The 107,007-nt window shown below is 38.9% G+C and carries 113 protein-coding genes, 6 pseudogenes and 2 riboswitches; of the genes and pseudogenes, 67 read left to right on the plus strand and 52 right to left on the minus strand.

Translation table 11 applies throughout. The features are described 5' to 3' along the window. Positions 1 to 142: 142 nt before the first annotated feature. Positions 143 to 751 (minus strand): undecaprenyl phosphate transporter UptA, encoded by a 609-nt coding sequence (uptA, locus tag D5F11_RS16180; protein ID WP_120119384.1) that lies wholly within the window; start codon positions 749 to 751, stop codon positions 143 to 145. A 137-nt stretch (positions 752 to 888) separates the two neighbouring features. Here uptA and D5F11_RS16185 point away from each other — a divergent pair, with 137 nt between their 5' ends. Beyond that, on the plus strand, positions 889 to 1,218 hold the full coding sequence (locus D5F11_RS16185) for a DUF4870 domain-containing protein (protein ID WP_120119383.1): 330 nt from the start codon (positions 889 to 891) through the stop codon (positions 1,216 to 1,218). Between the two features lie 332 nt (positions 1,219 to 1,550). Next, positions 1,551 to 2,291, plus strand: a complete 741-nt coding sequence (locus D5F11_RS16190) for a hypothetical protein (RefSeq protein WP_120119382.1) — start codon at positions 1,551 to 1,553, stop codon at positions 2,289 to 2,291. On the opposite strand, the gene D5F11_RS16195 is transcribed toward D5F11_RS16190, so the two are convergent. After that, entirely contained in the window at positions 2,288 to 4,120 is a 1,833-nt protein-coding gene (locus D5F11_RS16195) for a DNA ligase D (RefSeq protein WP_120119381.1), read from the minus strand. The two genes, D5F11_RS16190 and D5F11_RS16195, sit on opposite strands and share 4 nt — an antisense overlap. A gap of 132 nt (positions 4,121 to 4,252) precedes the next feature. Here D5F11_RS16195 and ku point away from each other — a divergent pair, with 132 nt between their 5' ends. Continuing rightward, positions 4,253 to 5,092 carry a non-homologous end joining protein Ku gene (ku, locus tag D5F11_RS16200; RefSeq protein ID WP_120119380.1) on the plus strand — a complete coding sequence of 280 codons (840 nt, stop codon included), beginning with the start codon at positions 4,253 to 4,255 and terminating at the stop codon, positions 5,090 to 5,092. A gap of 279 nt (positions 5,093 to 5,371) precedes the next feature. Then, a complete protein-coding gene (locus D5F11_RS16205) occupies positions 5,372 to 5,572 on the plus strand; it encodes a cold-shock protein (RefSeq protein WP_018707263.1) in 201 nt (66 codons plus the stop codon). Positions 5,573 to 6,336: 764 nt separating this feature from the next. Here the strand turns inward: D5F11_RS16205 and D5F11_RS16210 are convergent. Genes D5F11_RS16210 through D5F11_RS16220 form a run of 3 tightly spaced genes read right to left on the minus strand, consistent with a single transcriptional unit; the run spans position 6,337 to position 10,063 of the window. Then, on the minus strand, positions 6,337 to 7,377 hold the full coding sequence (locus tag D5F11_RS16210) for a ribonucleotide-diphosphate reductase subunit beta (protein ID WP_120119379.1): 1,041 nt from the start codon (positions 7,375 to 7,377) through the stop codon (positions 6,337 to 6,339). Next, positions 7,353 to 7,796: a flavodoxin gene (locus D5F11_RS16215; protein ID WP_120119378.1), complete on the minus strand. Its 444-nt coding sequence runs from the start codon at positions 7,794 to 7,796 to the stop codon at positions 7,353 to 7,355. The genes D5F11_RS16210 and D5F11_RS16215 overlap by 25 nt, the downstream gene beginning before the upstream one ends. Continuing rightward, a complete protein-coding gene (locus D5F11_RS16220) occupies positions 7,781 to 10,063 on the minus strand; it encodes a ribonucleoside-diphosphate reductase subunit alpha (RefSeq protein ID WP_120119377.1) in 2,283 nt (760 codons plus the stop codon). The genes D5F11_RS16215 and D5F11_RS16220 overlap by 16 nt, the downstream gene beginning before the upstream one ends. Before the next feature lie 132 nt (positions 10,064 to 10,195). Continuing rightward, a riboswitch (cobalamin riboswitch) is annotated at positions 10,196 to 10,372 on the minus strand. A 190-nt stretch (positions 10,373 to 10,562) separates the two neighbouring features. Between D5F11_RS16220 and D5F11_RS16225 the strand changes: the two genes are divergently transcribed. The 4 genes from D5F11_RS16225 (at position 10,563) to D5F11_RS16240 (ending at position 15,342) form a co-directional block, all read left to right on the plus strand. Next, complete coding sequence (locus D5F11_RS16225) at positions 10,563 to 11,378, plus strand: undecaprenyl-diphosphate phosphatase (RefSeq protein WP_120119376.1); 816 nt, start codon at positions 10,563 to 10,565, stop codon at positions 11,376 to 11,378. A gap of 830 nt (positions 11,379 to 12,208) precedes the next feature. Next, the gene (locus D5F11_RS16230; protein ID WP_245998239.1) at positions 12,209 to 13,216 is read left to right on the plus strand and encodes an ABC transporter substrate-binding protein; all 1,008 of its coding nucleotides are present in this window, start codon (positions 12,209 to 12,211) and stop codon (positions 13,214 to 13,216) included. A 72-nt stretch (positions 13,217 to 13,288) separates the two neighbouring features. Next, on the plus strand, positions 13,289 to 14,149 hold the full coding sequence (locus tag D5F11_RS16235) for an ABC transporter permease (protein ID WP_120119375.1): 861 nt from the start codon (positions 13,289 to 13,291) through the stop codon (positions 14,147 to 14,149). Further along, on the plus strand, positions 14,146 to 15,342 hold the full coding sequence (locus tag D5F11_RS16240) for a quaternary amine ABC transporter ATP-binding protein (RefSeq protein ID WP_120119374.1): 1,197 nt from the start codon (positions 14,146 to 14,148) through the stop codon (positions 15,340 to 15,342). Before D5F11_RS16235 ends, D5F11_RS16240 begins: the two co-directional genes overlap by 4 nt. 42 nt (positions 15,343 to 15,384) lie before the next feature. Here D5F11_RS16240 and D5F11_RS16245 read toward each other — a convergent pair whose 3' ends face one another. After that, positions 15,385 to 15,588, minus strand: coding sequence for a hypothetical protein (locus D5F11_RS16245; protein ID WP_120119373.1), 204 nt, complete (start codon positions 15,586 to 15,588; stop codon positions 15,385 to 15,387). A 179-nt stretch (positions 15,589 to 15,767) separates the two neighbouring features. On the opposite strand from D5F11_RS16245, the gene D5F11_RS16250 reads away from it, so the two are divergent. Further along, positions 15,768 to 16,649, plus strand: coding sequence for an FAD synthetase family protein (locus D5F11_RS16250; protein ID WP_126646617.1), 882 nt, complete (start codon positions 15,768 to 15,770; stop codon positions 16,647 to 16,649). Positions 16,650 to 16,726: 77 nt separating this feature from the next. Here the strand turns inward: D5F11_RS16250 and D5F11_RS16255 are convergent. Both D5F11_RS16255 and D5F11_RS16260 read right to left on the minus strand, forming a co-directional pair. Further along, positions 16,727 to 17,912 (minus strand): annotated as a pseudogene (locus D5F11_RS16255) (site-specific integrase). A gap of 102 nt (positions 17,913 to 18,014) precedes the next feature. Beyond that, a complete protein-coding gene (locus D5F11_RS16260) occupies positions 18,015 to 18,404 on the minus strand; it encodes a hypothetical protein (RefSeq protein ID WP_120119371.1) in 390 nt (129 codons plus the stop codon). A gap of 118 nt (positions 18,405 to 18,522) precedes the next feature. Between D5F11_RS16260 and D5F11_RS16265 the strand changes: the two genes are divergently transcribed. The 24 genes and pseudogenes from D5F11_RS16265 to D5F11_RS28170 all read left to right on the plus strand — a co-directional run bounded on the left by D5F11_RS16265 (position 18,523) and on the right by D5F11_RS28170 (position 32,430). Beyond that, positions 18,523 to 19,362, plus strand: coding sequence for an ATP-binding protein (locus tag D5F11_RS16265; protein WP_126646618.1), 840 nt, complete (start codon positions 18,523 to 18,525; stop codon positions 19,360 to 19,362). A gap of 242 nt (positions 19,363 to 19,604) precedes the next feature. Continuing rightward, complete coding sequence (locus tag D5F11_RS16270) at positions 19,605 to 19,892, plus strand: hypothetical protein (RefSeq protein WP_120117711.1); 288 nt, start codon at positions 19,605 to 19,607, stop codon at positions 19,890 to 19,892. Next, complete coding sequence (locus tag D5F11_RS16275; protein WP_120117710.1) at positions 19,886 to 20,149, plus strand: hypothetical protein; 264 nt, start codon at positions 19,886 to 19,888, stop codon at positions 20,147 to 20,149. The genes D5F11_RS16270 and D5F11_RS16275 overlap by 7 nt, the downstream gene beginning before the upstream one ends. A 168-nt stretch (positions 20,150 to 20,317) precedes the next feature. After that, positions 20,318 to 20,476 (plus strand): hypothetical protein, encoded by a 159-nt coding sequence (locus D5F11_RS26640; RefSeq protein WP_185830746.1) that lies wholly within the window; start codon positions 20,318 to 20,320, stop codon positions 20,474 to 20,476. A 65-nt stretch (positions 20,477 to 20,541) separates the two neighbouring features. After that, on the plus strand, positions 20,542 to 20,730 hold the full coding sequence (locus D5F11_RS16280; RefSeq protein ID WP_120117709.1) for a hypothetical protein: 189 nt from the start codon (positions 20,542 to 20,544) through the stop codon (positions 20,728 to 20,730). Beyond that, entirely contained in the window at positions 20,723 to 21,592 is an 870-nt protein-coding gene (locus D5F11_RS16285; protein ID WP_120117708.1) for a ParA family protein, read from the plus strand. Before D5F11_RS16280 ends, D5F11_RS16285 begins: the two co-directional genes overlap by 8 nt. After that, a complete protein-coding gene (locus D5F11_RS16290) occupies positions 21,585 to 21,923 on the plus strand; it encodes a hypothetical protein (RefSeq protein ID WP_120117707.1) in 339 nt (112 codons plus the stop codon). Before D5F11_RS16285 ends, D5F11_RS16290 begins: the two co-directional genes overlap by 8 nt. Further along, positions 21,920 to 22,624 (plus strand): hypothetical protein, encoded by a 705-nt coding sequence (locus D5F11_RS16295; RefSeq protein ID WP_120117706.1) that lies wholly within the window; start codon positions 21,920 to 21,922, stop codon positions 22,622 to 22,624. Before D5F11_RS16290 ends, D5F11_RS16295 begins: the two co-directional genes overlap by 4 nt. Positions 22,625 to 22,652: 28 nt before the next feature. Further along, positions 22,653 to 23,201: a hypothetical protein gene (locus D5F11_RS16300; RefSeq protein WP_120117705.1), complete on the plus strand. Its 549-nt coding sequence runs from the start codon at positions 22,653 to 22,655 to the stop codon at positions 23,199 to 23,201. 255 nt (positions 23,202 to 23,456) lie between these two features. Continuing rightward, positions 23,457 to 23,909 carry a LuxR C-terminal-related transcriptional regulator gene (locus tag D5F11_RS16305; protein ID WP_120117704.1) on the plus strand — a complete coding sequence of 151 codons (453 nt, stop codon included), beginning with the start codon at positions 23,457 to 23,459 and terminating at the stop codon, positions 23,907 to 23,909. A gap of 433 nt (positions 23,910 to 24,342) precedes the next feature. Beyond that, positions 24,343 to 24,498: a hypothetical protein gene (locus D5F11_RS26645; protein ID WP_185830747.1), complete on the plus strand. Its 156-nt coding sequence runs from the start codon at positions 24,343 to 24,345 to the stop codon at positions 24,496 to 24,498. Positions 24,499 to 24,734: 236 nt separating this feature from the next. Continuing rightward, positions 24,735 to 24,959: a helix-turn-helix transcriptional regulator gene (locus D5F11_RS16310; protein WP_120117703.1), complete on the plus strand. Its 225-nt coding sequence runs from the start codon at positions 24,735 to 24,737 to the stop codon at positions 24,957 to 24,959. Positions 24,960 to 25,068: 109 nt separating this feature from the next. Beyond that, positions 25,069 to 25,902: a hypothetical protein gene (locus D5F11_RS16315; RefSeq protein ID WP_120117702.1), complete on the plus strand. Its 834-nt coding sequence runs from the start codon at positions 25,069 to 25,071 to the stop codon at positions 25,900 to 25,902. Between the two features lie 200 nt (positions 25,903 to 26,102). Continuing rightward, positions 26,103 to 26,294: a hypothetical protein gene (locus tag D5F11_RS16320; RefSeq protein WP_120117701.1), complete on the plus strand. Its 192-nt coding sequence runs from the start codon at positions 26,103 to 26,105 to the stop codon at positions 26,292 to 26,294. Between the two features lie 34 nt (positions 26,295 to 26,328). Continuing rightward, the gene (locus D5F11_RS16325) at positions 26,329 to 26,784 is read left to right on the plus strand and encodes a putative periplasmic lipoprotein (RefSeq protein ID WP_120117700.1); all 456 of its coding nucleotides are present in this window, start codon (positions 26,329 to 26,331) and stop codon (positions 26,782 to 26,784) included. 14 nt (positions 26,785 to 26,798) lie between these two features. Next, positions 26,799 to 27,134 carry a hypothetical protein gene (locus D5F11_RS16330; RefSeq protein WP_120117699.1) on the plus strand — a complete coding sequence of 112 codons (336 nt, stop codon included), beginning with the start codon at positions 26,799 to 26,801 and terminating at the stop codon, positions 27,132 to 27,134. A 5-nt stretch (positions 27,135 to 27,139) separates the two neighbouring features. Beyond that, complete coding sequence (locus tag D5F11_RS16335) at positions 27,140 to 27,985, plus strand: hypothetical protein (RefSeq protein WP_120117698.1); 846 nt, start codon at positions 27,140 to 27,142, stop codon at positions 27,983 to 27,985. A gap of 41 nt (positions 27,986 to 28,026) precedes the next feature. Further along, the gene (locus D5F11_RS26650; RefSeq protein WP_185830748.1) at positions 28,027 to 28,167 is read left to right on the plus strand and encodes a hypothetical protein; all 141 of its coding nucleotides are present in this window, start codon (positions 28,027 to 28,029) and stop codon (positions 28,165 to 28,167) included. 46 nt (positions 28,168 to 28,213) lie between these two features. Further along, a complete protein-coding gene (locus tag D5F11_RS16340; protein WP_120117697.1) occupies positions 28,214 to 28,630 on the plus strand; it encodes a hypothetical protein in 417 nt (138 codons plus the stop codon). Then, a complete protein-coding gene (locus tag D5F11_RS16345) occupies positions 28,627 to 28,962 on the plus strand; it encodes an HNH endonuclease signature motif containing protein (RefSeq protein WP_120117696.1) in 336 nt (111 codons plus the stop codon). Before D5F11_RS16340 ends, D5F11_RS16345 begins: the two co-directional genes overlap by 4 nt. Positions 28,963 to 29,102: 140 nt before the next feature. After that, positions 29,103 to 29,555 (plus strand): phage terminase small subunit P27 family, encoded by a 453-nt coding sequence (locus tag D5F11_RS16350; RefSeq protein WP_120117695.1) that lies wholly within the window; start codon positions 29,103 to 29,105, stop codon positions 29,553 to 29,555. Continuing rightward, positions 29,533 to 31,059, plus strand: a pseudogene (locus D5F11_RS16355) (terminase large subunit); the annotation flags it as partial. The gene D5F11_RS16350 and the pseudogene D5F11_RS16355, both read left to right, overlap by 23 nt. 102 nt (positions 31,060 to 31,161) lie before the next feature. After that, positions 31,162 to 31,400: pseudogene (locus tag D5F11_RS27485) on the plus strand (phage holin family protein); the annotation flags it as partial. Between the two features lie 97 nt (positions 31,401 to 31,497). Beyond that, positions 31,498 to 32,430: pseudogene (locus D5F11_RS28170) on the plus strand (glycoside hydrolase family 25 protein). A 433-nt stretch (positions 32,431 to 32,863) separates the two neighbouring features. Here the strand turns inward: D5F11_RS28170 and D5F11_RS16375 are convergent. The 3 genes from D5F11_RS16375 to D5F11_RS16385 all read right to left on the minus strand — a co-directional run bounded on the left by D5F11_RS16375 (position 32,864) and on the right by D5F11_RS16385 (position 35,125). Then, positions 32,864 to 33,880, minus strand: coding sequence for a DUF4179 domain-containing protein (locus D5F11_RS16375; protein ID WP_120117693.1), 1,017 nt, complete (start codon positions 33,878 to 33,880; stop codon positions 32,864 to 32,866). Then, positions 33,849 to 34,394 carry a sigma-70 family RNA polymerase sigma factor gene (locus D5F11_RS16380; protein ID WP_120117692.1) on the minus strand — a complete coding sequence of 182 codons (546 nt, stop codon included), beginning with the start codon at positions 34,392 to 34,394 and terminating at the stop codon, positions 33,849 to 33,851. The genes D5F11_RS16375 and D5F11_RS16380 overlap by 32 nt, the downstream gene beginning before the upstream one ends. 491 nt (positions 34,395 to 34,885) lie before the next feature. Further along, on the minus strand, positions 34,886 to 35,125 hold the full coding sequence (locus D5F11_RS16385) for a hypothetical protein (protein WP_120117691.1): 240 nt from the start codon (positions 35,123 to 35,125) through the stop codon (positions 34,886 to 34,888). 1,044 nt (positions 35,126 to 36,169) lie between these two features. On the opposite strand from D5F11_RS16385, the gene D5F11_RS16395 reads away from it, so the two are divergent. The 11 genes from D5F11_RS16395 (at position 36,170) to D5F11_RS16445 (ending at position 45,314) form a co-directional block, all read left to right on the plus strand. Further along, positions 36,170 to 36,520 (plus strand): YolD-like family protein, encoded by a 351-nt coding sequence (locus tag D5F11_RS16395; protein ID WP_120117689.1) that lies wholly within the window; start codon positions 36,170 to 36,172, stop codon positions 36,518 to 36,520. A 408-nt stretch (positions 36,521 to 36,928) separates the two neighbouring features. Then, a complete protein-coding gene (locus D5F11_RS16400) occupies positions 36,929 to 37,867 on the plus strand; it encodes an AEC family transporter (protein WP_120117688.1) in 939 nt (312 codons plus the stop codon). 94 nt (positions 37,868 to 37,961) lie between these two features. After that, positions 37,962 to 38,062, plus strand: a riboswitch (TPP riboswitch). A gap of 100 nt (positions 38,063 to 38,162) precedes the next feature. Beyond that, the gene (gene tenA / locus D5F11_RS16405) at positions 38,163 to 38,849 is read left to right on the plus strand and encodes a thiaminase II (protein WP_120117687.1); all 687 of its coding nucleotides are present in this window, start codon (positions 38,163 to 38,165) and stop codon (positions 38,847 to 38,849) included. Positions 38,850 to 38,876: 27 nt separating this feature from the next. Then, complete coding sequence (thiW, locus tag D5F11_RS16410; protein ID WP_120117686.1) at positions 38,877 to 39,395, plus strand: energy coupling factor transporter S component ThiW; 519 nt, start codon at positions 38,877 to 38,879, stop codon at positions 39,393 to 39,395. Next, positions 39,364 to 40,170, plus strand: a complete 807-nt coding sequence (gene thiD, locus D5F11_RS16415) for a bifunctional hydroxymethylpyrimidine kinase/phosphomethylpyrimidine kinase (RefSeq protein WP_120117685.1) — start codon at positions 39,364 to 39,366, stop codon at positions 40,168 to 40,170. The genes thiW and thiD overlap by 32 nt, the downstream gene beginning before the upstream one ends. A gap of 1 nt (position 40,171) precedes the next feature. After that, entirely contained in the window at positions 40,172 to 40,978 is an 807-nt protein-coding gene (thiM, locus tag D5F11_RS16420) for a hydroxyethylthiazole kinase (protein WP_120117684.1), read from the plus strand. Beyond that, complete coding sequence (gene thiE, locus D5F11_RS16425; protein ID WP_120117683.1) at positions 40,968 to 41,591, plus strand: thiamine phosphate synthase; 624 nt, start codon at positions 40,968 to 40,970, stop codon at positions 41,589 to 41,591. Before thiM ends, thiE begins: the two co-directional genes overlap by 11 nt. Positions 41,592 to 41,755: 164 nt before the next feature. Then, complete coding sequence (locus D5F11_RS16430; protein WP_120117682.1) at positions 41,756 to 42,976, plus strand: MFS transporter; 1,221 nt, start codon at positions 41,756 to 41,758, stop codon at positions 42,974 to 42,976. A gap of 179 nt (positions 42,977 to 43,155) precedes the next feature. Further along, on the plus strand, positions 43,156 to 44,037 hold the full coding sequence (locus D5F11_RS27835) for a LysM peptidoglycan-binding domain-containing protein (protein WP_120117681.1): 882 nt from the start codon (positions 43,156 to 43,158) through the stop codon (positions 44,035 to 44,037). A gap of 89 nt (positions 44,038 to 44,126) precedes the next feature. Beyond that, entirely contained in the window at positions 44,127 to 44,555 is a 429-nt protein-coding gene (locus tag D5F11_RS16440) for a general stress protein (protein ID WP_185830750.1), read from the plus strand. 105 nt (positions 44,556 to 44,660) lie between these two features. Next, positions 44,661 to 45,314, plus strand: coding sequence for a lytic transglycosylase domain-containing protein (locus D5F11_RS16445; RefSeq protein WP_120117679.1), 654 nt, complete (start codon positions 44,661 to 44,663; stop codon positions 45,312 to 45,314). Between the two features lie 8 nt (positions 45,315 to 45,322). Here D5F11_RS16445 and D5F11_RS16450 read toward each other — a convergent pair whose 3' ends face one another. Continuing rightward, positions 45,323 to 45,583, minus strand: a complete 261-nt coding sequence (locus D5F11_RS16450) for a GlsB/YeaQ/YmgE family stress response membrane protein (protein WP_120117678.1) — start codon at positions 45,581 to 45,583, stop codon at positions 45,323 to 45,325. Between the two features lie 352 nt (positions 45,584 to 45,935). On the opposite strand from D5F11_RS16450, the gene acnA reads away from it, so the two are divergent. The 4 genes from acnA to tlp all read left to right on the plus strand — a co-directional run bounded on the left by acnA (position 45,936) and on the right by tlp (position 49,407). Further along, the gene (acnA, locus tag D5F11_RS16455) at positions 45,936 to 48,653 is read left to right on the plus strand and encodes an aconitate hydratase AcnA (RefSeq protein ID WP_120117716.1); all 2,718 of its coding nucleotides are present in this window, start codon (positions 45,936 to 45,938) and stop codon (positions 48,651 to 48,653) included. 153 nt (positions 48,654 to 48,806) lie between these two features. Further along, complete coding sequence (locus D5F11_RS16460) at positions 48,807 to 48,944, plus strand: FbpB family small basic protein (protein ID WP_120117677.1); 138 nt, start codon at positions 48,807 to 48,809, stop codon at positions 48,942 to 48,944. 55 nt (positions 48,945 to 48,999) lie between these two features. Next, positions 49,000 to 49,143, plus strand: coding sequence for an acid-soluble spore protein N (locus tag D5F11_RS16465; protein WP_120117676.1), 144 nt, complete (start codon positions 49,000 to 49,002; stop codon positions 49,141 to 49,143). A 33-nt stretch (positions 49,144 to 49,176) separates the two neighbouring features. Continuing rightward, positions 49,177 to 49,407 carry a small acid-soluble spore protein Tlp gene (tlp, locus tag D5F11_RS16470; RefSeq protein ID WP_120117675.1) on the plus strand — a complete coding sequence of 77 codons (231 nt, stop codon included), beginning with the start codon at positions 49,177 to 49,179 and terminating at the stop codon, positions 49,405 to 49,407. Between the two features lie 157 nt (positions 49,408 to 49,564). Here the strand turns inward: tlp and D5F11_RS16475 are convergent. Continuing rightward, positions 49,565 to 50,340, minus strand: a pseudogene (locus D5F11_RS16475) (beta-propeller fold lactonase family protein). Positions 50,341 to 50,935: 595 nt separating this feature from the next. Next, complete coding sequence (locus tag D5F11_RS16480) at positions 50,936 to 51,787, minus strand: TetR/AcrR family transcriptional regulator (RefSeq protein ID WP_120117674.1); 852 nt, start codon at positions 51,785 to 51,787, stop codon at positions 50,936 to 50,938. A 119-nt stretch (positions 51,788 to 51,906) separates the two neighbouring features. On the opposite strand from D5F11_RS16480, the gene D5F11_RS16485 reads away from it, so the two are divergent. The 3 genes from D5F11_RS16485 (at position 51,907) to D5F11_RS16500 (ending at position 55,137) form a co-directional block, all read left to right on the plus strand. Further along, positions 51,907 to 53,343, plus strand: coding sequence for an MDR family MFS transporter (locus tag D5F11_RS16485; protein ID WP_120117673.1), 1,437 nt, complete (start codon positions 51,907 to 51,909; stop codon positions 53,341 to 53,343). Between the two features lie 1,028 nt (positions 53,344 to 54,371). Continuing rightward, positions 54,372 to 54,815 carry an acyl-CoA thioesterase gene (locus D5F11_RS16495; RefSeq protein WP_120117672.1) on the plus strand — a complete coding sequence of 148 codons (444 nt, stop codon included), beginning with the start codon at positions 54,372 to 54,374 and terminating at the stop codon, positions 54,813 to 54,815. A gap of 1 nt (position 54,816) precedes the next feature. After that, positions 54,817 to 55,137 (plus strand): hypothetical protein, encoded by a 321-nt coding sequence (locus tag D5F11_RS16500; RefSeq protein WP_120117671.1) that lies wholly within the window; start codon positions 54,817 to 54,819, stop codon positions 55,135 to 55,137. Positions 55,138 to 55,154: 17 nt separating this feature from the next. On the opposite strand, the gene D5F11_RS16505 is transcribed toward D5F11_RS16500, so the two are convergent. From D5F11_RS16505 to plsY, 3 genes are all read right to left on the minus strand, one after another. Beyond that, positions 55,155 to 55,448, minus strand: a complete 294-nt coding sequence (locus D5F11_RS16505; RefSeq protein ID WP_120117670.1) for a HesB/YadR/YfhF family protein — start codon at positions 55,446 to 55,448, stop codon at positions 55,155 to 55,157. A gap of 65 nt (positions 55,449 to 55,513) precedes the next feature. Then, a complete protein-coding gene (locus D5F11_RS16510) occupies positions 55,514 to 56,647 on the minus strand; it encodes a CapA family protein (protein WP_120117669.1) in 1,134 nt (377 codons plus the stop codon). A gap of 29 nt (positions 56,648 to 56,676) precedes the next feature. Further along, positions 56,677 to 57,264 carry a glycerol-3-phosphate 1-O-acyltransferase PlsY gene (gene plsY / locus D5F11_RS16515; RefSeq protein WP_120117668.1) on the minus strand — a complete coding sequence of 196 codons (588 nt, stop codon included), beginning with the start codon at positions 57,262 to 57,264 and terminating at the stop codon, positions 56,677 to 56,679. 170 nt (positions 57,265 to 57,434) lie between these two features. Between plsY and D5F11_RS16520 the strand changes: the two genes are divergently transcribed. The 12 genes from D5F11_RS16520 (at position 57,435) to D5F11_RS16575 (ending at position 73,415) form a co-directional block, all read left to right on the plus strand. Then, positions 57,435 to 57,848, plus strand: a complete 414-nt coding sequence (locus tag D5F11_RS16520; RefSeq protein WP_120117667.1) for a CoA-binding protein — start codon at positions 57,435 to 57,437, stop codon at positions 57,846 to 57,848. A gap of 467 nt (positions 57,849 to 58,315) precedes the next feature. Continuing rightward, on the plus strand, positions 58,316 to 60,292 hold the full coding sequence (parE, locus tag D5F11_RS16525; protein ID WP_120117666.1) for a DNA topoisomerase IV subunit B: 1,977 nt from the start codon (positions 58,316 to 58,318) through the stop codon (positions 60,290 to 60,292). Further along, positions 60,289 to 62,721 (plus strand): DNA topoisomerase IV subunit A, encoded by a 2,433-nt coding sequence (gene parC, locus D5F11_RS16530; RefSeq protein WP_120117665.1) that lies wholly within the window; start codon positions 60,289 to 60,291, stop codon positions 62,719 to 62,721. Before parE ends, parC begins: the two co-directional genes overlap by 4 nt. A 205-nt stretch (positions 62,722 to 62,926) precedes the next feature. Continuing rightward, entirely contained in the window at positions 62,927 to 63,277 is a 351-nt protein-coding gene (locus D5F11_RS16535; RefSeq protein WP_120117664.1) for a DUF2200 domain-containing protein, read from the plus strand. Between the two features lie 763 nt (positions 63,278 to 64,040). After that, on the plus strand, positions 64,041 to 65,075 hold the full coding sequence (gene argC, locus D5F11_RS16540; RefSeq protein ID WP_120117663.1) for an N-acetyl-gamma-glutamyl-phosphate reductase: 1,035 nt from the start codon (positions 64,041 to 64,043) through the stop codon (positions 65,073 to 65,075). 20 nt (positions 65,076 to 65,095) lie between these two features. Beyond that, positions 65,096 to 65,875 (plus strand): acetylglutamate kinase, encoded by a 780-nt coding sequence (gene argB, locus D5F11_RS16545; protein ID WP_120117662.1) that lies wholly within the window; start codon positions 65,096 to 65,098, stop codon positions 65,873 to 65,875. 2 nt (positions 65,876 to 65,877) lie between these two features. Beyond that, entirely contained in the window at positions 65,878 to 67,005 is a 1,128-nt protein-coding gene (locus D5F11_RS16550; RefSeq protein WP_120117661.1) for an acetylornithine transaminase, read from the plus strand. Positions 67,006 to 67,075: 70 nt separating this feature from the next. Continuing rightward, entirely contained in the window at positions 67,076 to 68,131 is a 1,056-nt protein-coding gene (locus tag D5F11_RS16555) for a carbamoyl phosphate synthase small subunit (protein ID WP_185830751.1), read from the plus strand. Next, complete coding sequence (locus D5F11_RS16560) at positions 68,124 to 71,252, plus strand: carbamoyl-phosphate synthase (glutamine-hydrolyzing) large subunit (RefSeq protein ID WP_120117659.1); 3,129 nt, start codon at positions 68,124 to 68,126, stop codon at positions 71,250 to 71,252. Before D5F11_RS16555 ends, D5F11_RS16560 begins: the two co-directional genes overlap by 8 nt. Further along, positions 71,249 to 72,196 (plus strand): ornithine carbamoyltransferase, encoded by a 948-nt coding sequence (argF, locus tag D5F11_RS16565; RefSeq protein ID WP_120117658.1) that lies wholly within the window; start codon positions 71,249 to 71,251, stop codon positions 72,194 to 72,196. The genes D5F11_RS16560 and argF overlap by 4 nt, the downstream gene beginning before the upstream one ends. A gap of 67 nt (positions 72,197 to 72,263) precedes the next feature. Then, entirely contained in the window at positions 72,264 to 72,713 is a 450-nt protein-coding gene (locus D5F11_RS16570) for a staygreen family protein (RefSeq protein ID WP_185830752.1), read from the plus strand. A gap of 171 nt (positions 72,714 to 72,884) precedes the next feature. Beyond that, positions 72,885 to 73,415: a hypothetical protein gene (locus D5F11_RS16575; protein ID WP_120117656.1), complete on the plus strand. Its 531-nt coding sequence runs from the start codon at positions 72,885 to 72,887 to the stop codon at positions 73,413 to 73,415. Between the two features lie 491 nt (positions 73,416 to 73,906). On the opposite strand, the gene D5F11_RS16580 is transcribed toward D5F11_RS16575, so the two are convergent. The 5 genes from D5F11_RS16580 to D5F11_RS16600 form a co-directional block, all read right to left on the minus strand. Next, positions 73,907 to 74,374: an rRNA methyltransferase gene (locus D5F11_RS16580; RefSeq protein ID WP_245998240.1), complete on the minus strand. Its 468-nt coding sequence runs from the start codon at positions 74,372 to 74,374 to the stop codon at positions 73,907 to 73,909. Further along, on the minus strand, positions 74,349 to 74,468 hold the full coding sequence (locus D5F11_RS28175) for a hypothetical protein (protein WP_185830753.1): 120 nt from the start codon (positions 74,466 to 74,468) through the stop codon (positions 74,349 to 74,351). The genes D5F11_RS16580 and D5F11_RS28175 overlap by 26 nt, the downstream gene beginning before the upstream one ends. Positions 74,469 to 74,880: 412 nt before the next feature. Beyond that, positions 74,881 to 75,537, minus strand: a complete 657-nt coding sequence (locus D5F11_RS16590; protein ID WP_120117654.1) for an ABC-2 transporter permease — start codon at positions 75,535 to 75,537, stop codon at positions 74,881 to 74,883. Then, on the minus strand, positions 75,521 to 76,399 hold the full coding sequence (locus D5F11_RS16595) for an ABC transporter ATP-binding protein (RefSeq protein WP_120117653.1): 879 nt from the start codon (positions 76,397 to 76,399) through the stop codon (positions 75,521 to 75,523). Before D5F11_RS16595 ends, D5F11_RS16590 begins: the two co-directional genes overlap by 17 nt. 5 nt (positions 76,400 to 76,404) lie before the next feature. Continuing rightward, a complete protein-coding gene (locus tag D5F11_RS16600; protein WP_120117652.1) occupies positions 76,405 to 76,776 on the minus strand; it encodes a GntR family transcriptional regulator in 372 nt (123 codons plus the stop codon). A 307-nt stretch (positions 76,777 to 77,083) separates the two neighbouring features. On the opposite strand from D5F11_RS16600, the gene D5F11_RS16605 reads away from it, so the two are divergent. After that, positions 77,084 to 78,205, plus strand: coding sequence for a CAP domain-containing protein (locus tag D5F11_RS16605; RefSeq protein ID WP_245998241.1), 1,122 nt, complete (start codon positions 77,084 to 77,086; stop codon positions 78,203 to 78,205). A 51-nt stretch (positions 78,206 to 78,256) separates the two neighbouring features. On the opposite strand, the gene D5F11_RS16610 is transcribed toward D5F11_RS16605, so the two are convergent. The 19 genes from D5F11_RS16610 to D5F11_RS16695 form a co-directional block, all read right to left on the minus strand. Next, complete coding sequence (locus D5F11_RS16610; protein ID WP_120117651.1) at positions 78,257 to 78,754, minus strand: aminodeoxychorismate lyase; 498 nt, start codon at positions 78,752 to 78,754, stop codon at positions 78,257 to 78,259. Next, on the minus strand, positions 78,744 to 79,124 hold the full coding sequence (locus D5F11_RS16615) for a hypothetical protein (RefSeq protein WP_120117650.1): 381 nt from the start codon (positions 79,122 to 79,124) through the stop codon (positions 78,744 to 78,746). Before D5F11_RS16615 ends, D5F11_RS16610 begins: the two co-directional genes overlap by 11 nt. A gap of 266 nt (positions 79,125 to 79,390) precedes the next feature. Next, positions 79,391 to 81,124 (minus strand): sulfate adenylyltransferase, encoded by a 1,734-nt coding sequence (locus D5F11_RS16620; RefSeq protein ID WP_120117649.1) that lies wholly within the window; start codon positions 81,122 to 81,124, stop codon positions 79,391 to 79,393. 615 nt (positions 81,125 to 81,739) lie between these two features. Continuing rightward, the gene (locus D5F11_RS16625) at positions 81,740 to 82,300 is read right to left on the minus strand and encodes a flavodoxin family protein (protein WP_120117648.1); all 561 of its coding nucleotides are present in this window, start codon (positions 82,298 to 82,300) and stop codon (positions 81,740 to 81,742) included. 16 nt (positions 82,301 to 82,316) lie between these two features. After that, positions 82,317 to 83,258 (minus strand): threonine ammonia-lyase, encoded by a 942-nt coding sequence (locus D5F11_RS16630; protein WP_120117647.1) that lies wholly within the window; start codon positions 83,256 to 83,258, stop codon positions 82,317 to 82,319. Between the two features lie 15 nt (positions 83,259 to 83,273). Beyond that, positions 83,274 to 84,152: a tetratricopeptide repeat protein gene (locus D5F11_RS16635; RefSeq protein ID WP_120117646.1), complete on the minus strand. Its 879-nt coding sequence runs from the start codon at positions 84,150 to 84,152 to the stop codon at positions 83,274 to 83,276. Between the two features lie 13 nt (positions 84,153 to 84,165). Beyond that, positions 84,166 to 85,110 (minus strand): ATP-binding protein, encoded by a 945-nt coding sequence (locus tag D5F11_RS16640; protein WP_120117645.1) that lies wholly within the window; start codon positions 85,108 to 85,110, stop codon positions 84,166 to 84,168. 14 nt (positions 85,111 to 85,124) lie between these two features. Next, positions 85,125 to 85,427 (minus strand): hypothetical protein, encoded by a 303-nt coding sequence (locus D5F11_RS16645; protein WP_120117644.1) that lies wholly within the window; start codon positions 85,425 to 85,427, stop codon positions 85,125 to 85,127. A gap of 436 nt (positions 85,428 to 85,863) precedes the next feature. Further along, positions 85,864 to 86,307 (minus strand): SMI1/KNR4 family protein, encoded by a 444-nt coding sequence (locus D5F11_RS16650; RefSeq protein ID WP_120117643.1) that lies wholly within the window; start codon positions 86,305 to 86,307, stop codon positions 85,864 to 85,866. Beyond that, the gene (locus D5F11_RS16655) at positions 86,300 to 86,506 is read right to left on the minus strand and encodes a DUF6138 family protein (RefSeq protein ID WP_120117642.1); all 207 of its coding nucleotides are present in this window, start codon (positions 86,504 to 86,506) and stop codon (positions 86,300 to 86,302) included. Before D5F11_RS16655 ends, D5F11_RS16650 begins: the two co-directional genes overlap by 8 nt. A 255-nt stretch (positions 86,507 to 86,761) precedes the next feature. Then, positions 86,762 to 86,968 (minus strand): hypothetical protein, encoded by a 207-nt coding sequence (locus tag D5F11_RS16660; protein ID WP_126646619.1) that lies wholly within the window; start codon positions 86,966 to 86,968, stop codon positions 86,762 to 86,764. Positions 86,969 to 87,084: 116 nt separating this feature from the next. Next, positions 87,085 to 87,342 carry a GNAT family N-acetyltransferase gene (locus tag D5F11_RS16665; protein ID WP_120117640.1) on the minus strand — a complete coding sequence of 86 codons (258 nt, stop codon included), beginning with the start codon at positions 87,340 to 87,342 and terminating at the stop codon, positions 87,085 to 87,087. Positions 87,343 to 87,560: 218 nt separating this feature from the next. Then, positions 87,561 to 88,007, minus strand: a complete 447-nt coding sequence (locus D5F11_RS16670; RefSeq protein WP_120117639.1) for an aminoacyl-tRNA deacylase — start codon at positions 88,005 to 88,007, stop codon at positions 87,561 to 87,563. Between the two features lie 708 nt (positions 88,008 to 88,715). After that, positions 88,716 to 88,883: a hypothetical protein gene (locus D5F11_RS26655; RefSeq protein WP_185830755.1), complete on the minus strand. Its 168-nt coding sequence runs from the start codon at positions 88,881 to 88,883 to the stop codon at positions 88,716 to 88,718. A 248-nt stretch (positions 88,884 to 89,131) separates the two neighbouring features. Continuing rightward, positions 89,132 to 89,866, minus strand: a complete 735-nt coding sequence (locus tag D5F11_RS16675) for an ABC transporter permease (protein ID WP_120117638.1) — start codon at positions 89,864 to 89,866, stop codon at positions 89,132 to 89,134. Further along, positions 89,867 to 90,562, minus strand: a complete 696-nt coding sequence (locus D5F11_RS16680; RefSeq protein ID WP_120117637.1) for an ABC transporter permease — start codon at positions 90,560 to 90,562, stop codon at positions 89,867 to 89,869. Between the two features lie 2 nt (positions 90,563 to 90,564). After that, the gene (locus D5F11_RS16685) at positions 90,565 to 91,452 is read right to left on the minus strand and encodes an ABC transporter ATP-binding protein (RefSeq protein ID WP_120117636.1); all 888 of its coding nucleotides are present in this window, start codon (positions 91,450 to 91,452) and stop codon (positions 90,565 to 90,567) included. A 113-nt stretch (positions 91,453 to 91,565) separates the two neighbouring features. Beyond that, positions 91,566 to 92,852: a sensor histidine kinase gene (locus D5F11_RS16690; RefSeq protein ID WP_120117635.1), complete on the minus strand. Its 1,287-nt coding sequence runs from the start codon at positions 92,850 to 92,852 to the stop codon at positions 91,566 to 91,568. Continuing rightward, positions 92,849 to 93,523, minus strand: a complete 675-nt coding sequence (locus D5F11_RS16695) for a response regulator transcription factor (RefSeq protein WP_120117634.1) — start codon at positions 93,521 to 93,523, stop codon at positions 92,849 to 92,851. Before D5F11_RS16695 ends, D5F11_RS16690 begins: the two co-directional genes overlap by 4 nt. Positions 93,524 to 94,035: 512 nt before the next feature. Between D5F11_RS16695 and D5F11_RS16700 the strand changes: the two genes are divergently transcribed. After that, the gene (locus tag D5F11_RS16700) at positions 94,036 to 94,902 is read left to right on the plus strand and encodes an NAD-dependent epimerase/dehydratase family protein (protein WP_120117633.1); all 867 of its coding nucleotides are present in this window, start codon (positions 94,036 to 94,038) and stop codon (positions 94,900 to 94,902) included. A 707-nt stretch (positions 94,903 to 95,609) separates the two neighbouring features. Here the strand turns inward: D5F11_RS16700 and D5F11_RS16705 are convergent. After that, positions 95,610 to 96,242, minus strand: a complete 633-nt coding sequence (locus D5F11_RS16705) for a phosphatase PAP2 family protein (RefSeq protein ID WP_120117631.1) — start codon at positions 96,240 to 96,242, stop codon at positions 95,610 to 95,612. Between the two features lie 55 nt (positions 96,243 to 96,297). Next, a complete protein-coding gene (locus D5F11_RS16710) occupies positions 96,298 to 97,713 on the minus strand; it encodes an aminotransferase-like domain-containing protein (protein ID WP_185830756.1) in 1,416 nt (471 codons plus the stop codon). A 126-nt stretch (positions 97,714 to 97,839) separates the two neighbouring features. Here D5F11_RS16710 and D5F11_RS16715 point away from each other — a divergent pair, with 126 nt between their 5' ends. Continuing rightward, positions 97,840 to 98,745 (plus strand): DMT family transporter, encoded by a 906-nt coding sequence (locus D5F11_RS16715; protein ID WP_120117629.1) that lies wholly within the window; start codon positions 97,840 to 97,842, stop codon positions 98,743 to 98,745. Positions 98,746 to 98,776: 31 nt separating this feature from the next. On the opposite strand, the pseudogene D5F11_RS16720 reads toward D5F11_RS16715, so the two are convergent. The 6 genes and pseudogenes from D5F11_RS16720 to D5F11_RS16745 all read right to left on the minus strand — a co-directional run bounded on the left by D5F11_RS16720 (position 98,777) and on the right by D5F11_RS16745 (position 103,859). After that, positions 98,777 to 99,428 (minus strand): annotated as a pseudogene (locus D5F11_RS16720) (MOSC domain-containing protein). A 902-nt stretch (positions 99,429 to 100,330) separates the two neighbouring features. Beyond that, positions 100,331 to 100,804: a hypothetical protein gene (locus D5F11_RS16725; protein WP_120117628.1), complete on the minus strand. Its 474-nt coding sequence runs from the start codon at positions 100,802 to 100,804 to the stop codon at positions 100,331 to 100,333. Between the two features lie 563 nt (positions 100,805 to 101,367). Next, entirely contained in the window at positions 101,368 to 102,303 is a 936-nt protein-coding gene (locus tag D5F11_RS27505) for a glycoside hydrolase family 25 protein (RefSeq protein ID WP_120117627.1), read from the minus strand. 184 nt (positions 102,304 to 102,487) lie between these two features. Further along, on the minus strand, positions 102,488 to 102,751 hold the full coding sequence (locus D5F11_RS16735) for a hypothetical protein (RefSeq protein WP_120117626.1): 264 nt from the start codon (positions 102,749 to 102,751) through the stop codon (positions 102,488 to 102,490). 256 nt (positions 102,752 to 103,007) lie between these two features. Next, on the minus strand, positions 103,008 to 103,313 hold the full coding sequence (locus D5F11_RS16740; protein ID WP_373316414.1) for a CotD family spore coat protein: 306 nt from the start codon (positions 103,311 to 103,313) through the stop codon (positions 103,008 to 103,010). A gap of 291 nt (positions 103,314 to 103,604) precedes the next feature. After that, positions 103,605 to 103,859 (minus strand): CotD family spore coat protein, encoded by a 255-nt coding sequence (locus tag D5F11_RS16745; protein ID WP_120117625.1) that lies wholly within the window; start codon positions 103,857 to 103,859, stop codon positions 103,605 to 103,607. Positions 103,860 to 104,959: 1,100 nt separating this feature from the next. On the opposite strand from D5F11_RS16745, the gene D5F11_RS28180 reads away from it, so the two are divergent. After that, complete coding sequence (locus D5F11_RS28180) at positions 104,960 to 105,034, plus strand: YjcZ family sporulation protein (RefSeq protein WP_373316075.1); 75 nt, start codon at positions 104,960 to 104,962, stop codon at positions 105,032 to 105,034. Between the two features lie 99 nt (positions 105,035 to 105,133). Here the strand turns inward: D5F11_RS28180 and D5F11_RS16755 are convergent, their stop codons facing one another. From D5F11_RS16755 to D5F11_RS16760, 3 genes are all read right to left on the minus strand, one after another. Then, on the minus strand, positions 105,134 to 105,352 hold the full coding sequence (locus D5F11_RS16755; RefSeq protein WP_120117623.1) for a hypothetical protein: 219 nt from the start codon (positions 105,350 to 105,352) through the stop codon (positions 105,134 to 105,136). Positions 105,353 to 105,365: 13 nt separating this feature from the next. Continuing rightward, positions 105,366 to 105,503, minus strand: coding sequence for a hypothetical protein (locus D5F11_RS26660; protein WP_185830757.1), 138 nt, complete (start codon positions 105,501 to 105,503; stop codon positions 105,366 to 105,368). Positions 105,504 to 106,017: 514 nt separating this feature from the next. Further along, the gene (locus D5F11_RS16760; protein WP_120117622.1) at positions 106,018 to 106,308 is read right to left on the minus strand and encodes a hypothetical protein; all 291 of its coding nucleotides are present in this window, start codon (positions 106,306 to 106,308) and stop codon (positions 106,018 to 106,020) included. Positions 106,309 to 107,007 lie beyond the last annotated feature (699 nt).

The raw sequence follows: 107,007 nt of genomic DNA on the forward strand, positions 1-107,007 counted from the left end.
AGCGGAAATAATTTTCATACAAAATTTATCGAGCGGAGCTCGATAAAATCTGGGCGCAAATACGCCAAGGCATATTTGATTTAGAAGTCTTACTTTGCAGAGTGGAGATGGAGCCCATAGTTAGAGGTTTGGGCAGCGCACCTTAATTGTTTTTTGACATGCGATGATGAGACCATAATTTAAAAAGAAAGTATAATAAGAGGACTGCCAGAGCCGCTCCTATAATTGGTTTCAAATAAGCCGTGGCGTGCCTTCCAATTTGATCCCAATGGTTTCCTAGTTCGATGCCGATCAAAAGGAATAAAACTGTCCATGGAATCATGGCTGCGACAGTAAGAATGGTAAAATGGTGAAAGGGCATTTTTGCTATGCCGGCAGGGACGGAGATCGCATGCCTGATAACCGGTATGAACCGTGCTGTGAATATGACAATTGTGCCGTGTTTCGCAAACCAGTTTTCTGCGGCATTTAAATGTTTTGATTGGATAAAAAGGAATTTTCCATAGCGGTCAAAAAAAGGCCTCCCGCCATATATTCCGAGCCAATATAAAAAGAGTTGGGCCATCGTCCCGCCAAAAACTCCAGCAATTAAAGCTTGGAAAAATGTTATTTTCCCACTGGCTATTAAATATCCCCCATATCCCAAGACGATCTCGCTGGGTATGATTTCCACCATCAGACCAGCGGCAATGCCTATGAATCCATATTCCCCAAGAGTTTGCAGCAATTCAATAGCCCATTCGCGAAACATGGAATTTGACCACCCCGTTAATTCAAATCATGTTCATAGAATGATTATGCTTGTACAAAAAAAATATCATTGTTTTTGAAACTTTTTATGCTCTTTCTACGTAAATTCAACATAGACATACATTAGGAGGGAATAAGATGGACACAGTATCTAGCAGTGAAAGAACGCTAGCGATGGCTATATATTTGACAAGTTTCTTTACGACTTTGATTGGACCGCTGCTAATTTGGCTTCTGAAAAAAGACGAGTCGCCTTTTATAGATTTTCACGGAAAGGAATATTTGAATTTTATCATTTCATACGCGGTATATAGTATTGTAGCTTCATTATTAATGCTTGTACTTATCGGTTTTATCCTTTTGCCGATTATCGGAGTGATGGTATTTATTTTCACGATTATTGCGGCGGTTAAGGCATACAATGGGGAAATATACCATTTTCCGTTAGTATTTAGAATTATCAAATAGGAACCTTTAGGTGCTCCGATATTCCTGATTCGATGGAATATCAGGGGCATTTTTATTTAAGAGTAAGAAAGTTAAAATTAGATAAAATATTTTATTCGAATTTAGATTTTATATGTCTAGCTGCGCCGTACAGGAAGTACTAGTGCAGGCGAAGCGACAGGACGTCGCTGTTTGAGCCAGCCGCCGTACAGGAAGTACTAGTGAAGGAGAAGCGACAGAACGTGGCGGTCTGAGGCGGCCACGTTCTGTCGCTTTTCTTTTTAAAAGAAAAGTCATGTTCACAGGGCTTGTCTCGTATAATGAATCGAGACTCCTGAAATAGGGGGAAGAGAATGAACATAAAAGAACATTACTCTTTCATGGCCCGGCTATATTTTCATCAAAGTATTTTATTTACCGTTGTTTTTACGGTCATCATCTTGCCGAATGTGAAAAAAGCTGATTTTTTTCTGAGCAACATGGCAGGGTTGGCTGTGTTTCTAAGCATGGTCTATTTTGTGTTAAGATTTTTATATTTTTCATATAAAGGCAGTGCCGTTTCCATGATACTTAGCAATGGCCTGATGGCTGAGAATAATGAAACCCTCCTTCTTATTCCCTCGCACAATGCCAATTGTTTGATGGAGGCTTATTCATCAGACGGAATCCGACAGCTTTCCATTTTGATTGTCAAAGGAAGGGAGAGGAGGGCTCACTTAAAATATTATGAATTGGGAAAAAGGGGACGGCTGGTTAAAATCAATGAGCATGGGATAGGGACAACAGCTTACATGCATATAGATCATGGCGGCATAACCTTTATCACTGCTAAGAAAAAGCTTCCTGTGATTATCAATACAAGAGGAGGCAAAAGCCTCAGCTTCATTGTTGGCCCGGATCATTTCGAGGTAAAAAAGCCGTATTCGGACAGGGTGTTAATGAAAAATGGCCGTACAGTCATGACCATAAAAAGGGGATTGATGCCCATTAAGTGGCAGCAATATTTTTCACCCAATACGCCTTTGTTAAAAATGGATTCAGGCTTGTCCAAGCATGAGAGAAGCCTTTGTTTATGTTTGCTCACATTGTTTTAGCCATGATTTCCCAAACGCTTGAGCACTCGCTCAAATGGTTGCTTGTCTTTGCAGTGGAAAAAACTAGAAAACGGATCTTTCATCTGGACAAGTCTTTTAAGGACGGATTCCATCGTAAACTGTGTGGGGCATAAAGCATCGGTTAGCTCATGCCAATGGATGGGAGCAGCTACCAGTCCATCCTCATTGTTTCTTACTGAATAAGGTGCGATGATTGTTTTTCCTTCGGCGTGTTGAATAAAATCGACATAGAGCCTTTCGCCCCGATTTTTTTTCAACCTTTCCGTAGTGAAAGACTCCGGATCATATTGCACTAAAAATTCAGCAATAAAAGAAGTAAAACGGCGCGTGTCCTTCCATGTGAACCTGTTCTCTGGAAGCGGGATATATACTTGAAGCCCTTTATTTCCTGAAAGCTTTACAAATGACACCAGCCCCAATTCATCCAAAATCTGTTTTAGGATGCCAGCTGCGTAGACTGCTAAGTGAAAGTACGTGCGGTCTGGGGGATCCAGATCAAATACAATCTCGCTGACGTACTTACTTGTCACCGGATGGAAGGGGATATGGAACTCGATAGCAAGCTGATTACCGAGCCAAATGAGCGATTTCAAATCATTGCAGATAATATAATTGATGTCATCTATTACTGTCGACTCAATAAAATCAGGGGAGGACTCTGGTTTATTTTTCTGGTAGAAAGATTCACCAAATATGCCATGCGGCGACCTGATGACTGTCAGCGAGCGATTTTTCAGAAAAGGCCGCATGTAAGGGGCAATTTTTCTAAGGTAACGGACATAATCAAGCTTAGTGGAATAATTTCTTTCCCACAAAACCTTATCAGGATGAGTAATTGTAATGTCAGGTGGAAACATTGCCTCATCATGAATGAACTTTTCAAATGTACAGTCATTGGGTTGAAGGTCGAAACGCAGGCTCTTGAAATGCGGCTCCCGTAACTGATTGTCCGTCCATTCCAGATAATTGATATCAACACAGATACTGGGATCAACGAAGTACATCGAGCCTTCTCGTCCCGTATGATTTTCACGTATGGTTGTTTTTAATGCGGCCTTCGTCTCGTAATCAAGGCTGAATAAAAATTGGCCAAGCGGAAACATGCTGGTGTCCTTCCATACACCAACGTGAAAGTATCCATTCTTTTCATCCATCGAAGTGATAAAACAGGATGCGGTTTTCCAATTCTTAACTTTCAACCATTCAGAGGTTCTTTTGCCCTCAAGCCATTTGCTTTGTGCCTGTTTCTCGATGATTCCTTCACTTTCAAATTCTTTCATGTTATGCAAGCTCTTTTTAAGAGAATTGGAAAAAGGAATGTATTGTAACAGTTTATCATCTCCAGGATCAGGTGTTTCAGGCAATTCGAGTAGTTGAACTAGTTCCGATAATTTATTTTTCCTTAGAAGGAAAGGAGAGGAGGTCAGATCGTTTCCTTGGTAGGCTAATAAATCGAATAAGAGATAATGGCAGGGCCACTTACTGGATTCAGACGCAATTTTTTCTTTGGAACGCATTCTCCCTCTTTGCTGCAGTTTAGTAAAATTAGCTTTGAATGGATTTTCTAAAATGACCAGTTCACCATCCAACAAAATTGGAAGATGCTCTTGCATCCTTTCCGAAATTGTGTCCAAAAAAGATTTTACTTCAGGAAATTGAGGAAGCAAATCCTTACCGTTCCTACTCCAAAGGTGTACTTTTTGCTCTGTCCATTCCAATATCCCACGATAGCCGTCATATTTTATTTCGTAGAGCCAGTTTCCGATTTTCGACGTATTGAAGGTTAAAGTAGGGAGCATAGGTTTCATGAAAATCACACCTTATCATCATATTTCTTCATATAGTTTTTCCTGATTGATTTTTTTTACCAAAAGTTTATCAGTGTATATCTTTTGACTATGAACAAAAGCTAAGGAAAAACAAGTGATGAAGGTGACCATATGCATACAATGTGGAAAGGAAGCATCAGTTTTGGTCTTGTGAATATTCCGATCAAACTGCACGCCGCAACAGAAGATAAAGACGTCAAATTCCGGTCATTGCACAATGAGTGCCATACACCTATTAAGTATGAGAAAGTCTGTCCAACATGTGAAAAGGAGATTGGCACTGAGGATATTGTTAAAGGATATGAAATCACAAAAGGCAAATTTGTTGTTGTCGAAGAAGACGAATTAAAAGGATTAAAAGATGCGGTGGAGGAAAAGGCAGTTGAAATAATTGATTTTATCAAACTGGAAGAAATCGATCCCATTTATTTTAACCGAAGCTACTATATGTCACCGGATGGTGGGAATAAGGCATATGGATTGCTTAGAAAAGCTTTGACTGATTCAGAAAAAGTGGGGCTTGCGAAAATCATGATCCGGTCCAAGGAACAATTGGCTGTTATTCGAGTTTATCTAGATACCCTTTTAATGGAAACCATCCATTTTCCGGATGAAGTGCGGAAGGCGGCCGACGTGCCAAATGTTCCAGTCGAAGACAACGTAACGAAAAAGGAAATTGATACGGCTATTATGCTGATCGACCAGCTGACGACAACCTTTGATCCAGAAAAGTATAAAGATGAATATCGAACGAATGTTCTTAAACTAATCGAGGCAAAGCGCACCGGAAAAGAACTGGTTACGGTTAAGGAAAAAGAACCAGCAGCGCAAATGACTGATCTGATGGCAGCGCTTCAGGCTTCAATCGACAGAACCAAGCCAAAAACCAAGAAGCCAGCTAAAACTAAAAAAACTGTGGGCAAAGCGTCTGCAGCAGGCGGGAAAAAATAAGAAAAATTACCTTAACATGAATAAAAAATTCAAGAAATGGGTAACACATTAGTAAATAAATAAAAGTTTGCCCCTTTCTTGCTTTTTCCTTTTGCTTTATGTATAATGAGTAGTAAAGATATGCCAATTTTATTTGCCAGTTTTTGGAGTTACCATTATTCGCATGTTATAATGAATATCTACTCCAGTAAGTGGGTGGGTATTGATTATAATATGTGAATTTTTATTTACCTGGTAAATATTAGGAACATATTAATAAATTTTTGGAGGTTTATGTACATGACAACTGGTACAGTTAAATGGTTTAACAGTGAAAAAGGCTTTGGATTCATCGAGGTAGAAGGCGGAAATGACGTATTCGTACATTTCAGTGCTATTCAAGGCGAAGGATTCAAAACTCTTGACGAAGGTCAACAAGTAGAATTCGAAATCGTTGAAGGCCAACGTGGACCACAAGCGGAAAACGTTGTTAAACTATAATATTATCCATGATCAAGAGCTGCCATATTGAAGGGCAGTTCTTTTTTTATGGGAGTGCCCCTACTTTAAAGCCCTGTGATGATCCAAAATGAGTTGACAAGCCAAAATAAGGCTCCATATGAACACCATGACTCAAAAAATGGTCAGATCCAAAAGGAGGAACTGGCCATTTTTGTGGTATAGGAAATTATAAAATTCAATGCTTGTTTTGTAAACTTGTTTATCAGATTGTGCTGCGTCCAGCTCCAGCGCCTATCGACTAGCAGACTTAGGGCCTCCTCCTACGATAAGTCAACATATAGGAAGTACTAGTGCAAGCGAAGCGACAGGACGTCGCTGTTTGAGCCTGCCGACGGACAGGACGTCCTAGTGCAAGCGAAGCGACAGGATGTCGCGTCCTGAGCCTGCCGAGTGCCATGGGCTCGAGGCCATAAGCCAATCGCTGCTGAAGGCAAACTACACCTCTTCAGCGCTCGTCTAGCTTTACGCCGATAAGCAGACACTCTCGCACTTCGTGTTTCCTTTATCTCGTTGGAGTCACTCTTGTCTAGCTCCAACGCCTAGCCCCTCGAGGTCATAAGCCAATTCCCTGTGGTGGCTGAAATACTGCCTCCTCGGGAATCGTCTTATGCTTGTCGGGGCTGACCAAGGCGTTTCCGCATTTCGGTTCAGTCTGTACGTCGATGAACAGAAGCTTGCGCTTTTGTTCTTATTCAGAAAAACAAAAGGTCTTGCCAGCCATTGCAGCAGGCAAGACCCCATCATTACAACTCATCAAATCCGTTTAAATCACTTGTTTTGGTGTATTGACGTGATTTTTGCTCGAAGAAATCTGTTTTAGTGTCATCAAAATTGTCTACATACGCACGAATCCATTTCATTGGGTTATCAATGTAGTCTTCATAAATCTCACTCAACCCAAGCATTCTGAGCATCTTATTCGCTCGATATTTGATGTAGCCTTCCATTTCAGTGAGATCAATTCCGTCAATATCGTCTAATACATAGCGGCTCCAATTCATTTCCTGCGTAACCGAGTGGCGAAACTGGTCATAGACCCAGTCCGTAAATTCAGTTGTGTTATGGTCGGGATTTTCGGATAAAGTGGCTCGGAATAGATCGCTTATAAAGCGGCCATGCTGAAGTTCGTCACGATTAATATAAGAGATCATCGTCGATGTTCCAACCATTTTTTGATTCCGTGCCATGTTATAGAAAAAGGCAAATCCCGAATAGAAGAATAATCCTTCGAGCAATGCAGTATAAACCATTGTTTTTAAGACATTTTCAATGGAAGGGTTCCATGCAAATTCATTATACACTTGCATGATCCTCTCATTTCTTTTTATTAATACTTCGTCTGTTCTTCCGGTTTCAAAAGATTCATTTTGTTTGTCAAAAGACGTAACGGAGGACAGTACATATGCATAGCTGTGGTTATGTTCGCTCTCCTGGTCGGCGATTGTTGCCATGATGGATTTAACGGATGGGTCAGTTGAGTAATTCCCAATTCTACTGGCAATATCCGTTTGCGGGCCATCAAGTGTTGCAAGCAACCCGATGATCTTTAAAAAAGCGTTCTGCTCTTTTTCCGATAGTGTTGGGAACTGCTTGATGTCTTGGGTCATATCCACCTCACTGGCCCTCCAGAATAAAGCTCTGATCTGTTCGCGGTGATTGTAAAAATGAGGGTAGGCAAGGTCGTTCCAATTCAAAATGCCGCTTGCTTTTCCCCCGAATAGTGCTGTCGATTTATTAGGATTCAATGGTTCTAACACGGCTACTTTTTCAAGTGTTTTAGGCATTGATTCAATACTCCTTCCGTCCAATTTTTTACTGTATTTTCCTGAGAGCCTCTTGGACTTTGTTCAATTTTTAAAGTCTTAAATGGTGAATGATAAAATGCTGCAAGTTTTTCGACAGCATGACAAAATAGGGCATCCCCTCCGAATTGTGTGTCGCCTGTTCCAAAGACATAAACATTGGGCGGCTTATACCCGATTTCATAAACAAAGTCCTTTACGAGATCCGGGGTCGCTCCTTTTCCCCAAGTAAAAGTCCCAATCATTATAGCGTCAAAAAGGGAGGGATCGGGTGTTGGCCCCGATCCAATCCGGTATAAAACCGTGGAATGCCCATGAGTAGAAACAACTTCATTGATGATTTCGGCAGTTTCTTTTGTGTTTCCGCTAAAGCTAGCATAGCAAATCAGGATTCGCACCATACACAATCCTCTATATCTGATGCGGTCGATCTAACATAATACGTTGTTTTCAATCCTGAATCCCAAGCCTGCAAATGCAAATCGAGCATGACCTGTGCTTTAATATGGTTCGGGACGTAAAAATTAAATGAGATCGCCTGGTCAATATGGCGCTGTCTGGCTGCATTTTGTTGGATGGACCAGCGCTGGTCTACAATGTATGCCGATTTCCGGTAAACATTGTATGTACGGTGGTCAAGATCTGGTGCGACGACCGGAAGCTTATAATTTTTCTTTTCTTCATGGTAAAATGGTTTGAAGATCGGGTCTATACTGGCAGTCGAGCCTGCTATGACAGATGTACTCGAATTAGGAGCAACCGCCATTAAGTACCCGTTTCTTATTCCGTGCTCTTTTACATCATCCTTGATCTCATTCCACTCATTTGTGTCAGCACCCGTTAAATAGCCACGGACTTTAAAATAATGTCCTGTCTGCCAGTCACTTCCTTCAAACAGTGGGTAAGCTCCTTTTTCTTTTGCCAGCTGTACACTTGCTTTGATCGTCAGTTGTGAAATTTTCTCATATAGACTATCTGCTAATTGAACGGCCTCTTTAGATTCCCAGGCGATACCCTTTACGGCCAGCAGGTGATGCCATCCGAAAGTTCCAAGACCAATGGCGCGGTATTTCCGATTTGTAATAGCTGCTTGTTTAACATCAATTGTATTTAAATCGATGACATTATCCAGCATTCTTACCTGGATGGGAATCAATCTCTCCAATATCTCAAAGTCGTCTTCTTGTGGATTAACTGATTTGCCCAGATTGATGGAGGAGAGGTTGCATACGACAAAGTCTCCAGCCTTTTTATATGAAATGATTGTATCCCCATCAACCGTTTCTTCATAATGGATGGTTGGCGACATATTTTGCATAATCTCTGTACACAGATTGCTGGAATACACCATTCCGGCATGCTTGTTTGGATTCATCCGGTTTACTTGATCCCTATAAAACATGAAAGGGGTGCCTGTTTCTAACTGTGATTTCATAATTCGAATCATGATTTGAATAGCAGGAACTGTCGTTTTCGTTAATTTTTCATTTTGAACACATTCTTCGTATTTCTCTCTGAAAGAGCCTGCTCCTTTTTCTTCATCATAAAAGTCTTCCAATGAAAAGCCCATCACTTGTTTCACTTCATGAGGATCGAATAAATGCCAGTCTCCGCGCCTTTCCACTTGTTCCATAAATAGGTCTGGCAAACAAACACCGGTAAAAATATCGTGTGCACGTTGCCTTTCATCTCCATTGTTAAGCTTCAAATCAAGAAAAGAAAGGATATCGGAGTGCCATACGTCTAAGTAGACAGCAATAGCGCCTTTGCGTCTTCCGAGCTGGTCTACACTGACAGCTGTGTTGTTCAACTGCTTAATCCACGGAATGACACCGGAGGATGCACCCTTGAACCCTTTAATTGAGCTGCCTCGAGCCCTCACCTTGCCCATGTAGACTCCGATTCCGCCGCCATCTTTGGAAAGTCTAGCCACATCTGTGTTACTGCTGTAAATGCCGATGAGTGAATCGTCCACTGTATCAATGAAACAACTCGACAGCTGGCCATGGGCAAGCCCGGCATTAGCAAGCGTAGGGGTTGCAACAGTCATATAGAGATTTGAAAGTGCCCAGTAGCTTTCCGCTACAAGTTCCAAACGGCTGTCGCGAGACTCGTCCTGCATCAGATGCATGGCGATGATCAGCCATCTCTCCTGCGGCAGCTCAAATGTGTTCTTTTCATGATCAACAGCCAAATATCTTGTAGCAAGCGTATGAAGGCCGATATAATCGAAAAGATAATCACGCTCAGGATCAATCAGCTTTGATAATTGATTGATTTCTTGTTCGCTGTATTTGTCCAAAAGGCAGGGAGAATATATACCTTTATCAGTCAAGATTTTAATAAGGTTGTAAAAATCGCCGTATTTCTTGTTTTTATCATATGAACGGTTGTTGGCAGCTCTTCTATATAAATCGTTCAAATATATTTTTGCGGCATCAAAAGCCCATTCTGTATGTAATTCATCAATGTTTTCCAAAGCAGATTGAATAAGCAAGTCAGTAAGATGCTCTGCTTTTATCTCTGCTTTAGATTCAATACTTCTAAAAATTTTATCACGGTAGTCTGTCGATTCTATCAAAGTGACTCTTTGAAGGAAGCTGTCCAGCCGTTTCCTGTCAAATGGTTTTTTTCTGTTACCGTCTTCTTTCACAATGATTGTTGTCATTTTTAATAGAAACCTCCTGTTTTCTCCAATAGAAAAATCCACTCCAGGGCACAGAGCGGATCAAACGATAACGATAGGGAAAAGAAAATAACTTCGCTATCGTTTCATCTTCTCAAACCCCCGAAGAAATTGAAACTCAAACAAGAAAAGGCAGGTCTCCTGACTCGTGCATCAGCCTAGTGGGGAACCTTCCCGTCGTAGACAGTGGTTTTTCCCGGTCGTTCGCACTTACAGTTGCGGGGACAGTTCCGGATTTTCACCGGATTCCCTTTTAAGTCCGCAATGGACACCTTGTCTTGTTAATTATCAATATATTGTGTTGATTAATATTGTCAATCACTAAATATAGTGTCGATTGTGATTTTATCATGAGTAAAATTGAAATACAAGTAGAATCTCTTTTCTTTTAAAAAGAATGATAGACAACCTTGAAAAGAGGAGAGATAAACGGTAACCTTTACACTTGGAAGTCAAAACTTGAGTGAAAAGGGGACTGGATATGGAGTTGAATATAATTGAAATATTGAAGTACATCTTTTTAGGGCTTATTCAGGGAATTACTGAACCGATTCCGATTTCGTCCAGCGGTCATCTTGTGTTAGCCCAGCATTTTTTAGGAATAGAGACAAAGAAGCTGACATTTGAGCTTCTTGTAAACGCAGGTTCTCTTATAGCTGTCCTAATCATTTACTGGAATGATATTATCAGACTGGCGAAAAATGGCATTGCCTATTTAAAAACCCGGGATGAAAAAGTGAAACCGGATTTCATGTTTATAATTTATTTGATCGTTGCAACCATACCTGCTGGTGTGATTGGTGTTCTCTTTAATGATATTATATCCGAATCATTAAAAGGAGTCCGCATTACTGCGATCACCTTGCTCATTACAGGTACTGCGCTATTTTTAATAAGAAACCTGAGAGGACGGAAGAAGGACGGAGATCTGACCTTCAAGGATGCGATTGTTGTCGGGCTTGCGCAGGCTGTTGCACTGATTCCAGGTATAAGCAGATCAGGTGCAACAATCGTTGCAGCCATGGGTATGGGAATGAAGCCAGAAACTGCATTACGATTTTCATTCTTAATGTATATTCCCGTCAGCCTTGGAGGCACGCTTCTCAGCATTACCGATATGGCCAACGACCCGGATTTGGGAACGCTTTTCATTCCATACCTTGCGGCGTTTATCGTATCAATCATTGCTACCTACTTTGCATTAAGATGGTTCATGAACATCATGGCAAAGGGCAATCTTATTTATTTTAGCATATATTGCTTTGTTGTCGGAATACTCGTTTTGATATTTGCATGATTAGAAATATTTTTCAAAATTAAAATGAGTAGAAGAACAATCTCATCAGTGAGGAAACAAAACAATCAGCAGTTGGAGTAGCCATTTCAATTGTAACAAAATCATCAATACTCCAAGCCATACTCGAAACAGAAATGAGTATCTAGTAAAATGTTAAACAATCATTACAGTAGGCGATGCAGGAGTTGAGCATTATGCAAGTGATTTAGTTACACACTCGACGAACTGCCATGTAGGTATAGAGATTAAAGCGGCTTCTCTAACTTTGTGGCTGATTCAATCATTAAACAGTAATGGAAGCCATACAGGTATGCTCCCACAAAGGTCTGAATTCGGTACTGTACCGGGCTCAGACCTTTTAATTTAGTCTTATTAGCAATTCACATATTTATTCGGTTGCTGCTGATTGCCAATGACCGCATCAGCAAAACAGTCGCCTTTACATAACTTTAGTCATTGTTTTCTTTTTTGCATAGTATAGATGATCCATTCAGCCAGATTATATACGAAATACAAGTAGTCTTTGCTAGATTAATATACTGAGAATAAAGAATATTAAACTGTTTATATGGAAATACAGCGTATTGGGGAGTTAAATAGAGTATTCAGCAAGAAAAAGGAATGACAGCATACTAACTGCTGGTTAATTCTATGTCATTAGAATAAATCACGTAAATCGGCCGTTATACTCGTTTGATTTCACTCTACTTGTTCGATAAGCTAAATAGTGGTACGTGTTTCGAAACACTTTGTGCAATACTTCACTCATTTTGTTACGTAATGAAATGCTGAACAGTAAATCAAATGCTTTATAAAAAGGAGAAGAAATTGTGAAGAAAATCGCCGGCATTATAGCCGCTATGACACTTCTGTTTTTGGCAGCGTGTGGGGGAAGCGGGAACAATGCAGCAAAATCAAAAAAAGAAAAAGACAAAATCGTCTTCGCTGATGCAGGCTGGGACAGCATCCGGATTCATAATGCAATTGCTCAAAGAATCCTTGAAGAAGGATATGGGTATAAAACCGATATGACTGCCGGATCAACCTCCGCAACACTTCAAGGTCTGAGAAAAGGTGATATTGACGTATACATGGAAGTTTGGACAGACAATGTCAAAGATGTATATCAAGATGCAATTGACTCAGGCGATATCATTAAGACTTCAGTAAATTTCGACGACAACGATCAAGGCCTCTATGTTCCATCCTATGTTATTCATGGTGACAAAGAACGCAATATTAAACCACTAGCACCCGATTTAAAAACCGTAGAAGATCTAAAGAAATATCCAGAGGTTTTTGAGGATCCCGAGGATTCCGGGCGAGGCAGAATCATCAATGCGCCGAGCGGCTGGGTGGTAGCAGATCATATAGATGACAAATTTGATGCCTATAAATTGGATGAGACATTCAACAATTTCATGCCGGGGTCGGATTCAGCTATTGTAGCATCGCTGGTTGATGCTTATAAATCAGGCAAAGGCTGGGTGGGATATTATTGGTCACCGACAGCGATTACTGCCAAGTATGATCTTGTTCTGCTCGAAGAACCCGAATATGACGAAAAAACTTGGAAAGAAACTAAGAAGACCAAATTTCCTCCAAACGATGTTGTAACAGCAGTGAACAAAGATCTGCCGGAACAGGCCCCTGAAGCTGTGGAGTTTCTAAAGAAATATGAAACCAGCAGTGCCTTAACGGAAGAAGCTCTGCAATACATGGAGGACGAAGGAGCCTCGGCTGAAGAAGCTGCCATTTGGTGGCTAAAAGAACATGAAGATGTTTGGACGAAGTGGGTTCCTGAAGACAAAGCACAAAAAGTTAAGGAAGCTCTTTAAAAATTAAGCAGCTGGCCGCTTGTGCTAGCTGCTTTTTCTCAATTCAAATCTAAAAATAGTGAGGTTTAGTTAATGGGAGAATTTCCAGATATTAGGACGAATTTAGGCGGTTACGTCAGTGATTTTGTTGATTTTCTCGACAGAACGCTTGAGGGATTCTTCGGCTTTATCTTTTTGATTTCCTCGAAGTCAATTAATGGAATCCAGGATTTCTTATTGTGGATGCCCTGGTGGTTTTTTATCGCTGTGATTTTTTTGCTGGGCTGGTATTTCCGGTCTGTTTTTTCAGGTGTTTTATATTCGGGATTTATATTCCTGATTGGTACATTTGGACTGTGGGAAGATATGATGACAACCATTGCCATCATTATAGCCTCAGTACTCATATGCCTTATTATCGGGATTCCGTTGGGGATATGGATGTCATACAGCAATGGTTTTTCGACAGTCATGCGACCTATTTTGGACGCCATGCAAACAATGCCTAGCTTTGTTTATTTAATTCCTGCCATCTTTTTCTTCGGTTTAGGTAATGTCTCCGCGATTTTCGCTACACTTATTTATGCCTTGCCGCCTGTTATCCGATTGACAGAACTTGCTATCCGGGGCGTTGATAAAGATGTTATTGAGTCGGCACAATCATTTGGATCATCCAGATGGCAAATGTTGAGAAAAGTTCAACTGCCTCAGGCGCTTCCTACCATTATGGCCGGTGTAAACCAAACGACAATGATGGCGCTTGCGATGGTTGTCATTGCTTCGATGGTTGGTGCATCCGGGCTTGGTGAGCAAGTCCTTGTAGCGATTAACCGCATTGATATTGCATTGGGATTCGAAGCAGGGATCAGCATTGTGTTTTTAGCTATTATCATTGACCGGGTTACAAATGGCGTCGCTGATAAGTTTCAAAAACACAGGAGGGGAATCCAATGACAACACAAATTAAGCTAGAGCATGTCTCAAAAATTTTCGGCCCCAAACCGAAGTCAGTGATACCGCTGGTTAAAAAAGGGATGTCTAAGGGTGAGATTTTAAAGAAGACCGGGCATACAGTAGGTGTTTATGATGCTTCGCTTGAAATAAACAAAGGCGAAATTTTTGTGATCATGGGTTTGTCCGGAAGTGGGAAATCCACTTTGATTCGCTGCTTCAATCTGTTGAATAAACCGACCGATGGAGCAATCTATATAGATGATGAAAATATTGTGAAATGCAACAGCGCCGGTTTAAAAAAAGTGAGGCAAGAAAAAATCGCGATGGTTTTTCAGCATTTCGGTCTGTTTAACCATAGGACAGTTCTTGCAAATGTAGAGTATGGTTTGGAAATCCGCAACATCCCTAGAAAAGAGCGGCGAGAAATTGCATTAAAAAATATTGAAATAGTAGGATTAAAGGGGTATGAGAATAAATACCCTGATGAATTATCTGGAGGAATGCAACAAAGGGTTGGATTGGCCCGGGCGCTATCAAATGATCCTGATATTCTGTTGATGGATGAACCTTTCAGTGCACTGGATCCATTAATTCGCAGGGAGATGCAGCTTGAATTGCTAGATATCCAAAATAGATTGCAAAAGACAATCATATTCATCACCCATGACGTAAATGAAGCATTCAAATTAGGTGACCGGGTAGCGGTTATGAAAGACGGGCATGTGGTTCAAGTCGGCACCCCTGAAGAAATCATCGAAAATCCTGCGAACGACTATATTTCTGAGTTCATCAAAGATATCGATCGATCGAAAGTTCTCCAGGCGAAACACATAATGATCAAGCCGAATGCCCTCGTCTCCTTAAAAGATGGCTTGAATGTAGCGATCAAAGAAATGAAAACAAACGGTATCTCAAGCGTATTTGTCGTTGATCGGCAACGCAGCCTGAAAGGAATCGTCACGATAGATGACGCAGTCAAGGGGTTAAGGGAGAAAAAAACGTTGGAAGAGGTCATGCGCCATGATGTTTCATTAGTAGATGAAGAGATATTTGTCAGTGATTTGATACCCAAAATATTGGAATCGAAATATCCTCTTGCTGTCGTAAATGAAGAGAAGAAACTGATCGGGTTTATTTTACGCGTTCATGTCCTAGCGAGTTTAACAGCAGAAAACGAGTTTGATGTTCAATAATTAGAAGGGGAGCAATGCGAGATTGCTCCCCTTCTAATTTTTTCACTTAGATAACAGCGTCTTGAGGGCTTTTAATATAACAACAATGGAAAAAAGAACGATGATGACTACTGCTACTACCATAATGACTGTTGAAAAGACAGCAAGAGGACCAGGAAGAAGGATGGTCAATACTAAAAGGGCATAGCCGGCAATAATAGCTGCCAAGTATAGACCCAAAGTAGAATTTGGAAGAGAAGACATCATGAATACACCTCCTTTACTACCATAATATGTACAACCGAAAACAATGGTTCCGCTCATGTATTGGTTAAAAGCTGAAATCTTGCAAAGAATTTTTGCTTACAATTGAAATCATATACGATCTAGTATATGATAAAAACATGGAGGCTTTACCGTAAAAAAAGATGACGGTGGTGTTATAGGTGGAGACGATTTATATAAGAGGGCTACTTGATATGAAAACGCTGACAAGTGAACCTTGTGTCATGGCCCTTGGCTTTTTTGACGGCGTTCATTTGGGACATCGTGAATTGATCGAAACTTCAAGAAAAATTGCCGAACAGAAAAATCTTACTTTGACTGTGATGACGTTTTTTCCTCATCCGAGCAATGTTTTGCCAAACAACCAAAAAATAGACCGATATTTATCCCCTTTGGATGCCAAGAAAGAGATTTTTAAAGAATTAGGGGTTGAAAAGCTTTTTATTGTTACATTTAATCAAGATTTTGCTAAACTCGCACCACCTGCCTTTGTTCGAAAGTATATCTGTGGATTAAATTGCAAACATGTAGTGGCCGGGTTTGATTTTACGTATGGATTCAAAGGACAGGGAAATATGGAGCGCATTGTGCAAGATGGGGGCGGAGAATTTGACATAACTGTCGTTTCGAAAAAATCCTATAAAGAGATGAAAATCAGCTCAACTAAAATCCGGGAGCTGTTAAATAATGGGGCGGTTGCTGCTATTCCACATTATTTGGGAAGCTATTATTCGACCTACGGGCAAATTGAAAATGAATCATATGATTTAGATAATCAGACAATCATGGTGAATATGTCTTTTGACGAATATATGCTTCCGAGGAAGGGAATGTATTTGATTCGTTTAAAAATGGATTCTGGTGTAATTGAAGGAATATGTAAACTTACTGAAAGCATCAGCGGTACCCAGACCATTTATATCCAATCGAAAAAGAGACCGAATCTTGAGTCCAGAGTGAAAGTTGAATGGATTTTAGAATTGGAAGTGCTTTCTCCTCCAGAAACAGATGAAATGGTGAAAAAAGTTCAAATGGTTGTTTGAACTGTATGAATTTAGCGGTTGTAAAGCGAAAAGGATGCACAAACTCCTCTGTATCAAGGGGGTGGGGCTACTTTGAATTAATTAGCCCCAATTTTAGCCCCAGCTGCAAGACTTTCACTGAAAGCTGTGACTGCTTTATCTTCCAATTCTTTGAAGGAATGTGAATATACATTATTAATCATTTCCGGCGTATTCCCCAATCGATCGGCTATAGTTACTGGGGGAACTCCGTTACTAATTAATATGGTCGCATGCGTGTGCCGCAAGCCATGAGGTGTAATTTTTCTGATACGTATTTCCTCTTTTTTCAGTTGAGCGTATATTGATTTAAATGTATATTCTAAAAATGTTGTCACAGCATTTTTCACCGCTAGTCTTGGAAATAAACACATGATCGCTTTCTTTATCTAATTTCAGACCAGAAGCAAACTTTGTTTCTAAGCACCATTTTTGGTACACTTTTAATTGATCCACTAAAACATCATCAACAGGAATGGTACGATAACTGTTTTTTGTCTTGGGAGACCGTTCGCCATGTCTATCCCTAGTACAATCAACAGTTATCGTTTTTTGGTTGAAATCGATGTTTCTCCATTTTAAACCAAAAGCTTCGCCCCTTCTTAACCCCGTATAAGCTAACAGAAAAATAAGTGTGAAATTTATTATGTTCAAACGTTTTTTTGCTGTATGCAAAAATAAATTTAATTCTTCGGGGGTTAAGAAATTTTCCAACTTACGTTCTTGTTCAATGCTAATTTTAGTGAACCTATTACGTGTCAAAATTTCATCTTCAACCGCAGCATTTATGGCAATGCTGAATAATCGATGAAACAGTTGTACAGTACTTGGTTTATAGGATTTAAGTAAATCGTTAATATAGACACGTCTATATGTTGTTCTGTCCAATTCCGCTAGTACATATTTACCTAAACGCGGCTTCATTTGATTGTCAATCGCATCTTTTCTTTGGATACGGGATGTTATTTCCCAATCGCCGTTATATGTCTCGTACCATATATCTAGCCATTGAGAAACAGACATTCGGTCGTTCTCTACTTTTTTGACTTGTCCGCTTAATAGATCGGCTTTGACTTGCAACAGTTCCTTTAATGCTGCCTTTTCTGTATCAAAACCGCTCTTTTTCTTCTCTTTTCTCTTTCCTAGGGCATCGTAATACTTATGACGATACTGATAACGTTTATCGCCATTCTTCAAAAAGTAATAGTAGATTTCCGGATCTGTTTCTGTTTTGTGTAATTTCATTTTTCGTATCCCTTTCATTGCGTGGGTAGACGCTTTTGGGGACGAAAAATATCTGCATCACCTCCTTAAAAGTTTATTGAACATTACACACTATTACGCTTGTCAAAACGGTAAATCATCGTCGCTTTTATCGAGATTATTATTAGTATCCAAGAATGGATCCTCAGTAACTGCAACTTCATTGTTTGAATTTTGATTTTCATCCCAATGGTCTAACAGTCCGTCCTCAAAAAAACTAGAAGTAGAACCGCATTCATGACAAAAGCGAGCATTCCCCTCAAGCATTTGGTCACAACCTCCGTTATTTTGACCCCATCTAAGACCTTGGCGATAATAATCATCATTATTATCATTAATATGGAATCCAGTACAGATATTAAAAAGATAGGTTGCACATATTTTACAGTAGTTACCTTCTACCTCTTCGTTTTTACATTGGGGGCATTGAACAACTCTCATGTCTTTATCTAGAGTAAAACTTGGATAAATCATATTAATGTCATCTCCTTTGCTGAAAAAATAAAAATTGTCATTTCCGCATATAACGCAATATTTTGATTATTCGGAACGAAGTTCGAATCCTACCTAAACCAAAAAGGCGGTGTAACAAGTGGAAAAGCTAACGATTCCGGAAACATTGCAGAAGAATATAACATACCATTCTGAGGTGTGTGATCGTCACACTTATATCAAGGCAGGCCAAGAGATTGTTAAGCCTATTCAGAAGATGGTGATTGATGGCGAATTGGTTTGTCCCCGATGTGAACTGGAGCAAGGGGATCGCAAACTACAGGAAGCAACACAAAAGGAATACGATGAATTCTTAAAGCAAAAGAAATACAACACTTTCTATAATCGCAGCATATTGGCCGACAATACAATTTTAGCAGCTACTTTGGAGAATTATCATGTTGAGCACCAGGAGGAACGGAAGAATAAACAAACAGTTATGGAGTCAATATCTCGCCTTAAAAATGGCCAAGTATTTAATTTGATTCTTCAAGGTAATCAAGGTGCTGGAAAAAGTCACTTAGCTTATGCAGCTTTACGTGAATTAAATGAAAGTGGATTAGATGTATCGTGTCTATTCGTAAATGTGGAGAGTATGATGCGGTTAATCAAAGACTCATTTAATAATAAAGAGAGCAGATATACAGAGAATTATTTTGTGGAATTGATGTCTGAGGCTGATTATCTTGCACTGGATGATATTGGAGCGGAAACCGGCGCGATCGGAACAGACAAAATTGCTACAGATTTTGTTCAAAGGGTTCTATATGCTATTACAACCACCAGGCAGGATAAATCAACTTTAATAACTACAAATCTATCCAGCGAAACTCTATTCCGGATGTACGACAAGAAACTGGTATCAAGGCTGTTTAGAAATCCTAAGTTTGTTGTATTCAAGGAAACCAAGGATAAGCGGATGAATAATATTCCCTTTTAAAATAATTAACGGACGGTGATTGATATGTGTGAAAAATGCGGAGGGGAAGGAAGATATTATGAACAAGTGGAATTCAGACTTTGGAAAGAAACCCCTTGTTTATGTGACTTCTCTAAAAAAATGAGAGAGCTTCGTGCTAAGTGGGAAAAGGCCGATACGGAAGGTAAAAAGATAAAAATAGAACTCCAGATGTCTATGGAAAGAATTGAGAATAAAAAGCAATTAGAAGCGAGGGGAGTACTATGAATAATTTAGGCAAAGAATTGAAAAGTATTACGCTTATTTTTAGCAAATATTTAGGTATTCCCCCGCTGCAAACAACAGATGTAAGAGAATGGTGGATTCATGCTTTAGGACATTTGGATAAAGAAACTATTGATAGCCTATATGAGAATTTTGTTGATGCTCCTTGTTGGCAAGTGAAAATGATGAAAGATGATTTGCTGGCCAGAAAGATGGAATTGGAGATGAGTGAGGATCCTTTCCCCACTCATGGAGAATTAGAAGAGGGGGAGCGTGTACTATGTTAAATAAATCAAAAGATTTGTTGTTCGAAGAATTTAATCGAATGGCAAAGGGACTTTGTATCTCTTTAGGAGTTACTATTCAGTCCGAAATGACCTGCTTCGAAATGTTCCGGGCTGCTTGTGAGAGGATGGCAACCGAAAAGCTTTCCAAAGTACGTACGTGTTTCGAGGAAGATGATAATTGGTTGTTTAAAAAAATGCAGGAGATTATTTCCAAGGAGTTACAGAGTAGAGGAATAAATCCACTTTCAAGAGCATGAAAATTCGGAAAGCCTGCTGCGACGAATTAAGAAGTTTTAAAAGCAAATCCGAAAATTTAGGAATCGCGCCAAATATAAATCGTAGTGGGCATGCATACCAACGGAAGCATCCGGATCAGTATAAGAGTTAGTGGTTAAAAATTGTGTGATAAAGGAGGATGTAATACTTTGGGAAGAAAAACATGGTTTGATTTAGTTAGAGAATATTTCCCTGATGCTACTGATAAAGAATGTGACTTTATTCTATGGGAAAAAACCGCTTTTCCTGTTTGTGGAGTGGAAGAAGTCAAAAGACAGTTAGAGGAATATTCAAAATTAGAAAGTTGATACACAGTTCGGAGGAAAAGGGCGGTGATCCCATGCAACAAATGTGTCGAAGGAGGGAACGGAATGTGGAAATGGTTAAATGGAAAGACGTTTTAGGGAAAGAACACCTTTTGATGGAAGGTAAAGGGGATGACGTGTTCCACGTTATTCCCTCTCAATATGACGATGAGGGCAATTCATTTACGCAGATAATTTCAAGAGAGGCAATGGTGGAGTTTATTAAAAAGACGCAAATTATGAGTTTTCATGAATAATTATCAAAAATATAATAATGGGAAGGTCGTATCTTTTTTAAACATGAAAGGGGGAGTGGGAAAAACTACTTTATGTGTTAGTTTAGCATATCAGTTAAGTGTGGAATTTAATAAAAAGATTCTCATTTTAGATATGGATCCTCAATTTAATGCTACCCAAACAATAATGGAACAATATAATTTAATTGATGAATACCTAAATAATTATAGGATAAATAAACGTACTATTATGGAAGTATTTAATAGAAATGACTCACTGGTTACCACAATTGAAGAGAAGGAAATTTTACCTGAGGATTTAATAATTTCATCGAAAGTCAATGAGAATTTAGATATTATTTGTGGTACTCTTGATTTAATTAGATTAGAAAAAAGCCAAGATAGCATTATGAAGAAAAGATTAAAGATATTTATAGACAAACATGGTCTAAAAAGTGAGTACGATTATATTTTTATTGATTGTCCACCCACTATTTCTTTTTATACTGATGCTGCTTTATTAGCTTCAGATAGTTATATTATTCCAGTTAAAGTGGATAAATTTTCTACTCTCGGGGTTAAGCTGTTAGACAAAGTTATAAAAAAATATAAGGAAGACCCTGATTTCAAACTAGAGTGTGCAGGGATAGTTTACATGATGCAGGAAAATCAGAGTAAGCTCGATGAAATTAAGAGAACTTTCGAAGAAAATGATTTAATTAGCCATTATAATGTATTTAAAAATAGTTTAAGAAAGCATAATCATTTGCTTTCAGGTGAACAGGGAAATATTGCTTTTAATTATCAAGTCACTAGGAAAGATTTAAACGAGATTGCTAAAGAATTTTTGGGCGTTTTTGAAGGGAGCGGTATATGTGGATAGAAATAATGAGGAGCTGTACATAGAACTAATTGGTTTAAATACCTTGTTGTTACTATCCAAAGAGTTATTTGCACGGAATAATGATATAAAGGATTATATTGAATCGATTTTTAAACTTGAGTTTAAAAATTATCTTTACATGTCTAGGACTCTGCTAGTGGCAAGGGTAAACAGGCATATTTACTCATTAAATTATAACGATGCAAAAGAAAGGTTGGAAGCAGTTAAACAATATAGACAAAATTCTTCTGATGAGACAAAAGTAGAAAAGCCTAATAAAAGCAATAAATCATCTAAAGATAATTTTAAAAAGTGGTTAGAAAACATATGATTATTGAAATGGATTCACTTGATCAAGTTAAGGAAGTTCTAAATGAATATAAGAACTATATGAGGCCAGCGATTAGTGAAAATCAGTTGAATCACGATAATATTATCAGTGTAGGTAAGTCATTAATGATACTTAGAAGCTATGCAAGCTCAAGAGAATTTGGTAGAACATACTATTTTAAATTAATGATTTCTGATATTTTTAGTTGTTTATACGCAATAAAAAAACAGCTTCCTAGTCGCTTTTTTTATTTCTCATACCGCTCTGCTATAGAATCATTTTTAAGATCAAATTCAGGTCATAAATCTAATACTAAGGATATGACTGAGTTATTTAATGATTTTAAGGAAACAAATAAAGAGATTCTCCAAAGCAAACATTTAATTGGTGAATTTTATCAAACAATTAGAAGTATTTATAGAAAATCATCTGGATACGTACACGGAAATCCACAATTAAGTTTTAACATTAAAAATTCCATTGAAGACATAGGGAATCAAGACAAGGATCATAGTGCTTTGCTAATAGAGCTTAACAAGCTTATCACTCTATTTAAAAAGTTTTATCTTACTAAAGACAATGATTTAGCTGTATTAAAACATGTATATTTATTTAGAATAGAACAATTAAGATATTTATTAAGCAAGAGTGAAAATCAATTATTTTTTAGTTCTACCAGCCCACTGGAGGACACTGAATGACCATTATGAGAGCGAGTGAGAAAACAGCTTGAAATCAGATAAAAAGTTAAAAAAAGAGAGAGTTGAGAAAAAAAGAGAATCAAGAGAAATAACAAAAAAATATCAAGATACAAAAAAGCTAAGATGTAAAGCTAAAGCAGAATTAAAAATACTCCTGCAACTATCTCAGAAGGAAAACAGTTCTAAACTTGAAGCTTACAAAGATATCAAGTATCATTTAAAGTCATCTCAAAAAGAACTAACTTACTTTGGTTATAGAGGTGTAATATTTGGTTTCGTAGGTGTAATATTAACTAGTATTGTTACAACAATGATCATTCCAATGATCTTTGAGATGAGTGATGGAGTTAATAAAATGCATTCCTTGAATGAAAAAATAATTTACGCAGTTGGCATAACTCTTCTTATTTCGTTTTTAGTGTTCTTGTTTGTTTTTTTCTCTCGAAAAGTAGTTTCTCCGTTTTATGATAGTGAAAAAGATATTAGAAACCAGATTTACATAAACGAATACATGATAAACATTGTAGATGAAAAGATAAAAGAACTCAGTAATAATACTATAGTTCCTCCTGGCTAACCAGTGGACACTAAATAACGCAGAAAGCGTTGTTTGGTGTCTTTTTTATTTACCAAAAGGAGTGAAACTGTGAACCTAACCTTGAAAGACCAACTTAAGGATTGGAAACGGAACAACAGAGAGTGCTGTAGCAAGCCACAGAAACGCCGCAGAGAAGATTTATCGGAATTCGAGATCAAATCTCTTATGGGGATGGACAGACCAGTTTATCGCAAGTACAGGGGTTCATACAGACAAAGGTGAGGAGGGGTCGGAATGAATAAAATCGAAATCGAGAACACGCTTAAAGATTACCATTGGATGATTAACAGCATCAAAATCATGAGACAGTCATTGGAATCTGCAGGAGAAGGATTAACGGCCCAATACGGCGTTGAATCAGCTATGCCAAAGCCAAAAGGTACAACCAGTGATCCAGTGCATAGAGAGGTCATAAGACGAGGAAAAAGGGTAGATAAAATTCGAGAATATGAAGATAGGATACTTGAAATCCAAGGTCTATTTCATAAAGTCCACGATGAAAGAGAATGCGAAGTCTTGTATTGGCTCCTGGAAGGAAAAAGCTATCGCTGGATTGGTTATCACATGGGGTTGTCTGCCTCTCATATTCAAAGATTAAGAAATAACATTATTGATCATATGTCTGAAACAAATGTTACAAATGGTACAAAGGATACGGATTTGAAAAATGAAAAATGTGCATGTTAGACTGGAAGGGAGGTATGAATGATGTTATTCCGTGAATGTTTCTCCATTATGTAATCTGTTGGCGTTGTCCTTTGGAAAAGGATGGCGCATTTTTACTTTATAATAATTTATTTAATATATATTGCATTAAGTTATTAATGTTAAGCCATAATAAGAAAAGAAGAAAGGGGAGGGGATGGATCAGACCCCATCCCACTTTATAAACGTGAATGAAAAAACAAGAATCTTCACTGATAATACTCTGATTTTTTTCATCACTTACTCCTCCTTTCTTCATTATCATGCTAATAATAGTTATTTTTTATTCATTTTAATTTTAGCACCCACTGTGGTGCTATTTCTTATGCCTAAAAATTGATATATATGCTAGATTTATATTGACGTTCGTAAATATAAATAGTATAATAAAAGTATAGAAAGGAGGGGTACATAAGTGAACATGGACGATTGGGAGAGGGCGCTTAGAATGACAGCATGGACAACTGCAAGTATCGGGGCGGTAGTAGCAACGATAAAAAATCTAAGTGACTTGAATGACAAGAAAAAGAAAAAGCGACGATCTCCGGGCAAGAAGAAACGTCGCAAATGAATGGGGAGTAAGGGAGCTAACAATTCCCTTCTCCAACTACAGTATACCATGTTCACTGAAAATCATGAAAAAAATTGATTGGTTTAATCTAGTATTACTGTGTTTCTTTATTATGCATTTTACAACTATAGATTATAAAAACTTTGATTGGGTTGAAATAGTTACTGCTGTTTTGGCTGGCATTTGGTTTATACTCACTTTAGTAGACTTATTTATTAGGTGGAGGGTATCAAAGCATGAGTAATGGATCTTCTTTTCATTTTAAGGATGTTCAGGAGTTAAGAGCATTCCTGAATGATGAAGTCGTAACTACGACAGAAGCTATTCAATTGATCGGGTGCAGCCGCCAAAACTTAAAACAATTAGTGGATCATGGAACCCTTGTTCCAATCAAACAGACACCCAGAGAAAGATTATTTTTAAGGTCTGATGTTCTAAATTATAAAATGAAACGCAAGTAGCATCTCATGACGAGGTGCTTTTTCTTATGCCTAAATCATTACCGGTCTGGTGCACCTTCCATTTAATTGGTAAGATATCCCTAGACATAATTCGTAGGGGGTTAATGGATTGAAGAAGTTATGCTTTAGTTTAGCAGCCATTTTATTATTGACTGCTGGATGTTCATCCGAGGAAGTAGCTGAACCAAAGGATGAACAGCTGAAAGAAGAAGTGAAGAAGGAACCGGAGAAAAAGGGTAAAAATACTATTAATGTTGAGATAGATGTTGAGCCGGTAGTTGAGGAAGACGGCAAGGTCCATTTTATAGGGAAAACGAATTTACCTGATTACGCGGAATTGATGTTTACACTTAAAGGGCTTGATGGATACACCGCGCAGTCTAAAGAAACTGTGTTAGATGGAGTAATTGAAACAGGAAGCTTTAGTAACAAAGGAGAAGGTTTACCCGGAAAAAGATACCAATTGTCCATTGAATTATCATCAACTCAAGATGATAAGTTTGTTGACGTTGTTGGAAAAGAGTATGAAAACCTAACTGGAGATCTCATAATAGAGTCCGTTCTTGGTAAAACGATGGAATATAGGTCCTCGTTTTTAATTGAAGGTAAAGGAAAAAAGAATTACATTAGTCCTGATGAAGTTGAAAAAGTCGTAAACTATATCGCCATAGGCGAACAAGATAAATTAATAAGCGTTGATGTTGTAGATGGAGAAATCAAAATAGTTATTGAACAGGCTCCTCATGATTTATTGCCAGGGGAAGACTTGGCTACCAATACATATAGCAAAATTTCGGATGAACTTTTAGAACTTGAAAGCTGGGATATTCTAACAATTCAATATGTTGACATAGGAACAATTAGCATGAACCGTTCCGAAAAAGAAAGGAATGAATACGGCGATTATTTCCCTACTCAAGTAATTGAGGAGAGGCTAGAGTAATTTATTTAAAAAAGACAGGTAGCATCCGGTTATATCATTGTCGGGTGCTTTTTCTTATTCCCAAAACAAAGAGAGGCAGGTGATGTAGATTATTCACCTGCAAATTATAGCCAACCTATTTGTCAAGTAGTGTCGAATGATCATTATAGGTAAATAGTCCTCTTTTGTAGAAGTGTACTGTTAAAAAGGAGGATTGTTTTATGCGAAAGTATAAAGTGAATATTCTTCTTAAGAACGGACATCAAATGGAATTTATTACGAATACTGATGTACGAACAGCCGAGAGACAAGTGATCCTTGGGGATGAATATATTTTGACAAAGGACCTATACGTCATCAGCTTTCGACATATCAAGAAAATGACGGTGGAAGAAAAGTGTACCAATTGGTAAGATATCCCTATACATATGTGTAGGGGGTAATGTCTTGAAACGTTTTATTATGTTCTTATTAGTGTCTATAATTCTAGTCGGGTGTTCAGGAAACAGCGAACAATACTTAACCGCAGAAAGTTTTATAGATCAATATAATCCTATTGCTGAAGCTGAGGCCTTGTTAACTTTTGAAGAGACAGAAGTGAACGAGCGTGGATATATTGTAACCACTGCGGAAGATGCATTAGAAGGTATTAGCATTAAGGTAAATGAAAACGAAGTGATCGACGAGATAAAGTATTCAGGAGGCAACTACTTGCAAGTGTTAGCAATCCTGGAAGCTTTAGGATACGACAATACAGAAAACTACGATTCAGTTGTTGAGGCATTTGACAACATCGAACAATCGCCAGTCCACGTAGAGTGGGAAGAGGATGGGACAAAAGTGTTTATAGCTGCTACAAGTCCAGAAATTATAAGTATGAATGTTTCAGCAATAGATGATTAAAATGGAGTGATTAAATGAACCTAGTTGATTGTGATCATTGCCATAAACCTTTTAACATTCAACCAAAGGAAAAGAAACACGGCAAAGGAATCATCGAAACTTATTTCACTTGTCCGCATTGCAAACAACGGTACACATCATTTGTCACGAATGCAGAAATCAGGAAGAGGCAACGGGAGATTAAAAAGCTACATGAATCTGTTCATAAGCCTGCCAAAGACTATACCGCTGGTCGAATAAACGAACGTGATTATAAACAAGCGATTGATAGGATTCACGAGAAGATTGATAAAAAGCAAGCAGCACTTGAACCGAGAATGCAGGAATTGAAGAATAAAGTTGCGAGGTGATAACTGTGGATCAAGGGAAAAAGGAAGATTTAAAAGAAAGTATAAAGGATACTGCCGCTGATATCATACTTGATGTTGGAAGTGAAGCTGCCGCAGAAGTTGTTAAAGAAACTGTAACAGGTTTACTGAAAGAAGTATTGGTTGATACGGGAGCCTCAATGATTCCTGGAATCTCTGGAGCAATATCCGGATGTAAACGTGCACGATTTGAGCGAAATATTAAACAGTTCACAAATGAGTTATCTTTAAAAGTTGAAGATCTTCGCATAAATTTAGAACAGAAAACAGCAGAACAGAAAGAGCAATTGGACCAACTACTGGCATATATATTGGATTATGTAATTGATGAGCAGCAAGAAGAAAAGATAGAGTTTATGGTTAATGGTTTTGTGCAAATGACAGAACACGAAAATATTACGGAAGATTTTGTTTTAACGTATTATGACGTTTTGAAAGAGTTACGGCTGGTTGATATTTCAGTGTTAAGGTTAATGTACACTTCCTTTTATATGTATGATCAAGCTAATCGGGAAACCTATATCGATGTAATGGAAAAGCACGGAATAAGCTTGGAACAATATGAGTCTGTTAGGCGGAATTTACATAGAAGAGGTCTTCTTACTACGAAAACAGACTTAAACATTAATGATGATTTGGATCAAATACACAAGACTTTTAAGGAATTATTCGCATATCTAAAAAAGCTAACAAACCCAAGGTTCAAAGGATCTTTGCCGACATTGAGAGAACCGAAATTTAAATCTAAAGATAATCTACAAATATCTAAGTTCGGGCGTGAATTTGTGCATTTTTTCTTGAATATGGATAACGATGAGATGACGGGACAATAGGTGTCCTGTTTTTTTATGGTTCAAAAAGGAGTGATCATAAATTGAACCAAGAGTTGTTTATTGTTGCATTACTTAACCTTGCAAAAGAGATTGTAGAAAAGCCTAAAAACACTTCTTCCGAAGAGGCTTTTTTAGAACAAGTAGACATTTTTATAACTGAATTAGAGAAAAAAATTATGTAGTACCCACTCACTTAGTTGGGTGCTTTTTCTATTGGAGGGAATAACATTGGATGAAATCATAGGTCATGCAATTTATAAATGCTTATGCTGTGGTTATAGAGATAAGGTCAGAGGTAAACGAAAAGACTACAAAGAAATATATGTTTGCCCTAAGTGTAATGGTGCTTTCGTAGATATTTATCACTTGCATAAATATCAAACAAAGAATCCTGCCAAGGATATAGAAGTAACTCCATTGTTGGTAATTGAATTAGAAAATGAGACAGCTGTCCCGAAAGTATTCTATCAGGGTAAAGAGATAACCAGAAAGACAATAGTCGCATTTGGATGGGAAACGAAAAAGGCTGATGTAGAATCTGATGGGTTAATGTACGACATTGATTATTTTGAACCAGTGGATGGAGTTACATGTCGTAGAGGGTACAGATTAAGACGAGGTAAGTTTTCCTTTGATGATGAATGAGTCAGCAACTCTATGACAAATACAAACGTAATCAAGAAGCAAAGCGATTCTATAACAGTGCCGCATGGATAAAGTGTCGGGAGTCGGTGCTGATCAGGGATGGCTATCTTTGCCAGGGGTGTTTGAAGCACGGCGCACTGACACCAGCTGACATGGTGCATCACATTAAACACTTCCTGGATTATCCGGAGCTTGCACTTGACGAAGACAATCTTGAAAGTTTATGTAATCCATGTCATAACAAAGAGCACCCAGAGAAGGGTGAAGGCGAGAAGAAAAGGAAACCGAAAATCGCAGTGGTAGAGTTTGGGGCGAACCCGGAAATAACATAGCCCCCCTACCCTTAAAAAGGAAAATCGGTTTTTACCCAGACCGGCTGACTCGCTTCTTCACAATAACACCGCCCATCAATATTTTTTGATTGGGCATTTTTGCGTTAAAAATACCAATTTTAAAAGGAGGTGAGGGTAACATGCCAACACCAGCTAAACCAGCAAGGTTACAGCTTTTACAAGGTAACCCAGCAAAGAAAAATGTTACTGAGTTGAAACGAAGAGCCGAGCGGGAAGAAAAGATGAAAATGAGTGCGGAGCATGTTATCCCGCCCTCATGGCTTGATAAAACTGCCCAGAAAGAATTTAAGAGACTGGCTACTTTGCTTTTAAGTGTCGAATTGATAAATGATGCCGATGTGGGGCACTTGGCTTTATATTGTGATGCCTATTCTCAGTACCTGTCTTATAAGAGGCAAATAAAATCAAAGGGAATGTGGGTGGACGGAAAGCCGAATCCTTTTATATTAAGAATGAAGGATGCAGCTGCTCAGATGCGGTCGTTTGCCACCGATTTAGGATTATCGCCGTCTGCAAGAGCAAGGCTGGCTATTAATTTAGAGGGTGACGATGACGATGACGACGATTTCTAAGCCTCTTCTTGAAATGAATTATACGGAATTAGAAAAATGGTGGGCCGATTATAAAGAGATGCAGAAAAGTTGGGGCGGCATCTTAGAACACCCATATCCTGAACTTTTGACAACCTGGTATGCCGAAAGGTTGATTGACGGTTCAATCCCAGCCAGCAAGGAAAATATTTTGGCTGCAAAAAGGCACATGAGAGACCTTAAAAGACAGCGTACAGATGACTTCCCATGGATATTTGACGAAGAAAAAGGGCACCGACCCATCAGATTTATAGAACAAAAATGTAAACCATCCAAAGGAGACTTTGATCAATTAGTGTTGCAACCTTGGCAGCATTTTGTGATCGGGTCTCTTTTTGGTTGGGTGCATAGAGATACCGGAATCAGGCGATTTCGTGAAGCTTTGGACATGGTGGGACGTAAGAATGGTAAAACCACTCTCATTAGTGGGCTGTCCAATTATATGCTGGGCTTCGATGATGAAAACGGGGCAAGAATTTATGTTTTGGCTAATGCTGAGCAACAAGCTCATGAACTATTCGATGAAGCTAAAGCGATGGTTGAAAAGTCACCATATCTATCTAAGCGTTATAAAGCCCAAAGAAACAAAATCAAGTTTGAAAAAAGATTTTCTGAAATTCAAGCAAGGGCATCCGACAGTAAACGATTAGATGGCTTGAATACGCATCTTGGTATTTTCGATGAGATCCACGAATTTAAAGATTTTAAACTGATCAACGTTATCAAAAAATCACGTGGCGCTCGTAAACAGCCCTTAATTATATATATTACAACTGCTGGATATGTTTTGGATGGTCCCCTGGTTCAGTATTATGAGAACGCTGCTGACTGTCTGGAAAATCTTGAAGATGATTTGGACGAGCGAACTTTTTATTATATAGCGAAATTGGACAATCCCGAAGAAGCTGACAAACCGGAACTTTGGATAAAAGCAAATCCAAATATCGGCCTTATGGATTTCGTAAACCTTGTTACCGACTGGATAAAGGAAAAGAAAAATCCGCAAGAACGAGCGGACTGGATGACAAAACAGTTTAATTTATTCAGTAATGTTGATCAGCTCTCTTTCGTGGATATTCCTACAATCAAGAAAAACAAAAAGACACTAGATTTAAAAGAGTTGGAAGGGCGTAGATGCGTTGGCGGGTACGACTTGTCAGAAACAGAAGACTTTACAGCTGCTGCATTAGAATTTCCACTTGATAGCGGAGAGGTTTTTATTTTGAGCCACTCTTGGATACCCCAAGCGCGATATGACAGGGACAGCAATCAACGGAGATTAGATGAGTGGATAGAGGCAGGAGATCTGACTGTGATTCCGGGGGACTATGTGAAGTGGGAATTTGTGTACGAGTGGTTTGTTGATCAATCCGAAAAATATGTTATAGATTTGATTGCTTTTTACCGGGCAAAGGCGCTTTATTTGAATAAAGAACTTGAAAATTACGGTTTTAGAACAGAAAAAGTAATACAAGGATTCCTCACCACTTTATATATGTCAGTAACAGGCAGCGCCATTGCAGGTGCTGCCTTTTTATTTGGGGGAGTTGATCACTTGGTCGTGGCATTAGCAATTTTCATGGCTTGTGATTATGCCACTGGCTTAATCGCAGGATATCAAAACAGAAAGGTAAACAGCAAGAAAGCTTTAAAGGGCCTTGGAAAAAAAGGTGCTATGCTTTCACTCGTTATCATTGCAACCAATTGGATATAATCGCTGGATCCGGTAATGGATTCATGCGTAACAGTATGATCTTCTTTTTGATTGCAACAGAGGGGGTTTCACTGGTCGAAAACCTTGGGAAAAATCGGTGTGGATGTACCTGATTTCTTAAAGAGTAGATTCGAGCAAATAAAGAATGACAAGGAAAAGTGACGCATAAGCGTTGCTCTTTTTTAATATTAAAAAGGGAGAGGGTATATAATGAGTAAAATTGCAGACTTGTCACATCACCAAGGGACGATTAACTGGGCCAATGCAAGCCAGGAATTAACCTTTGCTATCCTACGGGTGCAGGACGGATCCACAGTGATTGATCGCCAGTATAAAAATTATGTCGCTGGCGCAAAGCAATACGGCGTTCCATTTGGTAACTATGCTTTTTGTCGTTTCGTCAGTCTTAATGATGCAAGAGTGGAAGCCCGAGACTTCTAGAACCGAGGCGACAAATCAGCGCAGTTCTGGATTGCTGACGTTGAGGTAAAAACGATGGGGGATATGCGGGCAGGCGCACAGGCTTTTATTGATGAGTTGTGGCGCCTTGGAGCCAAGAAAGTAGGCTTGTATGTTGGCCATCACTGTTACAAGCAGTTCCAGGCGGACAAGGTTAAAGCTGACTTTGTATGGATTCCGCGTTATGGTGGTCCAGAGCCGTCATATCCATGCGACCTATGGCAGTACACGGAAACAGGCCGACTGGCAGGAGTAGCTGGCAACGTGGATTTAAACAGGCTCACGGGTAGTAAGTCTTTAGCATATTTTATTGGTGGGATGGCAACAGCACCGCCAGCTACCAATAAAAAACCAGTTTCTAATACTCATATCGTCAAGCCAGGGGACACTTTGTCTGCTATTGCTAAAAAATACAAGACGACTGTAGCTGAACTGGTCAAGATTAACGGTATTAAGAATCCTGACCTTATTCAAGTTGGTCAAAAGATTAAATTATCCGGATCTGCTCCTGTGTCTCCTGCAAAGGCGTCTACTCAAAAAGTTGTTTATCACACGGTCAAGCACGGTGATACAGTGAGTGGGCTAGCCGTTAAACATAAGGTTACTCAGGCGCAGATTAAAAGCTGGAATAAGCTTAAAGACATCAATAAAATTAATGTTGGCCAGAAGTTGAGGGTTAAATAATATGTTATAATTAACGCATTCGGGCATCGATTGCCTAAGAGGACGACCTATCCAATTATGGACGGGTTGCTTTTTTTGTTTTAGGCTCTGTTTAACTCAATTGATAATTAAAATTGATAAAAGGACGGAAAAAGTTAATCCAATACTTAAAACACAGCCCAGTATTTTTTGAGTTTGAATGTTTTTATCTTGTTTTAGGTTTTCTAATAGTTTCACTAAATTTAAAAACCATAAAAACGANAAAGCTCTCTCGTTTTTTGAGCATACATCATATCAGCGATTTTACTCATGACCACTTGGCAATCTTCTGTAAAAATATTCCCTCATAGATTTTGTAAAGTGACGATAAGGCTATTTAAATCTCTGGGTTGCTCCACAATCGCGCCCTATTCTTGAATAACCCTATACTTCAATTGTAATTGGAAAAGTATCATTATTTATTCAAGTCGATTTTTATTGGCTCTAATTCTAACGGATCGTTTGGGTCTCCACCGGCCAATGCCACTTTTGAGTGAATTTTAATATAATTAGTTTTTCCCTTTATTGACTGTGGAATAATACTCCTGCCTTTAACAATAATCCTATCGTTTTTTGTGGTAGTTTCTAGGTCGATTCCGTCTGTAGAGATAAAGATTTCTTTACCTTGATCATCATAAACCTCTAGACGTACCTGATTATGTTTTCCTTGAATTGGAAAAGTAGCTGTATAATTAATAGCAGTCGATGCTTTACCTTCTGTAATTGAATCGAAATGAACATTTATTTCTGCATTCTCTTTGTCAGTTCCTTTATCAACATTTACTGTCCTATATGGTAATTGGTTTATTGGGACGTCAAATCGCCAACTTCCCTCCTTACCGCCTATCCTCTTGAATTCAAACGGGAAAGTAGTTTCTGAAGGTAATTCAGTTTTTGGATAGCTTAATTGTATATGCCCTGTATAACCATTTTCAGTTGGCTCCATGTACACTAATTCTTTACTATCAGAAATGCCATCCTTACCATCAAATATTTCATAAAACCCTTGAACCCGGCCATCTTCTTCTGTTCTCAGATTTCCTTTAACAGAAAAAGTAACTCCTATGACTGCTCCATCATAATAAGCATTTGTAACAGATACATCTACACCTTTATAACTGGATGTTTGATTCAATTCTGTTATCAAATCTTGGGTTTGTAAGTTTCGACCTACAGCATCATTGAAGGCAGTATACACATTCCCAAGCAACGGCACTTCCGCCATTACGTGTGACAGGGAAGGAGAAATGAAACTGGAAGAAATAAATAAAGTTGCAGCCGCAACTATAGGCCATAGAATTTTTCTTGTATTATTTTTATTTTTAGGTATACCGTGATTAGCACGTTCCTTTCCAGCCCTTATTGCATCTAAAACACCATCTCTAGGTACTTCAATCTTTTCATATACTTTTTGAAATGATTTTTTCTCCATTATAGTCTATTCCTCCTAACAATTTTTTTAATCGATCTTTCCCCCTACTCAAAAAGGTTTTCACCGTATTTTCAGGTATTTTCATCACCTTGGCTACCTCGCTTATAGGGAGATCTTGAAAGTAAAAAAGAATAATTGCATTTTTATGCTTTTCGTTTAACCTATTAATTGCCTCTAATAAGTCCAGGTTCTCCTCTCTTTTTTCCCTTTCATCCGTAGTAAGTTCGATCATATTACTCAGACCTAATTCTTTCTTTCTCTTTTTCAATACATCATACGAACAATTTATAAGTATTTTTGTTAGCCAAGTTAAAAAGAATTTCTCATTTTTTAATTGACCTATTGATAAAAAAGCTTTATAAGATGTCTCCTGGACAACATCTAGAGCATCTTCACGATTCCGAACATATAAGTAAGCAGTACGGTACAGTTGGTCGCCGTGTAAAATAAGTAATTCCTCTAGACATTCCTTGTTTCCCTTTATTGCCTTTTTAACAAGTTTAAGTTCATTCATCATTTGACCTCCTTTCTGCCTATTAGAGTGAAATTATTATAAAAAAGTTTCAACTTTTTCTTTCCTTGGAAAAAACAACGGTTCTGTCAACATAAAAAAAGAGCGTCACATGACGACTCTTCTAATATGACATGACATGTCATATTTTTTGTGGTTTAAGTAACTTCTTCTTCTTAATCTTGCCACGTTAGCTCAAGTACATTTCTTAACAATCTCTTCGCTATACAACTAAACCCGTTATTCAAGAATCTGGCCCTTTAACGGAATAACGATGGTTTTAGTTTTTAAACAACTTTATCTCATAAAACAAAAACCCTTGGATTGTTTAGTCTTGCAGGACCAAATCCAAGGGAAAAGTAAGATTTGAAAATTACATCTAGCATATCTAACTTTGAGATAAAAACAAGCCTCTTTCGTTCGACATTACTAGACAGTCCCGGCGTTGACCGGGCCTGTTTTGCTTTCATTAATTCTTCACAATGCTTATCCTTTTAATCAAAATCTTTCACTCTCTCTATAAAGGGCTTTCCATCAACTACTCCTTTGGTAAATAATTCTTCAGCAGTTTCAAATTCTTGAGTGTAAGAATCTTTACTACGTGTCAGTAAAAAACTTTTTTCTTCCCCGTATAGTCTACTAATCCACCATTCTTCATCGTTATAATATAAAGACATTTCTTGTCCTTCATCTTCAATAGCTTTTCTAACTTCTTCCCATGTTTCCTTATCCATCTTTTACCTCCTGTAGAAAATTAATATCCTAAGGAACTCAAACCATGAAAAAGGCCCGGCGTTGACCGGGCTTTTACTATTTTTTAAAAATACTTTTAACAACTTTGGTTACCAGATAAATAATACCTATTAAAATAACTAGTATTATTAAGGCATTAACTACACTAAAATTACCCATACGACACTTTCTCTCCTTTTACTTAAACAGCTTCCTGATCAATTTAAATATATCAAACGTAGTACGTTGATACACCTTATTATAAGCATACTTTTTCGGGTCCCGCACCCATCCATAACCCCGCGGCATCTTTAGTCCGGCACGATGGACAACCTGTCTTTTAATACTTGTGCGGGCACTGATGCGGCGTTTGAGGCTAGGCTTACGTAATTTTCATCAGAATCACCTTCATCACAAGGTCTATATTTCATTATTAATTCCTATTTCTTTTCTTTTTACGTTCAATGATACTAAAAGTTATTAATAAAACAATAAAAAATCCTATATAGTTAAAAATGTTATTTATTGTTAATGATTCAATAAATGACCAATTAAAAAAACTAGTAATTAAAAATGCCAAGATAGTCAAAAATATTGCATATATTGCATATAGTATTAGTCTCAAAATAACCACTCCAAAATTAGTTTACTTCTCTTCATCTACTCTCAATACACTACCATAATTATAGAATTTAAAAAAATAAAATAAACGTAAATTTATAATTTATTCTCATTTATTCATTCGACACAAACATACATTAATTTCCACTTGAATAACAAACAAGTGTTCGTATATAATAACTGATAACAAACAAATGTTCTATTGGTGATGATGTGATTGGTTTGTTAAAACGTGCAGCAGGATCCAGTCAGAGGCTTGAATTAATCTATATCAATAAAGAGAATAAAATATCCCAGCGCACCATAAAAGTGCTTGCAGTTACTGAATCAACCATAAAAGCTTACTGCTACACAAAAAGACAGTTCAGGACCTTTAAACTTGCTAACATATTGTCTATTGGCCAGATAAGGAGAAGGGGAGCATAATGAAACCAAATAAGTTAACACCAGGCTATAACCTACGCTGGGAATCAAGCCGCATGATGCTACCGGAGCACGTCCGGGCATTAAATGATTTAAGTGTTGATTCCAAGCGTGTCAAAAAGCCACAACTGGACGAGCAGGAATGGGAGCAGATCAATGAGACTATACATATCGCGATGGAGTTCAACCAATTATTAATTTTTACCGTTTGGATTGATGGATTCTTTGAAGAAGTTACATGTTCCGTCCACTACATAAATCAAATGAATAAACAAATGTACGTTGTGGACATCAATCTCAAAGCCCACAGAATAGATTTCGATGCTATTGCAAGTGTTAAGTTTGCAGAATAGCCCTTCGCAAAATGAGGTGCTCTTAAGAAATAAAACAAGCCCGGTTCGCAGACCGAGCTTTATTTTTTACTATTTAGCATCTACCCACGTAATATTTTTTGTCCCAATTTCGCCCCAAAAGTAGCCCCAAGTACGTGCTTTTTTATACATTATCCTGCAATCTGAAACATTTTTTAAAAAACTAGTAAACGTTGATATATCAACATTTTTGAAGGTTTTATCCTATTGTTTACGTCTAAATAAATTTAGCGGTTGTAATACAAAAAACTTTATGTATAATAAGACGAGTGAAGAATGTTGGATTGACTGCACGTGTAAAAACCCCTTGCGGATACACGAATAAGCAGCCATCGATTTCTTCGCTTTTTTCTATTATTGTCAGTTTTTTATCCGGAAATGGGGAGAGAAATGGAATTTACAATCGTTTTTCAATCAATACTTATTATCACAATGATGATCATGATCGGCGCAGTATTAGCTAGAACCTCGCCGTTAAATAGTGAAACACGAACTTTGTTTATTAACATGATAGTGAACGTGGCAATGCCCTGCATCATTCTTTCCAGTATTTTTCATGTAGATATGGATGGGGACATGTTCAAGAAGATTATATTGGTGTTTGTGTTATCCATTATTATCAATGTTGTCGGTATTGCAATTGGGTGGATTTTTGCAGTTCTTTTTCAAAAAGACTCGAACCGCACGAGAGAAATTGCTTTACTGTCCGGACTGGGAAATACCGGCTTCATCGGCATTCCGCTGTGCGCCGCTTTGTTTGGACCTGAGGGGGCGCTGTATGCGGCTATTTTTGATGCTGGAGTTGACGTGACCATTTGGACAGTTGGGGTTGTGATGCTGCAAAAAAATAGGGCATTTGCCTTGCATACATTGAAATCCATGATTAATATTCCGACAGCAGCTATCGTCATCGGACTGCTTGCAGGTTTTTTCAATATTAAGCCTCCGGAAATCATCATAGGTTTGACAGACCGACTTGCCGCCCTGGCGGCTCCGCTTGCCATGTTTTATATTGGGATGATGATCATGGGACTACAGCGAGGAAAGTTTCGTCAATCGGCACCCAAAATGTGGGTTCCGATTACAGTCAAGCTCATACTGCTTCCAGTCGTCACCATATTTATGATTCACTTCTTTAATTTTGATTCGGTGTTGATACAGACGGTACTCATACAATCAATGATGCCTACCATCACATTGGCTTCCATTCTCTTTGCCAGATATTCAGCCGATGAACAAATGGGGGCACTGACAACTGTCCTTTCTACACTTCTTGGCTTGATTACCATCCCGTTCATGGTATATGTCATGAGCTTGTTTATCAACTAGACTTGATTTTTGGATAATTCCTGTTATAGTGAAGAATAAGCGTATCTCTTATTTCTTCGTTTAACTTTCTATGAACCTAAAAACTAAATAAGTTTGTGTCTGCTAGGGGAGCTATATGCTGAGAGAAATCATTGATTGATACCCTTTGAACCTGATCTGGTTGATGCCAGCGTAGGGAAGCAGGCTGAATATACAATATTAGTATTGCTATGCAGCCGCTTCCTTTTAGGGAGCGGCTTTTTGCGCTTAATAACCGGGGAAAAGAGACGCAATAAACATAAAGGAGCTGCGATGAATGGAAGTCGACAAGCTGTTATTTACAGATAGACTTTATGAAAGTTCCAAAGAGATTTGGGAGAAGAGCTATCAGCATCCGTTTGTTCAAGGAATTGGAAACGGAACGCTCGATGAAGACAAGTTCATCTATTATATGCAACAGGACTATGTTTATCTGATTGATTATGTGAAATTATTCGCCATTGGCGTGCAAAAGTCACATAATCTCGAAACGATGGAACGATTTGCCCATTTGCTTCATGAACATCTTCATTTTGAGATGGAGCTGCATCGGCAATATGCAGCGGAATTTGGAATTACTAGAAAAGAATTGGAACAAACCGAACCGGCACCTGTCAACCTTGCCTATACTCGCTACATGTTGAACGTTGCCCATAATGGAACGCTTGCCGAATTGATTGCTGCATTGTTACCTTGTGCTTGGCATTATGCGGAAACTGGCAAACGGTTAAAGGAACAATATGAAGATCGCTTGGAACATAATCCATACAGGAAATGGGTCAAAACATATTCATCTGAACAGTTTGGGGCATTGGGTGAATGGCTAATTGAATTATTGAACGAGTTGACGAACGGTAAGCCAGAAAGAGAATTGGCGACACTTGAAAAGCATTTCCTTATCACATCCAAATACGAATATCTTTTCTGGGATATGAATTACCACAAACAAGATTGGGGTATTTGATAGTTCCCTTAAACTGGGAGGTACAATATGAAGGTAAAGAAAATTGCTATAACCGCGATGATTGCGTCTTTTACAACGATAACAAGCCATATCATTTTCATTCCAGCCGGTTTTGCAAAAATCTTCCCAGTGCAACATTTTGCCAATATCGTTACAGCAGTACTGTTCGGGCCTTCTTATGCTTTGGCGCAGGCGTTTATTGTTTCTCTTATTAGAAATATGGCAGGAACCGGATCTGTTTTTGCTTTTCCAGGCAGTATGATAGGAGCGCTTTTGGCAGGATGGCTTTATGCCAAAACAAAGAGAATGGAATTTGCTTTTTTGGGAGAAGTAGTGGGGACCGGTTTCCTAGGTGCTGTTGCCGCTTATCCGCTTGCCAAAATCTTCTTCGGACAGGAGACTGCAATATTCGGATTGGTACCGGCATTTGCTGTAAGTTCGATTGTTGGAGCAGCAATTGGCTATGGCTTATTAAAAGTTTTAATGAAAAATACAGCGATTGGAGGTTTGCTTCATGAAAACAGCTCTTACCATCGCCGGCTCTGATTCTGGTGGAGGAGCGGGAATACAAGCAGACTTAAAAACATTTTCAGCTCTAGGGGTATTTGGAATGTCTGCGATTACCGCCATCACAGCCCAGAATACTGTAGAAGTAAGGTCGGTTCAAAATATTGAATTGAATATAATCCACGATCAGATTGCAGCCGTTTTTGAGGATATTGGTGTGGATGCTTTAAAAATAGGTATGTTAGCTACATCTGGAATCATACAAACCGTTGCAAAAAGCCTGAAAACATATGAACCTGAACATGTTGTACTCGACCCTGTCATGGTTTCAAAAGGTGGACATCACTTATTGGAACGAAGTGCAGTTACTGATCTAATTGAAACGCTGTTGCCTTTAGCTTCACTCGTTACTCCGAATATTCCCGAGGCTGAAATTTTATCAGGAAGAAGAATTCAATCAGAACCTGATATGTATGAGGCTTGTCGGGACATTCTTCAAAAAGGGCCAGGAGCTGTTCTCATAAAAGGGGGACATCTAGATGGGGATCCCAATGATCTGTATTACGATGGGAAACAGTTTCAGTTGTTGAGAGGGGAACGTGTCGAAACAAAAAATGTTCATGGAACAGGGTGTACACTCTCTTCAGCCATTACTGCAAACTTAGCGAAGGGCGAAGATATGTTGGTGGCTATTGAAAATGCGAAGGATTACATTACGACCGCTATCGCTGAAAGCCTCGATATCGGACAGGGATATGGTCCAGCGCATCATTTTCATCCATTTTATGAAAAAATGTTAATGGAGAGGGGATAAAGTGGAAAAGGAAATCGCTGAACTCTTTACGGAGTTGCGCTATAAAAAGCCCTTAATCCATCAAATCACAAATTTTGTGACCATGAACGATTGTGCAAACGTGACATTGGCTGCAGGTGCATCACCTGTCATGGCTTCAAGCCCTTGTGAAGCAGGTGAAATGGCGATGCTGTCAGAAGCGCTTGTCATCAATATCGGAACGCTGCAACCCGAAAGTTTTGATGGTATGATGTCTGCAGGAAAAGCGGCCAACAGCAAGGGAATTCCTGTTATATTTGATCCTGTAGGTGTAGGAGCCACTGTCTATCGAACAAACTGTGCAATGGAGATAATTAAAGGAATCCGTCCAGCTATTATTCGGGGGAATGCAAGTGAAATGAACAGGCTGATTGGTGGTCAATCGATAACAAAGGGCGTTGATGCTGCTTATGTTGCGGATTCAAATGCAGAAATTGCAAGAACAGTCGCTGCTGCCTTTAATTGCATAGCAGTTGTAAGTGGCAAGGAAGATGCTGTAAGTAACGGAAAACATACATACCTCATTCAAAATGGACATCCAATGTTAACCCGAATAACTGGAACCGGCTGCATGTCCTCCGCATTAATAGGATGTTTTGCTGCACTTCGTATCAATCTTTTGCACTCGGCAGTCGCTGGAATTTCTCTAATGGGTATTGCTGGTGAATTAGCTGCGACCAGTTTATCTGATCAGGAAGGTACTGGAACGTTCAGAGTCAGGCTGCTGGATTTCATTTCTCTTATGAACAAAGAAATGTGGCTGGAAGGAGTAAGGATTATTGAAGTGTGATATCGATTATAAACTCTATGTAGTGACAGAAGAAGATATGCCTTTTGATAAGCTCTTGTCGATTATCAAACAAGCAGTAAATGGAGGGGCGAGCCTTATTCAATTGCGGGAAAAAACGTCCGAAGGGAAGATCTTTTACAAGAAGGCAGTTCAATTGAAACAATTACTTGATACGTTGTCCATACCATTAATCATTAATGATCGGGTCGATATTGCTTTGGCAGTGGATGCTGCAGGGATTCATCTCGGACAATCAGATCTTCCAATGGAAGCGGTCAAAAAAATCATACCGGATTCCATGATTGTCGGTATTTCCGCACATACAGTGGAAGAGGCCATTCTTGCTGAGGAAGCTGGAGCAGATTATATTGGGGTGGGTTCAGTCTTTCCAACTTCAACCAAGCCCGATGCCAAGCTCCTTCCAAATGGAATGCTCGGTAAAATCATTGAATCGGTATCCATTCCCGTTGTCGCAATCGGGGGTATCAATGAAAAAAATGTAAGCCAGCTTAAGGCATTTGAGCTGGACGGGATTGTTGTTGTATCAGCTATTACAAAATCAGATGATCCAAAATCCGCAGCAGAAAGGCTATTAAAAAATGCTTTTGGATAAAAAGCTAATAATGAAGTGACCGGCCCGGTATAAGGGTCGGTTTTTTTGAGTCCTGTTTTTTTATAAAAAAATTTCGTACATCGAAATATTATTCTTGTATTCTTGTCTGCTTCACTATATGTTAAAAGAGTAGTATTCTAAGTTTTCGGCGAAAGGTGAAAAAAATGGAAAAAGAAAAGCGGACAACCAAGGGAAAATTATGGACTAAATCTTTTACGTTGCTAGTAATGGCTAATTTGTTTGTGTTTATGAGCTTTCAAATGCTTATTCCTACAGTATCGCCTTATTTAAAGTCATTGGGCGCTTCGGGGGTAGAGATTGGGCTGGTGACTATGGTGTTCTCGGTAGGAGCAGTCATAATCAGGCCTTTTATAGGGTACTTGCTGGGATTTTGCCAGCGCCGATGGCTTATTTTAGTTGGAGCGGCAGGACTACTGTTTGTTACCATTCTTTATCCCTTGACACAAATCATATTCGTTCTTCTGATATTCCGGTTCCTTCACGGGTTCATGTGGGGCTGGTCTTCGACTGTTAACGGAACAGCTGCGGTCGATATCGTGCCTAATGACCGAATCGGGGAGGGGATGGGGTATTTCGGACTCTCTATTACTGTCGGGATGATTATTGCTCCTAGTATCGGAATATTTCTGTACCAGCATTACTCTTTCGATACTATGATCAATATTTCTGCAGTTTTTGGTGTCATTGCGTTCCTTTTGCTTTCCATCATTAAATATCAAACACCGGAGAATGTAAAAAATGTGAATAAAAAAGATGTTCATTTTTCGTTTTCCGGATCTCTTATTGAATCGTCCAGCTGGTTTCCAGCTTTCGTTACTTTGTTGGCTACATTTGGCTATGGAACGATTGTCACATTTATTGTGATCTTTTCTGAAGAGAGGGGAATAGATCAGATCTTTCTTTTCTATTTCTTGAATGCTATAACTGCGACACTTGTTCGTCCAATTACGGGCAAATGGTTTGATAGGAACGGTCCAAAGCTTTTGGTTATTGTTTGCTCGGCCCTTACTTTTATATCCATGTGGATTTTGTCCTTCTCAACTAACTGGGTGGGAATCGCTATTTCCGGATGTCTATTCGGAGCTGGCTATGGCTCCCTGATTCCTGCACTTCAGGCTTGGGTGCTTGCAAAAACACCGAAGGCAAGAAGAGGGGTAGCAAATGGAATGTTCTATTCTGCAATTGATGTGGGGATCGGAATGAGTGGACTAGTCTTTGGAATGGTTGCGCTATTTATGGATACAGCTAAATTATTCCAAATCTCAAGCTTTTTCTTTATTGCTGTTATTGCTTTTACACTTTTTGCTGGAGAAAAGACAGTTTATCAGTCTGCTGGCAGAATGAACAGGGATGTCGATATTTGAAAAAGCGCTTGTTTATATTTGGATGCATTTATCTAATACTATCGTAATGTGCCGGATGTAACAGCATGCAATATATTTGTAATCGAACATAAATAATCCTGTTATTCGTTTGATATGTTCCTCTGTTAGGATAGTCATCGTTAGCGATATTCGACTAACAAAAAAGGGAGGAACAAAAAATGAGAAAAAAGATTATCGCATTTTTCACAGGAGCCATGATTGTAGGGGCCTTGGCGGCAGGGCAGGCATCAGCAGCTGAGGTATATAAGGTACAGCCGGGCGATTCTTTATGGAAAATCTCCCAAGAACACGGCACCTCAATACAACAGTTAAAATCCTGGAACAACCTTTCCAGTGATCTCATTTTTCCGAACCAGCAGTTACATATTTCTGCTGATGCAGCAGTTAATAAAGAAAAAAATATAGATGATGTATATATTGTTAAATCAGGAGATTCCTTATGGAAAATCTCTCAAAAATACGGAGTTCAAGTCCATGAATTAAAAGCATGGAATAAATTATCAACTGATCTGATTCATCCAGGTCAGAAGCTGGCGGTAAAAGGAGATCCAGTTCCAGCTCAAACTGAAGCCGTCAATACTCCTTCACAGCAGCCTGCTCCTGTCCAAAAAGAGGCTGCTGCTCCGGAACAAGCTCAGGAGCCTGCACCGAAACAAGCTCAGGAACCTGCACCAGAACAAGCTCAGGAACCTGCACCAGAACAAGCTCAGGAACCTGTTGAAAAAGAAACGTCCGCTAGTTCGGGAGGAAATGAAATGACCGTAACGGCAACTGCCTATACTGCGTATTGTAATGGTTGTTCAGGTGTGACTGCAACGGGCATTGACCTTCGGGAAAATCCTGGGCAAAAAGTAATTGCGGTAGATCCATCTGTCATTCCTCTAGGCTCAAAAGTCCAAGTTGAGGGATATGGGACAGCCATTGCCGGCGATACAGGCGGAGCTATCAAAGGCAACAAAATCGATATTTTTGTACCTTCAAAGTCCGAAGCAATGAATTTTGGAGTTAAAAAGGTAAAAATTAAAGTGCTCAATGAATAAGCCCCCTATGATAGACCTAACCATGAACGGTTAGGTCTTGTTTTATATGGGCAGGAATAGGGGTACGATAATAGGAAGGAGGAATGCTTATGGATTTTGCTGTTGTAGGCATATATGATACAGCAGAAGAAGTGATAGACGTTATCAAAACATGTATTCTCGAAGGTTTTAAAGAGGAAAACTTCTCGGTTTTAGCTACAGATGAATCAAAAACAGATTTCATTGAACAGAAGACAAATGTCCATGACAGGCATGCGGCAAGCGAAGAGGCATATGGGATCATCAGCGGGTTCCTCACGGGGATAAGCGGAGGCTTCATCGTACCAGGCTTGACCGCTCCAGGACTAGGCCCCATCATTGCCGCTGGTCCCTTGGCGTCGCTGATTCAAGGGAAGAGTCATCATGATGTCAAGGATCTTCTGGTTACAATGGGGTTAAATGAGGAAAACGTACAAAAGTACGTCGATCACTTAAATGATGGCAAAATAATTTTATTTTATGAGCGCATTTCTTCATAACCCTCGCTTATCCTTGCCAAAATTGGAAAACTTTCCGATAATGGGTAAGGAGCAATCCTGCTTGCCCAATCATGGCAGGTGTTATTTAAGAAGGGGAGAATTTTCATGAATAAGATAAGCAAAAACAAACCTGCTATCCAAAGTAAGCCAGCAAAAAGAAAACGCAGGGGTTTGCTTATGCTCATATTGCCTTTTGCAGCATTTATGCTGTTGCTTTCATATTTGGAAGACCATAAGACAGAAATAAAAGATAGACATCCCAATAAGGAAGTGCCGAGTGAATTTATGCCGATCTACAAGGCTGCAGAAGCAGAGTATGGTGTTCCATGGTATTTGCTTGCGGCGCATCATCGGGTAGAAACCATCTTTTCCACCATGGATCCAATGCTATCTCCCGCCGGCGCGGAGGGACATATGCAGTTTATGCCGTGTACTTTTGTGGGGTGGGCTCACCCTAGCTGTGACGGGCTCGGGAAAGGGGATATCCCTGAAAACGAAAAAACTGATCCTGCTGTGATCAGGAAATACGGTGGATATGGTGTGGATGCAAATGGAGACGGCAAGGCCGACCCGTGGGATATTGAAGATTCGATTTTTACAGCAGCGAATTATTTAGCTAAAAACGGAGCAGCCGTAGGAGACATTGAGAAAGCTGTTTTTGCTTATAATCACAGCGACGAATATGTCGAGGAAGTTTTATATTATGCTGAAAAGTATCAGCAGGAATACAAAACGGGAGCATTAAGCTCCCGTGATTAAGGCAATATTTAAGACCTGCGGTTTCTTGCCATGGCCCCCATGATAAGACTGAGAACTAGTACTAAGATGATGGCTCCAATCAGCGCTGGAACTATCGGAATACCTGCCATCATAGGCCCCCAATTTCCAAACAGCGCTCCGCCAAGCCAGGCTCCAATAATACCTGCAATGATATTACCAATAATTCCACCAGGTACATCCTTACCCAAAATCAGTCCTGCTAGCCATCCAATAATTCCACCAACAATCAGATATAATAGAAAGCCCATGTAAAATCATCTCCTTCTCGGAATTTTTATTTTTGCCTTAATTTTATTATTGCCTGTTGAAATATAGACTAAACATTTTTTTGCTTCCATTGAAAAACATCTATTTTAAGGCGACAAAGTTAGTATACTCAAACTAAGTAGATATTATTTTTAAAATCCAGACGGTTTTGTTATCATGAAAGTGGAATATGGTTGTTTTAATAAGGAATACTTATTGTTTTCAATAACTTTCTTATTATTTACTTATGTCCTATCATGTAATATGATTAAGTGGTGAACTAGCCAATTCCTTATGGGATTGGCAAAATTGCGGTTCGGGAAAGAAACTATGATCAAAAAAGGGGTAATTGAAATGGCAGAAACTAAAAACGACATTTTTAACGCCCGCTCATCTTTTGAGATTGATGGCAAACGGTACCAATTTTATCGCTTGTCAGCCTTGGAAGATGAAGGAGTGGCATCGATCTCTCGTTTGCCATATTCCATTAAAGTGCTGTTGGAATCAGTCCTCAGACAATATGATGGACGTGTCATTACAAAAGAACATGTAGAGAACTTGGCAAAATGGGCAACAGGAGAAGTTCAGGATGGAGAGGTTCCATTTAAGCCTTCACGTGTCATTTTACAAGACTTTACAGGTGTTCCGGCAGTTGTTGATTTGGCTGCATTAAGGAAAGCCATGTCAGACCTTGGTGGAGACGCGGAAAAAATCAATCCTGAGATTCCGGTTGATTTGGTAATCGACCACTCTGTACAGGTGGACACATACGGTTCTCCTCAAGCACTTCAAGTGAACATGGACTATGAGTTTGAACGAAATGCCGAGCGCTATGAATTTTTAAGCTGGGCTCAAAAAGCATTTAAAAATTACCGTGCGGTTCCTCCAGCAACTGGGATTGTACATCAGGTCAACCTTGAGTACCTTGCGAATGTTGTCCATGCAGTTGAAACTTCTGATGGAGATTATGAAGCATTCCCAGATACACTTGTCGGAACGGACTCTCATACTACAATGATTAACGGTATCGGTGTTCTTGGTTGGGGTGTAGGCGGAATTGAAGCGGAAGCCGGAATGCTCGGGCAACCGTCTTATTTCCCGATTCCTGAAGTTGTTGGGGTGAAATTGACAGGTGAGCTGCCAAATGGTGCAACTGCTACCGATTTGGCATTAAAGGTGACAAACGTTCTTCGTACACACGGAGTCGTAGGTAAATTTGTCGAGTTCTTCGGAGATGGTGTTTCTACACTGCCGCTTGCAGACCGTGCTACGGTTGCCAACATGGCTCCTGAATATGGTGCTACATGTGGATTCTTCCCTGTAGATGGAGAAACTTTGAATTATCTCCGTTTGACAGGCCGCCCGGAAGAGCAAGTGAAGCTTGTAGAAACATACTTGCGTGAAAATGATATGTTCTTCACAGTCGATAAAGAAGAGCCTGTTTATAAAGATATTGTAGAAATTGACCTTTCCGAGATTGAGGCAAACCTTTCCGGGCCAAAACGTCCACAGGACTTGATTCCTCTTTCTCAAATGAAGACTACATTTAACGAAGCGTTGAGTGCTCCAGTCAGCAACCAAAGCTTTGGTCTTGAGCATGCTGAAATTAGCAAAGAAGTGAATGTCAAGTTCAATGACGGTGCTGTAGAAAAAATGAAAACTGGCGCTGTTGTCATTGCAGCCATTACAAGCTGTACGAACACATCCAACCCTTATGTAATGCTAGGGGCCGGTCTTCTTGCGAAAAAAGCAGTTGAAAAGGGATTACAAGTGCCGAAATACGTTAAAACATCCCTTGCACCGGGTTCCAAGGTTGTTACAGGTTATTTAAATGATGCTGGCCTAATGCCTTACTTATCCCAGCTTGGATTCGATCTTGTAGGTTACGGCTGTACGACCTGTATTGGAAATTCCGGTCCGTTAAAGGAAGAAATTGAAAAGTCAATTATAGACAATGACCTTCTTGTTACTTCTGTCCTTTCTGGAAACCGTAACTTTGAAGGCCGTATCCATCCGCTTGTAAAAGGGAACTATCTGGCTTCACCTCCGCTTGTAGTTGCTTATGCATTGGCTGGAACTGTAGATATCGATTTATCGAAAGAGCCGCTTGGAAAAGATGCTGATGGTAATGACGTTTACATGAAAGATATTTGGCCTAGCAAGGAAGAAGTTGCTGAAACGGTTAAAAAGACAGTTACACCAGAATTATTCCGTAAGGAATATGAACATGTATTCAGTGATAATAAGCGTTGGAATGATATTAAAACAAGCAATGAACCTCTTTACAATTGGAATGCGGATTCAACATATATTCAAAACCCGCCATTCTTCGAAAACTTATCAAAAGAATTGGCAACGATCGAACCGCTTAAAGATTTGCGTGTTGTAGGGAAATTTGGAGATTCAGTTACAACTGACCATATTTCTCCAGCTGGAGCAATTGGAAAAGATACGCCTGCAGGTAAATATTTACTTGATAATGGCGTTCAGCCTCGCGAGTTTAACTCTTATGGCTCACGCAGAGGAAATCATGAGGTTATGATGCGTGGCACATTTGCTAATATCCGTATCCGCAATCAGGTAGCGCCTGGTACAGAAGGTGGTTTCTCCACATACTGGCCTACTGGCGAAGTCGGGTCCATGTATGATACATGCATGAGATATAAAGAAGATGGTACAGGACTCGTTGTTCTTGCAGGAAAAGACTATGGTATGGGATCTTCCCGTGACTGGGCTGCAAAAGGAACCTACCTGCTTGGTATTAAAACTGTTATTGCCGAAAGCTACGAACGTATCCACCGTTCAAACCTTGCAATGATGGGTGTGCTTCCTTTACAGTTCAAAAAAGGCGAAAATGCAGATGTACTCGGATTGACAGGAAAAGAAGTCATCAATGTTCAAATGGATGAAAATGTCAAACCACGAGATATCGTGAAAGTTACAGCAATCGCTGAAGATGGTAGTAAAACCGAATTTGAAGCACTTGTCCGCTTTGATTCAGTTGTAGAAATTGACTATTACCGCAATGGCGGTATCCTTCCATTGGTACTTCGTGGAAAAATAGCTGAATAACCGGATAGGCACTATAGGTGCTCACTCATTAATTGAAACATCCTGCCATTTGGTGGGATGTTTTTTATACGTAAAATTCTTTTTAAAAAGAGTTAGAAAATTGGTTTAACTTTAGAAAGTTAGGACAATATTAAAGTAAAGGAGTGATCGAGCATGAGAAGGAACAAAAGGAAATCATTTTTAAATTTAGTTGAAGAAAACAGGGAGGCGCTTCTTAAAGATCTGGAAGCTTTGCAAAAAATTGAAGATCGATTGGAAGAGAAGCATCTGAAACGAGGAAAAATCAGTTAAACGGCTCATATTTTCTCCCCCACAGGAAATAATGTTATTGAGGGGGGAGAGTAATATGGGCAATCCGAAAAGAAGTCAAGAGAATTTCACCCCGGATCATCTTGGGGAAAAATCCGTTGCGGTGGACGCCAATAAGGGGAAGAAAATGGCGGATAAAACAGGGCGGCAACCTTCTCTTATTCAGACAAAAGGAGAATAACACCATAGAATTTTTGAAGGGGGAAATGTAGTAGTGCAGAACAAACCTAAACCGGATGATCGCAGCGATAATGTTGAGAAGCTCCAGAAAATGGTTCATAATACGATTGAAAATATAGAAAAGGCTGAGGAAACGATGCAATTTGCCGACGGAGAACAAAAATCTCAAATTGAACAAAAAAATCAAAAAAGAAGAGAAAGCATCCAGGGCATGCGGGAGGAAATTCAAGATGAGTCCGCTGCCCAGCAAAATAAATATAAATAATAAAAGCCGGCAAACGCCGGCTTTTATTATTTGTGCAAATGTCTCATTGCCTTCATCCAATATGATGATCTTATAACAAAAGCCACTAGTAAGTAGGCAGGCTTGTTTTAGCAACGCCTGTCATGTCTATTCCACGCAGTATGGTGAACCCCATGAACTAAAGAACAGCTAAACCTTCCGATCCAAAGTAAGGAAGGTAAGTCCATGCGGCAACCTGCAATCTTACCAGATTACCATCATCTTGGATATTAAAGACTGACACCGTCCCCTGATTTCCATTAAGGATGTAAAAATGCCGTCCATCTTTACTCACTCCAACATCCATCGGCAGAGCTGGTGCTGTACCTAGGGGTGTACTGGTAATATGCCTTACAACCGACAGTGCTCCATTCGGATCAATTAGATAGGGGGAGATGGTACCAATTAAAGTGTTGGTGGTGTATGCAAAACGTTCATCCCTCGTTGTTACAACCCAACAAGCATTCTGATATCCGTTTGGTACAGAGCCGCTTATCACATGAAGGATCCCGTCGTTGCTCAATGAATAGGATGACAGCGCATTTGAGCCTGCTTCTTGTTTGCGGCATTTCCTACATTTGAGATATAGAGAACATTAGCAAACACATCTACGCTATTGGGCACTGTCTGTTATGATGAAATTACTGATACTATGGCTGCCTGCATTACCCAGCAAGTAGGAAACGTCCATCACGGGACAAAGTTAATGCGCCTTTAGACGCTAAGGGGTTCCGCCATCATTTGCTGTTGCAGTGGAGACCCAGTACCTCTGCCATAAGTTGGGTAGGAGCCCATAAAGGTGAGCATTCCATTCATGTCCATGTAAAAGGCAAGGATCTGATTCATTACTTCATTATTGGTCATTATGTACACCATGCTCGCACGTGCACGAAAATAATTGTTCATTATCTGCAATTATTCCCCTCAATCTCCCACTTCTATAAGTGGTGAGATGAATGCATATTGGTATTCAAATCAGTTGGGGTTCAAACCCTGGCTGAATAAAGTCAAAGCCTACGCCAAGGTGTATTTGATAAATAGAGGTTGATTATCCGATTAACCAAAAAAGAATGCCGCATTGTTACTCAAAAGAGGGAAGTTTATTTTTAGGGTTTTAGAAGTTTTAAAGGGAATTTCGATTCGTTTTAATACATTGAATAATGCCGATATTATGGTAAGCTTTTCTTTTTCGAATCTTATGACAGTGATATATTTAGTGAGAAATTTGCATTGGCATATTTTATTTCTTTTTTTATTCTCCATTTAACTTTGATTTTTGGTTTGCGTTGTAAAAACGAAATTAGTTTCGATTACAGCTAATAAAGGGTATAACATTGAAACATATTGTATGGAGAGCTTGGTTTCTAATTTATATAAGTTGATTTTATTTGAAAATTAAGAAAAGAAAATATGCGGAAATTATCATTTGAATGAAAGTCTACTTTTTAAAAAATTGTCAACAAAGTCTTTTACATGACTTTGTTGACACATTGGCTGTGACTTGGAATTATTATTTTTTGGTTTGTTTATGAATAATATTAAATATTTCATTAAATAGTTGTTTATTTCTTGTAATAGACGAGGATAGTATTTTTAATTGTCGAATAGCTCCTTCACAAACACCCCATCTTACATATGAGTTTTGAATTTCCTCCAAAATAAAGTTGATTATCTCTTGTTCTTCCTGTGAAAATTCATCATCATTTATTGTTAATAATTTTTGTATTTTACTGATGGCGATTTCTTGACTTTCAACTGAACTAGGCGATTTATACGGAAAGAGAACTTGATTAGATTGCTTTGTTGTTTCAATATTTTTTTCTAAACGTATAATATTATAATCTAAAATATCAGAGCTATTAAGATCCAGCTTCATTTGATCAGAATATCTAAATTGATAGCCTAATCCTCCAATAAAATGAGTAGATAAATCCATAGCACTATCTTCTATTTCATTACCATAAACCTCAATTAAGCGAGTTGCTAGCCAATCCAGCTCTTTATAATGGCTCTTCGCCATATATTTTTGTAGTTCTTCATCATTTTCCCCTAAAGAAATATTATATAACTCTGCAATCTTCTCAGTTCCATAGATGGAATGTTTTACTCGAAGCTGTGAATAAAAAATTTGCTTATCATTTGGCATACCTTCTAGTAGCAACAAGTTTTGTTGTTCTTCTACTTTCGCATCTACTTTTTGAATAATATGAAGAATTAATTGTGATTTTGTAGAAAAGTAATTATAAAATGTCCCTTTTGAGACTTTGGAATGTTCCAAGATATCTTGGATTGCAGTATCGTGATAGCCTTTTGTTCGAAATAGTTGTTTAGCAACTTCAATGATTTTCTCTTTTTTACTCATGTCTTTTTAACTCCTCAAAAAAATATTGACATCATTATTATATCATATTATTATAAAAATAAACCAGAGTATAAAATAATATACCTCAGTTTATTTTAAGTGAGAGGAATTTAAACGATATGGAAAAAAATCAAATACAACCAATTGATATAAACGGAAATCATTTCAAACGAGCTGGATTTGTGCTTGTTTTAATGGCTGGGACTTTTTTAACCATCATTAATCAAACCTTGTTGGTTACCGCTTTACCAAAAATAATGAGCGATTTAGATATCAATGCTATTGACGCACAATGGCTTATCACGTCATTTATGCTAATCAGTGGCATAATGATTCCTACTTCTGCGTTTTTGTTAAATACAATAACCAATAGAACTTTATTTTTTGTGGCAATGGGAAGTTTTGCAGTAGGAACTGTCATTTGTGCACTAAGTACAACATATAACACACTACTTTTAGGGCGTATTATTCAAGCTATTGGTTCAGGATTAATGATTCCTTTAATGCAAACCCTAATGTTTTTGGTATATCCAGCTGAACGGCGAGGGGAAGCCATGGGATTAGTAGGAATTGTTATAGCATTTTCTCCTGCAATCGCTCCAACTGTATCTGGTTGGATTGTAGATTATTATGATTGGCGTTACTTATTTTATATACTTCTTCCAATTGTAGGGGTTAATATATTGCTAGCATTCTTTTATATGAAAAATATTATTAATTTAACAAAGCCTAAGCTTGATTTTTTCTCTCTATTACTTAGTAGCCTAGGTTTAGGTTCACTTCTTTATGGGATAAATGTTGCAGGAAATGTAGGATGGCAAAATGAGATTACGTGGATTTCTTGCATAATAGGTATTGTAGTCATAATAATATTTTCCCGTCGTCAATTAAAAATAACACAACCATTTTTGGAGTTAAGAGTATTTAAAAGCAGAACTTTTACGTTGTCTACAATAATTGTTGCTATTATTTTTATGACAATGATTGGATCAGAAATTCTCTTACCCATTTATACACAATCAATAAAGGAATATTCGGCACTTCAATCGGGTCTAATATTACTTCCAGGTGCACTTGTTTTAGGTGTGATTTCACCAATTGCAGGGAAACTATTTGATAAGTATGGTATTAAAAAAATAGCAATGATAGGCATGTTAATTCTAACTATAGCATCATTTCCTTTCTTATGGCTCACTAAGGAAACTGCAATTTGGTGGATTGTTTGTCTTTATTCATTAAGGATGTTAGGTATGGGATTAGTAATGATGCCGTTAGCTACAGCGGGGATAAATGCATTACCGAATGAATTAATAAGTCATGGTTCTGCAATTAATAATACTGTTCGTCAAGTGTTTGCTTCACTTGGAGCTGCAATAATGGTAGGGGTTATGTCAGCTACAATTACTAGATATTCAAATGATTATGAGGGCATTTCTTTACCATCATTGTTGAAGGGGCTTAATAATGGTTTTATGTCTGCTTTCATTTTAATAGTGATTGCATTTATATTATGCTTTCTTTTAAAATCACCAATATATATAAAAAAAGAAGAATAAATAACAGGAGTGATTTCAAATGGGAAAAAAATTCAAGCGTTTTTAACGATCTTCTAAAGAAGTCCCCTACTATGTCGTGATTGAGCAAGATGAACAACTAAAAGCGATTAAAGGGCGAGTTATTGGGACATTTACAAATCATAGTAATTACATTTGCATAGATAGCCAAAAATACAATCAACATGTAACTGATTTTAAAAAAACAAAAGCGTTTTTCGAGCGCATTACTCAATAAAAATAAAGGATTGTCTAAAAAGTGGATTTGGAAGATCTTTAATTTTTCCAAATCCACTTTTCTTTTATTCTTAGAAAACTCATTGCAGAGGGTTCCGGAAAGCTTATAGCTATGGACAAGAAAAACCAATCGTACAATAAAGTTTAGTTAGTCGCTAAAACAGTGATGAAGAATAAAAGCGTGGTTGATTTAGACATGAGCCAGTAATAAAAACCTTTTAGATGCTGAGCAAACCACCAACTATACTGGTAGTTCTGATTGTTACGTTTTGTATGTACTAAAAATAAAACAACATAGTTCTAAAAGATTCCTTTGATGGCGTTCGGTAGGGGATGAAATCTACCGGATTAGCATATTGGAGGAAAGCAATGATACTCAGGACATCGCCATTGAAGATACTAGGCCTGTTAACTTTATCTTGTGGAAAGAAAGGCAGTTCCAGAAAATCATGGGAAATCTCCGTCTATTTGACGGGTGCAACAAGGGGGCATGTTGTGTAAATAAGAGGAAATGTACGTAAAATTGATTGTGCTGCGATAACTGGAGAGAATGAAGCCCTTCAATTTAAGAGTTTTTTTCTTTCGCATAAAAACGAACATTGCAAATATATACGGGTGACTGATTGATTAAATTGTTGCTCCTTCTAAACCTACTTTCTTCTATTATATAGTAGTACTATAATAAAGAGAGAGGATAGAATTTAGAATTTCTTTATATTATCGGGTTTCAGTATTCTACCCTCATAAAATAAAAACAATTATATGAACTTTTTCTGGAAAGGTTGGACAAACAAATGAGTCATGTCGTAGCACATACAAATATTGAAGTGCGTTATGCAGAAACAGACCAGATGGGAGTAGTGCACCATTCCAACTATATCGTTTGGATGGAGCTTGGAAGGACACAACTTATTAAAGATTTGGGATTTTCCTATGCGGAAATGGAGAAAAGCGGAATTCTTGCACCAGTATTGGATGTTCAGGTTTCCTATAAAAAACCGCTCACATATGGTGATAACGCAATTATCAAAACTTGGATCGATTCTTATGATGGTTTTAAAGTTATCTACGGATACAGTATCCTGAACGAGAGTGGCGAATTGTCAGTTACTGGTTCTACAAGCCATGTTTGTGTACGGAAAGAGGATTTCCGCCCAATTCGTATGAAAAAGATGTTCCTAGATTGGCACGAAGCTTATGAAAAAGCAAAGAAAAAACAGAAGCCTGTGGGCGACTGATATGGCATTTGGCATAACAAGAGATGAATTGAGAAAATGGAAGGCTTCAATAGATGAAGGGAACATTGCGTTCATTACTCATTTTTGGCTCGATGAGCGCTTTCCGAATATGAACACCGTAACGAAAGTCGGCTGTCATGACTTGGGTCAGCTTGCAGCATGGGGCGCCGCTTATGGGTTGAAAAAGGAATGGATTCATATTAGAAAAGACGGCTATTCCCATTATGATCTTTTGGGAGATACACAATTTCAAATCCTTCAAGCAGAGGGGAAGCTGTATCAGCTATCCCAATTGACACAAATCAAATCAGGCAGTTCATGATGAACTGCCTGATTTGATTACTCTTTTTCATAACTATAGACAGGCCCATCCTTGTTTTCATCTACATCAACTATCAGGTCATGGTCCTTAAAATACCATAGATCTCTTTCTTCAATAAAAAATGTAATACCATCTTTTTGATATTCAACTCCGGGATCCATTGGCTCTTCCTTATTCATTCCAAGGGAAAAACCTTCGTGAAGGGGACTGGATCCACCATACCTGACAAAAAACCTCACGGTGTCGCCCGTTGTTAAAAACATTTCATCTTTAAACCATTCCACGGCATGATTAGATATCTTTATCTGCATATTCGGAATCACCTCTTCTTAGAAACAGCCGAGTAATTCAACAATAGGAAACAATGCGCCTGATATCAAGGAATTTGCATAAATTGATTGATCCTTTTGCTAGTTTCACTCGTTAATCCTTTTTCATGTGCTACATCTAAAGGATAAACATGATAATTGTTTGTTCCCTCGCTGGCTGTAAATGTCGGATAAAAACGAATCTCTTTAAAGTTTATTTTTCTCTTACCCTGAACCAATTCCTTTTCCACTAATATTTGAGCCATGCCGCCTATATCTTTATAATCCCATTTCTGACCTGATAGGAAATTGCCAAGGGAATAGATGACCAGTCCTGAACTTCCGTCTTTTTTCTTGATAAGCTCCATTTGCTGAAGAACATGAGGGTGGTGCCCTAAAATAATATCAGCACCGTTTTTTATGAACTCTTGTGCTAATGACTTTTGCATATCGTTTGGAGTCCTGACATATTCATCTCCCCAGTGAATTGCCAATACAATAACATCTGCCTCTGACTTTGCTTTTACTATATCTGACAGTATTCGTTCTTTATCCAATTTGCTGACCAGATAAGGTTTTCCTTCTGGAATAGGAATGCCATTAAAATGTTCAGCATAGGACAAAACGGCAAATCTAATTCCGTTTTTGGTAACGATGCGAATTTCTTCTTTATCTTCAGGACTTTTAAATATACCTGTGTATGTCAAACCTTTTTGTTCATAATAATTAATGGCACTTACTATTCCCGCCTCGCCTTTATCAAGAGAGTGGTTATTTGCACAGGTTACCATGTCTACTCCAGCATCCATAATGGCATCAATGATCTCATAAGGGCTGTTAAAACTGGGATAAGTGGATATGCCAAGTTTTTCCCCTCCAGGGATAGATTCCTGATTGGCTATAAGCAAATCGGGCTTTTGTAGCATCGGTTTTACAGATGCCAGCATAGGGGTAAAATCATAGCCGGATTTAGTTTTGGCATCTTCATATACACGGTCATGAATTAGAATATCCCCAATTCCGGCAATCACTGCCTCTGTTTTATAATTTTTTTCTTGCAACGCACTTTCTCTGGAGGTATGATATGAAATTGTTAATCGTTGATCTGAATGAACTTCATTCAGATTGGCTATATAAATAATAAAGCCAATCGCTGTGAGAATCACAAGTACGCCTGTGATGATGACTGGTTTAGTTTTCAAAGGGATTCCCGTCCTTATCGACTAGATTTTTAAATCCATGTCACTTTTGGTTCGGTTTTATTCCTAATTCTTTTTATATTTGCCCTATGACGATATACGACAAATACTTCAAATGCCGTTACCACTATGATTAATGGCCAGTCTTGAAGAATGAGGCAGTAAATAAGACCAAATATACCGGCTATCATCGAGGAAAGGGAGACATACTTGGATATTTTTAAAGTAAGTAAGAAGGCAGCGATCAATACTACAAAAAGTAAAAAGTTATATCCGAGCAGAACACCAGCGGAAGTCGCAACCGCCTTCCCGCCTCTGAATTTTGCAAAGACAGGAAACATATGACCAATGACGGCAAACATCCCGACAAGCAAAGGATGGATATTCAGGTCAAACAATATTGGCATCGGCAGAAAAACAGTCACTGTCCCTTTTAATATATCAGCAATAGTTACGGCTGCTCCCGCTTTTTTTCCGAGTGTCCGAAATGTATTGGTGGCACCGAGATTTCCGCTCCCATGCTCCCTGATGTCAATTCCGTAAAAAAGCTTTCCTACAATCAATCCTGACGGAATGGAGCCAATTAAATATGATAATAAAATAACAACGAAATAAAACATGAAAATTGCCCCTTTTTGTCAATTAAGAGAAAGTAATGTATTTGCTTTTACATTGTACCATGACAGCGAGCAAAATGATTAGAATTTCTTGCAAATCCTATGATGGTGCTTGCGTGAAAATAAATAGTGACTTACGATAGTGTAAAGGGAACAATACAAGGAGGTTCATCATGGCAATCGTAAATCCAAGCAGGGAAGAGATGGGCAAGATTTTAAAAAAAGCAAAGCGCATCGCCGTTGTCGGCCTGAGTGATAATCCTGAACGTACATCTTACAGCATAGCTGAAGCGATGCAGCAAGCTGGATATGAAATCATTCCTGTTAATCCGATGGTGGATGAAGTATTCGGAGTAAAGGCTGTTGACTCTTTAAAGGATATTAAAGGACATGTCGATATAGTAAATATATTCAGGCGTTCCGAAAATCTCCCAGAACACGCAAAGGAGTTCGTAGAAATTGATGCGGATGTATTTTGGGCCCAGCTTGGCGTTGAAAATGAGGAAGCATACCAGTTTTTGAAAGACAGAGGGTATACTGTCATCATGAACCGTTGTATCAAGGTCGAACATTCATTGACACGATAAAAAACAAGCGCAGCCGACGCTTGTTTTTTTGAGTAAATAAAGTATAACTTGTTATGGAAAATTTTATTCAAAGGAAGCTTTATCTTTGTCCAGCTACGACGTACAGGAAGTACTAGTGCAAGCGAAGCGACAGGACGTCGTGTTCTGAGCCTGCCGAAGTACAGGAAGTACTAGTGCCACCGAAGCCACAGGATGTGGCGGCTTGAGGCGGCCAGCGCCTAGCGCTTCCCTGTGGTGGCTGAAGAACTGCCTCCTCAGGAAGCAGCTTGTTTGCCCGCGCTGACCAAGGCGCTTGCACTTTTCTTATCGCCTGATATAACAAAATGGTTTGTACCGTCCTTTTTCTGCATTTGCAAAAAGGGTTCAATGAGATATACAATAAGACATGCTTTGGTAAATATGGTATAGTTATCAATACGAACAAATGTTTCGGTGGCGGTTATAGGCCCTATGAAGGGAGAGCGATTATGGCTGAAAATATAATGACTGATTATAATGATGACTCCATCCAGATATTGGAGGGACTAGAGGCTGTTAGAAAGCGTCCTGGTATGTATATAGGATCAACAGATGCCCGCGGCCTGCATCATCTTGTTTATGAAATTGTTGACAACTCGGTGGACGAAGCTCTAGCAGGATTTGGCGATCGAATCACCGTTAAACTTCATAAAGATAACAGTGTAAGTGTAGAAGATAAGGGGAGAGGTATGCCAACAGGCATGCATCAATCCGGAAAGCCCACAACTGAAGTCATTCTGACTGTGTTGCACGCAGGCGGGAAATTCGGACAGGGGGGATACAAAACGAGCGGCGGGCTCCATGGGGTCGGTGCATCGGTTGTAAACGCCCTTTCCGAATGGCTTGTAGTGACGATTAAAAGAGACGGTAATATATACGAACAAAGATTCTGCGATGGCGGAAAACCGGAGACAACACTTGAACGTTTGGGCACTACCAGGCAAACAGGCACCACGATTCATTTCAAGCCGGACCCGACTATTTTTAGTGCTACTTCTTTTAATTACGAAGTATTAAGCAGCCGTTTAAGGGAGTCGGCTTTCTTGTTAAAAGGTCTTACAATCGAGCTTATCGATTTAAGGAACGATCAGCAGGAAATCTTCCACTATGAGAATGGCATCGAAGCCTTTGTAGAATATTTGAATGGAGAGAAGGATGTCCTTCATCCGGTTGTTTCTATAGAAGGTAAAGCCGGAGGCATAGAAGTGGAATTTGCTTTCCAATTTAACGATGGATTCTCAGAGAATATTCTATCTTTTGTAAACAACGTCAGAACTAAAGACGGAGGAACACATGAAGTGGGGGCCAAAACAGCCATCACAAGGGTATTCAACGAGTTTGCCCGTAAAAACGGAATGTTAAAAGAAAAGGATAAGAACCTTGAAGGGACTGATATCAGAGAAGGTCTCGCTGCTATCGTTTCGGTTCGTGTTCCTGAGGATATGCTCCAATTCGAGGGTCAGACAAAAGGGAAGCTGGGCACAGCGGAAGCCAGATCGGCCGTCGATACGACTGTTTCGGAGCATTTATCTTATTTTCTCGCGGAAAATCCAACGATCAGTTCTTTGCTTGTCAAAAAAGCAATCAAAGCTGCTCAGGCAAGAGAAGCCGCTAGAAAGGCAAGAGAGGATGCTCGCAGCGGCAAACGCAAAAAGCGGACAGATGCTTTATTGTCTGGAAAACTTACACCTGCGCAATCAAAAAATCCGAATAAAAATGAACTTTATCTGGTCGAAGGTGATTCTGCAGGTGGATCTGCCAAACAAGGGCGTGATCGACGGTTCCAGGCAGTCCTTCCTTTACGGGGAAAGGTCATCAATACAGAAAAAGCAAAGCTTGAAGATATTTTTAAGAATGAAGAGATCAATACGATTATCCATACAATTGGTGCCGGAGTGGGGTCGGACTTCAATATTGATGATGTCAATTATGATAAAGTGATCATTATGACGGATGCCGATACAGATGGAGCCCATATCCAGGTACTGTTGTTGACGTTCTTCTATCGGTATATGAAGCCTTTAATTGAAGCAGGGAAAGTGTTCATTGCTCTTCCCCCCCTTTATAAAGTGAGCAAGGGTACAGGCAAAAAAGAAGTGATTGAGTATGCCTGGACTGATGATGAGCTGGACGGTGTGACAAAAAAAGTCGGTAAAGGATTCATGCTTCAGCGTTATAAAGGTCTTGGTGAGATGAACCCTGATCAGCTTTGGGAAACGACAATGGACCCTGAAACAAGAACGTTGATACGGGTTCTGATTGATGATGCGGCAAGCGCGGAAAAGCGGGTAACGACATTAATGGGTGACAAAGTCGAACCACGCAGGAAGTGGATTGAGAAAAACGTCCAGTTCGGCATGCATGAAGATATAAATATATTAGAGAATGAAAATATCACATCAGAAGGGGGTTCTGCAAATTCATGACAACAGCAGAAAGATTTCAAGATTTGCCCCTTGAAGAAGTGCTTGGCGACCGTTTTGGGCGTTACAGTAAATACATTATTCAAGACCGGGCACTTCCAGATGCACGAGATGGATTAAAACCCGTTCAAAGAAGAATTCTATATGCAATGCATACGGATGGTAATACGGCTGAAAAAGGTTTTAGGAAATCAGCCAAAACAGTAGGTAATGTAATTGGTAATTACCATCCGCATGGAGACTCGTCTGTCTATGACGCAATGGTCAGGATGAGTCAGAATTGGAAAGTGCGTAATATTCTTGTTGAAATGCACGGAAACAACGGTAGCGTTGATGGAGATCCAGCAGCTGCCATGAGGTATACAGAGGCGCGGCTTTCTGAACTCTCCGCTGAGCTTTTAAGGGACATCGACAAAAGAACGGTAGACTTCATTCCGAACTTTGACGATACCTCTTCTGAGCCGACTGTCCTTCCGGCAAGATTTCCTAACTTGCTTGTCAATGGCTCTACAGGGATTTCAGCAGGTTATGCGACAGACATTCCTCCCCATCATTTAGGAGAAGTGATCGAAGCCGTCATCATGAGGATTGAAAAGCCTGCCTGTTCAGTGGAAGAAGTTATGACTGCGATCAAAGGTCCAGATTTTCCAACAGGCGGTATCATTCAAGGAATAGACGGTATCAAAAAAGCCTACGAAACCGGAAAAGGGAGAATTGTCGTAAGAGGAAAGACAGACATTGATTCGATTCGGGGAGGCAGGCAGCAAATTGTCATCACCGAGCTTCCGTATGATGTGAACAAGGCAAATCTTGTCAAAAGGATTGATGAATTCCGGTTAGACAGAAAGCTGGAAGGAATTTCAGAGGTGCGTGATGATACAGACCGGACGGGACTTCGAATCGTCATTGAATTGAAGCGGGAAGCTGATGCTGAAGGAATATTGAATTACCTGTTCAAAAACAGCGACCTTCAGGTCACCTACAATTTTAATATGGTGGCAATCCAGGATCAAAGGCCGAAGCTGATGGGCATTCTGGCTTTGCTTGATTCCTATATTCAGCACCAAAAAGAAGTTGTTACAAAACGTTCCCGATATGATTTGGAAAAAGCACTCGAGCGGCAGCATATTGTTGAAGGCTTAATGAAGGCTCTTTCGATTCTTGATGAAGTCATTGCCACGATTCGTGCATCAAAGGATAAACGGGATGCAAAAGAGAATTTAATCAAGAGATTTGAGTTTTCGGAAAAGCAGTCGGAAGCCATTGTTTCTTTGCAATTATACCGTTTGACGAATACAGATATTACGGCATTGCAAAAAGAAGCCGAGCAGTTGAATACATTAATTGAGCAGCTGACGGCTATCTTGGAAAGCGAGAAGAAGTTATTAAGTGTAATCAAGAAAGAATTGAAAGACGTCAAGAAAAAGTACGCGGATGAACGCAGGACGGTCATTGAAGATAAGATAGAAGAAATAAAAATTAATCTGGAAGTCACGATTCCGAATGAAGACGTCATCGTTACAGTGACAAAGGATGGTTATGTCAAGAGGACGAGCATCCGGTCATATTCAGCATCCAATGGCCAAGACCTTGCAATGAAAGAAATGGACAGGCTGCTGTTGCAGGAAGAATTGAATATGGCAGATACACTTCTTCTCTTCACAGATAAAGGCAATTACATTTATATCCCTGTTCATGAGCTTTCAGACATTCGCTGGAAAGATCTCGGACAACATATTTCCGGTATTGTACCAATCGACCAAGATGAAGAGATCATCAAAGCCATATCGGTAAAAGAGTTTAAAGAGGAACAATACCTGTTCTTTATCACAAAAAATGGTATGGTGAAAAAAAGCTCCCTCAATCTTTACCAGGTACAGAGATACTCACGTCCGCTCGTTGCTGTTAACTTGCGTCCTGATGATGTTGTCATCGATGTTCATGTGACAGACGGCAACTGCAGCTTATTTTTGGCGACACATCTTGGCTATGGGGTCTATTTTGATGAATCAGAGGTAAATCCTATAGGTGTACGAGGGCTAGGCGTCATCGGAATGAATTTATTGGACGGAGACTTTGTCGTGGGCGGAGAAGTCTTTCTTGAAGAAAACAGTCCGGCTGTATTCATTGCAACAAATCGGGGGGCTGTTAAGAAGGTGAAGCTTTCTGAGTTTGAAAAGAGCAGCCGTGCCAAACGCGGCGTTGTTATGCTAAGAGAGTTGAAAAACAATCCGCACAGAGTCTCAGGGTTAAGACTAATCAAAGACGACCGTCCTATTAATATAAAAACTGATAAAGGAAAAATTGAAAGAATAAATCCAGCACAGTTGCGATTCAGTGACCGCTATTCAAACGGATCATTTATTATTGACGAAAAAGAAAGCGGCCATATCCTTGGAATATGGGTAGACCCTGAAATCGAAACTTCATAATGGTAAAAGACAGTCCTTATGTCTGAACTGCCCCCCCAATTGTTAGACACAGTTTGACAATTGAAGGTGCAGTTCACTATTTAGGGGCTGTCTTTTTGGCATTCGGATTATCGTGTGGGAAACAATAAATAATTGACGGCTACTTCTTTTAAACCCGACTATTTTTTTACTATAATAAAGAAAACCACAAAAGGGAGGATGTATCATGACCAAACATCGGATTTATACAATGAGTGTCGCAAGTGTCTATCCCCATTACGTTACGAAGGCGGAGAGAAAAGGACGTACGAAAACAGAAGTCGATGAAATCATCTGTTGGTTGACAGGGTATAGCCAGGAAGAGTTAGAAGCGCAACTGGAAAAACAGACAGATTTTGAGACTTTCTTTGCGGAAGCTCCCCAACTGAATCCTTCGCGGTCTTTGATCAAAGGTGTGGTCTGCGGTGTCCGAGTGGAAAACATCGAAGAACCAACTATGCAGGAAATTCGCTATTTGGATAAGCTGATTGATGAGTTAGCAAAGGGAAAAGCAATGGAGAAGATATTGCGGAAATAATAATTAAAAATGAAGAAACTCCAATTACCCTTTTTTTTATGCTTTTATGTTTTTTAAACCGATGGCCGGATGCTAAAACATATAATACCCGGAAGAAGAACGCTATATAGTCAACACTCCTACCTAATTATTGCTTGTCAAGCATGATCAAGACGTTTTTGCATTTCGGAACAGTCTGTGCGTCGATGAACAGTCGCTGTCGCGTTGTTACTGTCCAGTTCCAGCGCCTATCGACTAGCAGACTTCGCGAACTCCTCCTACGATAAGTCAACATCGCTCCACTGCGTTTCGCGTGTTTCCTTTATCTCGTCGGAGCCACTCCAGTCTGTACGTCGATGAGCAGGCGCTTCCGCTTTTCTATTGTCCAGCTCCGACGCCTAGCCCCTCGAGGTCATAAGCCAATTTCCTGTGGTGGCTGAAAAACTGCCTCCACGGAAATCGTCTTATTTGCCCGCGCTAATCAAGGCGTCTCCGCTTTTCTGTTGTCCAGTTCCAGCGCCTATCGACTAGCAGACTTCGCGTACTCCTCCTACGATAAGTCAACATCGCTCCACTGCGTTTCGCGTGTTTCCTTTATCTCGTCGGAGCCGCTCCAGTCTGTACGTCGATGAACAGGCGCTTCCGCTTTTCTATAAATCATTTTGCCTTTTTTCTAACAAGTTATAAATATACTATTGAATTAATTTTTATACATAGTATAATATTAACATCTACAAATTAAACGGAATGGTTTCGTCGAGTCTATAGCAAGGAGTGGTTGTAAGTGAAAGCAGGGGTTATTGGAGCAACGGGATATGGAGGAGCTGAACTGCTCAGAATCTTGCAATCTCACCCAACGTTTCAAATTGAATCGGTCTATTCATCTTCACAACAAGGAAAAAGCATTGTGGATCATTATCCACATTTAACAGATATTGTACCAATGACATTGGAAGAGATTGATCCGGCAGCTATTGCACAAAAATTGGACATCGTCTTTCTGGCTACTCCTTCAGGGGTATCGTCGGAAATTGCACCGTTGCTTTTAAAAGAAGGCTGTACGGTCATTGATCTTTCCGGGGATTTCCGGTTAAAGGATATCAACGATTATGAAGACTGGTATAAGAAAAAGCCAGCACCGCAGGAATGGGTAGATCAGGCTGTATACGCACTTCCCGAACTTAATCGTTCGTCTATCAAGGATACGAAGTTCATTTCAAACCCGGGCTGTTATTCGACTGCCACGCTTCTGGGCCTGGCACCGCTTGTACGACAAGGTCTTATTGAAGAGAAATCAGTCATCGTAGATGCCAAATCAGGCGTATCTGGAGCAGGGCAAACAGCATCTTTCCATACTATTTACAATGAACTCAATGAAAATTTCAAAATATATAAGGTGAATGCCCATCAGCATATCCCAGAAATTGAACAAATGCTCTCCAGCTTGGGCTATGAATCTCCGATTACATTTAATTCGCACCTCGTCCCCATGACAAGGGGAATAATGGCTACAATCTACGCTACATTGAAATCTGATATCAGCCAAGAAGAAATAAATAAGGTGTATAACGATTTTTACGAAGATGAGCCGTTCATAAGAGTTCGAAAAAATGGCATTTTTCCGGCTACAAAAGAAGTTTACGGTTCTAACTTTTGTGATATGGGGATCAGCGTGGACACTAGGACAGGAAGGGTGACTGTCGTATCGGTCATCGATAATTTAATGAAAGGTGCTGCAGGTCAGGCTGTTCAAAATGCGAATATCCTTTTCGGTTTAGAGGAAACAGCAGGGCTGCATTTCATACCAGTTTATCCATAATTCATGGAGGATGAAAAATAATGAAAGACATTATTGTAATTAAATGCGGAGGAAGTATGATCGATTCGCTCTCCGATGAATTTTATAAAAGCATTAAAACGATAAAAGACAGCGGGCTGCAACCAGTCATTGTACATGGCGGAGGCCCGGCCATCAATCAAATGTTGGAAGAATTAAAGATTGAAAGTGAGTTTAACAATGGCTTAAGAAAAACCACTTCTGATGTAATGGATGTCGTTGAAATGGTCTTATCCGGTTCCATGACGAATACCTTGGTAAGAAATTTAGCAAAACACGAGCTTCCAGCACTCGGAATGACTGGTTTTGATAGTTCTCTTCTAAAGGCTAAGGCGAAGGATTTTGAAAACTTGGGTTTTGTCGGAGAAATAGAAGAAGTGAACAGTGACTTCCTTTTCAATATCATCTCTATGGGAGTCATTCCTGTCATTTCTCCGCTGGCAGCAGGAATTGATGGTGCTGCTTGCTATAACATTAACGCTGATACGGCTGCCGGAAGTATCGCAGTTGCATTAAAAGCGGAGAAACTCTTATTTGTTACGGATGTTCCCGGCGTTTTAAAAGAAAAGAGCTTAATAGAAAACGCAACAGTTTCAGATATTTTAAATTTGATAGATGACGGCGTTATTACTGGAGGAATGGTTCCAAAAGTAATGGCAGCGATCAACAGTTTAGATGGCGGTATGTCCAACGTAATGATAGTCAGCGGGAAAAACAGCCTTTTAAACGGGGGAAAACTCATTGGCACAACGATATACAAAGAATTGGAGGCTGTTTTTTAAAAATGTCACACTTATTTAACACATATGAGAGATGGGATGTCGAACTTGTTTCGGGCAACGGAACGAAGGTAATAGATGTAAATGGTAAGGAATATTTAGATTTTACTTCTGGAATTGGAGTTTGTAACTTAGGGCATTGTCACCCTATCGTTGTGAAGTCCGTTCAGGAACAACTGAATAAGCTTTGGCACACATCCAATCTATTTCAAAGCTCCCTTCAGGAACAGGTGGCCGGGCAGCTTACAAAAAATTCTTCTGGAGATGCCGTTTTCTTTGCGAATAGTGGAGCGGGAGCAAACGAAGCTGCTATCAAATTAGCACGAAAATATACAGGAAAGTCAAAAATCATCACCTTTTTACAATCATTCCATGGACGTACTTTAGGCACGATTGCTGCAACAGGACAGCAAAAAGTAAAAACAGGCTTTGGCCCTTTACTTGAAACCTTTGTTCATGTTCCTTTTAATGATATCAATGCATTAAAGAACGAGGTAGACAGCGAAACAGCTGCTGTTATGCTAGAAGTGATCCAGGGTGAAGGCGGAGTACTTCCAGCGGAAAAGGAATTTTTGCAAGAAGTTGAAAAGATCTGTAAAGAGAATGGCGTTCTGCTCATTATAGATGAGGTGCAAACGGGTATAGGCAGGACAGGGAAGCCTTTTGCCTACCAGCACTTTAATATCTCACCGGATATTATTACTACAGCAAAAGGACTTGGAAATGGTATTCCTGTCAGCGCAATGATTGGCAAGGAAAAATTAGCATCGGCTTTTACTCCAGGAAGCCATGCAACAACCTTTGGCGGGGGCCCATTGGCCATGACTGCAGCGAATGAAGTGCTAAAAATCATTTTTAACGAGGAATTCCTTTCGACAGTAGATAAGAAGAGTGATTATTTGGTCCAAAAACTGCAATCGAGCCAGTTGAAAGGTATGGTCGATATCCGCTATACAGGCCTCATGGTAGGAGTTGAGTTTTCGGAAGATGTCAGCGAACGGCTTGCGAAGTTAAGGGAAAAAGGACTAATCGTTTTAAACGCTGGACCTAACGTGATACGAATGCTTCCTCCGTTAACTGTTTCAAATGAAGAAATTGACGAAGCAATCGACATTTTACAGAAGACTATTTAATTTTTTTTCGATAAAAATGCATAAAAATGCAATATCAAAAATAAAAATACGAAAGCGGGGAGAGGAAAGAATGGAAGGATCCTTAATACTCGCTAATGGTGAAAAGTTCACCGGACAGTGGCAAGGCAAACCAAAAGACCATATCGGAGAGTTGATCTATTTTACAGGAATGGCACGATTTCAGGAGTTCATTACAGATCCAGCCAATAAAGGGAAAATTGTGATATCGACTTTTCCTGGCGTCTTAAACAGCAACTTGGATCATTCAAAGTTTGAAAGCGACCAAATTCAAATTGGGGGGCTTATCACACAGCAAGATGCCTCCATGCCCATTGATGTAAAGGGCATAAATGTATTAGATTTATTTTTTGAACAGAATATACCTGTTTTGACAGGTATGGATACAAGAGCCTTGATTAAAAGAGTGAAAAAAGAAGGAGAAATGCCTGCTATTATTTCATCGAAGCATGCGGTGAATCGTCTTTCTGCTCACATGGAAGACATCTATGCTGACTCTGGAACAGAACATATTACCCCAAATGGTAATAAACACATCGTTATCATTAACTTCGGCTATAAAAAATCACTTATTCAATCACTCTGTCAATCTGGTCATAAAGTGACAGCTGTTTCAGGCCGCATCGATATAAGCTCAGTTCATTCTTTGAAGCCGGATGGAATCATTTTTTCAGGAGGACCCGGCAATCCGCTGGAATGGCAAAAATTTTTCCCGGATTACAAAAAGCTGGCGATGAAATATCCGACAATGGGGCTCGGGCTTGGGCATCAAATCTTGGCACTCGCATTCGGAGCAAATATAGAAAAGATGCCTGCCGGCCACCGGAATTTCAAAGAAGCTGTTATTCATACTGGTTCGCAAAAGGTTTTTATGTCCAACCAAAATCACGGCTATACAGTCAATGAGAAAGATTTAAAGCAACATGGTTTCCTTGTGACCTTTAAAAATATTCATGACGGAACAGTAGAGGGGCTAGTTCATGAACAATATTTGGTTGTAACATACCAATTTCATCCTGAACAGATCCATAATCCATTGAATGAGTTAATTTTTGATCACTTTTTCAAAACAGTAAACGAAAGCAAAGGAGCAAGTGTTTATGCCTAAGGGAAAGGACATCAAGAAGGTTCTGGTGATCGGTTCCGGGCCTATCGTCATTGGGCAAGCGGCAGAGTTTGATTATGCCGGTACGCAAGGTTGCCTAGCCCTTCAGGAAGAAGGCTGTGAGGTTGTCCTTGTTAATAATAATCCAGCGACTATCATGACAGATGAACAATTCGCCCAAACCGTTTACTTTGAACCTCTGACAGTGCAGAGCATTGTCGAGATCATCAAAAAAGAGAAACCCGACAGCATTCTTGGGACACTTGGAGGGCAGACAGGGCTAAATTTGACCGTCGATTTATATAAGCAGGGCTATTTAGACAAATTTAACATCCAGGTTCTTGGTACAACGCCTGAGTCAATCATTCAGGGAGAAGACAGAGAGGCTTTCCGCGCTCTCATGCATGAACTTGGAGAACCTGTCCCAAACAGTGAAATTATCCACTCTGTTGAAGAAGCTGTATCCTTTGCGAACAAGCAAGGTTATCCGATCATCATTCGCCCGGCCTATACGTTAGGTGGCGGAGGCGGAGGTATCGTCAACAACGAGGAAGAATTGCTGGCTGTAGTGAAAAAAGGGCTTGAATCCAGCCCGATTACCCAATGCTTGATCGAAAAAAGCATTGCTGGTTTCAAAGAAATTGAATTTGAAATGATCCGGGATGCCAATGATACATGTATTGCTATTTGCAGCATGGAAAATTTTGATCCAGTTGGTGTCCATACTGGAGACTCCATTGTGTTTGCTCCACAGCAGACGCTGTCAGATGTTCAATTTGATGCTTTGTACCAATCGGCAGTCAAAATCATCCGTGCTTTAAAAATCATCGGCGGCTGCAATATACAATTTGCGCAAGATCCGAAAACAAATCAGTATTATTTAATAGAAGTGAACCCGAGATTAAGCAGGTCTTCCGCTTTAGCATCCAAAGCGACTGGCTATCCGATTGCACGAATTGCTGTAAAACTGGGGCTTGGCTATCATCTCCACGAAATCATTAATCCTGTGACAGGGACCACTTTTGCAAGCTCCGAACCCGTAGTAGACTATACGGTCGTAAAAATGCCCCGATGGGCTTTTGATAAATTTCCTAATGCCAAAAAGGAACTTGGGACGACAATGAAAGCCACTGGGGAAATCATGGCGATTGATCGATTGCTTCCGGCAGCTCTGCAAAAAGCGGTTAGATCCCTTGAGTTAAAGACGAATGGCCTGGAATTAAAAGGGATTTCCGATAAAGGTGATGAAGAGCTTTGGAACTCTGTTATGCATGCTGATGATTCTCGTTTCTTTGCTATACTGGAGCTCTTAAGAAGAGGAGTATCGAGCGGGGAGATTCATGAAAAAACAAGCATCACTCCATATTTCCTGGAAGTTTTAACGAAGATTGTCCAAATGGAAAGCCAAGCTGGGAAAGAAAAAATCGATACAGTGAGCCTTGAATTTTTACAGCAGCTCAAGGAAAATGGATTTTCCGATGCCTGGCTCGCTTCTGTATGGGATACATCGTTAAGCCAGATTAGAAAAAAACGGAAAGACCATGGTATTGTGCCTGTATTCCAGATGGTCGACTCTTGTGCAGGTGAATACGTGGCGACAGCTCCGTATTTCTATTCCACTTGGAGAGGAGAAGGCGATCAGATCGTCCCTGACAAACATAAGAAAAAAATGGCGATCATCGGATCAGGACCTGTCCGAATTGGCCAAGGAATAGAATTTGACTATTGTACAGTTCGTGCAGCTTTAGCTTTGAAAGAGTCCGGATTTGAGACCATTTTGATCAATAATAATCCTGGTACTGTCAGTACTGACTTCCAAATTGCGGACCGCCTTTACTTTGAGCCTCTCCATATTGAGGATGTACTGAACATATTGGAGCATGAAAAGCCGGATGGGGTCATTGTTCAGCTGGGAGGACAAACAGCGATAAACTTAGCGAATTATTTGGAAGAGAATGGTATCCCGCTCCTTTCCATCACACAAGATCAAATCGATGCCGTCGAGGACCGTGAAAAATTTTATACCTTATTGAAAGAGCTGGAAATTCCTCATATTCCAGGAGTAACAGCCTATGACCAGAACGATTTGAAATTAAAAACGGCTGACATTGGTTTTCCCGTTTTATTAAGGCCTTCGTATGTTATTGGGGGGCAGGGAATGCTCATCATTGACAATCAGGAAGAGCTGGATAACTGTCTTGCTAATATTGACTATCCTGTTTTGATTGACGCCTATTATAAGGGGCAGGAGCTTGAAGTAGACGTTTTGACGGACGGGCAAAACATTCTAATCCCTGCTTATTTTGAGCACATTGAAAAAGCGGGAGTCCATTCGGGTGACAGCATGACGATTACGCCGCCAATACATGTAACGGAGAATATCAAAGAAACAGTTTATGAGTACTCCAAAAAAGTCGCTCAAAAGCTACAATTCAAAGGGCTGTTCAATGTCCAGTTCGTTGTTTTCAACGATAAGGTTTACATGCTGGAGGTTAATCCAAGGGCTTCGCGTACGCTGCCGATTGTAAGTAAAATCACCGGGCTTAATTTAATCGATCAGTGCGTGAGTATTTTGACAGGGTCACCTTTGTCTATAAACAATCAGCCAAAACAATCTTTTTACACGATTAAGAATCCTATTTTTTCCACAGGAAAGCTTGATGGCGTAGACCCTAAGCTTACACCTGAAATGAAATCCACCGGAGAACTGATCGGATTCGGTGAAACAGTGGAAGAGGCATTAGCCAAAGCGCTGCTCTGGAATGAGAGACTGGCAGCAAAACAGCTAAACTCTCACCAGGAAATATATGTCGATGCAGATGTCGAGGAAGAAGCACTCATTGAGAATTTGATCCTTGATTCTAATAGCGTGATGGTAACGGAAAAATCGGGAATTTCTTTTGCTGACTGGGTGAAAAACGACCGGGGTTCTGTTTTATTAAGTCTTGGCAAGAATGAGGAGTCTATTCAAAAAAGGCAATTGGCTTCAGCATCACAGCTGCAGGTAATGACAGAAATTGATACATTTAAAGCATACTTAACAGCCATCAAACAAAAAGTCAGCAAGCCGAAATCGCTTCAAAGCTGGCTCGGAAAAACAAGAAAGGACGTGGTAACATCATGACAGCAACATCTGTTTCACTAAAGGGGAAGCATTTACTTACATTAGCGGACTTAACAAAAGATGAAATCATGCAAATCATTCTGGATGCTATCAAGCTGAAAGAGTTGCAAAAAAAAGGGGAGACACATCATTACTTAAAGGGGAAAACCCTGGCAATGATTTTTGAAAAGCTCTCTACAAGGACGCGCGTTTCATTTGAAACTGGTATGTTTCAATTAGGGGGTCATGCATTATTTTTGGGTAAAGATGATCTTCAAATGGGGCGCGGTGAGACCGTGGAGGATACGGCAAAAGTATTGTCGCGTTTTGTGGATGGCATCATGATTAGGGCATACAGTCATGAATCTGTAGTGCAGCTCGCAAATAATTCGGATGTGCCAGTTATCAACGGCTTAACAGATGACTACCATCCTTGTCAGGTATTAGCTGATCTCATGACTTTATATGAAGCCAAAGGAAATCTGGAAGGTAAAAAGCTGGCTTATGTTGGCGATGGAAATAATATGGCCCATTCTCTGATGATCGGCTGTGCTAAGTTAGGAGTAAGCTGCTCAATTGCTGCTCCAAAAGGCTATGAACCAAAACAAGCTATTGTCGAAAGGGCGCAGGAGTTCGCCAAGGAGTCCGGAGCTGTAATTGAAGTTACAAACGATCCCAAAGTAGCTGCAAATGGTGCAGATGCTGTTTATACAGACGTATGGACGAGCATGGGCTGGGAAGCTGAACAAGAAGAAAGATTAAAAGCATTTGCAGATTTTCAAGTGAACAGTGAGCTTATGGCAGAAGCTGACTCAGAAGCAGTATTCCTTCATTGCTTACCTGCGCATAGAGGTGAGGAAGTGAGCGCTGAAGTCATCGACGGCCCTCAATCTCTTGTCTTTGATGAAGCAGAGAATCGTCTTCATGCACAAAAGGCTCTAATGGTCGCATTGATGGCGGACTGAGTCAATTCACCCCTTATAGGCATTTGTCATATAATATGGCAAAAGAATGCGAAGGGGAGGGGCCAGTATGGAAAAATTTCAGCTTGATGAATTTTCAGTTGCCATCTTGCCTCCTGCAACAGCTTACCATCCAGTAGATGGAAGAAAATACACATTAATTATGTCGACTGATGAAACGAGCAGCCATTTAGCGATAGGCTATAAATATGAAGTGGCTTTGCTTCATTCAGAAAATAAAAGCATGCTTACAGCAGAATGGAAACCGAGACTCGGTGAATACATTTTGTCTGGGAAGATTCATCCCGGCATCGAACAAAGTGGCGATTCCAACCGCAGCCATCATATACAGCCAGAAGTAGCTAAAGCTGTATCAATGATCGTGAAAGCAGACAAAGATTTATACTCACATGTTCCTTGGCTGCTGTATGCACCTATTTATATTGAAACTGAATCCAATATTCATAAATACAAAGCCATTCAGTTTTTCGGAATACCAAAGCAGTATTTAATTTTATAAAGATTTCCAAGACCTTCGAAGTACCGGAGGTCTTTTATTCGTGTCGGCGGTTTTTTGGTTCCGCTGTCTGATAGACACCGCACTACAACATCATGTAAAATTTCATAACACGATTAAATTGAAGGAGCTTTGCAATTTTCAACAAAAAGAAAAAATAAGGGAGGGATAGGTATGGAATATATACGTGATTACGCAATGTATATTTCGATATTTGGTATGTTCAGTTTTTGTTGGTTTGGCTGGGCTCAGGAGAATCCTCGCCCAAACTGGCGCATTTTTCTAGGGATCGCTTCTGGAGTTGCGCTTCTACTGTGTCTTATCGGCGTTTATTTAAGTGTAACCAATTGGCATGCAGCCTCTGTTTTATCAGAAAATACTAAGTTCAACACCTACTTAATCACTGTCTATATTGAATTCATCATTGCTGGTATTGGGGCAGTTGTCCTAATCAAACGGAAACTTAGTAATTATGTCGCGCCCTGGGTCGCTTTTATTGTAGGGATTCATTTTATTGGGCTTAAATCAGTGTTCAATGACAGCAGTCTTTATATTTTAGCGGGGTTGCTTGTTGCTATCTCCATATTATCATTGTTTATATCTCCAAGGCTTAAGGTCGCAAACAGTGCGATAACAGGGATTGGTGCCGGTATAGTTCTATTCGCATTTGCTTTACTCGGTTTAATCCGTTTCTTATCTGTTTAAGCCTATCGGCAAATAGAGATGGAAATTGATCAAACATTTTCATAAAAAATAAGCTTAAAACTACTATAAAAAATGGATTCTTTTTGTATATTGCAAAATGTAGGAACTTGGGTAAGCGAAATTCACGGTTCAAATTGAATTGTGAAAGAGATCACGAATTTGAGAAAAAATCTAAGATACAGATATGGACAAAAACATACGTGATCATAAGAATACGAGAAATAAATTCTAATTTGTTATAAACAGTAAATCAATCTGTTCGAGAATTGGATTTGAGCACCAGTAATTGTCTTGGAAATAAAACAAGAATTTTTTCTGATCAATCAAGGATCAAACATTAGCTGAGTTAAAGGAACCAATACTTGATCCATATACAGTATTTTTTTCGTCATCCATCTCACTATTATAAGTATACTTTTGATATGAGATAAACTCTAGTTTACTTCCTATAATTTATATTATGGTGGGGGCGTTGGAATAAAAAATGCTGGTTACTCTACCCTATGCTTATAACCAGCATTTTTTATCTTCTCTACATCAATAAAGTCTATACTATATTCAATAACATCATTAATAAATAATTTGTTGCTCTTTGCAAATTTTTTCACCGCTTCTAGTAAATCTTTGTCATATGTGGTTTTATACTGGATGCGATCTTTTGGCCTTGAATCTTTATTAAATGTAATGATTCCGGATGATAAGACGTTTTCTAATCCACTTTCAAGTAAATAGTTAATATGGGTATTTTGCTCATCGGCTAATCTTTTTAATTGTTCTAATTTCGTTTTACTAATATTTGTTCTGAACTTTACTCTTGATTCATCAGTCATTTGTACTAATTTACCATCTATCAATTTCCACATATAATCACCCTTATCATTTAATGAATCATTATGTTTTTCCATACGTTCTTTTTTATAATAAATATTACAATCATTGGCATTTGTCATAGATAACATAGCGGAGATTCCATGACTGAAAAACTCGGTATAGTCCATCAGCAAAAGCTTTACTTGCAGTTGTAAAATTCATTACATAACCTGTATCTTGCACCCAACCATCCCCGTCAATTACTCCTCTAATAAAGAGCGATTCATTAGAGATTACCCCATATTTTCAAGGTCTTTTTTATTATTTTTGATTAAAAAATTAGCGACGGAGTTGATTTTGCAACTCTGTTGGATCCCAAAACATAGTCAGTCTTCATGCATATTTGCTAAATTGAAAAATGGACGTCAATCTTTGAAAACGAAACTAAATGGGCCTGAGACTTAGGAGCAAAAAGTAGCCGGATTATATATAAACTAGGACTTTGTTTAATCAAAGTTTGAAATTAAACTAAATGAGTCAGTTTGAACTCCCCCCTCATAAGCAATGAAAACACAAGGATTTGATCTCTTCTCTTAGTTACGTAAGCCTCATGATCTTTATTTAGTACAAATCCTTCTTTTTGTTTCTGTTATATTTAAAATTCTCTTTTCTGATAAAAAGTTAGAGAAATAAAATATGAACAAATCATAATTAAGATCAGTAGAACCATCGATATCATTAATATGACAGCATCAGATTTATTACTGAAGAAAGTGATGATATCTTGACTCAACATCAGCTTATTGTTTTTACTTAAATAACTTACCAATCCGGTTCCTCCAAATACAAATACGAAGAAAATAATTAAGTTTGCCATTTTCGATTTTAAATAGCCGTACTTAAAAATTAAAGGAAAAGAAATTGAACAAAACATTGTGACAGTAATAATTGCACCAATCAACACTGTTAAATCAAAAGAAATAGCAAGTGGAAGATTTAGTAAATTTACAATCAAATAGATGAGGTAAAACCCCAAAGTAGCATACGCAGCGTAAATATAAATTGACACGTATTTTGATAAAACAATGGTAGTCCTTTTGATTGGCAGGCTTATAAGAATGATATCACTATTATTCTTATCTTCTAATGCACTAGCTCCTAACACTAGTTGATATGTTATAGCTAAGATACCAATCGTTAGTCCAGCAGCTCCAAGATTTGAAAGTGTGAAGGAAAAAAAGATCATCAACAGAATAGATAATTTTAGGGCTCTTTTTTGCATCAAAATATCCTTTTTAATAAGATGATACATGATGGTCACTCCTTTTTGTATAAAATATCATAATATCTTCTAGTTTCGGTTTCTCGATCATTACGGAATCACCAAATTGTTTGATTACTTCTTTTTTATTTTTACATAATGCTTCAAATCCAAAATCATTTTGTTTTAGACCAATAATGTTTCCTTGATTAGCGATATTTAATTGTTCTTTGCTCCCCTTTACGATACAGTGTTCCTCTAAAAGCTCATCCTTTGTTTTACTCAGTATAATTTGACCATTGTGAATTAATGTTATATAATCTGCAATTTTGTCTAAGTCAGAAGTAATATGGGTAGAAAAGAAGATGGATTTGTTTTCATCTTGTAATAATGATTGCATGATATCCAATAGTTCAGATCTTATAAGTGGGTCTAATCCTGAAGTCGGTTCGTCCATTATGAGCAGATCGGCATGATGTGAAAGCGCAATGGCTAAAGAGAACTTCATCTTCATTCCTTTTGACAAATGCTTAATTTCCTTATTTAAAGGCAATTCAAAGTCTTTGGCGTATCTTGTAAAAATTTTCTCATCCCATCTAGTGTAAAACGGACTTATGACATCTTTCATTTCTTTTACTGTTAATTCTTCGTAAAAGTGATTTTCATCATAAACGAAACCAATTTTTTCCTTTATTGTTAAATTATTTTCTTCATTGTCTAAACCAAAAATATTTATTATTCCACTATCTTTTTTTATTAAATTCATGATTAGCTTGATGGTAGTGCTTTTTCCAGAACCATTAGGTCCAATGAACCCCATTATGTACCCTTTTTCAAGAGTGATATTAATCCCTTTTAAAGAAAAATCCTTGTAGTTTTTTGATAAATTTTTGATCTCCAAAATTTTACTCATTCTTATCACCCCTCGTATATTATTTTTATTATCTCTTGCAGTTCTTCCAAAGTAAGGCCAACCAATTTCGCTGAATCGACTGCTTCTGTCATTATTTCTTCAATCATTTTTATTTTTGTTTCACGAAACAATTCTTTGTTGATTGTTGCGACATATGAACCTTTTCCCGCGACGGTAACGATAAACCCTTCTTTTTCTAATTCGTCATAGGCTCTTTTAGTTGTAATCACACTTATTTTTAGTCCCTTTGCCAGATTCCTAATGGATGGGAGTGATTGTGATTCTACCAATTCTCCCTTTACGATTTGTTCTTTTACTTGATTTGCTAACTGTAAGTAAATTGGTTCATCTGAAGAATTTGAAATAATAATATCCACTAAATAACATTCCTCTATTCGTTATAACTGAATATAAACAGTATATACAGTTATAACACTTGTGTCAATCCTCTGCAAAGAGAAACTTCGAGTTTATCGGCAAATGTGCAGGAAGCTTCATTTTGCACAGGCACTCGTCTTTTTCTGCTAAGAGCTAAATAATTCCAGGTACTTTTCACACACCCTTTATATACCAACTGCGCCTCATTTCCATTTCTTTTGTCTACATTATAGAATAGAGTTATCGAATCATTTTGTATCGGCTAAAATCATGGAAATCTTTGAAACAATGTTAGGAGGTTCCTGTTTGAAGTTTTTTAGAACGTTGTTTATATTTTTGCTAATTGCAGGCTTCATTTTATATAAACAGGGAAATGAGCATGTTGTGGCGTCTGTTCAATCTGTTATCAATTATGTCCAAACATCCGTTGAGCAGATAAAAGAGGAGCCTGAAGTTGCTAATACCTTTGCTCAAATAAAAGATCGTCTTCAATCCTTAAAAAAAGAAATTAAGGGCATAGAGAATCGTGATCAACAAGAGCAAGTGGAAACACCTTCGTTAAAAGCACCTGAGGAACAAACGTTTTCAGTGCACAATATCGAAATTGGCGATACAAAGGCTGAGGTTGAAAAACAGGTGGGGAAAGAAAATCGTGCATCCTACAATGAATATGGAGTCAAATGGTACACCTACCATGAAAATTATCATAATTTTTTCATGGCTGCATATGATGAACAGGGAAAAGTTGCCGGGTTATATACAAACCAGGACTTGGTCTCATCAAAGCTCGACATCAAACTAAATGACTCAAAAGAGTCTGTTGTTCAAAAGCTCGGAGAGCCTGTAAAAGGGATCAGAAAAGGCTTTGTCACGTACCAAGTCCAAAATAATGGCGAATATAACATCTATGAACAGGACAATGGCTATGTGACAGTGTTTTTTGATCAGCATAAAAATGATACAGTGACAGCTTTACAAATCATCAGCAATAGCCTTGAACAAGAGAGGAAAGATTTCTTTGCTCCGGGGACTCAGGAATTAAAGAGTGGTTTCGAGTATCAATTATTCGATCTCACCAATGCGGTAAGAGTGAAACACGGCCTCACGGCTTTATCCTGGGATGATCACGTAAAGATGACTGCACGCGGACATAGTACGGATATGGCTGATAAAAATTACTTCAATCATGAGAATTTAGAAGGTCTTTCCCCTTTCGATCGATTGGATCAGGACAGCATCTCATATTTGGCGGCTGGGGAAAACATTGCAACCGGACAGGTAAGCAGTATTTTTGCTCATGAAGGTTTAATGAATTCTATGGGGCATCGGAAAAACATTTTGAGCCCGGACTATACTGCCTTAGGAGTTGGTGTCGCCTTTGATTCTGATTCCAGGCCCTTCTATACAGAAAACTTCATTGGAAAATAATAAAATACCCTATATTCAGCTCTAAACAGCTGGATATAGGGTATTTGTTCCTTATTTAAAGATTGCTTTAATGACCTCGTCTTGGGACATATCACTATCCACTTCATAGGAGCCCGGACGCAACTTATTTTCCACTTTTTTCTTCTCAACAGCTTTTGAAAATTTAAATGCATCATCAACGATTTTGGACTTCACAAGCATTTTGCCCACATCGATACTAGTCATTCCGTCCGTTACATTAATCACTACACGGTAAACGACTTCTTTCTTGTCTTTTTCTTTTGCAGATTTTTCTTCTTTTTCTGCAATTACTTTTGCTTCTTTTAGGTTTTTCTTATACTCTTCAGCCGTCTGTACAATATAGCCGGAGGACTCCAGGTCTGTGATCATTTCTGATTCAGATGGCTTGCTTTCTTTAATTTCCACTTTTTCTGTTGTTTTTACAGGAGCTTTTGAAGCTTCGCCTCTTACTGAAAAATAGGCAGCACTGGAAACGGTGGTGGCCAGAAGAACTCCGGCCGCAAAGCTGGCCAAAGGATTAAATTTCATTTGTAACCTTGCTCCTTTCGTTCTTCTCGGTTATGTAAGGAGCTATAATTTGCCTGATCTCATTTTCTGATACCTTTTTTTGACCCGCTATGTTTTCAATTGAATATTTCCGATTGTACAAATCCAACACTTCGCGCCTGAAAATTCTTTCCTCAGCGGAAATCGGAAGGTTAGATTCATTCGTGATAATTTCTATATCAAGTTCCATTTTTCGAATTGAATCTTTAATATCTTTTATCTCATTCATAGTGGATACATGAATCATATCAATCTCTTTCAATTCTTCTTTGGTGGCCTTGCGTCCTTTAATCCCCGACATGATAAGCAATAAGGCAGAGACAGCAAACAAGCCCCCCAATGTCCATTCCATCAAAATAGGGTCTCCTCTCCGTGTTTAATTTGTTCCAACTATTAATTATACATCCATAGATTCAAATTTTCGACTAGATTATGATAAATATGACCAAAGTAGGGTATGATTTACAAATTTCATCCAGATGGAATATCCACATTGAAAAACCTCCGCTTAAAAATGCAGAAACCCTTATCCTCATTAAGGGTTTCTGCATTTTTGTATATTAGGACTTTTTTAGTGGTCCTTTAAATGCGAAGGCGTTTTCAACTTCATTTGGTATTTTATTTTTCTTCAGGTTCATCACTACCGCGATAACGGTTATATGGCAGCGGATTCCATACACGGTATTCAATCTTATCAGCACGCAGCTCAGGAGGAATATCCTCAAGAATTTTTTGAGCGACTTCAAGCTCTCGCTGAGATTCTTCTTTGTCCTGATATAAAAATTCGTCAGATGCTGTTTCAGGAGCCTGCTTCACCTTTTCTTCCAAATCTTCTACAACCATTTCCTGCTGTTGACGCAAGGCTTCTCGGGCTTCTGTAACCCATTGTCTCTGAATATCACGATTCGCATCACCGATATACGTATACTCTTCATAGATGTCCTGATAAATTCGATCTGCGTTCAAGCGAACATCCATTGTCGCTGCTTCCAAATCGCGCATAGTCAGCTCCTCTGTTGTGAGGTTCTCACGACGGTATGTTCCACCGAGGCGTGTAGCTTCCAAATAGAATGGGAACATGCTTTTAATTGTTTTACCCACTGGAGAGATAGATCTTTGATCCTCGTCCAAGCCTTTAGGCTGTATTCCCTGCATAGCAATCCGGCTTGATTCAGGGCGAACTACTTCTTTTGGCGGCATAACGCCGTGACGAAGCATTTCTCTGATACCGGTTCCAGATATTTTCAGTCGGAAACGATCATCATGGGAACAAGTTTTCTCAGTCGCATGATTTGAGCAACGAGTACAATAGAAGACTTCATGGTACAACTGAATATTAATACCTAATTCTTCCGGAGAAAACTGATCGAAAATCGAGTGGCTCGCGTATTTATCATAATAATCACCGACTCCGGCATGATCACGGCCGATGAGTGCATGCGTACAACCGAAGTTTTTCATAATTAATGCATGTAAGACAGTTTCGCGCGGTCCGGCAAAAATATACGTAACCCTTAGTGGAGCAAGTGAGACTCGCTCTTTTGGATAATAAGTATCTAAAACGCTGCGGTAAGATAGCATACGAAACTCATTTCTCGTATATTCCCGTTTGGCCATTTCTACTAACGGCTGCACTAACAAACCATCAACTGTCTCTAAGGCATTCTTGTGAATATATTCATGTCCTCTATGAAGCGGGTTTGCACCAGTAATGAATCCGCCTACCGAACGAAATTTCTTTTCCTCATAAAAAATTCTCCAAGTATCTTTTGGCTCCAAGCGAATTTTTTCAAACGGTCCCCAATCTACCCTGCGTAAAAGTGTAATGGGTCCCCCTAATGCTACGTCCCCCATTCTGCGGAAAATCGAATCTACACCCGGGTGGTTGCGATCCGTTGTTCCGAACAATTGGGCAGCCCGCTCTTCTTTGTTATAAGAGAAAAGATCTTCTATTTTCAAGATGGCCACTGGCTCTTTTGTTTCATCGGCTAATGCTACTTCATCGCCAACGGAGAGAGATGCGACAACTTCTTTATTTCTGTTTCCAATCGGTGCAAAGCTGAGCGGAACCGGCCAGACCACCCCGTTTTTCAATCGACCTTCATAGAGTACTGACTTATAGTCTGCCTCATTCATAAAACCTTCATTGGGCGATAGAACTCCGGTAGCGATCATTTCAAGGGTGATGACAGCTTCCAAATCAACCATAATGGTGGGTAGCTCCTTGGCCCTGATCAGTTCTTCCTCCCGCTCTTTGCCTCTCAACACTCTGTCTACCAGCTTTCCGCCATGTGGCTGCTGCGGATAATTGGTAAAGCTATCGGTTTTCGCGACTGCAATTTTTTGATCCATGCTCTTTTTCCTCCCATTTCTTCTTCTAGCATCTTTCTACAATGGTGTAGCATTTTCCCCAATCGACCATTCAATCTATTATTTTATGAAATTTCAATTCATTGAATTAAGCACTATGCAAATAATGCTCCCAAATGGTTGTAAACGCTTATATAAACAAAAAACAATGACCTGTAAGGTATTGTCGAAAAGGGATGTTCCATTGTTGTATAACAGATTATGAATTTATTATATAATCACTACACTTAAATTACAAGAAAATTAATAATAGAAAAGCAACGGAATACTAGCAACTGCGATAACGAAGAGCCCATTTATATGAAACGTATTCCCAAAATAGAGGGATGTAAGCGCCAGTTTACACCATCAAAGGAGGAGCAAACGGGCGCTTGCAGAAATCAAGATACGAAAGGGCCTCCGCAATATTTGCTGCTACAGCAGATGATTTGCTAGCAAAGGTACAACACCTAAAAGACATTTTGTCGGATTAAAATCTAACCAGAGGCGACAAAGGTCGATTTTTCAATAATATGCGAATATTTCAGTTAAAAATACGAATATCTCGTAAGAACCTACCTGGGCCTCTTGTAATGGTCCAAGTGAGTTAGCTTTTTTTCAATTTGCCGCGTTCAATGTTTTTAGTTCCTCATTTAACTTTTTTGCTGAAAGTAACGCTACTTCATCCTGCAAAACTTCATTCGGTTTATTGCCCTGGCCGATGATGTATCCGCCGAATGACATTCCGACAAATTCAAAGATCCAGCGAAATTGATCAATCAGGGCTAAACCTTTGATACGAGGTTGGTCTCCTCCAATCGCGAGCACATAGGCTTTTTTTCTGCTCATTTTCTCTTTAAAATCCGGAAACTTCGGATCCCTCAAAGTTTGTGACCAGCGATCTACAAAATTTTTCATCAACCCTGACATGCTGTACCAGTATATAGGTGTTGAAAAAAGAATAATATCGCTTTGTTCGACTTGCTTAATAATCGTGTTATAATCATCGTCCACATCGTCAAAGCCGTGTTCTGCATGCCGGCCATCCACTATCGGTTTGATGGTAAATTCTCTCAAGTAAACTTCTTTTACATTCACCCCGGCAATGGCTTTTTTGGTCAAAAGCTCCGTATTGCTTGATGCTCTGCTACTCCCGTACAGTACAAGCACTTTGCTCAATTGAACGTCCCTCCTCTTATTTCAATAAACTCGGAATCACTTCAGTATCAACGTTCCCTCCCGAAATAAGCGCGACAATCCGTTTGCCTTCAGGGTTCCTTTTCATCGCCCCTGCAACTGAGACCGCGCCGGAAGGTTCGATCAACTGCTTCATTCTCGCTAATACATAGGTAAAAGCCTGCTTGATAGATTCTTCGTCAACCAGTACGATATTATCCACATACTGTTGAACAATCGGGAATGTCAATTCACCTGGTATGGAAGTTCTTAATCCGTCAGCAATCGTTGAACTTCCGCCAATATTGATCCGTTTTCCTTCCTTAAGTGATAAATAGGTGTCGTTGGCGATAGCCGGCTCTACTCCGATGACTCGGATGCTTGGGTTCGATTCTTTAATGGCGGTAGCAATACCTGAAATCAAACCTCCGCCTCCAATGGGAACATATACTTCATCAATCCCATCCATTTGCTCCACAATTTCCAACCCAGCGGTTCCCTGCCCTGCCATAATTAAAGGATCGTCGTATGGGGGAATAAATACACCTTTTCCGTCTTCACAGATTTGTTTGGCTCTTTCAATCCGCTCTTCTGATGTAGTCCCGCAAAATTCAATGTTTCCATTATAAGCCTTAATGGCGTCCTTTTTGCAAGTGGCGGCATCTTCAGGTACGACGATAGTAGAAGAAATTCCAATCTGATTAGCTATGTATGCCACCGCCTGGCCATGATTTCCGGATGAGGCGGCAATTACATGTTTCGTATTTCGGTTGGCTTCATAAATGACCTTATTAGAGGCGCCGCGGATTTTAAATGCGCCAGTTTTTTGGAGATGCTCACACTTGAAGAACAAGTCATTGCCAAGATCTTTGGAAATTGTTTCTGAAGTCATGATTGGGGTTTTTTTCACACTGCGGGCTATTCTTTCCCTGGCTTCTCGTATCAAGTTCAAATCAATCATCCATTGTTCCACCCTTTATTTTTTATTTTTCACAAACGCCGTTCCAAAAACCTTGTAATTAACAATCAATTTGGTGCTCCAATGCGCCGCCCCGTACAAAATGATAAATAAAATAACTAGGGGTTTGAAAACAATCCACAGAAAAATCCAAAGCAGTATGGCAGCCCATGGCTTAAGCTTTGAAAAGAGTTTTGACGGCAACAGAAAAAAACGGTAAATTTTATATTGTTTTTGCAAAACCTCTAGATATTCGGTACGTGTTTGTGGATTCTCGGGATCCAGACGAACAGCATTCTCTAAAAAACTGAGAGCTTTTTCATACTCGCCTCTTTGATCTGCTGCCCAGCCCAAATATAAAAAGATCAAAGAATTATCGGGATCCAATTCCAATGAAAGCTTCTCTATTTCAATTGAATCCTGTTTATTTCCTAGTAAGCTTTGAACATAGCTATAATTGGCAAGATATAATGTATTATGCGGATCTAATCTCAAAGCATGTTCAAAGCTTTCCTTTGCTTGATGAAACTTTCCTTGTTGATTGTAAATATTCCCATCTAAAAAATAGTAATAACTGTTTTCGGGGAAGAGGATGATCGCTTCAGTGATGGTTTTCTTGGCAGCCTTCCAGTTCTGCTGGGTATAAAGTGTGCCTGCCCTGACTTCCCATCCCAGTGGATTTTCGGGATCTTTTTTCAGCGCTTCCTCGGCCCAATGAAGAGCCTTCTTATATTCGTCCATTTCCAAAAAGATTTTTCCCAACAACGCATAGCCATCTGGATCATCCGGGTACAATTTTATATACGCTTCTGTTTCTTTGATGGAATCTTGATACCGATTCCATTCAAGCAACTGGACCGCCCTTTCAAACTGTGAGTATTGGAGACTTTCATTCAACGAAGCTCACATCCTAACGAATTTTATTATCCCTGATATAATCCAGCACATGCTGATAATCTCTATTGACGTCGCTGAATGTCGCATAGTTTTTCGCAGTTGAAAACCATTCCAGCGTTGTTGGCTTCCGTCCTTTTAGAGAGTGATTGATATCATTGTCAGTCAGCGGCTGCAGTTCTCCCGTCTCCAATGAACGTTGAAGTGCAGATTCAATCGCATCATATACAAGCTGCTCCAAATCTGCGCCGGAGAAATGCTGAGACTTGCCAGCAAACTTTTTTAAATTCAGTGTAGCCTGCGGTTTGTCTTTCAGCTTTAATTTTAGAATCAGTTCTCTTTCCTGTTCGCTCGGCGGTGGAATGAAAATCAATTGATTGAACCGTCCAGGTCTTCTTAAGGCAGGATCTAAATACCATGGAGTATTGGTTGCTCCGATAACATACACGCCGTTGTTGTGAGAGCTGAGTCCATCAAGCTCTATAAGCAATTGATTCACAAGCATCCTTTCATGGTGCTGCCTCATATTCTGCCTACTGCCACCAAGCGCATCCAATTCATCGATGAAGAGAACACAAGGCTTTTGTTCGCGTGCTTTTTCAAAAAGGTCATGAAGATTATGCTCACTTTGGCCTACATACATTGATAAAATTGCTTGTAATTCCATATGTAAGAAATTGGCATTGATCTCTCCGGCAATCGCCTTTGCCAAAAAAGTTTTCCCGCAGCCAGGTGGCCCGTATAAAAGGAGACTGCCGCCAGCTTCCTTTCCATAAGCTTTGAAGAATTCAGGATTTTGCAACGGTAAAATAAAACTCATCTGGATTTTTTTCTTTACCTCTTCCAAACCGCCGACATCGTCGAAGGTTTCCTGTGGCTGCAGCGACTCAATAAGTGTGTTTTGATCTTTGTCGAATTGAATGACCTTAAGCTTATTCTTTTTCTGCTCATCATGGGGCATCGCGCCCACCTCCTTTAAAGCAATCTATTTCTTTGAATTTCTTCCGACACAACGAAAGCCAGGTCCTCATTTCCAAACATGGAAAGCACCCCGAGCAAAGTATCATTTGGTATATCTCCAGCTTCTTCCTTTGGTACCGTCAATTCCATTGCCTCTTTCAAAGCTTGATTTTCCGCCTGTCCCGGATAGGCCTTCTTATATAATTGTTCAGGAATCAAATCATGATTGATGCACCATTGTGCAAATACGAGTATCATCATTTTCTCATCTTTACGGTAACTGTCGATGATTTTCTTTTCCATTTCTTTTGAACTCATGGTGCAGCTCCTTTTTAAAATGTATAATACTATTTCAGTGTAAACACTTGTATAAAACTCTTGAAAACGGTGATATATCAACATTTACTATCTTTCTTAGTATAACTCAATTTGCAGGATAATGTATAAAAAAGCATGTACTTGGGGCGAATTTGGGACTTGAAAATAATACGTGGAATAGATGGTGTTTATCCACAAGAAGTAAAACTAAGTAACACCATTCAAATCGCCTGGTGCTTTGATAGTTCAATCAAATGCGCCTTGGCGTATTTGCGCCCAGATTTTATCGAGAGAAGCTCGATAAATTTCCGCTGAAAATCTGTGGCATCCGCCGGAGGCTTTAACTTCATTCAGCCAAGGTTTGAACCCCCACTGAATGGAATACCAATACGCTTACAGAAGTGGGAAATTTCTGCTGAATGAAGTTAATACATACTCACCATTCATAAAAATTTTCCTCAATCAGCGCCTCGAATGAATCCGCTAATAACTTGATCTCCTCGGTATCGTGATAACAGATGAAAACCTTCCCTGCCGGATTAATGATAATCGGATTGCCGGTCCCATCCAAAGAAATGACATAACCGGTTTGTAAAACCATAGCGAAGGGAAGCTCCTTGAATTCCTCTCGGAACCCCAGCGTTAAATCAACAACCGTTTCATTTCCGAGGCTAGAGCCGTTGGAGAATGCATGTACTGCAAGACCCGCATATGCACCCCCAAACGTCTGAATAAAATGTACATAGTCCTCATGAAAGCTTATATTCAACCGCTGCTGTGCCTTGGCTATTTCCTCTTGGCTCGTGGGAATGCCTACTAGTGTGCGATTATCCTCCCGATGAAGGAAAATCTTGAGTCTCTCCATTAACGCATCATTCATAGGATAATTGTCCTCCCTCGTTGTAATCGTTCTGGACAAAGCTTCCAGATCTCGAACTGTCTACACGGGTCCTGCCCGGCCGATAATCCAGCATAACGTCTTTAAAGATGCCTATTTGCAGCATGGTGCGCTTGACCGCTTCCTCCACGTCCTTTCGATTTTCCTGTTCGTCTAACCATTTATAAATCGCCGTTTTCATCTCTTCAAGCGCTTCTTTGTAATTCGTTCATCGTCTCCCGCCTTTCCACGTGTCTCATCGGCTGATCTCGCCAGATCCATCAACGTATCTATTTTAAAAATACATATTTATGTTTGCATGCTCCTATTATTTTACATGCCTGCACGCTGCCGGAACAACGAGTATAACGTCCGGTTACCGGTACAAAAAAACTGGATTTGGACGTATACACGCCCAAATCCGGTTGTATGACGAAATCCCGTGCACAATAAAAAATCATGCCTCCATAGTCAGAACGTACCCCTCTCCAAAAAGCTCCTTGGTCACGTCCCAGTTGATTTTAAGTTCTCCATTCCAAGCCGCCCACGGCATCTCCATATCCGAACGGCCTTTTGTATTCTGAAGCTTTTCTTCTTGACTCGCCATATATTCGAATTCCGTCCAGCTACTGAAATGTTTCTCGACACCCAAACATTTTTTCAATTGGCAATTTCCATAGTTGGTCAATATTATTTCCATCTAATCGAAAAATTGTTCTATTGGTAAGGACTTAACTAAGATGTGCCCACGGATTCATTCTAATATCACATAAACGCAATCTACAAGCTAAGCGAATAATAATACTCTTCTTTATGTATTTTGCCCGTAAAAGTAAGACCAAAAGAGTTATATAAATTCTCAGCAATAGTATTTTCTTTATCAATCATTAATATGATTGTATTTATTTCTTTCTGATTCTTAAAATATTCTATAATTTCCTTAAAACTTTCTTTTCCTAAACCTTTTCCTATATATTTATAATCTAACATGAAACGGCATATCTCCACTTCTGAACTCCCTTTTTCAAGCTTATACATAAAAAAACAATTAATAAATCATTTTTATATAAAGCTTTTGGGTACATATTAGAAAAATATTTTGCTTCAGCTATTGAATAGGCATTAGAACAAATAAATTCTTCGAATAAAGTACCTATCCCATCCTTGTTAGACGTTAATTAATTTCTTTTACTTTGATCAAATATACACCACCTAAAAACCCGTGTTTAATTCATTTGTAGATATTCCAATATCTTTTAATCTAAATCTAATAAAGCAACAACTTGATTTATTTTTTCTAGATCATTTGGGACAATTTTCAATGTCGATGCAGGTTCTCCTGTCCCTCCGTAAACAATTGGATAACGGAAAAGTGCTCTATCTACGATACAAGGCAAAGAAATGATTAAAGAAACACTTCCAACTGTGTACCCTGTTACCTGTCGAACCTCTTTTGGGGTAGCCATTTTCAATTTGTTGCATCCTATAATTCCTCTTACTTCATCTAAATTAACACGCTTAAGCCCAGAAACAATCATCGCAAAATAACCTTTTTCTGACTTGAGAACTAAAGTGGGCGCTGTCTGACCTAATTCAATTCCAAGATAATCTGCACCTTCCTGTGCTGTACGAATCTGTTTTTCGTGATAAATAATTTCATATTGAATTTCTTTTTCTTGCAAAATCGTTTTTAATTTATCCATTAATATGTGTTCTCCTCCCTACTAATGCTAGGTAAGCTTGCTTCAAAAACTAAGACAAAGTTGTTTTATACTAACTCCACTCAAGATAAATCCCGTTAAAATTTCATTGACTGCTATTTCTTTTGTAAAAACTATAAATCTATTAACTCTTCAAATATGCTAATGATTTAGGTAATAGATTTTAATTCCTCAAAATTTCTCATATTTCCTCTCATTAACAGTGTGATGTTAATGGGAACATAAAATTACTCTCCAGCAATGACTGTTTTGTTAAGATGAATAAAGCATCATCATTTGGCATAATGGTTGCTGTCATGCCCTCAATTTTAAAATCAGGTGTGAAATAAAATATCCTTTTTTTGTTGTTGCCTTCACAATGTTTACCGGCTAGCTTAGAACAAGTTCATCTTATCAAGAGGTCTTTTTTATACAAACCTCATTTTCAGTTATTATAGAAATGCTTCTCCATTATAAGTTACACTATCATCGAAACCCGCAATATAAGCGCAACCGGGATCATTTGATAGAAACTTCCTAAACACACATAATCGCTAGTGAAATGTATGATATAAAGTCGGTGGGTATGTTAAATAAAGTGTGTAAGTACACTTTATTTGACATACCCACCAAAGGAATAAAACTCGGCCAGCGCGGGGCTTCTATTAACTCATGTAAATCTGTAATCAAAATAAAGTTTCGTATAATCTTCTAAAACATCAGGATAGCACAGCGGACAGTATTTCCGTATGGGACGATACCAATCATTTGGCAATAACGAAAGTTGGCTTTTCCAAAAATGATTTCCACAACATTCACACGCTTCCATACCCGCCAATTAGAAAACAGCTCCCTTGTTATTGTTTTGGTCAATACCATGTTACGTTCCGCTACTGTCCCGAGAGTAGGCGTTTAACCTAAATTTCCAATGATTGTGCTGTCGCCCAGATTCTTTGTTATGCAAGCCGGCTTTATTCATTTTATTAAAAGAAAAAGCCCTACCCGTTTTGGGTAGGTGCAATGCATCTTTATATGACGGTTGAACACGCTTCTTTATTTAATTCATCTTAATTTCAATGTTAAAGGGACGCTTTCTGCGGGCTTTGCTTCAATCCTCCTCCCCCCTTTTAGATTGTTTTACGTTTGAAACTCATTAAGCCCAACAGCAAAAATATGATAAAGCTACCACCTGTTACTAGAATCACTTGGTTTATTGGCACAAAGAAAATCCCTGACATATTTTCTTCTACATACATCATAAAGAATGGTTGCGCCCAAGGATAAAAAGGACCAAAACGTTCTGAATTAATCGCTAAAATCCCTGGTAATGTGAAAATAACATTTAAGGTAAAAGCTACTGCAAAACTGCGCCAATGCATCGTGGCCCAAAGTTGTAAAGCAATCATCGGGAATGTTGCCACCCAACCTCCAAAAATGAATTTGACAAGCACGATAAATGGGAAGCTTTCTTCAAATCCATTTATCATGCCCGCAGCATAAACGACGATGCCATACATCAGTTGAATCACTAAGACGAGCATTGCGATTAATACAAATTTCGCTACATATATTTGTGAGCGCGTAACAGGTAATGCAGTGAGCTGTTTCCAACCACCCGCTTGATGCTCATAGCGACAAACGATTCCTGCTAATACTCCAGTGATTAAAGGAAGGAATAATAAAGCATAGGGCAAATTCATAAACAAAAATAAGATATACCATGGATTGAAGCCTTCCATCTGTGACATCTCCGGATTTATCGCACCTATAAACAATGTGAGGAGCGGACCAATCACCAGTAATGCGTAAATGTTATTACGCTTAAGCTTATACCATTCCGCTTCTAGTAGTGATACAAACATTTACTTCGCATCCTTCCGATAAAAATCGTACATACCCATAAAAAATATAACGACACCTACACTGATGCCCAGTGCTACATTCCATGTTGGATTCGGTAGATATATCCATTTCCAAGGCGTCCAATCGGGGAATGAAAATGCGGAATACGTCATTAAAAATTGTACAATACCTACAGTAATCGAAACGGCTTGTGATTTACTCACAACAGAAATCCATAATTGTAGTGCCATAATTGGTAAAACGGCCAATAGAGGCAATACACTTTGTTTAAACACTGTTTCGTATGGAATCGCTTGATCGAATTCTAAAGATAGTCCATAAGCAATTGTGAAATTAATTAACAGGACAGATGCAACTACTAAATAGCTGAGGACAACAAAAAATTTTGTAGCATATAACCCTTTTTTCGATAATGGCAATGCCAATTGTTGCTTCCAGGCATTTGTTTCCTCTTCCACCCCTGCAATTTGAACAGCTAAAATGATGCTACCGAGTACAATTGCAAGAGGAATAAATCCCTGAACGTTTATTAAATAATAGCCCCAATAATCAGGGCTTTGTTGCATTAACCACTCTTTTCGAAAACCATAATTCACCATTTGCATAGCGACTACACCAAACGCACCAAGAAAGGCGAGCACTAGAAATCCTTTGCGTTTAATTTTGACAAACTCTGCTTGCATTAACGTCATCATATTCAAGACGCCTCCTCTATCATCCGAAGGAAAATCGCCTCTAAAGAACGTTGCTCTTCTTCCACACGATAAATGGCAATATGTTGTTCAGTTAAAATTTGAATGGCGTCTGCAACCTCCTCATCCGCACGAGACTCGCAGTACAACCATTTTCCTTCTATTTTCCCACCTATAATTTGTTGCGCTTGTTGTGTATCACTCACACGCATACGTAAACGGCGCTTTGCTAAAGTACGCATCGTTTGAATATCATCTTGATAAATGAGTTTTCCTTTTGCAATGACACCAATCGTTGTGGCAATTTGGTCAATCTCCGAAAGCAAGTGACTTGAAATAACAATTGTTGTTCCGTCTTTTGCTAAATCTTTAATGAGTGAACGCATTTCAATAATGCCTTCTGGATCCAAACCATTTGTAGGCTCATCTAAAACTAATAATTTCGGTTCATGCAATAAAGCTTGTGCAATTCCTAAACGTTGTTTCATCCCAAGTGAGAATCCTTTTACTTTTTTATCTGCTACATGACTTAATCGCACCATTTCTAAAACATCCGAAATACGCTTTTCAGGTACTTTTAAAACTTTACGCAACACTTCTAAATTTTCTTTTGCAGTTAAATGCGGATAGTAGGATGGATTTTCAACTAATGAACCGACTTGTTTTAAAATATCTTTTCGATGCTTTTTCAAATCTTGGTTAAAAATTCGAATATCACCAGCGGTCGGTTTCATTAAGCCTAGTAGCATCCGAATCGTCGTTGACTTCCCCGCTCCATTTGGACCGAGAAAACCATAAATTTCTCCTTCTTTAATTTTTAAATCAACGCTTGAAACGGCCGTATGTTTATCAAATTGTTTCGTTAAGTTGGTTGTTTTAACGATGTATGTCATCTCCACTCACCTCACCTTTAACTTTATAGGCTATAGTTTAAAGTAAAGGGTGACATTTGTTTAAAATTCGTTTAAAAAAGCGTACTCGAAAAACTCGAATACGCTTTGGTAGATCAACTTTCATCTTTAGGGTGTAATTGAATTGTCGTACCAGCTCCCGTACTATTAATAACGAATGCTAAATTCATTTTTTCAGCCATTAACCCAACGATTGAAAGCCCAATTCCCGCTCCTTTCGTATGAGCATGCTCGGTAAAACCTTGCCCTTTATCCTTCACCATGATGTGATTATCTTGCACGTCAAGGCGAATAAACTTCCCATCATTAGCATGGCGCAACACATTTTGGAATAGATTATCGAGTATCCGTTCAAGCCAAACTTGATCAATATGCCAAACGAGCTCTTCAACTTCCAATTCCACATCAAACTCCTGCTCTTCAAACAATGGATACCACGAGGCAATACTTTGATTTACAAGGCGGTCAACGCGCACATCTTGAGGTTCATAACGCATTTTGTTCGCTGTGAGTAAAGAGTAAGACATCAAGTTCTCGATTAAGTTGCTCATCGTACTAATGGAATGATCCAAATGTTCGGCTTGTTCAGCAGATACATTTTGCAATTGTGCACGCATTTTTGTGAGTGGTGTGTTTAAGTCATGCGATAAATTCGCAATCAATTCACGACGTAATTGCTCTTCTTCTTGTTCTCGCTTTTTCGCTTCCCGCAGTTCATCCACCATATTATTAAAGGCTTGTTCGACAGCACCAATTTCGTCTTTCTTCTTCACTTCTGTACGAATCGGTAAACCATCCACCTCACGAATTGTCATAGCTTCTTCCAAATTGACTAAGCGCTTTAAAATACGGATGAAAAATAATAATGAAATAGCTAAAAAAGCAAACATTAAGAAGAAGGCGACGTATATAAAGCCTGATGCCATTTTAGCAGGTTCTAATGTTGTCCGCTCCATTTGCAATACTAAAAAACCATTGGCATCTTCATTCCCTACAAAACGAATAACAGTAAAAGTTGGGCTATTATAATGCGCTTGAATAAAACGTGTAGTCGCTACCATATCCCAATGCTCAGGTATATTTGTACTAATATGTTTGCCCCACTTTTTCATAAGTTCGCCATCAGCATTAACATAAAAAAAACTTGCCTGCGGATAATCAGCATGCCATTTTTCAACAATTGACTCCACATCATCTAATGTTGCCCCGTAGACATCTTCAGTCCAACTTTCCTCAAATTCTTGTAAACTCGGTACATCCGAAACTAAACGTTCGAAGTTAATACCAACCATATAAACGATCATCACAAGCTGCAAAAAGCCTAATGCGATGAAAATTAAAATAATATACTTTGTGAGTAAAGAATGCCAAATCTTTTTCATGCTCTCACCCGATAGCCAATGCCCCTCACCGTTTCAATAATTTGAGGCTGCGATGGGTCTTTTTCAATCTTTTCACGTAAATAACGAATATGTACCATGAGCGTTTTATCTCCATCCATATACGGCTCTTGCCACACTGCTTCATACAATTGTTCTTTCGTTAAAATTTGATTCAAATGTGTAACAAAATAGCGGAGTATACCGTATTGCGTCTGCGTCAATATGATCTCTTCACCGGTTTCAGTATCGTGCACCGTGAAATCTTTCGTACGAACTTCAATATGCTTTAAGCGAATCGTTTCATTTGTTTTATTGAAATGGCGCAATAACACTTGAATCCGCGCAATAATTTCTTCTACCTGGAAAGGCTTCGTCACATAATCATCCGCGATGCTCAAGCCTTCTAATTTATCATCTAACATCGAACGCGCCGAAAGCATTAAAATCGGAAGGTCTTCATACTCCCGCTTTAATTTGCGTGCGATCGAAAAACCATCCAACCCCGGCAACATAATATCTAGAATTGCTACATCTGGGGTAAACTTATCTTCACTTTCTTCATACGCCTCACTAGAAGAATAAGCATGTACAACAAAACCTTCTTGTACGAGCGCTTTTTTTAGCCAATTCGCAATTTCAACTTCATCTTCAATATATAAAATATCTATCATATCCCCACTCCTTTTATGTATAAAATAACATGTGAAGTCCTATTGTGTCCCAACTTTTTTGCTTTCAGAATACTGTACATCGGAAATATGATAAAAATAAAAAATCGTCAAAAACATTGATGTGACGGGTTTTGTATGATATTAATCAATCGAACCTTCCATTTTGAACTTAATTAGTGAGTGCTTTTTTAGCTTTTCGAAGCTGTTTAAAATAGTGAATAAAATTACCGTTTGACGATTTAGCTTGTTAAACTTGAATAAACTTTTTCAATGTAACATGGCACAAAGCTTATTAAAATTGAATGAGGGGAAATCGTAAAATAGCTTCACTACGTATTTGGTGATATATAAAGGACAAAGAGATTGATCAAAATGACGATTTTCTGTTTGACTTAATAACAATTAAGGACCAGATTTCAGTGAAACATCATGTGCAAATGTTGGAACTTTGAGGTAAAATAATCGTTGAATAGAAGACGGAATAATTAGAATTTGAAAGAGAGGAAAAAATTATGAAAACAGCATTAGTATTAGGGGGAACAAGATTTTTCGGAGTAAAGCTAGTTCAATCTTTACTCGATAACGGTGTATCGGTAACGGTTGCTACAAGAGGAAATACACCTATACCTTTCTCAGAAGTGGAATCAATCCAATTTGATCGAAATAATGTTGAATCTTTTCATTCTGCATTCGAAGGTAGGAAGTGGGATGCAATATTTGATCAAATTTGCTATTCATCAATTGATGCACGTAACGCCATTGAAGTTTTTGAAAACAAGACGAAAAAGTACATATTCACCTCTACATTATCGGTTTACGATCTTCATGATAGGGAACTATATGAAAATGATTTTGACCCATATTCATATCCTATAAAGTTGGAAGAAAGGGAAGATTTCAACTATCAAGAAGGGAAGCGACAAGCTGAAGCTGTTTTTTTTCAAAAAGCATCTTTCCCAGTTGTGGCCGTTAGATTTCCAATTGTTCTGGGTGAAAATGATTATACGGAAAGAATGATTTATTATATTAACAAGGTCATTGATGAAGAAACCATTTATTTAAGGAGTCTGGAGGCAGCCATAAGTTTTATTAATGAAGATGAAGCTGGTAAGTTTCTAAGCTGGATTGGTACCACAGATTTCCATGGCCCAATTAATACTTGTACAAATGGGACAGTTACTTTAAAAGAATTTTTAGCATACATTGAGGAAGCAACAGGTAAAAAAGCAAAAGTGGAAATAAGTCAGGATGATGAAAAGCAAACACCATATGCTATTCCAAGTACATGGACGATATCCAATCAAAAAGCATTGGACTTAGGTTTTCAATTTCAAAATTTGCATGAATGGCTTCCTGAATTAATTAGAAAGTCAATATAATAATTAAAAACAAAAAGTTAAACAAAAACATAGAAGGCGAATGATTATTCAAGAAAAGGATGCAATTGTGGAGAAACCCGGAAATTTAAATCACTTTATCGTTACTTTATCAAAATCTATGAGGGGATATTTTTACAGAAGAACGCCAAGCAGTCATGAGTAAGATCCTGATATAGATATATGGTAAGAAAAACTATGCCCGGTCACCGCCGGGCTTTATTTAAAAATATGGAGAAGTTACATAAGATGAAGAAATTAATAGCGGTCTTCATACTCGGAATTGTATCCTATTTTCTTGTTTCTACATTATTCAAAGTTTTGGATGACAGCAAAGAAGGGTTTGGTATATATGAAATTTAATTCCAATAAACAATTTTTTCTAAAGATCAGTATTCATTCTCTATTAATGTTTTGTTTATTAGTAATACTAAACAGATTTATAATTGTATTAGAAAACCCTGATTTTATTGCATTTCATGAAAGTAATCTAGCTATAGAATGGATAAAGGTAAATGGAATTTTTATTAATATTGTATTATTTACTCCCCTTGTTTTATCTATAACATTTTTCTTAGTTTTTCTAAATTCAAATGATAAATCAAGAGAATAAATATCATTTTATATTTCTATGTTAATAAAATGAGTAAAAGCCCGGCTAGCGCACCGGGCTGTTTATACTAATTTTACATGGTAACCAGATTTTTTCCTTATGCCCTTCTTAAATATTTGTGAAATAACCAAATGACAGCTATTACCCAGAAGCTGCTTGCGAGATACCCTGCAATGACGTCACTTGGATAATGGACCCCTAAATAAATCCTGCTCACGCCAATCATAAGAATGAATAAACAACTGATGCTGAGTAAGACTGTACGGCCAACTTTGCCTGGCACATGCTTCCACAGAAGATAAACTAGAACACCGTAAACCGAAGCAGCATTCATTGAGTGTCCACTCGGGAAACTGTAACCGCCTATTTCAATTAAACGGTGTAGATGGGGACGGCTCCGTTGAAATGCCAGTTTTAACATCTCATTTATTAACGGTGTTCCGAGTACTACTACCCCAAATATGAGCATTTTCACTTTACTTTTATAAAGACCCAGAATGACTAAAACAAGTAAAAAAATCATCATAACAGATGAAAATGATCCTAGTTGTGTGAAAAATTTCATCACTGAAGTGAGTTGCTTCGACTCGAAACCCTGAATGAAGTGGATCGCTGCAAGATCAAACCCAGATAATTTCTGAGCTTTGACAAGAATAGCTATGCTGCAAAAGCTGAATAATAGAAGTATTGCACATAACAAAATATTTCTAAGCTGCTTTTCATTTAACATTTAAAAACACCTAATAACCTTATTGATTGTAAATTTATTCATATGATGCCCCGTTTTATAGATTATTTTTGATATTTCTTTTCAGTTGAATGATTCCTTCTTCCATCTCCCTCTCAGTGGCATAGGCAAAAGAAAGTCTTATTGAGGGTGTAAAGTCACGATAAATAAATCCAGGATTGATTAATAATGAGTGATTCAAGCATGATTTAAAAAGTCTGTGCATGTTTATTTTATCCTTCAAGACCACCCTTATGAAGAATCCGCCTGCAGGCTTGTCCCATGTTGCATCATGACTAAAATGCTCATTTAGCAAGTGTAAAAGAAAGTCTCTTTTCTCTTTCAACCTAGCCCGTACCCTTAGTAAGTGTTTTTCATACAATCCGGACGATAGAAGCTCTTTCACTAATAACTGGGATAAATAACTTGACCCATAATCTGTTTGCATCCGGACATCACTCAGGCGCTTCACAACGGTTTCGGGGCCCGCCAGCCAGCCAATTCTAAGCCCAGGTGCGATTGTTTTGGAAAAGCTCCCAATATATATAACCTGTCCATGTTTATCCAAAGTTTTTAAAGAGAGCGGCGGTGGTCGGTCAATCCATAAGTCTCTAAAGATATCATCTTCTATGACCGGAAGACGCAAGCTCTGGCATCTCTCAATCAGCAGCTCCCTTCGCTTTGTCGACATTGTTGTGCCTGATGGATTATGAAAAGTTGGATTGATATATAGAGCAGCAGAATGTTTAGGGATGTAGTGTTGAAATAACTCATCAAGCACTAATCCGTCTCGATCAACTAGTATAGGTTTGAGTGTCATATCTTCCGCCCGAAACAAATTGATGGAATGTAGATAAGAAGGGGACTCCAGAAATACAGTGGACCCTTTTTTCAATATCCCTATGGAAATGAGCTTCAATGCCTGTAAGGCGCCTGAGACAATTAAAATGTTTTCAGGGGCGATTTCCATTCCATGGGTTAAAAGGTGCCTGCTGATTTCTTCCCGCAATCCCTTGTCCCCAAGTCCATTCCCATAGCCAAATTCTTGCAATTGTGCTGTAACTTTTATCAGAGATTTTTCTATTTCTGCATGAGGATATAAATCTGGACCAAGTTCTCCCTTACTCAATTGGATTAAATCTTTTCTTGATTCGGAATCATTAATGAGCTGTACGATATGATCACTCGACGGTTGCGTAGCCCATTGCGTCAGCTCTTTCCAATTTGGAGGTGAACTAGAAGATAAAAGGGACCATTGATTATTGGAAACGTAAATGCCGCTTCCGGTGATCCCTTCAAGCAGCCCCTCAGATTTCAGGATGTCGATGGCAGTTATAACCGTACTTCTATTGACCTGAAACTGTTCCGCTATTTCTCTTTGGGTCGGTATTTTACTCCCAATCACCCATTCGCCTCTGTCGATTTTCTGCCTGATTGATTGGGCAATTTGCAAATACATCGGTACTTTCTTCACCATTCTCCCTCCTTTCCAGTTTAAATTTTGTTGGTTTTTTTTCATCCTGATTGGTTGGAGAAATGATGTCGTTTTTATTTTAATATATCCAAAGGATGACTAACATGAACGAAGCGAGGGATGGAGATGGACAAGAAAGTATTTTTAGCCTTTGGTATGACTGTTTTCATATGGGGATCTGCTTTTCCAGGGATCAAAGTAGGACTTGAATCGTTCAGCCCTGAACATCTTGCCTTATTGAGGATGTTAATTGCCTCCGCAGCACTTATCCTATTTGCATGGAACAGAAAAATGAAGTTGCCGGATATAAAAGATGTACCGGCCATCTTGTTTTTGGGATTTTTAGGTTTTGCGGTGTATCACACAGGATTAAGCTTTGGAGAGCAAACAGTAAGTGCAGGAGTATCAAGTTTACTGGTATCAACAACACCCATTTTTTCTGCTATTCTAGGCACTATGTTTTTAAAAGATCGGCTATCAAAAATCGGCTGGCTCGGTTCATGTATGGCATTCTTAGGAGTAGCACTTATTTCATTCGGAACCGGGAACTCATATTCGGTTATTTCGAGCGGTATGATCTGGATCTTGATTGCTGCCTTTGGCGAAAGCTTCTTTTTTGTCTTTGAAACAAACTATATTAAAAAATATGGTTTTATTCAATTTAATATATATACAATCATTGCCGGAACTATTTTTATGTTGTTTTTTCTGCCAGGTTTATTGACGGAGTTTTCAGGAGCATCAACAGCTTCCACACTGACAGTAATATATCTGGGCCTTATTCCAACTATTATTCCTTATTTTGCTATAGCATATGTTATTTCAAAGACAGGGGCTGCAAAAGCGACCAGTTCGCTTTATCTGACTCCAGCTGCAGCCCTTTTGATTTCATGGGTATGGTTGGGAGAAATTCCTACCATTCTATCACTCATTGGTGGAATAATCACTTTGGTTGGAGTGGGTCTTTCTGCGGTAAGAGCTTCCGAAAGTAATGATATTGCCACAAAAAGAACAGCCAACAACATGACATGATCCAAACCATAAATTGAAGTGGTCTTCCCCATTAAACGGGGTTTTCCACTTTTTCCAATCTCTTTGTCAGCAGTTCATGCCATTCTACTGCTAATTCGTCCACTTCCAAGATTTTTTTCATTCCACCCACATCTTTTGGATGTCTAAAATAAATGTCATTTGCGTATAGTATCGACACTTGTTTCGGGTGGGACTCCAACAATGTGATGGAGGAATTTTTCCTGACAATACCTTCTTCTAACACACGGCAAAGATACCCGGTAAAGCCTGTTTCAATCATTCTTTTTAAAAGTAAAGGAATGCCAACTCTCTTTGTGATCGTACTGCACGGGATCCTGCCTTGCGTCACTTGGACCACAGCATCCCCAATCCGATAAATGTTCCCAATATAAACATCGTTTTCCAACATATTTTGGACAGTCAGATTTTCTCCAAACGTAGAAGGTGGAAGCTTGGTAGAAAATTCTTGTTCGCAAAGGGAATAATATTCGTAAGGATAAAATGCAGACTGCACGGTCAGGACCTCCGTGATAGCGCAGGTCAGCAACACCATCTCCGTTAAATCCGTCCTTTGCCAAAAAGGCTTCATCGATAGTTTGTTTACAAATTCCCGAAACCATCACTTTATCTTTTCCGTAGGTAACATTCTTCGGCAAACCGATGGAAAAATTCTTAAGTTCAATGTTTGTACCTATTCTATGTGTGCTCACCTTAGTTATATTGTTTTTTCCAATTCATTTTATACTAATAGTAATATTATTTCAGCTTGAGCACCAGTATAATATCTTCGAAAACGTTGATATATCAATATATATAATGTTTTAGTAATCTAAGGTTGCAAGATAATGTACTGAGGCTACTTTTGGGGGGAATTGGGGCTTAAAAAAGTAGATGCTAGATAATAAAAAATAAAGCTCTCAATAAATGTCGAACAAAAGAAGCTTACATTAATTTAAAGGTTCGATATGCTTAATGTAATCCTCAATACTAATATTTTTTTGGAAAAGGAATAGTTTCTATACACCAGCTGGAACACCCTTTGGATATGGTCTGCTTAGACGATTTAATCCAAGGGGCTATGTTTAATGAGATAAAGTTGTTTAAAAACTAACACCATTGTTCTTCCATTAAAGGACCATTCAATGGAAGTTATAACTTAACTTTCTAAACAAAAAGCACTGAGGAGGGTTATGTAACCTCTCCTCATTAGATCAAATGCGCCTTGGCGTATTTGCGCCCAGATTTTATCGCGTTCCGCTCGATAAACTTCCTCTGAAAAACTGTGGCATCCGCCGGAGGCTTTGACTTTATTCAGCCGGGGTTTGAACCCCCACTAGGAATACCAATAGGCATTCATCTCACCACTCACAGAAGTGGGAGATTTCTGCTGAATGAAGTTAAATGGTAGTGGAAACAGGCCCGGGACTGACCGGGTTTTAGTGAATATTTTCATTTAATATTGCGTCCGTATTCTCTAATTTATAAAAGTATTTTTTTCCTACCTTCCATGCATTCGGAATTGTTCTTTTTGGAGCATCTAGCCATTCAGGGGGGGCTATTCGCAATTTTAAAGTAGCTAACGAAGTTATTCCTCCATCAACATAAAGGAAACCTTTATCACGTTTTCAATATATATATCATACAATTCTGAGCTACGATTAACGTTATGCTGTGAGAAATAGTCCATACTTTCCCCTAATGCCTTAAAACCTACAGATAAATCTCTTTTGATATTTTCTAGAGATGCCCGAATATCACTTGACAGTACGATAGGTACCTCCAATTCGGTTATAATCAAAGAACTTTTATTGAACCTCTCTTCTGCCGATAAAGCGATATTATAAAGGTTAACTTTATCTGTTTTCCCGTAAATATTTTCTAACTCTCTTAATGGTTCCATACTTGATCTGATCAAATTGAAAATCTTCTCTTCGAAATCCGAAAACGCTTGTCGTTCTGTTTTATCTCCAATTTCTTCAGCTGAAATTTGAGTGGGAATAGAGATATAAAAGTAAAACAAAAAGGAAATAATTATATACAGTGGTTTCCAACAGTTCATTACCTTAGATCCCTTCTCTAAATAGTGCTTTTATAGTTATATCCTTAAAAATTTTTATTCTCTCCGAATTTAACTTTTTGACCTCTCCCATTTTCATCAATAACCTATAGGTTATTATTTAAAGCCATAGTCAAAATAAAGTTTCGTATAGTCTTCTAAGACATCAGGATAGCGCAGTGGACAGTATTTCCGTTTGGGACGATACCAATCATTTGGTAATAACGAAAATTGGCTTTTCCAGTCATGACTTCCACAGCATTCAAATGGTCCCCTTCAATTGGAAACAGCTCCTTTGTTATTTTTGATCAATACCATGTTACGTTCCGCTATAGGTGTTTGACCTCAACGTCCAATGATTGGGCTGTCGCTCAGATTCTTTGTAGGCCGGATTTATTATATTATAAAAGCCCTCCCCTAATGGGGAGGTATGTGGGACTAGAAACAAAGAGGGGAGCATTTTATTATTGGTTGTTTGATTTTTCTTTATACAAAAAAATGACCCATCCATAATTGGATAGGTCACTCTCTAAGGCAATCAATGCCCGAATACGTTAATTATGACATTATTTAACCCTCAACTTTTGGCCAACATAAATTTTATTGATGTCTTTCAGCTTATTCCAGCTTTTAATCTGCGCCTGAGTAACCTTATATTTAACGGCCAACCTACTCACTGTATCGCCATGTTTGACCGTGTGGTAAACGGCTTTTTGAGTAGGTGCCTTTGCTGGGGCAGATCCAGGTATTTTAATTTTTTGGGTCAAGTTGATTAAATCTGGCTTCTTAATGCCGTTGAGCCGGGCAAACTCACTTACAGATGTTTTATATCGCGCGGCAATAGCAGACAAAGTATCCCCTGATTTAACTGTATAGGAGTCACCTGTATTGGAAACGGGTTTGACAACCGGATTTGGAGCAGGCGTTTTAACCGGAGTCCCTATAAAATATGCTAATGACTTACTACCCGTGAGCCTATTTAAATTCACGTTGCTAGCTACTCCCGCCAGTTGGCCTGTTTCCGTGTACTGCCATAGATCGCATGGATATGACGGCTCTTGCCCACCATACCGAGGGATCCATACAAAATCTGCTTTAATTTTATTTGCTTGGAATTGCTTGTAAACATGATGCCCAACATACAAGCCTACTTTCTTGGCTCCCAGGCACTGTAGCTCGTCAATAAACGCTTGAGCACCTGCCCGCATATCGCCCATTGTTTTGACTTCCACGTCAGCGATCCAAAATTCAGCTGTTTTGTCGGCACGATTCCAAAAGTCCTTAGCCTCTACTTTGGCATCATTGATGCTAACAAAACGTGTAAAGGCATAGTTACCAAACGGAACACAGTACTTCTTTGCACCTGCGACATAGTTTTTATATTGTCTATCGATCACTCGGGAACCGTCCTGTACTCTCAAGATAGCAAAGATTAATTCCTGGCTTGCCTTAGTCCAATCAATTGTCCCCTGATGATGTGACAAGTCTGCAATTTTACTCATCTTATCCCCTCTCCCTTTTAGATATTAAAAAAGAGCAACGATTATGCGTCCTTCTTTAAATACTTTTCTTTCTCCTGGCGTCTATTAGTGGCCCGAGCTACCTTATATTCAATCTTGTCGGCAACAATATTCATGACCCATTCAGGAATCCATTTTTCTCAACCGGCACGTACAACATTGGCCATCATACTTTTCCATATGTGCAGACCAAATGCCGCAACAATAAATCAAAATGAAATGCAGGCATACCCGTAATTTGATCAATTAAATGATCAACGGTAGTCATTACCAATAAAAATACAGTCCAGTTTGCTCCATCGATCCCATACTCGGGAGCATAGGACTCATCCTTCTTGGCTGCATGATGGCCATCATATAAAAAAATAAAAACTGAAACAAAAAAAGTACCTAAGGCGTCGAAAATAGAATAGACGATATGATCTTTCAAATGGAACAATCCTTTTCCGTTAAAATAAAAAAGCCTTATTCAGCTCACTACAGGAAATATTCCCCATTTCCCATTTCCGAAACTTGTGGTCAACCGTTTGAAATAACGGCCAGAGGGATAACTGTGGCGTCCCTCGCCCCTTTGTCGGCCATTTTACATCACCTACCACCTCCGTCATATTTGAGTTGTTTTGGGAATAAGAAAAAGCACCCGTTAGGATGCTTTGTGCTCATTAAATAAAAACAGACTATTAAAATCAGTATGGTCCTGGAGCATACATTGGTGGACAACATGGATTAACTGGAGCTCCACAAAACACATGTTGCTCACAGCATACATTAACTACCGATTCTGTATGAGGGAAGTAATGTTCATGCGTATATACATGCTTATTCACATTTGTCGTATGCGTTGGATGAAAGTTCTTTATTACATGTGGAAAAATTGTTGTTTTCACTGCATTTTGTGGAGGGTCTGTCATTCCAGGATCATATTGCGTTGGCGCAACAGATGTAGGACAAATAATCGGTCCGCATGCTTTTCCTGCGTGATGATACATCATTAATATCCCCTTTCATCATTTTTTCTTTACAGTATAGACTATGATCATTGATGGATAGTTGTACTAATTAAAATACCTAATTTATCCAGTTTTAAGGATTAGATTCATTATCTTCAACTTCCTCACATTGAATAAATTCGACAAAAGGAGATATTTTCATGCAACTATTTAACTAAATGGCTGGTTATCGCATTACGAAATCCAACTGGCTGTTTGTGCAGCTTGGCACATCAGCAAAATAGCGCCATCCTTTTCCAAGGGACAGCGCTCTGATATAACTGTTATCCGTTGCTATATCCAAGAATGCCTCGGTCTCTCCCTATCTCTTTTACCACAACCTGGAGAGCCTTTTTCAACCGTTTCATTAACTTCTCTTTCATAAACTGGGTAGTGATGTTCGTTTCTAATAACGGTTCTGTGTACATTAATTATCTCAGTTGGATGAATAAATTTTCTAACCCGTTCTGTAGTTCTTGTTCTTACCACTGTTTTAGTTGGACAAGTGATTACCTCTTCTTTGCTTCTACCATGGTGATTTGGGCCCATAATAAAGAACCTCCTTTCTTCCTTGTTAAGATAACTTATGAAAAAAAGAGGGACTTGTACTAGACGACAAGACTAAAATTCAATATTATTCCATAAATAGACATGATTCTCACGTCGAACAACACGATAGCGTCATGAGATAAAACTTACCGAATTGATTTAGCCGGGAGGGCTCCGAGCTTTTTATTTTTTTAGGTCTGCCTACGAGGAGGTTTTTACAAGTTTCTATTTGTACTTTTTCTTATATTGGTGGCATATATTTCATTAATAGAATGACAGCTTACCACGACCGATAAAAACCTTTTTAATGGTATTTGCAATCATGACTTTAATCTATACTGCTGCAGCAATAGCTAGTATCTTCCCCAACTTCTTTAAGTATTGATCTTACAAATCCCTGTGGTGCGTATACTGCCTGTTTTTGGATTTGATCACTTCTTTGTTTTCTCCAGGGGCGTAAAATTCAACAACCTGAGGATCATCTTCGTTTGTTCTTGCTTTCCATTCGACTGATCAGCATGCAATCATTTCCGCATCTCAACTAATCTCCCATTTTGGTATCCGACTATCGACAGCTTGTGAGGGTATCTCTTATGAAACATCTTTTCCTTCCTCCGGAAAACCTCCATTTACATCCACCACTTCAATGGATCCGTCCGTACGGTGTATCTCAAAGTCGAATGTACTCAATCTTTCTATGAGTCTTGCCATCCTTTTCAAATGCTTCCTGTAAAAAATACCTGGGTGTTTCCGGAAGAAGAGAATCTGCTTGTTTGCTTCCAGCCACTTTGTTGTTGGTAATACTTCGACACTGCGATGCTGTCAAAAATATGGACGTCAATCTCGACCTTTTTATCCGGTATTTATTCCGCTTGACCTTCCGAATCTTCCGGTACCCCGCTACCGACATACGTTGACTCGTTAGTAATCTCCTCTGCTAAATCTAATAAATCCAACCATTTTACTCCCTGTCCGCTTATCACTAGCTCGTTTTAAAGAAACTTGAATAAACTATACTAACCTTTCGAAAGGCGGTGAATTATATGGGATATTTCGGCGGTTGTGGCTATGGTGGCTACGGTTACGGCGGCGGTTATGGAATGGGCAGCTCCTTCGCGTTAATCGTGGTACTTTTCATTCTGTTGATTATTGTCGGCACAGCATTTGTCTATTAATAGACTCCCGCCACTTATGTAGACCATAACCAAAATCCATTCGCCCCTTGAACTCACCTCACCACCTGAAGAGCGCTCGCCCCAGCGCTCTTTAAGCTGTTATTTGCGTTTCTTCTCCTCAGCTAGGTGGCGCAATTCCTTCCGAATCACCCTGCGTTGCCAGCTCGGCCATTCCTTCTGGATGCTCGTCTTGTCAAAAGTGATTAACGGCAATGAGAATCGCCTTCCGTAATCAGTAGTTTTTTCAACCAACATAGATTGAGCGTCAAACCACTCTCTATTATCTTCACCCCTTCTTTCAGTGGCTTTTGCTCCCAAGGTCTTTCAACTGCTATATTTCCTTCAGTTGTTCCTCTACTTGTTTTACCTGCAGAAGATGTTCATTAATGAAATTTGATAGCTCTGCTCTATTATTCAGTAACCCATCTACTATTTGATCAATCTCTCCCAACCGTTCTTGATCAGCCACCCTCTACCTCCACTCCAACAGCTTTTTAGCGATGAGGCTATCAATCTTCTTAAATCCACACCGCGCCACTCCTTTTTTATCCCCAATGTCCGTTACGTTTTAGGATATTCATTATTTCCTCTGCTTAAGGCCCATCCGATGAATTACTTCATTGTTTCTAAAACATTAGACAAATACCCATTTTATAAAAAAGGGGTTTCATGTTTTATCTTAGGTCATATGGTGTATAGACCAATACAAAAGAAGGTGATTAAATGTATCCTCAATATCATGCTTACCCTATGCATCATCATGTTTATCCAATGCACCATCACTTGCATCATCACGGCTATGGAATGGATCAGATTCAATTTCAGCATCAAGGAATCCACCCATATTCAATGCATCACGTCCACCCTCACCACCATCACATGTATTATGGATAATGCTACCTTAAATGAAAATGAATATAATTTGTTAGAGCGCTTTAACCAAGCGCTCTTACTACCACTTAAATCTTATATGATGCTATAGTTCATACTTTTGCAAAGAAATGTATATCACCTTGAGAACTCCCCCTTGCATGTCCTCTTCTCAATAACTCTTTGAAAATAATCTCCTGCATTTTTTTAAACAACCAATTATCATCATCTTTAATAAATGTAAGAGCTTTGGAAAGTTTTTTTGTTGAAACTCTCTCACAAGCAGCCCGAAACATTTTAAAGTAATTCATGTTGGATTGAATGTTAACTCCTAAGGAAATACAGAGTTTCTTCGTCATTTGATAAAATTCTTTAAATAACAATTCGTTTGATTTATTTAACATAGTACATGCCCCCCTCTCCTGATTCTTCACAAATCGTGTTAGGAATCTCACTCATCTCCAATTCCATCTTTCTGCCAGCAAATCATCTTTCATCATTTTCACCTGCCAACAAGAAGCATCGGCAAAGTTCTCATATAGACTATCGTTAGTTTGAAGCAAGGTACTACTGAGATATTCGCAAAAAAAAAGTCATACTTTTCAATTCTTCGTCTGAATTAGTCATGGTGCTCCACTTGATTCTATCTGCCTTTTAATTTCGATACTTTCCATAGACACGTTTGAACAAAACAAATTTCACACTTATTTTTTGTTGCTTTTACAGGATTAAGAAAAGGGGACGCCTTCAATCTAAAATGGAGAAGCATAGATACTTCAACCAAAAAAACAACAACTGTTGATTGTACTTGGGACAATTTGGAGAACGAATCCTAAAGACAAAAAACTGCTATCGCACTATCCCGGTTGATGATGTTTTAGTGAATCAATTAATAGTTTATGATCCTTAGAAAAAAGTTTGCTTTTGGCAAGAAGTTAGATAAAGAAAACGATCATCTGTTTAACGCCAGAACTAGCAGTAAAATGCTCTACTGGAACTTTACGACATGCATATCAAATGCGCCTTGGCGTATTTGCGCCCAGATTTTATCAAGCTCTGCTCGATAAATTTTGTATGAAAATTATTTCCGCTAGAAAGCAATA

Origin of the sequence: Siminovitchia terrae, from assembly GCF_003605405.2 — a bacterium.
Lineage (GTDB): Bacteria > Bacillota > Bacilli > Bacillales > Bacillaceae_C > Siminovitchia > Siminovitchia terrae.

Excerpts from the sequence above, each read along its gene's own strand:
- uptA (WP_120119384.1), bottom strand. The coding sequence starts at position 751 with ATGTTTCGCGAATGGGCTATTGAATTGCTGCAAACTCTTGGGGAATAT.
- D5F11_RS16185 (WP_120119383.1), top strand. The coding sequence starts at position 889 with ATGGACACAGTATCTAGCAGTGAAAGAACGCTAGCGATGGCTATATAT.
- D5F11_RS16190 (WP_120119382.1), top strand. The coding sequence starts at position 1,551 with ATGAACATAAAAGAACATTACTCTTTCATGGCCCGGCTATATTTTCAT.
- D5F11_RS16195 (WP_120119381.1), bottom strand. The coding sequence starts at position 4,120 with ATGAAACCTATGCTCCCTACTTTAACCTTCAATACGTCGAAAATCGGA.
- ku (WP_120119380.1), top strand. The coding sequence starts at position 4,253 with ATGCATACAATGTGGAAAGGAAGCATCAGTTTTGGTCTTGTGAATATT.
- D5F11_RS16205 (WP_018707263.1), top strand. The coding sequence starts at position 5,372 with ATGACAACTGGTACAGTTAAATGGTTTAACAGTGAAAAAGGCTTTGGA.
- D5F11_RS16210 (WP_120119379.1), bottom strand. The coding sequence starts at position 7,377 with ATGCCTAAAACACTTGAAAAAGTAGCCGTGTTAGAACCATTGAATCCT.
- D5F11_RS16215 (WP_120119378.1), bottom strand. The coding sequence starts at position 7,796 with ATGGTGCGAATCCTGATTTGCTATGCTAGCTTTAGCGGAAACACAAAA.
- D5F11_RS16220 (WP_120119377.1), bottom strand. The coding sequence starts at position 10,063 with ATGACAACAATCATTGTGAAAGAAGACGGTAACAGAAAAAAACCATTT.
- D5F11_RS16225 (WP_120119376.1), top strand. The coding sequence starts at position 10,563 with ATGGAGTTGAATATAATTGAAATATTGAAGTACATCTTTTTAGGGCTT.
- D5F11_RS16235 (WP_120119375.1), top strand. The coding sequence starts at position 13,289 with ATGGGAGAATTTCCAGATATTAGGACGAATTTAGGCGGTTACGTCAGT.
- D5F11_RS16240 (WP_120119374.1), top strand. The coding sequence starts at position 14,146 with ATGACAACACAAATTAAGCTAGAGCATGTCTCAAAAATTTTCGGCCCC.
- D5F11_RS16245 (WP_120119373.1), bottom strand. The coding sequence starts at position 15,588 with ATGATGTCTTCTCTTCCAAATTCTACTTTGGGTCTATACTTGGCAGCT.
- D5F11_RS16260 (WP_120119371.1), bottom strand. The coding sequence starts at position 18,404 with ATGATTTATCCAAGTTTTACTCTAGATAAAGACATGAGAGTTGTTCAA.
- D5F11_RS16270 (WP_120117711.1), top strand. The coding sequence starts at position 19,605 with ATGAATAATTTAGGCAAAGAATTGAAAAGTATTACGCTTATTTTTAGC.
- D5F11_RS16275 (WP_120117710.1), top strand. The coding sequence starts at position 19,886 with ATGTTAAATAAATCAAAAGATTTGTTGTTCGAAGAATTTAATCGAATG.
- D5F11_RS16285 (WP_120117708.1), top strand. The coding sequence starts at position 20,723 with ATGAATAATTATCAAAAATATAATAATGGGAAGGTCGTATCTTTTTTA.
- D5F11_RS16295 (WP_120117706.1), top strand. The coding sequence starts at position 21,920 with ATGATTATTGAAATGGATTCACTTGATCAAGTTAAGGAAGTTCTAAAT.
- D5F11_RS16305 (WP_120117704.1), top strand. The coding sequence starts at position 23,457 with ATGAATAAAATCGAAATCGAGAACACGCTTAAAGATTACCATTGGATG.
- D5F11_RS16310 (WP_120117703.1), top strand. The coding sequence starts at position 24,735 with ATGAGTAATGGATCTTCTTTTCATTTTAAGGATGTTCAGGAGTTAAGA.
- D5F11_RS16320 (WP_120117701.1), top strand. The coding sequence starts at position 26,103 with ATGCGAAAGTATAAAGTGAATATTCTTCTTAAGAACGGACATCAAATG.
- D5F11_RS16330 (WP_120117699.1), top strand. The coding sequence starts at position 26,799 with ATGAACCTAGTTGATTGTGATCATTGCCATAAACCTTTTAACATTCAA.
- D5F11_RS16345 (WP_120117696.1), top strand. The coding sequence starts at position 28,627 with ATGAGTCAGCAACTCTATGACAAATACAAACGTAATCAAGAAGCAAAG.
- D5F11_RS16350 (WP_120117695.1), top strand. The coding sequence starts at position 29,103 with ATGCCAACACCAGCTAAACCAGCAAGGTTACAGCTTTTACAAGGTAAC.
- D5F11_RS16375 (WP_120117693.1), bottom strand. The coding sequence starts at position 33,880 with ATGGAGAAAAAATCATTTCAAAAAGTATATGAAAAGATTGAAGTACCT.
- D5F11_RS16380 (WP_120117692.1), bottom strand. The coding sequence starts at position 34,394 with ATGAATGAACTTAAACTTGTTAAAAAGGCAATAAAGGGAAACAAGGAA.
- D5F11_RS16385 (WP_120117691.1), bottom strand. The coding sequence starts at position 35,125 with ATGGATAAGGAAACATGGGAAGAAGTTAGAAAAGCTATTGAAGATGAA.
- D5F11_RS16395 (WP_120117689.1), top strand. The coding sequence starts at position 36,170 with ATGAAACCAAATAAGTTAACACCAGGCTATAACCTACGCTGGGAATCA.
- D5F11_RS16400 (WP_120117688.1), top strand. The coding sequence starts at position 36,929 with ATGGAATTTACAATCGTTTTTCAATCAATACTTATTATCACAATGATG.
- tenA (WP_120117687.1), top strand. The coding sequence starts at position 38,163 with ATGGAAGTCGACAAGCTGTTATTTACAGATAGACTTTATGAAAGTTCC.
- thiW (WP_120117686.1), top strand. The coding sequence starts at position 38,877 with ATGAAGGTAAAGAAAATTGCTATAACCGCGATGATTGCGTCTTTTACA.
- thiD (WP_120117685.1), top strand. The coding sequence starts at position 39,364 with ATGAAAACAGCTCTTACCATCGCCGGCTCTGATTCTGGTGGAGGAGCG.
- D5F11_RS16430 (WP_120117682.1), top strand. The coding sequence starts at position 41,756 with ATGGAAAAAGAAAAGCGGACAACCAAGGGAAAATTATGGACTAAATCT.
- D5F11_RS27835 (WP_120117681.1), top strand. The coding sequence starts at position 43,156 with ATGAGAAAAAAGATTATCGCATTTTTCACAGGAGCCATGATTGTAGGG.
- D5F11_RS16440 (WP_185830750.1), top strand. The coding sequence starts at position 44,127 with ATGGATTTTGCTGTTGTAGGCATATATGATACAGCAGAAGAAGTGATA.
- D5F11_RS16445 (WP_120117679.1), top strand. The coding sequence starts at position 44,661 with ATGAATAAGATAAGCAAAAACAAACCTGCTATCCAAAGTAAGCCAGCA.
- D5F11_RS16450 (WP_120117678.1), bottom strand. The coding sequence starts at position 45,583 with ATGGGCTTTCTATTATATCTGATTGTTGGTGGAATTATTGGATGGCTA.
- acnA (WP_120117716.1), top strand. The coding sequence starts at position 45,936 with ATGGCAGAAACTAAAAACGACATTTTTAACGCCCGCTCATCTTTTGAG.
- D5F11_RS16460 (WP_120117677.1), top strand. The coding sequence starts at position 48,807 with ATGAGAAGGAACAAAAGGAAATCATTTTTAAATTTAGTTGAAGAAAAC.
- D5F11_RS16465 (WP_120117676.1), top strand. The coding sequence starts at position 49,000 with ATGGGCAATCCGAAAAGAAGTCAAGAGAATTTCACCCCGGATCATCTT.
- D5F11_RS16480 (WP_120117674.1), bottom strand. The coding sequence starts at position 51,787 with ATGAGTAAAAAAGAGAAAATCATTGAAGTTGCTAAACAACTATTTCGA.
- D5F11_RS16485 (WP_120117673.1), top strand. The coding sequence starts at position 51,907 with ATGGAAAAAAATCAAATACAACCAATTGATATAAACGGAAATCATTTC.
- D5F11_RS16495 (WP_120117672.1), top strand. The coding sequence starts at position 54,372 with ATGAGTCATGTCGTAGCACATACAAATATTGAAGTGCGTTATGCAGAA.
- D5F11_RS16500 (WP_120117671.1), top strand. The coding sequence starts at position 54,817 with ATGGCATTTGGCATAACAAGAGATGAATTGAGAAAATGGAAGGCTTCA.
- D5F11_RS16505 (WP_120117670.1), bottom strand. The coding sequence starts at position 55,448 with ATGCAGATAAAGATATCTAATCATGCCGTGGAATGGTTTAAAGATGAA.
- plsY (WP_120117668.1), bottom strand. The coding sequence starts at position 57,264 with ATGTTTTATTTCGTTGTTATTTTATTATCATATTTAATTGGCTCCATT.
- D5F11_RS16520 (WP_120117667.1), top strand. The coding sequence starts at position 57,435 with ATGGCAATCGTAAATCCAAGCAGGGAAGAGATGGGCAAGATTTTAAAA.
- parE (WP_120117666.1), top strand. The coding sequence starts at position 58,316 with ATGGCTGAAAATATAATGACTGATTATAATGATGACTCCATCCAGATA.
- parC (WP_120117665.1), top strand. The coding sequence starts at position 60,289 with ATGACAACAGCAGAAAGATTTCAAGATTTGCCCCTTGAAGAAGTGCTT.
- D5F11_RS16535 (WP_120117664.1), top strand. The coding sequence starts at position 62,927 with ATGACCAAACATCGGATTTATACAATGAGTGTCGCAAGTGTCTATCCC.
- argB (WP_120117662.1), top strand. The coding sequence starts at position 65,096 with ATGAAAGACATTATTGTAATTAAATGCGGAGGAAGTATGATCGATTCG.
- D5F11_RS16550 (WP_120117661.1), top strand. The coding sequence starts at position 65,878 with ATGTCACACTTATTTAACACATATGAGAGATGGGATGTCGAACTTGTT.
- D5F11_RS16555 (WP_185830751.1), top strand. The coding sequence starts at position 67,076 with ATGGAAGGATCCTTAATACTCGCTAATGGTGAAAAGTTCACCGGACAG.
- D5F11_RS16560 (WP_120117659.1), top strand. The coding sequence starts at position 68,124 with ATGCCTAAGGGAAAGGACATCAAGAAGGTTCTGGTGATCGGTTCCGGG.
- argF (WP_120117658.1), top strand. The coding sequence starts at position 71,249 with ATGACAGCAACATCTGTTTCACTAAAGGGGAAGCATTTACTTACATTA.
- D5F11_RS16570 (WP_185830752.1), top strand. The coding sequence starts at position 72,264 with ATGGAAAAATTTCAGCTTGATGAATTTTCAGTTGCCATCTTGCCTCCT.
- D5F11_RS16575 (WP_120117656.1), top strand. The coding sequence starts at position 72,885 with ATGGAATATATACGTGATTACGCAATGTATATTTCGATATTTGGTATG.
- D5F11_RS16580 (WP_245998240.1), bottom strand. The coding sequence starts at position 74,374 with ATGTTATCTATGACAAATGCCAATGATTGTAATATTTATTATAAAAAA.
- D5F11_RS16590 (WP_120117654.1), bottom strand. The coding sequence starts at position 75,537 with ATGTATCATCTTATTAAAAAGGATATTTTGATGCAAAAAAGAGCCCTA.
- D5F11_RS16595 (WP_120117653.1), bottom strand. The coding sequence starts at position 76,399 with ATGAGTAAAATTTTGGAGATCAAAAATTTATCAAAAAACTACAAGGAT.
- D5F11_RS16610 (WP_120117651.1), bottom strand. The coding sequence starts at position 78,754 with ATGAAATTTAATCCTTTGGCCAGCTTTGCGGCCGGAGTTCTTCTGGCC.
- D5F11_RS16615 (WP_120117650.1), bottom strand. The coding sequence starts at position 79,124 with ATGGAATGGACATTGGGGGGCTTGTTTGCTGTCTCTGCCTTATTGCTT.
- D5F11_RS16620 (WP_120117649.1), bottom strand. The coding sequence starts at position 81,124 with ATGGATCAAAAAATTGCAGTCGCGAAAACCGATAGCTTTACCAATTAT.
- D5F11_RS16630 (WP_120117647.1), bottom strand. The coding sequence starts at position 83,258 with ATGATTGATTTGAACTTGATACGAGAAGCCAGGGAAAGAATAGCCCGC.
- D5F11_RS16640 (WP_120117645.1), bottom strand. The coding sequence starts at position 85,110 with ATGCCCCATGATGAGCAGAAAAAGAATAAGCTTAAGGTCATTCAATTC.
- D5F11_RS16645 (WP_120117644.1), bottom strand. The coding sequence starts at position 85,427 with ATGAGTTCAAAAGAAATGGAAAAGAAAATCATCGACAGTTACCGTAAA.
- D5F11_RS16650 (WP_120117643.1), bottom strand. The coding sequence starts at position 86,307 with ATGAATGATGCGTTAATGGAGAGACTCAAGATTTTCCTTCATCGGGAG.
- D5F11_RS16655 (WP_120117642.1), bottom strand. The coding sequence starts at position 86,506 with ATGAAAACGGCGATTTATAAATGGTTAGACGAACAGGAAAATCGAAAG.
- D5F11_RS16665 (WP_120117640.1), bottom strand. The coding sequence starts at position 87,342 with ATGTATAAGCTTGAAAAAGGGAGTTCAGAAGTGGAGATATGCCGTTTC.
- D5F11_RS16670 (WP_120117639.1), bottom strand. The coding sequence starts at position 88,007 with ATGGATAAATTAAAAACGATTTTGCAAGAAAAAGAAATTCAATATGAA.
- D5F11_RS26655 (WP_185830755.1), bottom strand. The coding sequence starts at position 88,883 with ATGGTATTGACCAAAACAATAACAAGGGAGCTGTTTTCTAATTGGCGG.
- D5F11_RS16675 (WP_120117638.1), bottom strand. The coding sequence starts at position 89,866 with ATGTTTGTATCACTACTAGAAGCGGAATGGTATAAGCTTAAGCGTAAT.
- D5F11_RS16680 (WP_120117637.1), bottom strand. The coding sequence starts at position 90,562 with ATGATGACGTTAATGCAAGCAGAGTTTGTCAAAATTAAACGCAAAGGA.
- D5F11_RS16685 (WP_120117636.1), bottom strand. The coding sequence starts at position 91,452 with ATGACATACATCGTTAAAACAACCAACTTAACGAAACAATTTGATAAA.
- D5F11_RS16690 (WP_120117635.1), bottom strand. The coding sequence starts at position 92,852 with ATGAAAAAGATTTGGCATTCTTTACTCACAAAGTATATTATTTTAATT.
- D5F11_RS16695 (WP_120117634.1), bottom strand. The coding sequence starts at position 93,523 with ATGATAGATATTTTATATATTGAAGATGAAGTTGAAATTGCGAATTGG.
- D5F11_RS16700 (WP_120117633.1), top strand. The coding sequence starts at position 94,036 with ATGAAAACAGCATTAGTATTAGGGGGAACAAGATTTTTCGGAGTAAAG.
- D5F11_RS16705 (WP_120117631.1), bottom strand. The coding sequence starts at position 96,242 with ATGTTAAATGAAAAGCAGCTTAGAAATATTTTGTTATGTGCAATACTT.
- D5F11_RS16715 (WP_120117629.1), top strand. The coding sequence starts at position 97,840 with ATGGACAAGAAAGTATTTTTAGCCTTTGGTATGACTGTTTTCATATGG.
- D5F11_RS16725 (WP_120117628.1), bottom strand. The coding sequence starts at position 100,804 with ATGAACTGTTGGAAACCACTGTATATAATTATTTCCTTTTTGTTTTAC.
- D5F11_RS27505 (WP_120117627.1), bottom strand. The coding sequence starts at position 102,303 with ATGAGTAAAATTGCAGACTTGTCACATCATCAGGGGACAATTGATTGG.
- D5F11_RS16740 (WP_373316414.1), bottom strand. The coding sequence starts at position 103,313 with ATGATGTATCATCACGCAGGAAAAGCATGCGGACCGATTATTTGTCCT.
- D5F11_RS16745 (WP_120117625.1), bottom strand. The coding sequence starts at position 103,859 with ATGGGCCCAAATCACCATGGTAGAAGCAAAGAAGAGGTAATCACTTGT.
- D5F11_RS16760 (WP_120117622.1), bottom strand. The coding sequence starts at position 106,308 with ATGTTAAATAAATCAAACGAATTGTTATTTAAAGAATTTTATCAAATG.